This is a genomic window from Acinetobacter sp. GW821-FHT01E09, from assembly GCF_059422385.1.
Genome location: NZ_JBWKWU010000001.1, coordinates 2,882,824 through 2,998,166 on the forward strand (window position 1 = coordinate 2,882,824; position 115,343 = coordinate 2,998,166).

Annotated in this window: 110 protein-coding genes, 2 pseudogenes and 1 riboswitch (2 of these 113 only partly in view); of the genes and pseudogenes, 51 read left to right on the forward strand and 61 right to left on the reverse strand. The window is 37.7% G+C overall.

The window, feature by feature from the left end; translation table 11 throughout:
- The 6 genes from AC07U8_RS13205 to AC07U8_RS13230 all read right to left on the reverse strand — a co-directional run.
- A protein-coding gene (locus AC07U8_RS13205) for a BapA/Bap/LapF family large adhesin (RefSeq protein ID WP_494738019.1) crosses the window boundary here: on the reverse strand, positions 1-2,210 show its start. It extends 12,763 nt beyond the left edge of the window; the window shows 2,210 of its 14,973 coding nt (coding positions 1-2,210); the start codon lies at positions 2,208-2,210; its stop codon lies beyond the left edge, outside the window.
- A gap of 610 nt (positions 2,211-2,820) precedes the next feature.
- Complete coding sequence (lptB, locus tag AC07U8_RS13210) at positions 2,821-3,564, reverse strand: LPS export ABC transporter ATP-binding protein (protein ID WP_004724336.1); 744 nt, start codon at positions 3,562-3,564, stop codon at positions 2,821-2,823.
- The gene (lptA, locus tag AC07U8_RS13215; RefSeq protein WP_315079395.1) at positions 3,564-4,106 is read right to left on the reverse strand and encodes a lipopolysaccharide transport periplasmic protein LptA; all 543 of its coding nucleotides are present in this window, start codon (positions 4,104-4,106) and stop codon (positions 3,564-3,566) included. Before lptA ends, lptB begins: the two co-directional genes overlap by 1 nt.
- A 10-nt stretch (positions 4,107-4,116) precedes the next feature.
- Positions 4,117-4,662, reverse strand: coding sequence for an LPS export ABC transporter periplasmic protein LptC (lptC, locus tag AC07U8_RS13220; protein WP_004822582.1), 546 nt, complete (start codon positions 4,660-4,662; stop codon positions 4,117-4,119).
- 39 nt (positions 4,663-4,701) lie between these two features.
- Positions 4,702-5,241 carry a KdsC family phosphatase gene (locus AC07U8_RS13225; RefSeq protein WP_004822583.1) on the reverse strand — a complete coding sequence of 180 codons (540 nt, stop codon included), beginning with the start codon at positions 5,239-5,241 and terminating at the stop codon, positions 4,702-4,704.
- Between the two features lie 3 nt (positions 5,242-5,244).
- Positions 5,245-6,237 carry a KpsF/GutQ family sugar-phosphate isomerase gene (locus AC07U8_RS13230; RefSeq protein ID WP_315079391.1) on the reverse strand — a complete coding sequence of 331 codons (993 nt, stop codon included), beginning with the start codon at positions 6,235-6,237 and terminating at the stop codon, positions 5,245-5,247.
- Between the two features lie 197 nt (positions 6,238-6,434).
- On the opposite strand from AC07U8_RS13230, the gene cysS reads away from it, so the two are divergent.
- Both cysS and AC07U8_RS13240 read left to right on the forward strand, forming a co-directional pair.
- Positions 6,435-7,856: a cysteine--tRNA ligase gene (gene cysS, locus AC07U8_RS13235; RefSeq protein ID WP_004822587.1), complete on the forward strand. Its 1,422-nt coding sequence runs from the start codon at positions 6,435-6,437 to the stop codon at positions 7,854-7,856.
- A 322-nt stretch (positions 7,857-8,178) separates the two neighbouring features.
- The gene (locus AC07U8_RS13240; RefSeq protein ID WP_004822589.1) at positions 8,179-8,799 is read left to right on the forward strand and encodes a TetR/AcrR family transcriptional regulator; all 621 of its coding nucleotides are present in this window, start codon (positions 8,179-8,181) and stop codon (positions 8,797-8,799) included.
- Between the two features lie 46 nt (positions 8,800-8,845).
- Here the strand turns inward: AC07U8_RS13240 and AC07U8_RS13245 are convergent, their stop codons facing one another.
- The 7 genes from AC07U8_RS13245 to AC07U8_RS13275 form a co-directional block, all read right to left on the reverse strand.
- Positions 8,846-9,796, reverse strand: a complete 951-nt coding sequence (locus AC07U8_RS13245) for a LysR family transcriptional regulator (RefSeq protein WP_004822592.1) — start codon at positions 9,794-9,796, stop codon at positions 8,846-8,848.
- A 146-nt stretch (positions 9,797-9,942) separates the two neighbouring features.
- The gene (locus tag AC07U8_RS13250) at positions 9,943-10,770 is read right to left on the reverse strand and encodes an SDR family oxidoreductase (RefSeq protein ID WP_004822593.1); all 828 of its coding nucleotides are present in this window, start codon (positions 10,768-10,770) and stop codon (positions 9,943-9,945) included.
- A gap of 450 nt (positions 10,771-11,220) precedes the next feature.
- Positions 11,221-12,477, reverse strand: a complete 1,257-nt coding sequence (locus AC07U8_RS13255; protein ID WP_494738020.1) for an acyl-CoA dehydrogenase family protein — start codon at positions 12,475-12,477, stop codon at positions 11,221-11,223.
- A gap of 32 nt (positions 12,478-12,509) precedes the next feature.
- Positions 12,510-13,760: an SfnB family sulfur acquisition oxidoreductase gene (locus AC07U8_RS13260; RefSeq protein WP_494738021.1), complete on the reverse strand. Its 1,251-nt coding sequence runs from the start codon at positions 13,758-13,760 to the stop codon at positions 12,510-12,512.
- 232 nt (positions 13,761-13,992) lie between these two features.
- Entirely contained in the window at positions 13,993-15,384 is a 1,392-nt protein-coding gene (locus AC07U8_RS13265) for an LLM class flavin-dependent oxidoreductase (RefSeq protein ID WP_494738022.1), read from the reverse strand.
- Between the two features lie 298 nt (positions 15,385-15,682).
- Entirely contained in the window at positions 15,683-16,591 is a 909-nt protein-coding gene (locus AC07U8_RS13270; RefSeq protein ID WP_303577824.1) for a DMT family transporter, read from the reverse strand.
- Positions 16,592-16,781: 190 nt separating this feature from the next.
- On the reverse strand, positions 16,782-17,252 hold the full coding sequence (locus AC07U8_RS13275; protein WP_004724361.1) for a YaiI/YqxD family protein: 471 nt from the start codon (positions 17,250-17,252) through the stop codon (positions 16,782-16,784).
- A gap of 275 nt (positions 17,253-17,527) precedes the next feature.
- Between AC07U8_RS13275 and AC07U8_RS13280 the strand changes: the two genes are divergently transcribed.
- Positions 17,528-18,457 carry a hypothetical protein gene (locus AC07U8_RS13280; RefSeq protein WP_494738600.1) on the forward strand — a complete coding sequence of 310 codons (930 nt, stop codon included), beginning with the start codon at positions 17,528-17,530 and terminating at the stop codon, positions 18,455-18,457.
- Between the two features lie 1,150 nt (positions 18,458-19,607).
- On the opposite strand, the gene serC is transcribed toward AC07U8_RS13280, so the two are convergent.
- The gene (serC, locus tag AC07U8_RS13285; protein WP_239045354.1) at positions 19,608-20,687 is read right to left on the reverse strand and encodes a 3-phosphoserine/phosphohydroxythreonine transaminase; all 1,080 of its coding nucleotides are present in this window, start codon (positions 20,685-20,687) and stop codon (positions 19,608-19,610) included.
- 350 nt (positions 20,688-21,037) lie between these two features.
- On the opposite strand from serC, the gene AC07U8_RS13290 reads away from it, so the two are divergent.
- The gene (locus AC07U8_RS13290) at positions 21,038-21,850 is read left to right on the forward strand and encodes an AraC family transcriptional regulator (protein WP_494738023.1); all 813 of its coding nucleotides are present in this window, start codon (positions 21,038-21,040) and stop codon (positions 21,848-21,850) included.
- Positions 21,851-21,890: 40 nt separating this feature from the next.
- On the opposite strand, the gene AC07U8_RS13295 is transcribed toward AC07U8_RS13290, so the two are convergent.
- Both AC07U8_RS13295 and AC07U8_RS13300 read right to left on the reverse strand, forming a co-directional pair.
- Positions 21,891-22,487, reverse strand: coding sequence for a LysE family translocator (locus tag AC07U8_RS13295; RefSeq protein ID WP_151802665.1), 597 nt, complete (start codon positions 22,485-22,487; stop codon positions 21,891-21,893).
- An 85-nt stretch (positions 22,488-22,572) separates the two neighbouring features.
- A complete protein-coding gene (locus tag AC07U8_RS13300) occupies positions 22,573-22,983 on the reverse strand; it encodes an SRPBCC domain-containing protein (RefSeq protein WP_494738024.1) in 411 nt (136 codons plus the stop codon).
- Between the two features lie 198 nt (positions 22,984-23,181).
- Here AC07U8_RS13300 and AC07U8_RS13305 point away from each other — a divergent pair, with 198 nt between their 5' ends.
- The 9 genes from AC07U8_RS13305 to AC07U8_RS13345 all read left to right on the forward strand — a co-directional run bounded on the left by AC07U8_RS13305 (position 23,182) and on the right by AC07U8_RS13345 (position 33,908).
- Positions 23,182-24,675 (forward strand): TolC family protein, encoded by a 1,494-nt coding sequence (locus AC07U8_RS13305; RefSeq protein WP_494738025.1) that lies wholly within the window; start codon positions 23,182-23,184, stop codon positions 24,673-24,675.
- 13 nt (positions 24,676-24,688) lie between these two features.
- Positions 24,689-25,936, forward strand: a complete 1,248-nt coding sequence (locus tag AC07U8_RS13310; protein ID WP_494738026.1) for an HlyD family secretion protein — start codon at positions 24,689-24,691, stop codon at positions 25,934-25,936.
- 2 nt (positions 25,937-25,938) lie between these two features.
- Positions 25,939-27,072 carry an ABC transporter permease gene (locus AC07U8_RS13315; protein ID WP_419263094.1) on the forward strand — a complete coding sequence of 378 codons (1,134 nt, stop codon included), beginning with the start codon at positions 25,939-25,941 and terminating at the stop codon, positions 27,070-27,072.
- Complete coding sequence (locus tag AC07U8_RS13320; RefSeq protein WP_494738027.1) at positions 27,065-28,174, forward strand: ABC transporter permease; 1,110 nt, start codon at positions 27,065-27,067, stop codon at positions 28,172-28,174. The genes AC07U8_RS13315 and AC07U8_RS13320 overlap by 8 nt, the downstream gene beginning before the upstream one ends.
- Positions 28,175-28,451: 277 nt before the next feature.
- Positions 28,452-29,741, forward strand: a complete 1,290-nt coding sequence (gltP, locus tag AC07U8_RS13325) for a glutamate/aspartate:proton symporter GltP (RefSeq protein WP_004822623.1) — start codon at positions 28,452-28,454, stop codon at positions 29,739-29,741.
- Positions 29,742-30,060: 319 nt separating this feature from the next.
- Positions 30,061-30,870 (forward strand): ChbG/HpnK family deacetylase, encoded by an 810-nt coding sequence (locus AC07U8_RS13330; RefSeq protein ID WP_494738028.1) that lies wholly within the window; start codon positions 30,061-30,063, stop codon positions 30,868-30,870.
- Between the two features lie 11 nt (positions 30,871-30,881).
- Positions 30,882-31,859, forward strand: a complete 978-nt coding sequence (locus tag AC07U8_RS13335; RefSeq protein WP_494738029.1) for a glycosyltransferase family 2 protein — start codon at positions 30,882-30,884, stop codon at positions 31,857-31,859.
- A 4-nt stretch (positions 31,860-31,863) separates the two neighbouring features.
- Complete coding sequence (locus tag AC07U8_RS13340; protein WP_034613645.1) at positions 31,864-32,259, forward strand: GtrA family protein; 396 nt, start codon at positions 31,864-31,866, stop codon at positions 32,257-32,259.
- Positions 32,260-32,264: 5 nt separating this feature from the next.
- Positions 32,265-33,908: an ArnT family glycosyltransferase gene (locus AC07U8_RS13345; protein ID WP_494738030.1), complete on the forward strand. Its 1,644-nt coding sequence runs from the start codon at positions 32,265-32,267 to the stop codon at positions 33,906-33,908.
- Positions 33,909-33,928: 20 nt separating this feature from the next.
- On the opposite strand, the gene AC07U8_RS13350 is transcribed toward AC07U8_RS13345, so the two are convergent.
- Positions 33,929-34,336: a hypothetical protein gene (locus tag AC07U8_RS13350; protein WP_151802674.1), complete on the reverse strand. Its 408-nt coding sequence runs from the start codon at positions 34,334-34,336 to the stop codon at positions 33,929-33,931.
- A gap of 189 nt (positions 34,337-34,525) precedes the next feature.
- Here AC07U8_RS13350 and AC07U8_RS13355 point away from each other — a divergent pair, with 189 nt between their 5' ends.
- Positions 34,526-34,813: a hypothetical protein gene (locus AC07U8_RS13355; RefSeq protein ID WP_494738031.1), complete on the forward strand. Its 288-nt coding sequence runs from the start codon at positions 34,526-34,528 to the stop codon at positions 34,811-34,813.
- A gap of 153 nt (positions 34,814-34,966) precedes the next feature.
- Here AC07U8_RS13355 and AC07U8_RS13360 read toward each other — a convergent pair whose 3' ends face one another.
- The 3 genes from AC07U8_RS13360 to AC07U8_RS13370 all read right to left on the reverse strand — a co-directional run bounded on the left by AC07U8_RS13360 (position 34,967) and on the right by AC07U8_RS13370 (position 40,161).
- On the reverse strand, positions 34,967-35,092 hold the full coding sequence (locus AC07U8_RS13360; RefSeq protein ID WP_004822645.1) for a KGW motif small protein: 126 nt from the start codon (positions 35,090-35,092) through the stop codon (positions 34,967-34,969).
- A 309-nt stretch (positions 35,093-35,401) separates the two neighbouring features.
- The gene (gene purL, locus AC07U8_RS13365; RefSeq protein ID WP_494738032.1) at positions 35,402-39,235 is read right to left on the reverse strand and encodes a phosphoribosylformylglycinamidine synthase; all 3,834 of its coding nucleotides are present in this window, start codon (positions 39,233-39,235) and stop codon (positions 35,402-35,404) included.
- Positions 39,236-39,420: 185 nt separating this feature from the next.
- Positions 39,421-40,161, reverse strand: a complete 741-nt coding sequence (locus AC07U8_RS13370) for a hypothetical protein (RefSeq protein ID WP_494738033.1) — start codon at positions 40,159-40,161, stop codon at positions 39,421-39,423.
- A gap of 492 nt (positions 40,162-40,653) precedes the next feature.
- On the opposite strand from AC07U8_RS13370, the gene AC07U8_RS13375 reads away from it, so the two are divergent.
- Genes AC07U8_RS13375 through ruvB form a run of 4 tightly spaced genes read left to right on the forward strand, consistent with a single transcriptional unit; the run spans position 40,654 to position 44,302 of the window.
- Positions 40,654-41,994 (forward strand): deoxyguanosinetriphosphate triphosphohydrolase, encoded by a 1,341-nt coding sequence (locus AC07U8_RS13375; protein ID WP_494738034.1) that lies wholly within the window; start codon positions 40,654-40,656, stop codon positions 41,992-41,994.
- Positions 41,994-42,671 (forward strand): hypothetical protein, encoded by a 678-nt coding sequence (locus AC07U8_RS13380; RefSeq protein ID WP_494738035.1) that lies wholly within the window; start codon positions 41,994-41,996, stop codon positions 42,669-42,671. Before AC07U8_RS13375 ends, AC07U8_RS13380 begins: the two co-directional genes overlap by 1 nt.
- Positions 42,672-42,680: 9 nt before the next feature.
- Positions 42,681-43,283: a Holliday junction branch migration protein RuvA gene (ruvA, locus tag AC07U8_RS13385; protein ID WP_494738036.1), complete on the forward strand. Its 603-nt coding sequence runs from the start codon at positions 42,681-42,683 to the stop codon at positions 43,281-43,283.
- Between the two features lie 17 nt (positions 43,284-43,300).
- Entirely contained in the window at positions 43,301-44,302 is a 1,002-nt protein-coding gene (gene ruvB, locus AC07U8_RS13390; RefSeq protein WP_004724408.1) for a Holliday junction branch migration DNA helicase RuvB, read from the forward strand.
- 94 nt (positions 44,303-44,396) lie between these two features.
- Here the strand turns inward: ruvB and AC07U8_RS13395 are convergent, their stop codons facing one another.
- On the reverse strand, positions 44,397-46,580 hold the full coding sequence (locus tag AC07U8_RS13395) for a TonB-dependent receptor domain-containing protein (protein ID WP_494738037.1): 2,184 nt from the start codon (positions 46,578-46,580) through the stop codon (positions 44,397-44,399).
- Between the two features lie 822 nt (positions 46,581-47,402).
- Here AC07U8_RS13395 and AC07U8_RS13400 point away from each other — a divergent pair.
- Positions 47,403-48,812: a short-chain fatty acid transporter gene (locus tag AC07U8_RS13400; protein WP_494738038.1), complete on the forward strand. Its 1,410-nt coding sequence runs from the start codon at positions 47,403-47,405 to the stop codon at positions 48,810-48,812.
- 273 nt (positions 48,813-49,085) lie between these two features.
- On the opposite strand, the gene AC07U8_RS13405 is transcribed toward AC07U8_RS13400, so the two are convergent.
- The 3 genes from AC07U8_RS13405 to AC07U8_RS13415 form a co-directional block, all read right to left on the reverse strand.
- Positions 49,086-49,586: a hypothetical protein gene (locus AC07U8_RS13405; protein ID WP_494738039.1), complete on the reverse strand. Its 501-nt coding sequence runs from the start codon at positions 49,584-49,586 to the stop codon at positions 49,086-49,088.
- Positions 49,587-49,588: 2 nt separating this feature from the next.
- Complete coding sequence (locus AC07U8_RS13410; protein WP_494738040.1) at positions 49,589-50,617, reverse strand: hypothetical protein; 1,029 nt, start codon at positions 50,615-50,617, stop codon at positions 49,589-49,591.
- A gap of 89 nt (positions 50,618-50,706) precedes the next feature.
- Positions 50,707-51,018 (reverse strand): hypothetical protein, encoded by a 312-nt coding sequence (locus AC07U8_RS13415; RefSeq protein ID WP_494738041.1) that lies wholly within the window; start codon positions 51,016-51,018, stop codon positions 50,707-50,709.
- 57 nt (positions 51,019-51,075) lie between these two features.
- Here AC07U8_RS13415 and AC07U8_RS13420 point away from each other — a divergent pair, with 57 nt between their 5' ends.
- From AC07U8_RS13420 to pal, 8 genes are all read left to right on the forward strand, one after another.
- Positions 51,076-51,246 (forward strand): hypothetical protein, encoded by a 171-nt coding sequence (locus AC07U8_RS13420; protein WP_494738042.1) that lies wholly within the window; start codon positions 51,076-51,078, stop codon positions 51,244-51,246.
- Positions 51,247-51,770: 524 nt separating this feature from the next.
- Positions 51,771-52,178, forward strand: coding sequence for a tol-pal system-associated acyl-CoA thioesterase (ybgC, locus tag AC07U8_RS13425; protein ID WP_004724526.1), 408 nt, complete (start codon positions 51,771-51,773; stop codon positions 52,176-52,178).
- Between the two features lie 24 nt (positions 52,179-52,202).
- Positions 52,203-52,901, forward strand: coding sequence for a protein TolQ (gene tolQ, locus AC07U8_RS13430; protein WP_004724528.1), 699 nt, complete (start codon positions 52,203-52,205; stop codon positions 52,899-52,901).
- Positions 52,901-53,350 carry a protein TolR gene (gene tolR, locus AC07U8_RS13435; RefSeq protein WP_004724530.1) on the forward strand — a complete coding sequence of 150 codons (450 nt, stop codon included), beginning with the start codon at positions 52,901-52,903 and terminating at the stop codon, positions 53,348-53,350. The genes tolQ and tolR overlap by 1 nt, the downstream gene beginning before the upstream one ends.
- Before the next feature lie 3 nt (positions 53,351-53,353).
- Positions 53,354-54,766 (forward strand): cell envelope integrity protein TolA, encoded by a 1,413-nt coding sequence (gene tolA, locus AC07U8_RS13440; RefSeq protein ID WP_494738043.1) that lies wholly within the window; start codon positions 53,354-53,356, stop codon positions 54,764-54,766.
- A gap of 67 nt (positions 54,767-54,833) precedes the next feature.
- Complete coding sequence (locus tag AC07U8_RS13445) at positions 54,834-55,280, forward strand: hypothetical protein (RefSeq protein ID WP_494738044.1); 447 nt, start codon at positions 54,834-54,836, stop codon at positions 55,278-55,280.
- A 275-nt stretch (positions 55,281-55,555) separates the two neighbouring features.
- On the forward strand, positions 55,556-56,839 hold the full coding sequence (gene tolB / locus AC07U8_RS13450; RefSeq protein WP_004724537.1) for a Tol-Pal system beta propeller repeat protein TolB: 1,284 nt from the start codon (positions 55,556-55,558) through the stop codon (positions 56,837-56,839).
- Between the two features lie 51 nt (positions 56,840-56,890).
- Positions 56,891-57,460, forward strand: coding sequence for a peptidoglycan-associated lipoprotein Pal (pal, locus tag AC07U8_RS13455; RefSeq protein WP_494738045.1), 570 nt, complete (start codon positions 56,891-56,893; stop codon positions 57,458-57,460).
- 159 nt (positions 57,461-57,619) lie between these two features.
- On the opposite strand, the gene AC07U8_RS13460 is transcribed toward pal, so the two are convergent.
- The gene (locus AC07U8_RS13460; RefSeq protein ID WP_494738046.1) at positions 57,620-58,222 is read right to left on the reverse strand and encodes an SMI1/KNR4 family protein; all 603 of its coding nucleotides are present in this window, start codon (positions 58,220-58,222) and stop codon (positions 57,620-57,622) included.
- 79 nt (positions 58,223-58,301) lie between these two features.
- Entirely contained in the window at positions 58,302-58,487 is a 186-nt protein-coding gene (locus AC07U8_RS13465) for an NF038105 family protein (protein WP_004724542.1), read from the reverse strand.
- A gap of 175 nt (positions 58,488-58,662) precedes the next feature.
- Between AC07U8_RS13465 and AC07U8_RS13470 the strand changes: the two genes are divergently transcribed.
- From AC07U8_RS13470 to AC07U8_RS13490, 5 genes are all read left to right on the forward strand, one after another.
- Complete coding sequence (locus AC07U8_RS13470) at positions 58,663-59,637, forward strand: class 1 fructose-bisphosphatase (protein ID WP_494738047.1); 975 nt, start codon at positions 58,663-58,665, stop codon at positions 59,635-59,637.
- A gap of 110 nt (positions 59,638-59,747) precedes the next feature.
- A complete protein-coding gene (locus AC07U8_RS13475; RefSeq protein ID WP_004724547.1) occupies positions 59,748-60,524 on the forward strand; it encodes a TrmH family RNA methyltransferase in 777 nt (258 codons plus the stop codon).
- 155 nt (positions 60,525-60,679) lie between these two features.
- Positions 60,680-61,294: an RNA polymerase sigma factor gene (locus AC07U8_RS13480; RefSeq protein WP_035371023.1), complete on the forward strand. Its 615-nt coding sequence runs from the start codon at positions 60,680-60,682 to the stop codon at positions 61,292-61,294.
- Positions 61,287-61,613, forward strand: a complete 327-nt coding sequence (locus AC07U8_RS13485) for a hypothetical protein (protein WP_494738048.1) — start codon at positions 61,287-61,289, stop codon at positions 61,611-61,613. The genes AC07U8_RS13480 and AC07U8_RS13485 overlap by 8 nt, the downstream gene beginning before the upstream one ends.
- A complete protein-coding gene (locus AC07U8_RS13490) occupies positions 61,603-62,010 on the forward strand; it encodes a DUF3106 domain-containing protein (protein WP_004724554.1) in 408 nt (135 codons plus the stop codon). Before AC07U8_RS13485 ends, AC07U8_RS13490 begins: the two co-directional genes overlap by 11 nt.
- A 216-nt stretch (positions 62,011-62,226) precedes the next feature.
- On the opposite strand, the gene glnA is transcribed toward AC07U8_RS13490, so the two are convergent.
- The 9 genes and pseudogenes from glnA to AC07U8_RS13535 all read right to left on the reverse strand — a co-directional run bounded on the left by glnA (position 62,227) and on the right by AC07U8_RS13535 (position 70,112).
- Positions 62,227-63,642, reverse strand: a complete 1,416-nt coding sequence (gene glnA / locus AC07U8_RS13495; RefSeq protein WP_016539490.1) for a type I glutamate--ammonia ligase — start codon at positions 63,640-63,642, stop codon at positions 62,227-62,229.
- Positions 63,643-64,084: 442 nt separating this feature from the next.
- Positions 64,085-64,618: a GTP-binding protein gene (locus tag AC07U8_RS13500; RefSeq protein WP_096735536.1), complete on the reverse strand. Its 534-nt coding sequence runs from the start codon at positions 64,616-64,618 to the stop codon at positions 64,085-64,087.
- A 135-nt stretch (positions 64,619-64,753) separates the two neighbouring features.
- On the reverse strand, positions 64,754-65,695 hold the full coding sequence (locus tag AC07U8_RS13505) for a hypothetical protein (protein ID WP_209826978.1): 942 nt from the start codon (positions 65,693-65,695) through the stop codon (positions 64,754-64,756).
- Positions 65,696-66,302: 607 nt separating this feature from the next.
- Positions 66,303-66,944, reverse strand: a complete 642-nt coding sequence (locus tag AC07U8_RS13510) for a TonB family protein (RefSeq protein WP_494738049.1) — start codon at positions 66,942-66,944, stop codon at positions 66,303-66,305.
- A gap of 116 nt (positions 66,945-67,060) precedes the next feature.
- On the reverse strand, positions 67,061-67,420 hold the full coding sequence (locus tag AC07U8_RS13515; protein WP_494738050.1) for a hypothetical protein: 360 nt from the start codon (positions 67,418-67,420) through the stop codon (positions 67,061-67,063).
- 140 nt (positions 67,421-67,560) lie between these two features.
- The gene (locus tag AC07U8_RS13520) at positions 67,561-68,346 is read right to left on the reverse strand and encodes a hypothetical protein (RefSeq protein ID WP_494738051.1); all 786 of its coding nucleotides are present in this window, start codon (positions 68,344-68,346) and stop codon (positions 67,561-67,563) included.
- 470 nt (positions 68,347-68,816) lie between these two features.
- Positions 68,817-69,176 carry a hypothetical protein gene (locus AC07U8_RS13525; RefSeq protein WP_209826981.1) on the reverse strand — a complete coding sequence of 120 codons (360 nt, stop codon included), beginning with the start codon at positions 69,174-69,176 and terminating at the stop codon, positions 68,817-68,819.
- Between the two features lie 239 nt (positions 69,177-69,415).
- A pseudogene (locus tag AC07U8_RS13530) lies at positions 69,416-69,725 on the reverse strand (phage tail protein).
- A gap of 24 nt (positions 69,726-69,749) precedes the next feature.
- The gene (locus AC07U8_RS13535) at positions 69,750-70,112 is read right to left on the reverse strand and encodes a hypothetical protein (protein WP_245349816.1); all 363 of its coding nucleotides are present in this window, start codon (positions 70,110-70,112) and stop codon (positions 69,750-69,752) included.
- Positions 70,113-70,377: 265 nt separating this feature from the next.
- Between AC07U8_RS13535 and AC07U8_RS13540 the strand changes: the two genes are divergently transcribed.
- The 7 genes from AC07U8_RS13540 (at position 70,378) to AC07U8_RS13570 (ending at position 75,763) form a co-directional block, all read left to right on the forward strand.
- Positions 70,378-70,962 carry an anthranilate synthase component II gene (locus tag AC07U8_RS13540; RefSeq protein WP_494738052.1) on the forward strand — a complete coding sequence of 195 codons (585 nt, stop codon included), beginning with the start codon at positions 70,378-70,380 and terminating at the stop codon, positions 70,960-70,962.
- 18 nt (positions 70,963-70,980) lie between these two features.
- Positions 70,981-72,027 (forward strand): anthranilate phosphoribosyltransferase, encoded by a 1,047-nt coding sequence (gene trpD, locus AC07U8_RS13545; RefSeq protein WP_494738053.1) that lies wholly within the window; start codon positions 70,981-70,983, stop codon positions 72,025-72,027.
- A gap of 18 nt (positions 72,028-72,045) precedes the next feature.
- Entirely contained in the window at positions 72,046-72,852 is an 807-nt protein-coding gene (gene trpC, locus AC07U8_RS13550) for an indole-3-glycerol phosphate synthase TrpC (protein WP_262086256.1), read from the forward strand.
- 192 nt (positions 72,853-73,044) lie between these two features.
- Positions 73,045-73,746 carry a Smr/MutS family protein gene (locus tag AC07U8_RS13555; protein WP_096734603.1) on the forward strand — a complete coding sequence of 234 codons (702 nt, stop codon included), beginning with the start codon at positions 73,045-73,047 and terminating at the stop codon, positions 73,744-73,746.
- A 126-nt stretch (positions 73,747-73,872) separates the two neighbouring features.
- Positions 73,873-74,421, forward strand: a complete 549-nt coding sequence (gene folE / locus AC07U8_RS13560) for a GTP cyclohydrolase I FolE (protein ID WP_171064926.1) — start codon at positions 73,873-73,875, stop codon at positions 74,419-74,421.
- Positions 74,422-74,497: 76 nt separating this feature from the next.
- On the forward strand, positions 74,498-74,857 hold the full coding sequence (locus tag AC07U8_RS13565; RefSeq protein ID WP_151803269.1) for a cupin domain-containing protein: 360 nt from the start codon (positions 74,498-74,500) through the stop codon (positions 74,855-74,857).
- A gap of 159 nt (positions 74,858-75,016) precedes the next feature.
- Entirely contained in the window at positions 75,017-75,763 is a 747-nt protein-coding gene (locus AC07U8_RS13570; RefSeq protein WP_494738054.1) for a hypothetical protein, read from the forward strand.
- A gap of 170 nt (positions 75,764-75,933) precedes the next feature.
- Here AC07U8_RS13570 and AC07U8_RS13575 read toward each other — a convergent pair whose 3' ends face one another.
- From AC07U8_RS13575 to eat, 4 genes are all read right to left on the reverse strand, one after another.
- A complete protein-coding gene (locus tag AC07U8_RS13575; RefSeq protein WP_151803271.1) occupies positions 75,934-76,803 on the reverse strand; it encodes a metal-dependent hydrolase in 870 nt (289 codons plus the stop codon).
- A gap of 471 nt (positions 76,804-77,274) precedes the next feature.
- Complete coding sequence (gene eutC / locus AC07U8_RS13580; RefSeq protein ID WP_419263113.1) at positions 77,275-78,090, reverse strand: ethanolamine ammonia-lyase subunit EutC; 816 nt, start codon at positions 78,088-78,090, stop codon at positions 77,275-77,277.
- Positions 78,091-78,105: 15 nt separating this feature from the next.
- Positions 78,106-79,488, reverse strand: a complete 1,383-nt coding sequence (locus AC07U8_RS13585; RefSeq protein ID WP_004724618.1) for an ethanolamine ammonia-lyase subunit EutB — start codon at positions 79,486-79,488, stop codon at positions 78,106-78,108.
- Between the two features lie 2 nt (positions 79,489-79,490).
- Entirely contained in the window at positions 79,491-80,921 is a 1,431-nt protein-coding gene (gene eat / locus AC07U8_RS13590) for an ethanolamine permease (RefSeq protein WP_151803273.1), read from the reverse strand.
- 309 nt (positions 80,922-81,230) lie between these two features.
- Between eat and AC07U8_RS13595 the strand changes: the two genes are divergently transcribed.
- Positions 81,231-82,064 carry a helix-turn-helix domain-containing protein gene (locus AC07U8_RS13595; RefSeq protein ID WP_494738055.1) on the forward strand — a complete coding sequence of 278 codons (834 nt, stop codon included), beginning with the start codon at positions 81,231-81,233 and terminating at the stop codon, positions 82,062-82,064.
- Positions 82,065-82,165: 101 nt separating this feature from the next.
- Here AC07U8_RS13595 and AC07U8_RS13600 read toward each other — a convergent pair whose 3' ends face one another.
- The 4 genes from AC07U8_RS13600 to hemE form a co-directional block, all read right to left on the reverse strand.
- On the reverse strand, positions 82,166-84,112 hold the full coding sequence (locus tag AC07U8_RS13600) for an Lnb N-terminal periplasmic domain-containing protein (protein ID WP_494738056.1): 1,947 nt from the start codon (positions 84,110-84,112) through the stop codon (positions 82,166-82,168).
- A 169-nt stretch (positions 84,113-84,281) separates the two neighbouring features.
- Positions 84,282-84,752, reverse strand: a complete 471-nt coding sequence (locus AC07U8_RS13605) for a DUF3015 family protein (protein ID WP_004822723.1) — start codon at positions 84,750-84,752, stop codon at positions 84,282-84,284.
- 143 nt (positions 84,753-84,895) lie between these two features.
- Positions 84,896-85,702 carry a DUF817 family protein gene (locus AC07U8_RS13610; RefSeq protein ID WP_494738057.1) on the reverse strand — a complete coding sequence of 269 codons (807 nt, stop codon included), beginning with the start codon at positions 85,700-85,702 and terminating at the stop codon, positions 84,896-84,898.
- 21 nt (positions 85,703-85,723) lie between these two features.
- Positions 85,724-86,797 (reverse strand): uroporphyrinogen decarboxylase, encoded by a 1,074-nt coding sequence (hemE, locus tag AC07U8_RS13615; protein ID WP_034611784.1) that lies wholly within the window; start codon positions 86,795-86,797, stop codon positions 85,724-85,726.
- A 600-nt stretch (positions 86,798-87,397) separates the two neighbouring features.
- Here hemE and AC07U8_RS13620 point away from each other — a divergent pair.
- Positions 87,398-88,627: a L,D-transpeptidase family protein gene (locus AC07U8_RS13620; RefSeq protein WP_151803277.1), complete on the forward strand. Its 1,230-nt coding sequence runs from the start codon at positions 87,398-87,400 to the stop codon at positions 88,625-88,627.
- 173 nt (positions 88,628-88,800) lie between these two features.
- Positions 88,801-89,490, forward strand: a complete 690-nt coding sequence (locus tag AC07U8_RS13625) for a pirin family protein (protein ID WP_494738058.1) — start codon at positions 88,801-88,803, stop codon at positions 89,488-89,490.
- Positions 89,491-89,572: 82 nt separating this feature from the next.
- Here the strand turns inward: AC07U8_RS13625 and AC07U8_RS13630 are convergent, their stop codons facing one another.
- From AC07U8_RS13630 to AC07U8_RS13670, 9 genes are all read right to left on the reverse strand, one after another.
- Positions 89,573-90,325, reverse strand: a complete 753-nt coding sequence (locus AC07U8_RS13630) for a class II aldolase/adducin family protein (RefSeq protein WP_494738059.1) — start codon at positions 90,323-90,325, stop codon at positions 89,573-89,575.
- 323 nt (positions 90,326-90,648) lie between these two features.
- Positions 90,649-90,888 (reverse strand): hypothetical protein, encoded by a 240-nt coding sequence (locus AC07U8_RS13635; protein ID WP_004724636.1) that lies wholly within the window; start codon positions 90,886-90,888, stop codon positions 90,649-90,651.
- A 383-nt stretch (positions 90,889-91,271) separates the two neighbouring features.
- Entirely contained in the window at positions 91,272-92,630 is a 1,359-nt protein-coding gene (gene rutG / locus AC07U8_RS13640; RefSeq protein ID WP_494738060.1) for a pyrimidine utilization transport protein G, read from the reverse strand.
- A 24-nt stretch (positions 92,631-92,654) separates the two neighbouring features.
- Positions 92,655-93,224 carry an NADH-dependent FMN reductase RutF gene (rutF, locus tag AC07U8_RS13645; protein ID WP_081407363.1) on the reverse strand — a complete coding sequence of 190 codons (570 nt, stop codon included), beginning with the start codon at positions 93,222-93,224 and terminating at the stop codon, positions 92,655-92,657.
- Positions 93,225-93,315: 91 nt separating this feature from the next.
- On the reverse strand, positions 93,316-93,699 hold the full coding sequence (rutC, locus tag AC07U8_RS13650; RefSeq protein ID WP_494738061.1) for a pyrimidine utilization protein C: 384 nt from the start codon (positions 93,697-93,699) through the stop codon (positions 93,316-93,318).
- Positions 93,700-93,787: 88 nt separating this feature from the next.
- The gene (gene rutB, locus AC07U8_RS13655) at positions 93,788-94,573 is read right to left on the reverse strand and encodes a pyrimidine utilization protein B (protein WP_494738062.1); all 786 of its coding nucleotides are present in this window, start codon (positions 94,571-94,573) and stop codon (positions 93,788-93,790) included.
- Positions 94,570-95,685 (reverse strand): pyrimidine utilization protein A, encoded by a 1,116-nt coding sequence (gene rutA / locus AC07U8_RS13660; RefSeq protein ID WP_494738063.1) that lies wholly within the window; start codon positions 95,683-95,685, stop codon positions 94,570-94,572. Before rutA ends, rutB begins: the two co-directional genes overlap by 4 nt.
- 731 nt (positions 95,686-96,416) lie before the next feature.
- Positions 96,417-97,217, reverse strand: coding sequence for a pyrimidine utilization protein D (gene rutD, locus AC07U8_RS13665; RefSeq protein ID WP_494738064.1), 801 nt, complete (start codon positions 97,215-97,217; stop codon positions 96,417-96,419).
- Positions 97,218-97,563: 346 nt separating this feature from the next.
- Positions 97,564-98,175, reverse strand: a complete 612-nt coding sequence (locus AC07U8_RS13670) for a LexA family protein (RefSeq protein WP_096734619.1) — start codon at positions 98,173-98,175, stop codon at positions 97,564-97,566.
- A 277-nt stretch (positions 98,176-98,452) separates the two neighbouring features.
- On the opposite strand from AC07U8_RS13670, the gene AC07U8_RS13675 reads away from it, so the two are divergent.
- The 6 genes from AC07U8_RS13675 to AC07U8_RS13700 all read left to right on the forward strand — a co-directional run bounded on the left by AC07U8_RS13675 (position 98,453) and on the right by AC07U8_RS13700 (position 103,274).
- Entirely contained in the window at positions 98,453-98,686 is a 234-nt protein-coding gene (locus tag AC07U8_RS13675; protein WP_004724652.1) for a hypothetical protein, read from the forward strand.
- A gap of 450 nt (positions 98,687-99,136) precedes the next feature.
- Positions 99,137-100,081: an ABC transporter permease gene (locus AC07U8_RS13680; RefSeq protein WP_151802538.1), complete on the forward strand. Its 945-nt coding sequence runs from the start codon at positions 99,137-99,139 to the stop codon at positions 100,079-100,081.
- Positions 100,081-100,962 carry an ABC transporter ATP-binding protein gene (locus AC07U8_RS13685; RefSeq protein WP_151802539.1) on the forward strand — a complete coding sequence of 294 codons (882 nt, stop codon included), beginning with the start codon at positions 100,081-100,083 and terminating at the stop codon, positions 100,960-100,962. The genes AC07U8_RS13680 and AC07U8_RS13685 overlap by 1 nt, the downstream gene beginning before the upstream one ends.
- 77 nt (positions 100,963-101,039) lie before the next feature.
- Positions 101,040-102,041 (forward strand): isopenicillin N synthase family dioxygenase, encoded by a 1,002-nt coding sequence (locus AC07U8_RS13690; protein ID WP_494738065.1) that lies wholly within the window; start codon positions 101,040-101,042, stop codon positions 102,039-102,041.
- A complete protein-coding gene (locus AC07U8_RS13695; protein WP_494738066.1) occupies positions 102,041-102,928 on the forward strand; it encodes a hypothetical protein in 888 nt (295 codons plus the stop codon). The genes AC07U8_RS13690 and AC07U8_RS13695 overlap by 1 nt, the downstream gene beginning before the upstream one ends.
- Before the next feature lie 16 nt (positions 102,929-102,944).
- On the forward strand, positions 102,945-103,274 hold the full coding sequence (locus tag AC07U8_RS13700) for a DMT family transporter (RefSeq protein ID WP_096734624.1): 330 nt from the start codon (positions 102,945-102,947) through the stop codon (positions 103,272-103,274).
- Between the two features lie 254 nt (positions 103,275-103,528).
- Here AC07U8_RS13700 and AC07U8_RS13705 read toward each other — a convergent pair whose 3' ends face one another.
- The 8 genes and pseudogenes from AC07U8_RS13705 to AC07U8_RS13740 all read right to left on the reverse strand — a co-directional run bounded on the left by AC07U8_RS13705 (position 103,529) and on the right by AC07U8_RS13740 (position 112,254).
- Positions 103,529-104,551: an ABC transporter substrate-binding protein gene (locus AC07U8_RS13705; protein ID WP_494738067.1), complete on the reverse strand. Its 1,023-nt coding sequence runs from the start codon at positions 104,549-104,551 to the stop codon at positions 103,529-103,531.
- A pseudogene (locus tag AC07U8_RS13710) lies at positions 104,548-104,769 on the reverse strand (allophanate hydrolase-related protein); the annotation flags it as partial. The gene AC07U8_RS13705 and the pseudogene AC07U8_RS13710, both read right to left, overlap by 4 nt.
- Positions 104,770-104,787: 18 nt before the next feature.
- Positions 104,788-105,222: a CopG family ribbon-helix-helix protein gene (locus tag AC07U8_RS13715; RefSeq protein WP_314338018.1), complete on the reverse strand. Its 435-nt coding sequence runs from the start codon at positions 105,220-105,222 to the stop codon at positions 104,788-104,790.
- A gap of 4 nt (positions 105,223-105,226) precedes the next feature.
- Positions 105,227-105,352, reverse strand: coding sequence for a hypothetical protein (locus AC07U8_RS13720; protein WP_004822754.1), 126 nt, complete (start codon positions 105,350-105,352; stop codon positions 105,227-105,229).
- A gap of 331 nt (positions 105,353-105,683) precedes the next feature.
- Positions 105,684-109,289: an urea carboxylase gene (uca, locus tag AC07U8_RS13725; protein ID WP_494738068.1), complete on the reverse strand. Its 3,606-nt coding sequence runs from the start codon at positions 109,287-109,289 to the stop codon at positions 105,684-105,686.
- A 2-nt stretch (positions 109,290-109,291) separates the two neighbouring features.
- Positions 109,292-109,960 (reverse strand): urea amidolyase associated protein UAAP2, encoded by a 669-nt coding sequence (locus tag AC07U8_RS13730; RefSeq protein ID WP_494738069.1) that lies wholly within the window; start codon positions 109,958-109,960, stop codon positions 109,292-109,294.
- Between the two features lie 11 nt (positions 109,961-109,971).
- Entirely contained in the window at positions 109,972-110,727 is a 756-nt protein-coding gene (locus AC07U8_RS13735) for an urea amidolyase associated protein UAAP1 (RefSeq protein ID WP_494738070.1), read from the reverse strand.
- A gap of 30 nt (positions 110,728-110,757) precedes the next feature.
- A riboswitch (guanidine-I (ykkC/yxkD leader) is annotated at positions 110,758-110,859 on the reverse strand.
- 480 nt (positions 110,860-111,339) lie between these two features.
- Complete coding sequence (locus tag AC07U8_RS13740) at positions 111,340-112,254, reverse strand: LysR family transcriptional regulator (protein ID WP_004724679.1); 915 nt, start codon at positions 112,252-112,254, stop codon at positions 111,340-111,342.
- Positions 112,255-112,574: 320 nt separating this feature from the next.
- Between AC07U8_RS13740 and AC07U8_RS13745 the strand changes: the two genes are divergently transcribed.
- Positions 112,575-113,237 (forward strand): epoxyqueuosine reductase QueH, encoded by a 663-nt coding sequence (locus tag AC07U8_RS13745; protein WP_494738071.1) that lies wholly within the window; start codon positions 112,575-112,577, stop codon positions 113,235-113,237.
- A gap of 22 nt (positions 113,238-113,259) precedes the next feature.
- Here AC07U8_RS13745 and AC07U8_RS13750 read toward each other — a convergent pair whose 3' ends face one another.
- Complete coding sequence (locus AC07U8_RS13750) at positions 113,260-114,648, reverse strand: methylenetetrahydrofolate reductase C-terminal domain-containing protein (protein ID WP_494738072.1); 1,389 nt, start codon at positions 114,646-114,648, stop codon at positions 113,260-113,262.
- Positions 114,649-114,841: 193 nt separating this feature from the next.
- On the opposite strand from AC07U8_RS13750, the gene AC07U8_RS13755 reads away from it, so the two are divergent.
- Together AC07U8_RS13755 and AC07U8_RS13760 are read left to right on the forward strand one after the other, a co-directional pair.
- Positions 114,842-115,009: a type II toxin-antitoxin system HicA family toxin gene (locus AC07U8_RS13755; RefSeq protein ID WP_016539635.1), complete on the forward strand. Its 168-nt coding sequence runs from the start codon at positions 114,842-114,844 to the stop codon at positions 115,007-115,009.
- 64 nt (positions 115,010-115,073) lie between these two features.
- A protein-coding gene (locus AC07U8_RS13760) for a type II toxin-antitoxin system HicB family antitoxin (protein WP_096734630.1) crosses the window boundary here: on the forward strand, positions 115,074-115,343 show its 5' portion. The gene runs 150 nt beyond the window's last position; the window shows 270 of its 420 coding nt (coding positions 1-270); it begins with the start codon at positions 115,074-115,076; its stop codon lies off the right edge, out of view.

Consider the following 115,343-nt stretch of genomic DNA (forward strand, 5'->3'; position numbering starts at 1 on the left):
GCTGTGGTATCTCCACCAGGTACAGTTGAACCATTGTCCACCGCTGTAGCTGGAAGTGTTGCTGCATCATTACCCGCGGTATCTTGAATCGCATTTGGATCATTAGCCGTGGTTGGATCGGTATAGCCCACTGTAACCGCTTGACCTGCTGTGACTGGTGCGCCCAAGGTCAACACCACACTAGAGCCATTCACTGTAACACCTGTTACAGGTACCACCTGACCATCTGCGATTACCACGAAACTGTTTAATGGCGGTAAGTTGTTACTGTCTAGTGCTTCACTATAGGTCAAGGTAAGCGATGTACCTGCTGTATCTAACGTTGCACTGACAAAGGTCGGCGCTGTGGTATCTCCACCAGGCACAGTTGAACCATTGTCAACCGCTGTAGCTGGAAGTGTTGCTGCATCATTGCCTGTAGTATCTTGAATCGCATTTGGATCATTGCCCGTGGTTGGGTCGGTATAGCCCACCGTCACCGCTTGACCTGCTGTGACTGGTGCGCCCAAGGTCAACACCACACTAGAGCCATTCACTGTAACACCTGTTACAGGTACCACCTGACCATCTGCGGTTACCACGAAACTGTTTAATGGAGGTAAGTTTGCTGAGTCTAGCGCTTCACTATAGGTCAAGGTAAGCGATGTACCTGCTGTATCTAACGTTGCACTGACAAAGGTCGGCGCTGTGGTATCTCCACCAGGCACAGTTGAACCATTGTCAACCGCTGTAGCTGGAAGTGTTGCTGCATCATTGCCTGCAGTATCTTGAATCGCATTTGGATCATTGCCCGTGGTTGGGTCGGTATAGCCCACAGTCACCGCTTGACCTGCTGTGACTGGTGCGCCCAAGGTCAACACCACACTAGAGCCATTCACTGTAACACCTGTTACAGGGACAAGCTGACCATCTGCAGTCACTGCAAAGTCGCCTGCAACTGGTGGATGTAATGGATCAAGCGCTTCACTGTAGGTAAGGGTTAGTTGTGTTCCCGTGCTATCCAAATGCGAAGATTGGAATTGTGGATTTGTGACATCACCTGCTGTAACTTCTATCGCTTTTGGATTACCAGCACCATCTGTCACTGTGACCGTAACTTTTTCACCATCTGTAAGTGGGCGAGTTAACTGAATATTATCAACAGTATTATTACCTGTAATTGTACCCGTACCAATTACATTACCATTTCCGTCTGTGATTTTAACTTGACCTGTTTCATTTGACGTAACTTGAATATGGGTCGCATCTTGAATTGTAGTACTAATATTTGGCGGTGTTACATCACCTACTGTAATTACTTTTTCTGTTTGATTACCTGCTGCATCAATAACATCAACAATAATCTTACTGCCGTCAGTTAAAGGCGTATTTAAATCAACTATTAATTTTCCATCAGGACCAATTACACCCTCAGCAATTATTTGTCCTGCTTCATTTTTAATTATAACTTTACTACCAGGTTCATTTGAATTGACCTGAATAGTATCATTATCAATAATATTTATTTCGACTTCAGGTTTTGTAACATCACCAACATTTATTGTTTCAGTTGTTTTATTACCCGCATTATCCGTTGCTGTAATAGTAATTTTTTCATTATCAACCAAAGGTCTTGTTAAATTAATTTCAAGCGCACCTGCTTGATTTAGTTGTCCTGATCCAATTGTTTTACCACTCGCATCGACTATTGTAATTTTACTTGCTTCATCTGCAGTGATTTTAATTTTCTGATTATCTAAAATATCATAGCTTAGTTTTGGTCCTGTTTTATCACCACTTCCTGAATGGCTTGAACCACCACTTCCCCCTGATGCTGCTGCAATTCCGATCGCCCCAGCTGCAGCTGCAACCCATGCCCATGCAGGTACAGCACTATGATGGCCAACTAAATACTCTTGAAAATCGGTAATCCCTAAATAATCAATTTTAGTTACAGTGCCAGTTGCATCAAATTCAAGAAAGTTAAGTAAATAATGCTTTCCATCTGCAGTTTCTATTGTAAATTCTTTTGGTTTTTCACCAATAAAAAAATCATCAATAACAACTTTTTCTCCATTTTTTAAATAAACCTCCAAATTATTATTAACTTTTACAATCTTGGCTATTTCTGCGCTATCAAGATTTACTTTATACACTGAGTAGTGTTTATTAACTAAATCTTGAGTGAGAACCTTAGCTGTTCCTTTTTCATAAATAGTGATGTTTTTCATAATATTTTTTCCGTCTTATAATTTACTGTTATGCAAAAAAGATAAATAAGTGAGATAAATTTCACAAGTGTATATTTTTAATATTAAAATCACATATACATATAAAAAACAGTGCTTGTCTATAATGGCTAAATGATTGATCTTTTTTAAAACCATTACTTTGTGATGCAATTATCATTTAATTAAAATCTTACTTGTTTATTTTACTAATTTATTACGATTAAATTTAATTATCGCTTTATATTCATTACTACCATTATCAATGATCACTTTTATAAATTTATTTAAATTTTATTAATAGTCTTACCCTTTTAAAACGAAAAATTATATTATCCCCATACTATTCATAGCGCTTAAAAATAATAAATTCCCATTTAATTTTTATGGGTATTATAGAAACTTAAGAATTTAGCTTAGATTAAATTTTAAACAAAACATGTAACACATTTCTTCATCTGTGATAAGCATCACATTAAAACTATGTTGTTAAATTTTAATGAAATAATAATTAATAAATATTGAATCAAAACTGCTTTTTTTGGGGAATATACCTCACAAAAAGCAAAAAAAAGATGAAGGAGATTCTTCATCTTTTAAAAAATCTGAGTGGTTAGACGGTAAAATCATCACCCAAATACACTTGGCGCACGGTTTCATCCGCCAACACTTCTTCTGGCGTGCCTTCTGCAATCACAGCACCTTCACTCACAATATAAGCATGCTCACAAATCGCTAAGGTTTCACGAACATTATGGTCGGTAATCAAAACACCGATCCCACGATCTTTTAACTGGCGGATAATATCTTTAATATCACCTACAGAGATTGGATCGACACCTGCAAAGGGTTCATCCAAAAGCATGAATTTTGGATCTGCTGCAAGTGCACGCGCGATCTCAGCACGACGGCGCTCACCACCTGACACACTCATTCCAAGTGAATCTTTAATATGGGTGATTTTAAAATCTTCCAATAATTCTTTGAGGCGTTGTTGGCGCTGCTGTTTATTTAAATCTTTACGTGTTTCAAGGATAGCCATGATATTTTCAGCAATCGTCAACTTTCTGAAAATTGAAGCTTCCTGTGGAAGATAACCAATTCCTTTACGTGCACGCTGATGCATAGCTAAATCAGAAATATCCTCATTATCAAGATGAATTTCGCCCTTATCCATTCGCACCAAACCAACGACCATATAGAAGCTGGTGGTTTTACCCGCACCATTCGGCCCAAGCAAACCCACAATTTGTCCACTTTGCATACTGAATGAAACGTCTTTGACCACCCAACGTTTACTATAAACTTTTGCTAAATGTTTGATACAAAGCACTTGAGGCTGATTCGATGCTGTCATTAATCACGCGCTCCAGGGAAAGACTTGGTACTATTTGGCGGGATAATAATTTGTACACGTCCTTTCGCTGAACCTGTGCTATTTGAACTACCAGAAGCTTCAATATCGCCTTTGTTCATACTATATTTTAATGAACTGCTGCGAATACTTGCTCCATCTTGATATAAATAAGCATTACCAATTAAATTAATAATACCTGTTTCGGCATTATAAATAATTTTTTGTGCTTCCCCACGAGCAACACCCTTTGCCGTATCAACTTGTTGTTGAAACTTTGCTGGGCCGCCAGTGGCAGTAATGGTACTAATTTGCTTATTTTTATTCAATTGAGCCACAATTGAAGCAGCTTGAAGCTTCATTGTACCTTGCTCAATGATGACATTACCGCTATATGTCGTTACACCCGCAGCTTCATTATAGGTTGCTTTATCTGCAACCAATGAGATTGGCTGATTACGATCTGACGGTAATGCAAATGTTGCTGCAGACAAGCCCATTAAACCGGCAGTGCAGATCGCTTTTATTAGGAAAGATTGTTTCATTAAAAAAGGCTTAGTTAGGTACATACTTTCCTCGAATATGTGCAAATTCATATTGACCTTGGTTTAAATCAGCTTTTAAACCCTGACTAATAAATTCTGCATCAGGTGCATTAACAGTCACTTGGTGAGTCGTTTCAAACTGACGTATTTTAGGATACCCTGTTAACTCGTCTGTCTGAAACTCCATGGTCCCTCGTTCACCAATCTTGGTCGCTTTAACTTGTCCAGATAAAACGACTTTTTCATTGTCATTAAATCCTCGTGCTTGTTTTGCAAAAAAAGTTGAATCAACTTTATTTTGATGAAACATCGAAGCATTGAGGTTACTCAGTGTTGAAGTTTTTCTTTGTAAATCTTGTTCTAAACGATCCACTTGAGCACGAACATAAAGATTGCCCTTTTCATCTGTTTGGACCAACTGGATACCCTCAGCAGTATACGTCATGCTTTTGGCTGAATTCGCATCCAACTTTTTGCCTTTCCCACTGTAATAGTAATAGCCACCACTGATTGCCGCGATGACAACTGCAGTCACATATAAAACCTTAGTATCCATAAATTACATTCAACATTTGATCAATCTGAATTTACGCTATTAATGCGGTATAGCTGTATATTTTTCAAGTAATTCTTGGTAAGTGCCTTTTGCCATCAGCAACATATCACAGACTTCACGCACAGCTCCACGCCCACCCATTGCCTGAGTGACTAAATCTGCTCGACGACGCACTTCAACATGCCCGTTGGGTACAGTCACTTTCATCCCTGCGATTGCAAAGGCTGAAAGATCTGGCCAATCATCACCCATATATAAACAGTCTTCAGGATCTAAATTGAATTGAGCACAAGCTTCTTTAAGTGCAGCACCTTTGTCTTCACGACCTTGAAAAACCAAATCCACGCCAAGATCAGCCATACGTTTTTCAACAATATTACTTTTACGTCCTGTGATAATGATGACTTTAATTCCAGATTTTTGCACCAGCTTCATGCCTAATCCGTCTCGAATATCAAAGGATTTAATTTCATCCCCTGTATTGGTCAATGTCACAAAACCATCACTCAAAATTCCATCTACATCTAAAACCAATGCTTCAATATGACGCGCTTGTTCCAGTAAAACATAAGAAGCCATTGATTAATTTACTCCAGCTTGAATCAGGTCATGCATACTAATTACACCAATCACTTTATTGGCATCATCAACGACAATAAATTGACTAATTTTCTTTTCATTCATTTTTTCTAAAGCTTCAACTGCACGTGCTTCTTTAGAAATGGTTGAAGGATTTTGAACCATGACCTCGGAAACAGGCAAGTTCACATCAAAACCTTGCTGTCTATCAATTAAACGACGTAAATCACCATCGGTAAATATGCCCAATAAGGTGTCATTTTCATCAACAACAGTGGTTAAACCTAAACGCTTATTGGAAATTTCGTACAAAACTTTATTCATCGGTGTATCGGGAAATACTTTTGGTAAATCAGTGCCTGTACGCATTAAATGTTTTACATGTAACAACAAGCGTTTACCCAGTGCACCTGCAGGATGTGACATAGCAAAATCATCTGCGGTAAAACCACGTGCATCTAATAATGCCACAGCCAGTGCATCGCCCAATACCAATGTTGCAGTAGTACTTGAGGTGGGTGCCAAACCTAATGGACATGCTTCTTTAATATTTCCAAGTGTCAACGCAACATCTGCATTTTGTGGCATAGGTCCTTTGTCATCACCACTGATGGTGATTAAAGGCACTTCCAAATACTTAATCAGTGGCATCAACATCATAATCTCATCACTCTTTCCAGAGTTTGAAATTGCAATCAACACGTCACCTTTGACCAACATACCTAAATCGCCATGCCCTGCTTCACCAGGATGCATAAAGAATGATGGTGTGCCTGTTGATGCGAAAGTTGCTGCCATTTTCCGCCCAATATGCCCAGATTTCCCCATACCCGTAATCACTAAACGACCTTGGCACTGTAAAATAATTTCACATGCGCGCGTAAAGCGTTCATCAATTTGAGTCGCTAAAATCTCTATGGCATGTTCTTCAATGCGTAAAGTTTCAAGTGCAACTTTTTGAAAATCAACTTGATTTGATTTATTTTCAGGATTCAAAATGGGCTAACCTTAACTCTATAAAGAGTTTTGAATATCGAATGGAATATTTTTGCTATTTTAGCATAGCAATACAATAGGCTGCTTTCCTAAATGTATAAATTTCATTTTCTTAGAAAAATAACGTATAAAACTTTATGAAATATGGAGCTTAGGTTAAGATTAATCATCATTTTGTTGAAGCCTTTAGAAAACCTATGCAACCATTTGTTCTTTACAACTCTGAGCAACGAAAAAAAGTTGAATTTGTTCCCCGTAAAGAAGGACATATCGACATGTATGTGTGCGGTATGACAGTTTATGATTACTGTCATATAGGCCATGCTCGGGTGATGGTTGCTTTTGACTACATTATTCGTTTTTTACGTAGTCAAGGTTGGAATGTTAAATACGTTCGTAACATCACAGATATCGATGACAAAATTATTGCGCGTGCCAATGAAAATAGCGAAAGCATTACAGCTTTGACCGATCGTTTTATCAAGGCGATGAATGATGATGCCGAAAACCTAGGATGCTTAGCACCTGATGAGGCACCCCGCGCAACAGATTATATCGATCAAATGCAAAATATGATTGGTAACCTTGTTAATAAAGGCACGGCTTACCCTTCTGCAAATGGCGATGTCTATTTTGAAGTTGAAAAATTTAAGAACTATGGCCGACTTTCAGGACGTAAACTTGACGATATGCAAGCTGGCGCTTCTGAACGTGTTGATGTTGAAGTTGAGAAGAAGCATCCATTTGACTTTGTGCTATGGAAACATGCTAAAGAAAATGAGCCTTCATGGGCTTCACCTTGGGGCAATGGCCGTCCAGGTTGGCATATTGAATGTTCAGCAATGTCAACTTGCTGCTTAGGCAATCATTTCGATATTCATGGTGGCGGTTCAGATCTTTTATTCCCACATCATGAAAATGAAATCGCGCAATCAGAAGCAGCAACAGATGAACAATATGTAAACTACTGGATGCATGTTGGCTTTATCAATGTCGATGGCGAAAAAATGTCTAAATCTTTAGGCAACTTTTTTACCATTCGTGATGTGATGGAGAAATTCCATCCTGAAGTGATTCGTTATTTTATTGTGTCATCACACTATCGTAGCCCTGTAAACTTCTCGGACTTTGCACTAAAAGAAGCAAAAACTACGCTTTCTCGTTTTTATCATGCATTTAAAGCCTATCAACAAGTCTATGGCAATAAAACCACAGACCTGTTAGATGAAACGCTCGTCGAGCGCTTTAATTCAGCAATGCGTGATGACTTCAATACCTCTGAAGCAATTGCAGTTTTATTCGAAATTATTAAAGAATTGAATCGTGCGGTTAAAGAAGAGAATGCAGCGCAATCTACGCTTTATTATTCTACGTTACGCCACTTGACCAATATCCTTGGCTTGGTTCAATACAATGTAGATGACTTTTTAAAATCAGACATTGGTCAAGAAGCACTTGGCTTATCCGAAGCTGATATTGAAGATTTCATCCAACAACGTGTAGATGCCAAGAAAAATAAAGACTTTGCCCGTGCAGATGAAATCCGTCAGTCTTTGCTTGCTCAAGGTGTAGTACTGGAAGATACACGTCAAGGTACCATTTGGCGCCGCGCGGATTAATTTCTAAGAGCTTTATTAAAAAGAAAAACCTGATCAAATGATCAGGTTTTTTCGTAAAGTCGTTGCTGACTAAATATGTTTTTAAACGGTACATCTCTTACAGTTTCTTTATATTCATTGTATGACCATACTTAAGTTTAGTTTTATAAATTGTTCGTTGAAATTTTATCTCTCCTAATTTACTTATATAAAAGCTAAATTATTAAATACATTAAAAAAATAAATATTTTATTGAATATGATGGACTATAGTTTTATTGAATCAGCGAAATAGCTGATATACTCTGAGTCCAGTTCTTCATCAGCGGTTTTGGATCAATAGAATGAGTTCAGTGCGCCAACAGAATTTTCTTCTTCGCAAAGAGAAAATTTTAGCAATGGCAGAAACCTTATTGCTTGATAATAATCAGGATATTACGTTAAGTGAGCTTGCTGCTGAACTTGATATCGCAAAAGGAACGATCTATAAACATTTTAAAAGTAAAAACCAGCTGTATCTTGAACTGATTATTTTGAATGAAAAACGACTTTTAGATATTTCTAAAGCCTATCATCACGATATTAAAATCTATGTGTCCGAATATATGTTATATAACATGTTAAATTCGAATCGAACAATTTTACTACATGTGATTGAAGAGCGTTTAACCAATAATGAACGTAAACTCAAAGACTTATTCGAAGAACTTTATAGCATACGTGAACAACGTATTTTAGAAATTAAAGATCTTTTCGGAGCACATCTCAAAGCCTTAAACAGTAGTATGTCAATCCGCGATTACTTGTCTTATATCTGGACAGTGACTTATGGCGCATCATTATTGTTAAATTCTACGCACTATCAAAAGTCTATTGGCTCTCGTGAACGCTTAATCAAACTCTATGTCAATCAAGCATTGATGACACCTGATAAGCTAACCGATTCAGAGCATCAAGCGAATTAATCTTAAAAGGATAACTGTTCTTAAGCTATTTAGTTTAAAAAATCCTCTAAACTTCAGGCTGATCGCCATGGCTTAATAACTGACTGGGTAGAGGCATGGAGTTCACCTGACTAAAAATCTCATAACACATATGTCTTAACCACTGATGGCTGGTTTTATGGTGACATGACATATGCCAATACTGCTTAATCGAGTAAGTCGGAAACGAAATTGGTGCTGGAAAAATTTGTAAGTTTCCTCGTGACAACAAGACTTCGCTCAAATAATAAGGAACGGTTGCAATCGAGTCTGTATCTTGCACCACCAAGCCAACACCAAGATAACTCGGGATACGCATCAATACATTACGCTTTAAGTCCAAATTTAACAGCTCATTGGCGATGTGATAATGCCCCACACCCGCATCAATATCGATGTGTGATTCACTCAAATACTGCTCAACGGTCATGCTTTGTTGAGTTAATCGTGGATGATCTTTAGATGCAATCACTACATAAAATTGTTCGAATAATTTTTGTTGATAGAAACCATTTTCTAATTGCGGTAAAAAACCAATCGCCAAATCAATTTCGCCATTTGCCATCTGATAACTGGTTTCAGAAGTGATAGCGCGAACATTTAATTTGACATGTGGTGCATGTGCTTTGAGATATTGAGAAATTTTTGGCAATAAAACTAAGTGAGAAACATCCGTCATCGCAACTGTAAATTGTTGCTGAGATGCTGTTTCATCAAAATCCACACTAAAATTATTAATAATTTCAACTTTACTCAGTGCTTCACTGATCAAAGGATAAAGTTGTTTAGATAATTCTGTAGGCACCATTTCATTACCAATCCGTAAAAACAACGGATCGTTATAATGAACACGAATTTTGTTCAGAATATTGCTTACTGTAGGTTGGCTCATCGCTAAATGATCTGCGGCAACAGAAACACTTTTAAACTTGTAGATATAGTAAAAAATACTGAGCAACTTACAATCTAACTCATACACGAAATTACATCTCACTCATTTTTTAGATTCAATATTATATCTTCTGCTTTTTTATAAAAATTTCCAATGTTTTAATGTACCGATTTTAAACAATCAAACCAGGATTTTAAAATCGGTACGAATTATTGGCGCGATCCGCTCAGCAATTATTCTTTAACAAACAAATCTACCATCAACTCATCCTCTGAATCAGCATAGCGATATTCAGAAAAATCTGTAATACCCGACTCTCGTAGGATTTCTTCATCAATCAACAAACGTCCTGTTAAAGCACGTTTCTCACTGTTTAAAATACGATAAGCGGCGTCTGCCATAATGTTCGGTTTACGAGCTCTGCTAAATAATTGCTTACCGCCTAAAGAAAACTCAATTGCAGCTGTGGCAATAATCGTTCTTGGCCAAAGTGAATTTACACTTACGCCATAACTGGCAAACTCTTGATTCATCCCTAAAGTCAGCATACTCATACCATATTTAGTAATGGTATAAGGCGCATAGCTGGCAAACCATTTTTCATCCAAGTTTAACGGCGGTGAAAGATTTAAAATATGTGGATTGTCACTGTTTTTTAAGTACGCTAACGCAGCTTGACTACATACCATCACAGCACGTGTATTAATCTGATACATTAAATCGAAACGGTTTGGGTCAAGCGTCTCCACACCAGACAGTTTAATCGCACCAGCATTGTTAATTAAAATATCAATTCCACCGAAATGCGCTGCTGCTTGTTTCATGGCAAGCGCAACCGCATCTTGATCACGTACATCCAGTTGAAGTGCTAAAGCTTGACCACCTGCCGCCTCAACTTCTTGAGCAACAGTAAAAATCGAGCCTCCTAATTTAGGATGCTCTTGTGTAGATTTTGCAGCAATCACAATGTTCGCACCATCTTGTGCAGCTTTTAGTGCAATCTCTCGCCCTATTCCTCGGCTTGCACCGGTAATAAAAAGTGTTTTTCCTTTAAGCGACATGATTTCCTCGTTGTATTTGTTTTTTGCTGTACTAGGGTCTGTTGATATTTCATAAATGGCTTGCGTTGTAGGCTAAAATTGAGCAGATAAGGCATGAAACGAAAAGAATAGCGAGACTATTTTTGAGTTTCATAACGCAGACTGAGATAATTTTAGCCACAACCCTACGGGACTAGTGTGTTTTTTGCCGCTATGTCGTTACAAACTACTCATTTAGAATGACTAAATTTCGTATTTCGCGCCTCATGTCGTCTAAAAAACACTCGTTGTCGCAAACATAGAAGAAGTGTCAACAGACCCTAATCTACTTAACTTTGTTTTCTCCTCATAGTACCAAATCTGCCATTTTGTATACTCATGAGTACAATAATTATTGTTCTTTATGGTCTTTATAAAAATCAAAAGCTTGCATACGCAAGCCTTGAACTAAAGGTGATTAAAATTTAAATTTTAGGCAGCGCCAACTTTTGGACTTGTTCCAATTTGCCAAACAAATGGCAATGGTTCGCGATTGACTTCCCAATCACCAATCACTTTTTCCTTATATACGACTGGATTATGTGAAGATACGACCCGCGCATTGCGCCAGAAGCGATCAAGTTGTTTTGTGGTGGTACTTGCAGATGCGCCAAGCGCATTAAACAACTTACTGGTTAAATCCAAGACTAAATCAGAAATAACCACCTGCCCTTGTGCCGCTTCTAATTCAGCATCATTATTTGCTTGAATATTTTTTACTTCGGATTCACTAAAGTGACTGATATATGCACGCTGCAAAGCTTCTGCTGTTTGTGCGGTAATGCTTTCACTTGCATAGGCTTGTGCGGAAGCTTTACCAATCACCTGTAAAATCTGTGGATCATTACGCACTAAATCTGCATTGCCATGACTAAAAATACGATCACGCTTTTGTACTTCATGAATAAATGTTGCAACTGCTGACTGTGCAATCCCAGATAAGGTCGCCAAATGAATGACTTGGTAGAACGCAGTCTGATATTTAAAACGTTGCTCAAAAGGCAAAATATGGTCTGCTTCGATTGCAACATTGCTTAACGTTAAGGTGCCACTTCCCGTGGTTTTTTGACCGAAACCATCCCAATCATCCTGTACTTCAACCCCAGAAGCATGTCGAGAAATCGCAGCAATAACATGCTGATCCGTACGTTCATCATAGGCAAATAAATCAACCCAATCCGCAAAGATTGTGCCTGTTGAATAGTACTTTTTCCCATTGACCAGCAATTGATTATTATTTTGAGTTACTCGGGTAATCACATCACCAATTTTTACATGGCCGATTTCAGTCCATGCATTCCCCACCAAATCACCTTGGACAAAACGTTTAAACCATAATTCTTGATTCTTAAACTTATGTGCATTTAATCGATCTTCAACAAAAGCGAAATGCCCTCGCAATGCTTGTACAATATTTGAATCGGCCTTTGCAAGTTCAGTGAGCAATTGAAATAACTGAGGTAAAGACACCCCATCTCCACCAAACTTGACTGGCACACGTAATGCACCAAAACCTGCATGTTTTAACCAGTCTATTTGCTCATACGGCAATATACGCTGTTGCTCGCGTTCAACGACACCTTGTGCAATTTTTTCAAAAATTGCACGATACTTTGACGCAACCTTTTCATAATCTGCTGAGATTGATAAATCTTCAATAAAACGGTTTTGAATATCTAAGTTACCCATTTTTTCTCTCCATCTGTTGGTTATTGTTATTCTTAGCTCCACGCATGGCGTGGTAAGTGAATGTTATTGAGATAATAATTACCGACTAAATTAAATTTCCAACGTACAGGATCATGCAAAGTATGGGTACGGGCATTGCGCCAATGGCGATCTAAATTTAATTCAGACAATGTTGAACGAGTACCTGATAATTCAAATAATTTATTAGAAGCCAGAATGGCAATTTCAGTTGTTAATACCTTGGCTTCTGCAACCAGTAATGCCGCCTGATTGGCATTCTCTTCAGATGGATCAGCAATTGCTTGATCAATTGCATCACCAGCCAAGTCTAAAACAGCTTCGGCTGCACGTAATTTGATTTTTAACTCCCCTATACTTGCAATGGTATACGGATCATCGCTGGCTTTTTCTAAACCTGAGTCAATCCAAGGGCGTGAATGTAAGCGTACATATTGAATCGTTTCATCAATTGCACCACGAGCAATACCCGCATCTACTGCGGCTTGAATAAATTGAGAAATCGCACCTGCTGCTGTAGGTCTTTCAAAGGCTTTGTGAATCGGCACAATATATTTTTCATCAACTTGAACTTGTTTTAGTAACACAGTTCCACTCGCTGTGGTTCTTTGTCCAAATCCAGACCAATCATTGACAATTTCCAGACCTGCACTGGTTCGTGGCGTTAAGGCAACCACAGGCAGCCCATCTTCATTAACTGCTACGACAGGTACCCAATGTGCCAATAAAGCCCCTGTAGCAAAGAATTTTTGACCATTAATTTCATAACCTTGGGCAGTTTTATGTATTTTGGTTTCTAAGTCAGCAACGGTCTTACTACCTTTTTCTGAAAACGCATTGCCTAAACGTCGACCTTTTAAAATTTCAGCAAAGAAAAATTGTTGTTGTTCAGGACTAGCGTCTAAACGGAGATGCTCAATAAAAGCCCAATGGTTTTGTGCAATTTGTCCAAGTGAAGGATCTACACTAGAAATGCTCTTCACCACTTCGGCTAAAGTACGATATTTCACTTCAGCCCCACCAAATGCCTGAGGAATATTAATTCCCCATAAACCACTTTGTGAATAGAGCTGTATCTCTTCAAGCGGCAAACGACGTTCATAATCACGTTGTGATGCCTCTTTGGCAAATTCTTTGGCCAAATTTTTCGCTACTTGAATAGCTTCCGCATCCGATTGAATAACATGTGCATCATGATTCAATTCAAAAAATTGCAAAGGAACCGCTGTCTGAGAAGAAAAGTTTTTTTGGTTTAAATCCGTCATTGTTGTTACTCTTTTAAATAAGCATAGATTTAAACTAGCACTATTTTTTTATACTATTTATATGAATAAATGCATTTATTATTCAAAACAAAATCATAAATTTATCATTAAAATTCATAACTATTAAAATCATAAAAAAAGCCCACATAATGTGGACTAATTTCTAAAGGATGAGCACAATCAATATGCAATAAACAATTATTTTAGATGCTTATTTAAAATTAGACTTAGACTAACTTGCTTGCGCTATGCTATTCTTATTGTCTTTGCGATATTGTGCACCTCGATGATTCTCTGGCAAATAAGCACTTTGTTGAAATAGTTTTTCTCGTAAAGTCCCCTGACGATATTCTGTTTGATAAACACCACGGCGTTGTAGCTCAGGTACAATGAAATCTACAATATCAATAAAAGTTTGATGAGCAAGAATATAAGCAAAATTAAAACCATCAACATCGGTATCTTCCACCCATTGTTGTAACTCATCTGCAACCGTTTGTGCTGAACCAACCAACACAGGACCATTTCCCCCCACACTATTCCAATGGGCAATTTCTTCAATGGTCCAAATACGGTTAGGATCTGCATTGACATAAGCATCTAGCATCGATTGGATTGCATTGGTTTCAATATATTCAACTTTATCATACGGTTGATACTGTGAAAAATCCACACCAGACCAACCTGAAACCAAGGTTAAAGCACCATCATAGCTTCCATAAGACTGATATTCTTTAAATTTCGCCTGTGCCTTTTGATCCGTTTCATCGGTTACAATTGACAATAAGGTATAAATTTTAACCGCATAAGGATCTCGCCCTTCCTGCTTTAATTTTTCACGAATACTTTGAACAATTTTCTTGGCTGCTATTTTTGACGGTGGCGCAATAAAAATACATTCGGCATTTTGGCTTGCAAATTTTTGTCCCCGATCTGACGCACCTGCTTGGTATAGCACAGGCGTGCGTTGTGGCGAAGGTTCACAAATATGAATACCGGGGACTTTAAAGTATTTCCCCTCATGTAAAATAGGATGAACTTTTGTATGATCTGCAAAGATCCCAGCCTGCTTATCTCTTAAAACAGCATCATTTTCCCAAGACCCTTCCCACAGCTTATACAGCACTTCTAAATACTCATCGGCAATGTCATAGCGATCATCATGATTTAATTGCGTAGTTAGCCCCAAGTTCTTAGAACCACTTTCCAAATAGGAGGTGACAATATTCCATCCCACCCGACCTTTGGTAAGATGATCTAATGTAGTGATTCTTCGTGCAAAAGGATAAGGATGTTCAAAAGATATTGATGTAGTTACACCGAAACCTAAATGCCGTGTTACCGCAGCCATCGCTGGGACAATTTGCAAAGGATCATTGACCGGGACTTGTACTGCACCTGTTAATGCATGTTCTGCACTGTGGTGGTAAACATCATATATTCCAAGTACATCCGCAATAAAAATGCCATCAAACACGCCCTTTTCCAAGATTTTAGCAAGGTCAGTCCAATACTCAATATCTTTATATTCTGTCGAGCGATCTGAAGGATGACGCCATAAACCAGGAGATTGGTGGGCAATACAATTCATTTCAAAGGCGTTAAAGCGGATCTGCTTCGTCATTTCTCTTCAACTCATCTTGGTTATTATTTTTATCCTATGCCATTTATCTTTATTCTTTTATCTCAATATCTTCAATTATTATCATGATTGGTTTTATCTAAAATAATGAAGTGAATATAGTATTTTATACAAAGTGGTTTATTTAAAATCAATCATCTCAGTTTTCATCATTCTGTAAGTATCATGATTAACTTTGTATAAAGATTAAAAACACATCTTATTTAAAAAGCATGAATCCAAACTTAGTTTGAGGTTAATCACTCAGGATAAAATCTAAAGGAAAAAGCAAAATTCGATACTAATTTTCAATCTTTTTAGCCAGCAATTGACGTGCTTTAAAATCTTTATAGAAGTATAAAATTAGTCCAAAGATCAAAACCGCCGCACCAATAAACACACTCATTGTCGGTTTTTCATTATTGAGCATCGCGCCTAAAAACATGGCAATCATCGGGGTCATCACAGTCGTCAATGACAAGGTCGTGGCTTTAATATTTTGCACCAATTTAAAATAACAAAACATCGCCAGTAATGAAGCCATCAATACGGTATAAATCAATGCTAATAATGATTTGGTTTCTGGAATATGCGTAGGTGCATACTGCCAAATAAAAGGAATAATACACATTGCAGCCAGCGTAGAAACCAAGATTGAACCTGTTGCTTGCGCCATCGGAACAACATCTGCATTTACTTTTTTTACCCAAAAGATCGAAAAAGCATAGGTAAATACACTCATCAACATCAACAAGATTCCAACAGGATGCACATGTTGACTTGCCCCGCTACTGGTACAAATAATGGCGAGGCCAATAACAGCAACCAGCATCCCAAGCCATTGAATTCCCAGTAATCTTTGACCAAAAACAAAACGACCAATAAGCCCTGCCATAATTGGAGCTAATCCAAACATCAAAGCAATAATACCTGAACTTAAATAACTGGTCGCAGCATAGGTAAAAATTTGCGAACCAATCAGACTAAATGAGCCGGCTAAATAACTATGTAAAGCAATTTTATTGTACGGTAATTTAACTTTTAAAATCAGCAATAGAATTAAAGCAATCGGCAAGGCGATAAAAAACCGCAAAACCAAAGCCCACATCATATGTAAATCTGCCACACTCCATACAATTGCCAAAGGCGTACTTGCCCAAATGAAGACCAATAAAATATAAGTCGTCATCAGGTTGGATTTGGAGGGCATATAGATTCCTAAATGACTGCTGGATGTGAATTAAAATGTGCTGGGTTTAAAAATGAATTTCTACATTGATCTTTGCAAATTCAATTAAATCTTAATCACACAATGTGAAGATCTATTGAAAAACGAGGTCGAGTCATTCAAAAGGTGGAAAAAATCAGTCGCAGATGATTATTCAAAGCATGAGTTAAACTTATATCGAAGTCTTACGTTTCTGCTTGAGAATAGTTTGGTCTAAGCTACTCGAAAACTCACGTTTATCACGCTCAGAAATCGGTGGTGGCCCACCTGTTTGTACACCTGCACCGCGCAAAGTATCCATAAAATCACGCAAATGTAAGCGAGCTTTGACGTTGGCTGAAGTGTACACCTCTCCACGTGGATGAATTGCCACACCGCCCTTTTCAATGACCTGTGCCGCTAAAGGGATATCCTGAGTAATCACAATATCATGCTCCCCCATCCGATCAACAATTTCTTGGTCCGCTTGATCTGCACCTGACATTGCTTGAATTGAGTTGATCCGTACAGACGGTGTAATGCCCACAGGCTGGTTTGCAACAAAAGTAACTTCTAATTGATAACGGTCTGATGCACGTAAGATCACTTCACGAAGAATTTTAGGTAAAGCATCTGCATCGACCCAAAGTTTAAATGGCAGCACACAACATCTCTGATAAAGATTTTTCAATATTTTAGCAAAATGCCGCTTCGCTGTCCTATGCATATTCTTTTATTTATCGTGCAAATCTTTAACGACTTTCAGATTCAATCAAACTTTGCATTTCGCTTTTGGTGATTAAAAGTACAATTTTGGACGTGGTTTATGACAATTGAGTTTAATATTCTGGTTTTTCTTATGATTTTACATTTCAGGACTTGAAATCTAGCAATCACCCTCGATTTAATAGCATAAGAGAGGCATTTAAAATCGTGAAAATGAACAATCAAAACAGACCTGAAACAATTATCATAGAAGATCAGAATTTTGGTAGCCATGTCGAACATTGGAGTCTATTGACTGAAAATCCAACGTCCGAAGTGCCCAAATGGTTAGGTTTGGCTTTGGATGCACCAGTGATGCCCATGGGGCTTTGTTCAAAAGAATGCGATATGGATGTATCAACTTGGTTAATCCAAGGTCCAAGCGGTTCTTCTGTACAGCTCTGTCAAGTGATTGATGTTGAGAATAACAAACCTAAAGCTGTAAAAACGGCTTTCCCAAGTTTTGAAAGTCCCTATCAATTAAATGCTTCTATTGACCGTATTATTACCTGTAAAACCAATACTCAAGCAGTACTTAGCTTAAAGGTAGGAACAAATAGTGTAGTTTATGCATTTGACAGTTTGTACAGTGTAAACGGCCATCAATATATGCAAGACCAGCAGTATAAAGTTCAACTGAATGCATGGGCCTATGAACTTGAAAAAGTTTCTGACCATGAACAAATCATTGTTGATGATCCTGCTTCAATCAAACACCATCGTGCATTAAACGATATCCTGTCACAAAATAATGGTATTGCACCTGAGAACCTTCAAGAGCAAATTGATGCATGGGAAGCGAAGTCAGAAGATGATAAAGCGCCTGTTACTGTTGATTTTTCTAAAATGGTGGCATACCTCTATGGAGAAACGCTAGGGCAAGAGGATGAAGCTTGGTTTCAAGGTAAAGTGGTCGGTAAAACTCAAATGCAGTTTATGCAACAAGACTATACCCTTTATGATGTGACTTTAATTCTTGAAGAGAACCAACCTGCAATCTTAGTCCGTATCGCAACCAAGAATCCTGCTTTCAAAAATTTTGAAATTGGACAATATATTCGCGGTAATATCTGGATTCAAGCAAACATTTATTCTGCTGCTTGATTCAAAAAACACATGATCAGCATGATGGAAAACCCATCATGCTTTTTTATTACATGTTTTGTAACATTTCTATTATATCTAAATAGATGCTCTCACTTTTTATCTTTTTGAATTCAAATTTACCAGTTATCCACAGTTTAAATTCAAAATTAAATAATCAGGCCTTTTTAAAATTATTTAAGTTGAAGAATATCGCCTGTTTATTTAAATAATAAATACATTCCCCTATTTGAAAAATCTCAAGAAAACGAATTTAAAAATAAATTTAAAAACAGCAGCTTAAGCATAAAAATTAAACCAATAAATATCATGAACTTGTTAAAAAAAAGACTTCGTTTTTATACCTAAATCGGATTATTATCCATATAAAGACTAAAAAATAGTCAAGTTATCCACAATCTATCCACAAAACCATGATTATAAATTCATAATATTTTTATTGATCGGGAGATAATAAAAGCCGCAACATATTAATAATGTAATTTAGCACTTTATTTAACCAGTCAATTATGTTAAAAATACGACGAACCAATAGGATTTAAACAATAATTTAAAAATCTAGGCTCAGTAATGAAAATTATACCTGAACAATCGACTAGTCTAATCAATCAAGTTAGTGGTTTTCACTTACGCTTGGATAAAGGAGCCTGCTGCTTTTTTGTTCTAGGTATGTTTTTAGCTGCAATGATGATCCATATATTAGGCATATTCCCGACGACTTAATGTTTTACGACATTTATCTCACATAAAAAAATCCCTCACTCTGGAGGGATTTTTTTATGTCTAGGACTTTAGGGTCTGTTGACAATTCGTCTACGTTTGCGACTACGTGTGTTTTTTAGGCGATACTAGACGCGAAATACGAAATTTAGTCATTCTAAATGAGTAGTTCGTAACGACGTAGCGGCAAAAAACACACAAGTCCCGAAGGGTTGTGGCTAAAATTATCTCAGCCTTCGTTATGAAACTCAAAAATAGTCTCGCTATTCTCTTCGTTTCATGCCTTGCCTGCTCAATTTTAACCTACAACGCAAGCCATTTATGAAATGTCAACAGACCCTATAATTTCCCCTCCCCTGTTTATTCAATCAAGGGAGAAAATTAGGTGCTGATCGACCACAACAAATCATTTAAATGTTTTGAAGTAAGATTAGCCGTTACGTTGAGCAAAGTCATCCATAAAGTTGACAAGTGCTTGTACGCCTTCCAAAGGTACAGCGTTATAAATACTTGCTCGCATACCACCCACTGAACGATGACCCGCAAGATTGAGCAAATAATTTTCTTCAGCTTCTTTCAAGAATAATTTATCCAGTGCTTCATCTGCTAAAGTAAACGGTACATTCATGATTGAACGGTTTGGAAGTGCGATCGGGTTATTATAAAAATCACTAGAATCAATATAACCATATAGCAATTTAGATTTTTCAAGATTGGTTTTATACATTGCGTCTACACCGCCCTGCTCAAGTAACCATTCAAAAACCAAACCAGACAAATACCAAGCATAAGTTGCTGGCGTATTCACCATAGAATCATTCTTTGCTTGTGAACCATATTTTAACAAGCTTGGAATTTCAGGTTTTGCTTGATCCAATAAATCATCACGCACGATCACAAGGGTTAAACCTGCTGGACCAATATTCTTTTGTGCTCCAGCATAGATCAAACCAAACTTAGATACGTCTAATGGTGCTGATAAAATACTTGATGAAAAATCAGAAACTAAAGGTTTATCTGTTTCTGGAATATTGGCAAATTGAATACCGCCAATTGTTTCATTTTCAGCATAATGGACATAAGCCGCATCGTCTGACAAGTTCCATGTACTTTGCTCAGAAATTGCAAGCTTTCCATTGATGCTTGTTGCCGCTTCAACGATATTGATATCGCCATAACGTTGCGCTTCTTGAGTGGCTTTTTCTGACCAAATCCCAGTATGAATATAATCAGCTTTAGAATTTTTACCCAATAAATTGAGTGGAATTGCAGAAAACTGAAGTGATGCACCACCTTGTAAGAACAATACTTTATAGTTCTCTGGAATGTTCATCAATTTACGTAAGTCTGCTTCTGCTTTTTCAGCGACAGCCACATAGTCTTTGCTACGATGGCTCATTTCCATGATGGATAAGCCTTTACCATGCCAATCCAATAACTCAGCCTGAGCTTTTTCTAAAACGGCAGTAGGTAATGCAGCAGGACCAGCACAGAAATTGTACGCGCGCATGATTTTTCCCTTTTTAAAAGTGAAACGAATGAAATAGGCGCATTTAACCACAAATCGACCTTTCATGCAGTAGCTTTGTCAGTCAATATTTCAATATGTTTAGAGATTTAGAGTTGATAATTCAATTAACTATCGATATTGAGAGAAGCAAAATATTCTAGCTAGACTGCTCATTGATATTTTAAACACAACGCTAAAACAATGACTTGTTATCTACCTGCTTTTCTAGCTGACTGCACAAGACTAGAACATTCATTGCGCATAACCATATACCAATAGAAAACTCAATTTATCAGCTGAACTCAGTTATAATTTATCCAGCTTAAACTTTATTCATTGGTAGATGTTCAATGCCAGCATCAAATCATCAGGATTGGATTCGCACAGCATCGGAAACAGATCGATTTGAACGTATCGAAGCATTTTTTAATGATCATGCCTATGAACCGCATCGGCATGATACCTATGCCATTGGTCGCACACTTTCAGGCGTTCAAAGTTTTCATTATCAAGGTGTCATGCAACATAGCCAGCAAGGTATGACCATGGTGCTGCATCCTGATGAAAAACATGATGGTGAATCAGGTACTCAAGACGGTTTCCGCTATCGTATGGTGTATATAGAACCTGCAAAAATTCAATCTATTTTAATGGGTAAACCTCTCCCCTTTATCCAACACGGGATCAGCACAGATCCTCGATTATTTAAAGCCACCAATACTTTTCTACAAAGCATCGAAAATCATATGGAAGTCTTGGAAGAAGAAGATGCGCTGTATGATCTGGCCATGGCTTTAAATGAAATTTCTGTTCAACCATTATCACAACGACTGAGTTTTGATTATCGTGCAGCAGAACAAGCTCGAGAATTTATTCATGCTGTATCTGAACGAAATATCAGCTTGGATGATTTAGAAAAAAATATTGGACGCGACCGTTGGAGTTTGTCACGCGACTTTCGTTTATTATTTGGAACCAGCCCACATCGTTATTTAACCATGCGCAGGCTGGAAAAAGTTAAAATCAATTTAATCAAAGGGGCTTCTTTGGTTGCGGCGGCAACAGATGCTGGATTTTATGATCAAAGCCATATGACCCGACATTTTAAACAAGCGTTTGGGCTCAGCCCTGCGCATTGGAAAAAGATCAATCACTTGCCTTAGGCGTAAAATACATACAGATTCATTTCAAACTGGTGCTTCATCACAGCAAATTCATTCCTATAATAAAATCGCGTAGCATTCCAAGTCCTGTAACAATCAGCATGATTGCCATAATTTTATTTAAATAATTAAACCATTTAGGATCAGAAATTTTATCTCCTAAAAACCTGCCTGCCAAAGCATATACAAATGGCGCTCCAGCAGCACCCATTGAAATGATCAAAGATACAACGAAAATCATCACACCTGTAATTTTAGCAGCAGGATACATAATTGTCGTGACGGGTAAAATAACCAGAATCCCTTTAGGATTAAATAATTGAATTAAGAAACCATTTAAGAAGCTCAGTTGATGTTCGGCTTTGTCAGTACTTTCTAAATAGGCTGTCAACATTTTAATGGCCATATAAAAGGTATACACCGCCCCGACCAAAGAAATATAGTGTAGCCAGTGGTGAGGAATAACAGCCTCACCAACATAGCCCAAGGTCAGAAATAGAAATAACATTGCACAACCCACCCCAATGAAAAAACCGATGGATTGTTTAAGCTGCCCAAGCAGTCCTGAATTCAATCCAATGAAATTTACAGGACCGGGGCTATACATCACACTCAAGGTATAAAGAAAGATTTCCACAACAACACTCAACTTTGATCTAAACGAATTTCAGAAGATCAAAGTAAGTCTGTGCAAATGTTTTGTATTGTACGTTTGTGCAGAACTAAACTTTATTTTCTACATAGCGAGCAAAATTATCTAAAATTGCTTGCCAACCTGCTTGCTGTTGCTCAATCGGATAGATCGTTTCAGGATCAAAACTAATTCTCACCACAACAGCATCATCTTTCTGTGCAAAGTGAACTTCAGCATTTCGCTCGCCAAAAGAATAGGCAATTTTTTTCAGGGGAATAATTTCAGTATATGTACCCGCAAAATCAAAGCCCATACTGCCATCTTTGGCTTCCATACGATTTGAAAATTGACCACCCACACGTAAATCATTTTTAGAATTGACCGTGTGCCAATCCGCTGAAGCGGTATTCCATTGTTGTATATCCTCTGGATTATTATAAATATCCCAAACCAATTCGATTGGCGCTGTGACCACGGACTCAACGGTAATTCTTGCCATTTTTATTCTCCCTACATATATTTTGAGATTCAATTTATTGATTGAATCATCATGTTTTTGATTATAATTTAATCGTATCTATACTCATTATCGAAACTACAAAAACCACACATATTAAAGTATACATTTAGATTATTTATTCTAGTCATTCAAGGTTAGAATAGTCTCAAATTTAAACAAATGCTGATGATTTTTCAGATGAAATTTAAAACTTGCTATCCACTTAAAGCATTATCAAAATTGATACAAGTAAGCAGTTTTGCAGCCTTAAATATGGCCTTTGTATCCGTCACCTTTGCTGAAAATCTAAGCTATGTACAAGCAGAACAATATTTACTTGAAAATTCTTATACCACCCAAGCCAATCAAGCACTCAATCAAGCATCTAAACTTCAAGCAGAGGCCGTCAAAAATATTGGTCTACCTCGCATCGATTTAAATGTACGTGCCTATAAGTTTCATACTGAAACAGATATTCCACTAAATGAGGTCAAAAATAATCTTGAACAGACGCTTTCACAAGGGGTGAATGATCGGGTTGATCAATGGCAATCTGAACAGAACATTCCATCGAATATCACAGATCCTTTAAAACAAGGGCTAAACCAAGGAATTCATAGTGGTATTGGCTTAATTCCAGATACAGCCAATGTTGTCCTTGAAGATAAAGTTGTTCGCCCTACAGTTTCTGTGATGATGCCAATTTATACTGGCGGGATTACTTCGACAACAAAACAGATTGCCAATTTAAAAGTTGAACGTAGCCAACTCGATGCTAAACAACAGCAAGATGCACAACGTTTTGAAGTGATTCAGGCGTATTTTAATGTGCAATTACAACAACAGCTGTTCAATGCCAGTCAATTCAATTTGAGTGCAATGCAACAACACTATGATAATTCACTCAAACTTGAAAAACAGGGTTTTATTAGTAAAGGACAGCGCATGCAATTTGAAGTTGCACGCAATAATGCCCAGCGTTCAGAACAAAATGCTTCGGCAAATTTACAAGCCAGTCAGTTCCAACTTCAAAATTTATTACATAAATCCAGAATTGATCAACTGACGACACCTTTATTTGTCAATCGTCAGCAAAGCCAATCACTCAATCAACTCCTTGCTTCTTATCCTGAAACATCAAGCCTGGTTCGAAAAATGCAAATGGACACTCAGCTTGCCAATCAGAATGTCAAAATACAGAGCGCCGCAAAAAAACCAACACTTTTTGCTTTCGGGGAATATAGTTTAGATCAAAACCAAAACTGGATTGTGGGTGTTGCTGCTCGCTACAACCTATTTTCAGGGATTGATAAAAACAAAAATGTCCAGGCTGCTGAATTACAAAGATATGCAACAGAGCTTATGACAGCGCGCACCCAACAAGAGATTGAGAATATTATTTACAAATCCTATAGTGAACTCGCCACAGCACAGCAGTCCAATCAATTACTGCAACAAAATGAACAAGCCGTGTTAGAGAATTTAAGAATCCAACAATTATCATTTAAAGAAGATATGGGCACCGCCACTCAAGTCATCGATGCACAGAATCAACTCAGCCTACTCAAAACTGAAAAAGCACTCAATGCCTATAAATACGTGCTCTCTCTAGCAACTTTGCTACAAAGCCATGGTTCTATTGAACAATTCAAAGACTATGTCAATCAAACTAATACAGACTATATTCGTTAAGATGGAGCATAAAATGACAAAACAACATGACCATCACAATGGAAAAAATGATTCATCTTCAACTTCAAAAACTGATGCAAACTCAGATATTTCATCAAATGAAAATTTACTTCATCCAGAAATGAATACACAGAACAATACAGATCCGACTGATACATCTATATCGCAACAACCTATAGCAGATCAAATTGAAGCTGAAAAAAAGACACCAAACAGAGATTCAGCACAGGAACAAAGTGCTGCGACAAACATCAACGCTGATCAAAAACCTTCTAAAAAGAAAACAATTCTGGTCATTGGCGCAATAATTTTAATTCTATTATTGGGATTGATTGCGTTTGGTCTATGGAAAAGTTATCAACCTAAAACAGTCGATGTTCAAGGACGTGTTGAGGCTGAAACATTACATGTCAGCACTAAAGTTCCAAGTCGGATAGAAGGCATCTTTGTCAGCGATGGTCAAAAAATTGAAAAAGGACAATTGTTAGTTACCCTAAGTAGTCCAGAAATTGCTGCCAAAAAACAACAAGCGCTGGCAAGTTTACAATCCGCCTTAGCCTTACAATCGACGGCAGACAGAGGTTCTCAACAAGAAAATATTGATACCTTATATGCCAATTGGCAAAGTGTAAAAGCGCAAGAAAATCTTGCAAAAACGACCTATCAACGTGGTGCTAACCTCTTTGCACAAGGGGTAATTTCGCGTCAACGCCGTGATGAAATGCATGCCGCTGCGCAATCAGCCACGCAAATGAGTGAAGCCGCTTACCAGCAATATGCACGTACAAAACGTGGCAGTACCGCTGAACAAAAATCTGGGGCTGATGCACAAGTCGAAATTGCAAAAGCCGCTGTTGCGGAAGCCAATGCTTTAGAGGCAGAAACCAAACTATATTCTCCTGTAAACGGCACTGTATCTAAAACTTATGGTAAACCCTCAGAACTGGTGGCTATTGGTGTCCCTGTTGTGAGTATTATTCAAGATGAAGAAAATTGGGTCAGTTTAAATGTCCGTGAAGATCAATACACCCAAGTTTATCAAGCAAAAAGCTTAGATGGTTTTATACCCGCACTCAATAAAACAGTGTCATTTAACATCAAAAATATAGATGCTGAAGGTGAGTTTGCAACTATTAAAACCACACGTCAGACAGGTGGATATGATATTCGTAGTTTTAAAGTCAAGCTTACACCCGCTGAAGCCGTGCCTGAATTAAAAGTAGGCATGAGTGTGATCTTTAAATTAAAAGAGAGCCAATAAACATGTGGACGGGCATGTTAAGAGAGCTTCAATATTTGCTCAAGCATAAATGGGATTTATGCTTAGTCACACTTGCCCCGCTCTTTGTGATTATTTTATTCAGTAGTATGTTTTATGCAGGAAAAGCTGAACATTTACCGATTGCAATTATTGATCAAGATCAAAGTGAACTGAGTCGCAATATAGAAAAGTATCTGAGTCATAATCATACCCTTTCAATCTACACAGTATCAGACAATCCCAATGAAGTTGAGCATCTGCTCAATCAGACCAAGATTTGGGGATATGTGCATATTCCACCAGGTGCTGAACAACGCATGGTTCAAGCACAAGATGCACAGATCAGTATTGCTTTTAATCAGTCCTATTTTAGTATTGGTAATGGAATTTCTTCAGCAATGCTTCTCTCTACAGTTGAAGCCATTGCTGATTTTGCCAAAAATTCATATTTTGAAAATAAAATTCCTTATGTTGAACTTTCCACCGCAAATATAAAAATTTCTCCCCTGTTCAACCCCAATCTCAGTTATGAGTTCTATTTAGAACCTTTTATGATTCCAGCAATTTTGCACTTATTGCTGTGTTGTTGTGTGGCTTTTGCAGTGGGTCAAGAATTGAAATACGGCACCTTAAATCAATGGGTCCAAGACAAATCTGTATTGAATGCACTTTTGGCAAAAAATATGGTCTATGTGTTAATTTTCTGTTTTTGGACTTGGGTATGGCTGTTTTGGCTGGTGGCGATCCGAGGTTGGTTCATTGCTGGCAGTCTATGGATGATTTTACTTGGACAGTTCTTACTTTATTCAGCCTATGCACTGATCAGTAGTACCGTCGTTCTCGCAACTAAAAATTTATCTAAAACTTTTGGATTTATTGCAGTCTATGGTGGCTCCTCGCTGAGTTTTGCAGGCGTAACGCTTCCCTTAAATAATGCACCAATTTTTACCAAATTTTGGGCCAATATTATTCCCTATACACCTTATGCGAAATTACAAACTGAGCAATGGGTTGTTGGCAGTCCTAGTTTTATTTCGATGATTCCTCTAGCTATTCTTGCCGCATATTGTATTTTCTATTTTGCATTATCAAGTTTACTCCTCAATAAAAATTTAAAAGGAGTAAAACATGATTAAATTCTTTAAAGAGCTCGCTCGATACTATGTAGACACTTTTAAAAATATTGGGAAAAACTCGTCTATTTTGACCACCATGGTACTTTCAGTATTTTTTTATAGCATTTTTTATCCTACAGCCTATAAAGCGCAAACGGCTGAAAGTTTACCGATTATTATTGTAGATGAAGAACAAAGCTATCTGAGCAATACCATCATTACTGAAGTTGGCAAAAGTCCCAATGTAAAAATTACTGAAATTACTGGAAATTTTGAACAAGCAAAACGCATGGTTCAAGAGCAAAAAGCCGATGGTATTTTGTTATTACCAGAGAACCTATCCAATAGTGTGGTTCGAGGTGAGGCTGGTGGTATTGGTTTATATCTCAGTAGTGCTTATTTTCTTAAAACCAAACAGATTGGTTTAGGCTTAGCCACTGCAATTGAAAATGCTGTTGCAGAACAAGCCGAAAGGTTTGGCAAAATTTCACATTTCCAAGTCGCGCTTCCGATCCATCAAATCCCGTTGTTTAATACACTTTCAGGATATGGCAGTTATATCTTTCCTGCAATTGCACCGCTGATCATTCACCAGACTATTGTTCTAGGTCTGTGCATGTTGATTGCAGGGTATCGTGAACGACGATGGCGAGCCACAACCGCTGAGTTTTTTGGAATTTATCTAGCAGCGCTCACGATTGGTTGCCTCGGCTGCTATTATCTATTTGGTTTCACTTACTGGATCAATGATTACCCGAGAGGCGGCAATTTCTGGGGCATGCTGTTTTCCGTTCCGATTTTTATCAGTTGTGTGATTGCAATGGCAATGCTCTTAGCCAGCTATCTAGATATTTCAGAACGTGCTGGACATCTGATCGTTTTCACCTCAATTCCATTATTTTTACTCTCAGGTGCAGCTTGGCCCCTGCAAGCAATGCAGACTTGGATGCAGTATTTTGCTCACCTCTTCCCGTCCACTCAAGGGATTAATTTATTTATTCAGTTAAATCAAATGGGTGTGCCGATTCAGGTGGTTATTCCTAAGTTAATTTATCTCGTATGCTTAACAGGAATTTTAATGATATGGGCATATATACGCCTAACGCAAACATATAAAAAATAAGAATAGTTGTGTGAAATTTAATTTATATAATGAATTAAAATTAACAATAAAATCGAATATTTTAATCAAACTGAACTATTTTTAATCATTTGAACGCGTTTTTGATAAAAAAGTTAGTATTGCTGACGCAAATAGCGTCAGAATAGGCCATTTTCGAAATACTCTGAATACTCAGAATCTCCCACCCTAAGGCACCCACATGCTTTAGCGGGATTTCTTTTGTGTTTTTTTGATAGAGTTTTCCTTTTCGCCAAAATCTGAATTTTAAGGGCTCAGTATGAAGAAAATGAGAATTAGCCTCGCTTGGCAAATTGTTATTGCGCTCTTCTTAGGTATTCTTGTTGGTGCTTTTTTGCACAACGCACCTGAAATTCGCGGTGACATCATTGCAAACTTTTTACAACCATTGGGTAAGATTTTCATTAATCTGATCAAAATGATTGTAATTCCACTTGTGCTTTCCATGCTGATTTTAGGAATTGCCAATGCGGGTGACAGTAAAAGTGTCGGTAAACTTGGGTTAAAAACCATTGTTTATTTTGAGATTATTACGACAGTTGCAATTATTGTAGGCTTAGTTGCTGCCAATGTATTCCAACCTGGTGCAGGCATTGATATGTCTACACTGACAACCTCTGATATTTCGCAATATAAAGAAACGACACAGGAAGTCAGCCATGAAGCTCATGGCTTAGTGAATACAGTTCTTTCACTTATCCCACCGAATATTTTTGCTGCAATGGGTGATGGGCACATGTTGCCGATTATTTTCTTTGCAGTGATTTTCGGTATTGGTCTAGGTTCATTGTCTAAAGAAACCAAGCAACCGTTAATTGACGTGTTAAAAGCTGTTTCTGAAACAATGTTCAAAGTAACTCACATGATCATGATGTTTGCACCATTTGGTGTATTCGGTTTGATCGCTGCGACTGTAGCAAACTTTGGTTTTAGTTCATTATTACCATTAATTAAACTTGCTGTTTTAGTTTATGGGGCAATCCTGTTCTTTATCTTTATTGTGCTTGGTTTTGTGGCTAGATTCTGTGGTTTCAGTATCTGGACAATTATCAAAATCTTAAAAGATGAACTTATTCTTGCCTACTCCACTGCAAGCTCTGAAACCGTTTTACCACGTATGATGGAAAAAATGGAAGCTTATGGTGCGCCAAAATCAATTACCAGTTTTGTTGTTCCTATCGGTTATTCATTTAACTTAGATGGTTCAACACTCTATCAAAGTATTGCTGCTATCTTTATTGCACAACTTTACGGTATTGATTTAACCATCACTCAACAGCTTGTTTTGGTCTTGACCCTGATGATTACCTCTAAAGGTATCGCAGGCGTTCCTGGTGTGTCTTTCGTGGTTCTATTGGCAACTTTAGGCAGCGTGGGTATCCCACTAGAAGGCTTAGCATTTATTGCAGGTATTGACCGTATTTTAGATATGGCCCGTACTGTATTGAATGTGATTGGTAATGCACTTGCTGTACTCGTGATTAGTAAATGGGAAGGCAAATTCGATACTGAAAAACAAAAATCTTATAATTTTGATGCCACACATTAATTTTTAAGATCAGAGAAACCACCTTCGGGTGGTTTTTTATACGCTATAGTTATCAAAATTTAAGCGGTAAATTTACTTACAAAATAAATGCATATACTTGCTTAAACTGCAGATAAATAATTATTTTAATATTTTTATAAATTTCAAAAACTTAGATTATAACAGTTGATTCGGCTTTTCTTGCTTAAAACGTTTTAAGTTCCGATTCAGGTTATTTTAAGTCATATTTTTAATAGTAGCAGTCCAATATGTTCTAAGAACATGTGGAATACAATTTTGTTTAATTTTTAATCACTATAAACAATTGGAAGTGCTACACATGAAAATGATTTGTTATTGTGCTGATGATTTTGCATTGAATGATGAAATCAGTCATGCCGTATGTGTACTTCTTAAAAAAAATGCCTTGCAAGCAACATCATGTATGACGCAATCACCAATTTGGCATAAACACGCAAATAAATTACGTGCGCTTAAAGCGGAGATAAATCATCCAATTGAAATTGGTTTACATCTTAACTTTACCCATTATTTTGACCATAGCAACTTCCTTTATTATCCACTTAATGAACTCATGTTAAGAGCATGGTCAAGAACTTTAAATAAAGAAAAAATAAGAACAAGCATTATTCAGCAATGGGAACTTTTTGTTGAAGCACTTGGTACACAGCCAAATTTTGTAGATGGACACCAACATATCCACCAATTTCCTGTCATTCGTGAAGTTTTAATCGATGTATTAAAAGAAAAAAACTTTAACGGGTGGATTCGCAATCTAGATCACACCATTTCTATTCATAAATATCAGTTCAAAAGCAAAACATTAGAATATCTTGGTGCTAAAAAGACACTAAAACTTAGTCAAAAAAATCATTTCAAAACGAATACTTATTTTGCTGGAATTTATGATTTCAAGAATGAAAATTATGCTGCACTGAATTATGAATGGCTAAAATCCGCTCAAAATGGGTTATTGATCATGTGCCACCCTGCTGCCGCTCAACCAAAAGAATTTGATGGAATCCAAGATGCTCGTATTGATGAGTACCAATATTTCAACTCTGAACAATTTTTTAGGGATTGTAAAACTTTCAATATTGAACTCCAACCAATAGGCCAAATGCTATGAGTAGAAATGCTATGAATAGATTAGAACCATTTATTTCATGTGTTGTGCCTGCATATAATGAGGCAGAAAATTTAAAAACATTTATTCCAGCTCTTGCAGCAACCTTGGAACAGCAAAAAGTTTCCTTTGAAATCATCGTGATTGATGATGGTAGCAAAGACAATACCATAACCGTGCTTGAAAGTATGTTGGATCGCTATCCGCTTAAAATTTTAGAACTGTCACGAAATTTTGGTAAAGAAGCCGCCTTAAGTGCAGGGCTAGATCATACAACGGGAAATCTAACCTTAATGATCGATGCTGATTTCCAGCATCCTCTTGATGCTATTCCTACCATGATCAATCTTTGGAAAAATGGTTATGACATGGTTTATGGAATTCGTAATAGAAATACTGAATCTGGGCTAAAACGCTTATTTACATATGTTTATTATAGAATTCTCAATTTAAGTTCAGAAGTCGTTATTCCTGAAAATGCAGGCGATTTCCGCTTATTAGATGAAAAAGTCGTAGAAGCGATTAAAACACTTCCCGAGAAAAACCGTTATATGAAAGGTTTATATGCGTGGGTCGGCTTTAAATCAATTGGTATTCACTTCTCTGAGTTAGAAAGAAAAAATGGTCAATCAAGCTTTAACTTCAAGGCTTTATTTAACCTTGCCCTTTCAGGACTTACAGGATTTTCTAATCTTCCTTTAAGAGCGTGTATCGCATTTGGAGCTTTGTTGGCACTTTGTTCGGTTTCTTATGGTTTCTATATTATTTTTGAGACTATAGCCGAAGGTATAAAAGTCCCAGGTTGGGCAACATTAATTGTTGAAATCAGCTTATTGGGCGGTATTCAATTATTGTTTATTGGAATATTGGGGGAATATATCAGCCGAATTTATACGGAAACAAAAGATCGACCTCGTTATATTGTTTCCAATAAATACTCCAATACGAAGTACCTTCATTACACACCTTCAAATAAAAATAAAATCTTTTAAAAATATGGTTAATTCAAATATTTATGCGTTTTCAAAATTTTGTATCGTTGGTGGCGCTGCAGCATTAACACATTATTTGGTGTTAATGCTGCTTATCCACCTCACATCAATAACACTTGCGTTAGAGAATTTAATCGCGTTCAGCATTGCATTTTGGGTGAGCTACTTTGGACATCGCATAATTACCTTCAATGCACAAAAAACTCGACATATACATGTATTACCCAAATTTTTACTTGTTGCTTGTCTAGGTTTTATCTTTAACGAAGCATTCCTACTCACGACCCAGCATTTTTTCCATGCTGAAAATTTATCAACTCTTATCATTTTAACTATTGTGATTACAGCAATTTTTACATTTTTTTTAAGCAAGTTTTTTGCTTTTAAATTTTCAGGATAAGCGCCATGAAACCTACTTTTCGTTCATCTAAAACTTTGCTGATTTGCTTATCACTTTGGTTACTCATCTCAGTTTTTATTCGCCCAATGTCTGTACCAGATGAAGGACGTTATGGGGATATTAGCCGCTGGATGTATGAAAGTGGTGATTGGTTAATACCACGATTAAATGGTATTCCATTTATGCATAAACCACCTTTACTACACTGGTTAACAGCAAGTTTAATGGAAATATTTGGTTCACATGTTTGGGTTGCTCGTCTAGTTCCTGCATTTGCTGGCATTATCATGTTGGTCAGTTTATTTGTTTTTACTAAGAAACATGTGAATGAAAGAATTGCCCAAATTTCGACTGCAATTTTAGCAACTGGGTTATTATTTTATGGCTGCGCTGAATACATTAATCATGACATATTAGTTGCATCTTGGATTAGCTTAACAGTATTTTGCTTTGCAGATTTCATCCTCAGTGGTAAAAGAAATATTTTATTCTTGGGTTATTTTGCATGTGCATGTGCATTTTTAAGTAAAGGATTAATTGGTGTACTGATTCCAGGAATGGTTATTCTTCCTTGGATGATTTACATAGGACAATGGAAAAAAATCCCAGCAGTTTTAAACCCGTTTGGTCTCTTGTTATTTGCGCTAATTGCTTTGCCTTGGGTATTTATAGTTCAACAACATTATCCAAACTTTTTACACTATTTTTTTATTGAGCAACAATTTAGTCGATTTAACTCTGGCGAATTTAATAATAAACAAGGTTGGTATTTTTATGCAGCCTTACTGTTTGTGAATTTTTTACCAATCATACTCGCTAATGGCTTCAAATTTTCGAGCACCGCCATTCGCGCACAAACAACCCAACCTATTTTTAGTTTACTCATTTGGTGGGCGTTGTCCGTTTTGTTGTTCTTCTCGATCCCACCATCGAAACTTGCAGGTTATATTTTACCCTCAATTGCCCCATTTACAATGATTTTCGCACTTATGACAAATCGAATCATTGAAGAAAATAAATTGAGCAAGTTCCAAGTTTATGCACTTCCAACATTACTATTTGTATTGGCGAGTAGCTTAGTCGTTGCCCCATTTACCATGCATCGAGATATTGGCTTTTACTCCGCTGAGAAAAATCAAATTTTCGCAGTTGCAGGAATTGTGATGATTCTCTGCGGTATCTTAATCGTCTTGTTTAAAAAACATAAAATTGATTTTTTCACCTTTATTGTTACTTGCATGATGCTGCTATGTAGTATGGCAAGTAGTAGCGTGCAATTCTTTGATGTTAAATCTAACTCAAATCAGGTTAGTTTTGTTCAAGATATTCCAAAGAATCTACCTATCGTTTTTTATGATAATTATTTCTATGATGTTCCTTTCTTATTGAATCTCAAAAATCCTGTTTATGTTGTAAAAGATTGGTCAAAAGTAAATACTGATAGTTCCTCCCTTGAACTTAAAGATGGCTTACTTTTTGAAGCCAACAAAGCGCAGTATCTTTGGGAGTTTTCACAATTTAACCAAGCAATTAAATCTAAGCAAAAATTGGTCGTCTTTGCAAAAGCTGGAGATTTAAAATTAGATCCGTTGCAAAATCAATATCATGTTCAACACAGCCGTAATTTTGATATTTTTATTATAAATTAATTGTGATTTTCTCTAATTAATTAACAAAAATAAGGAAACTCTCTTGATGGATTGTTTCCTTTGAGCAATATTATTTTAATTTTTGAATCTGAAGCTATCTTAATAAACTCTTGGGTTAAATAACCATCTTTTGCAAGACATACATTCCAATCGTAAACTTGCACCCCATGAATCATTAAGCTTTCAACTTTCCATTCGGCCTGTTTTTCAAAATTCACTATCCCCAATTTATTTGTAAACTTTTCATCATATTGATCATCTAATTTTGCAGGATGTACTGCCGTTACTAACACGACTTTTACATCAGGAATTGCTACTCCCTGCTCATTTACAACAGTCACAGTCACTTGAGGCTTCTGTGTTTTATATATGGGATAACAGCTAGTTAAAGAAATCAGGATTGGTACTAGAAATATGCTTCTTTTCATAAACTCATCTATTTAAATTTTTTGATTTTTCTAAATTAATTCTCTCATATTAATACTTTTTTTATTTATTTTCATCATCTGGAATTTTTTGTATTCCCATAAAAAGCGAGCCACATAAGACGGTTTATATTTACTTTAAATTATTAAATAGCTACCTTTATATTTTTAGATTTCATAGAAGAAAGACCAATGAGAAACAGCTATTTAATTGCAGTCATACTATCAACTATATTTTTAAGTCAAGCACATGCTAAAAACGAGGATGTTGCACAATCTTCCGAATACATTCCTAGTGGTGGAGAGGCTGAGATTGTATCTTTTGATGCTGTTCAAGAGGCAGCTTTAGAACCTGAAAATGTTGATTTCAACATCTCAACAAGTACCGCTGCTTCAGATGCAGCGGCAACAGCCGCTGATGCTGCCGAAGCTGCTGAACGAGAAGCACAAGCAGCAGAAAAATCATCTAAATCAAAATAAATATAAAGTGCTATTTACAGTAAACATGTAAATAGCTTGCTCTTGAGTTTATCTCATGACCATATTGTTGTCAGAGACACAAAAACCACAATAAAGTGGCTTTTGTCATTAACATTTAAAATTATCAATCAGAAAACGTACTCGTTTCTTTAGCTATGCAATTAAATACGCACTGAGAATAATCAGCATTTGTACAGCTAAAATAACACTAAACCATTTCCAGCCTTTTTGGCGAAGGATGACCTTATCTGCTGTTGAATAATTGACTGTTCTTATCATTTTATCACCTCATTCTTGCTACATCATGGAACATCTTTGGGGCAAAACATCGGTCTTTTAATAGACAATGTATAACATGCAAAAAATAAACCAACGTTAAAACTGTAACTAAAATTATCTTATACTTATCTATATAATTAACTTGATATAAATCAACTCATTTTGATGTTTCATTATTTAATCATACATAGTGCCGCTATCAAGTGGCAGCATAAATCTCACCATTGAGTGGAGATAATGAAAATATTGATCAGTTTAAAAACAAAAAAGCCCCTTACGGGGCTTTTACAATTCATTGGTCTAGTCTAATTAACCAATAAACTTACGCGCATTACGGAACATACGTAACCATGCACCATCTTCAGTCCACTCTTCAGGCTTCCAAGAGTGCTGAATTGCACGGAAATTACGTTCAGGATGCGGCATCATAATCGTTGCACGACCATCTTTTGAAGTCACCCCAGAAATCGCTTCAGGAGAGCCATTAGGGTTCAATGGGTATTGTTGAGTTGCATTACCCAAGCTGTCTACATAACGTAAAATTACTTGGTTACCCGCATTTAACGCAGCAAAGTTTTCAGCAGAAGTTTCTGCACGACCTTCACCATGTGCAACAGCGATTGGTAAAATAGAGCCTTCCATACCTTCTAGAAGAATCGATGGAGATTTCTCAACTTTCACATTCACAACACGTGCTTCAAATACTTCTGAAGTATTACGGCGGAAACGTGGCCAGTTGTCTGCACCCGGAATGAGTGGCGCAAGCTGAGCCAACATTTGACAACCATTACAAATACCTACAGAGAAAGTATTATCACGGTTAAAGAATTTCTCAAATTGATCACGAAGTTTAGGATTAAACAGTACAGACTTAGCCCAACCACCACCAGCACCTAAAACATCGCCATAAGAGAAACCACCACAAGCAACCAGACCTTCAAAGTCGTCTAAATCTACACGACCTGAAAGTAAATCACTCATGTGAACATCAACAGTATTAAAACCCACTTTATCGAATGCCGCAGCCATTTCAACATGACCATTTACGCCTTGTTCACGTAAAATCATCATGTTTGGACGGCGTTCATTGATATAAGGTGCTTCAACAGGCTCATTTAAATCAAATGTTGGTAATGCAATTATACCTTTATGGTTTTTATCACCAATTAATGCAAATTCTGAATCAGCGGTTTCTACATTATCACGTAAACGTTGAATTTGATGAGACACTTCAGTCCAAGCTTGTTGCAATTCAGCACGATCAAGTAGCAAACCGTTCACTGACAATTTATCAGAATCATTGACAGTACCAACAACACGAATTGCTTCTCTTAAACTAGAAGTTGCAACTTCATCTGTCAAACTTGCCCAGTCTGCTTTAGAAATTTGCAATACTGCGCCGATTTCTTCAGCAAATAAGCTTTCATTAGATTGATCTTCTAGTGCTACACCTAAGCGTGAAGCAAACATCATTTCAGCAACAGTTGCCAATAAGCCACCATCACCGATGTCATGATATGCCTTGATCAAACCGCGATTATTCCAATCTTGAACCAATGCAAAGAATGCTTTGAACTCATCAAAGTTATCAACATCAGGTGTAACAGAACCAATTGCCTTATACACTTGTGCAAGGATCGAACCGCCTAAACGGAACTGACCTTTAGATAAATCAATACGTACCAGAACTGAATCTTCATTTTTCAATTCAGGTGTCAATGTTTTACGAACATCCAACACAGGTGCAAATGCAGTGATGACACCAGACATTGGTGAAGTCACAGATTTATCTTCGCCTTCGTCATTCCAAGTCGTACGCATTGACAATGAGTCTTTACCCACTGGAATTGCGATACCCAATGCAGGACACATTTCCATACCGATAGCTTTTACGCCTTCGAATAATGCTTGATCTTCACCTTTTTGACCTGCGGCCGCCATCCAGTTAGCAGACAGTTTAATATCGCTGATCTGTTCAATATTGGCACACATGATATTGGTGATGGACTCAGCCACGGCCAAACGTGCCGAAGCAGCAGGATTTAACAATGCAACAGGAGGACGCTCACCCATTGCCATTGCTTCACCAGTATAACCTTGTAAGCTTGTTGTGGTTACCGCAGCATCCGCAACAGGAACTTGCCAACGGCCCACCATCTGATCACGCGATACCATACCTGTGATTGAACGGTCACCAATGGTGATTAGGAATGATTTTGAAGCCACTGTAGGGTTTTTCAATACACGGAAGATCGCATCTTTTAAATCGACTTTAGATGCATCAAACTCGTCACCTTTACGTTGAATCGTTTCATATGAACGGCTCATACGTGGCGTGCCACCAAGCATGACTTGCATTGGCATATCCACTGCTTTGTTTTCAAACAATGGGTCGTTTACAGTCAATTGACGTGCTTCAGTCGCTTCACCCAATACCGCAAATGGGCAACGTTCACGTGCACAAATCGATTCAAATAACTCTAATGATTCTGGTTTGATGGCAAGTACATAACGTTCTTGCGCTTCATTTGACCAGATTTCCATTGGCGACATGCCTGGTTCAAGTGATGGGATTTTACGAAGATCAAGAGTTGCACCCAATTCGTGATCATTCACAAGTTCAGGCATTGCATTGGAAACACCACCCGCACCTACATCATGTACAGATACGATTGGGTTAAAGTCTTCCATTCTCCAACATGCATCAATCACTTCCTGACAACGACGCTCCATTTCTGGGTTTTCACGTTGTACAGAAGCAAAATCTAGGTTTTCACCCAATTTACCACTATCTACAGAAGAAGCTGCACCACCGCCCAAACCAATGAGCATCGCAGGACCACCCAGTACAATCAGTAAATCGCCTGGCTGAATTGCATCTTTTTCAACATGGTCAGGACGGATATTCCCGTAACCACCCGCAATCATAATCGGTTTATGGAAACCTTTTACTTCGCCATTAACATTTTGCTCAAAAGTACGGAAGTAACCATTTAACGCAGGGCGACCAAACTCGTTGTTAAATGCTGCACCACCTAAAGGACCATCAATCATGATCTGAAGTGGTGATGCCATACGAGATGGTTTACCGTAGTTTTCTTCCCAAGGCTGTTCAAAACCGGGAATATTAAGGTTAGAAACCGTAAAGCCCGTTAAACCCGCTTTTGGTTTACCACCACGGCCTGTTGCACCTTCATCACGAATTTCACCACCAGAACCTGTCGCAGCACCTGCAAATGGAGCAATTGCTGTTGGATGGTTGTGGGTTTCCACTTTCATGAGAATGTGGGCAGCTTGGCTCTTGTATTTATAAATATGGTGACCCGTAGCTTCATCTTTTTTCGGATAGAAACGCTGTGTGTCAAAACCAACAATTACAGAAGCATTATCTTTATATGCTGACAAAACATCTGTAGGTGATTCTTTATAGGTGTTTTTAATCATTTGGAACAATGATAATGGTTGTTTTTCACCATCAATTGTCCACTCTGAACCAAAGATTTTATGACGACAATGTTCTGAGTTTGCTTGAGCAAACATCATCAACTCGATGTCGTGTGGGTTACGCCCCATCTTATTAAATGCTGCGGTTAAATAGTCAATTTCTTCATCTGACAAAGCAAAGCCAAACTCAGAGTTTGCTTTAACCAGTGCATCTTTACCTTGTCCCAAAATATCAATTGAGTTTAAAGGCTTAGGCTCAGTTTCAGAGAATAAAGCTGTTGCGTCATCAATTTTATTGAAAACGCTTTCTGTCATACGGTCATGTAAAATTTGTTTTACTGCATCAGAGATTTCAGAAATCCCCTTTAAAGTAAACAAAACACCGCGTTCTAAGCGGTGTACAGGTGTATTACAGTTGGCAAAAATATCGGTTGCCTTAGATGACCACGGTGAAATTGTACCGACACGTGGCGTGACTAAAATCTGGATTTCGTCACTTGCAGCCTGACGAACTTCAAACGATACGCCATCGTTTAAAAGCTGTAAAGCAGATTGCTGTTGTTGCTCGTTGAGCGTTTGGTCGAAAAGGTAAACCCATTGGCTTTCTATTGATTGAACAGAACTGATCGACGCAAGGCGTGTTAATAGTTGTGTTTGCTTAAAAGAAGAGTGTGCAGGTGCACCGGCAACGATAAACATGCTGTTTTTGGCTCCACGGGCAGGTTTTGGCAACCTACCTCAATGTGACTTGAAGAGAGCGCATATTCTACTGTGAAAGCAAGATTTCAGCTAGTCATATCCCACTTAAAAAACGCTGAAATCTTGGTTTTAAATATCCGATTTACTTTGACTTTCGTCTTTAAACATGATTCGTAACAATTGAATTATTGAGCTGTATAATGAAACTCACCCGTTTTAGGATCTTCTTTCACTAGGATTCCACTTTTTTGATAAAAGACTTTTCCACAAGAAATCTCAGGATCGATTTCACCATCAATATCATAGGATAATCGGACATTGATATGTTCTAAATATGGGTTTTGAGATGCAGAGTCAATGAAAAATACATCTAAACTTTCCATGTTATAGCACACATAGATTTTTTCAGGATGCGAGTTTTTATTCAGATCAATTGTATAGGTATGATCCGCATTTTGAGTCATTCGATCGAGTTTCAGTGCCACCGCATTGACCAAATCACCACTTTTATTGATCGCATATGCATAGTTTTCCGTATCATTTTTATAAGCTTCGTTGCAGTTTTTAATTGGTTGCCCAATCTTCACCTTGCTAGGCGTAAGATCATCTATTGTAAATTTAGCTTTTCCATTCAACATACTGCTCGGTAAGATGCTCCAATACTGTTTATCTTGCGCATTTGGATCATCAGTCCAAATACAATTATTTGTCAGATGACCATCTGGCGTTTCTTGAAAAGCAAAGGTCGCTAAAGCTTGATCTACTGGTTCAGGCTTGGCAGGAATGCTTTCTTCGATTTCAGCTTTGCTCACTTCAATCTTTTTCTGAGTTTCAATTTCTTTATTTTGATTGGATCTATTTTTATCAGTGGGGCTACACCCTGCAAATAGAATAATCATAGTTAATAAGAAGAATTTTTTATTCATGCTTTACTCTATTTTTTAATGATACAAGGATAATGCTTATTCATATTAACTGTTTATAAGTCTAAACATATTAACTTTAATCATGGAAATTTTCCTCGTGTTTGGACTATCTAGATTATAAATTGGTTTACTGATCATTCTAAAATTTACTGCTCAATATTTAGTGGATAGAAAAGATCAAAAATTAACAGGCGATTGTATTATTGGATAATTTTTAGATGATGGTGAACAGCTTTTAATTCACCTTAATTCTGAAAAACCTGATTATGGCTCTGTTGTTGTCGTGAATCCAATTACAGCGAGAGATGATTGGTTTAGTGTTGAATCCAATTTTTATGACCTCATTATGAGTTATTTTAAATATAAGAATGAAAAATACTGGGAAAATATTTCTCAAATATAAACCGACCAAGACAACTTATGTCGCCCGCCCCTAGTACATTTTCAATAAATTTGGCATCATACGATTAACGAAAGAATGAATAATGATAAATGACTCAAATGCGTTGGTTAGAACTCCTTTCAACAGTTCGTTTAGGTAGTAAAAAGCAAAGTACAGAACAGGCACGAAGTCCATTTCATAAAGATTATGACCGCATTATATTTTCGCAAAGTTTTAGACAACTCAATCGTAAAACTCAAGTTCATCCACTGACCCAACATGATGGTATTCATACACGGCTCACGCACTCTTTAGAGGTGTCATGTATAGGTCGTTCTTTGGGAATGCTCGCTGCTGAAAAAATCAAAAATGAACTCCCCGTTTGGATCTCCCCAGCAGATGTAGGGGCAATTATTCAAGCTGCATGTTTGGCACATGATATTGGTAATCCACCCTTTGGGCATGCTGGTGAATATGCGATTCGTGAATGGTTTGATGATGCTGCACATACAAATTTTTTACAAGACCTGAGCCCTGAACAACAAGCAGATGTACGACAGTTCGAAGGTAATGCCCAAGGTTTAAGACTGCTTACTAAAATTGACTATCATCCTCATGATGGAGGTATGCGTCTTACTTACGCAACGTTAGGAGCTTACTTAAAGTATCCTTGGCTCTCTAAGACCATCGAATCTCAAGGGAATACTCCTGCAAGCAAACGGGCTAAATTTGGCTGTTATCAAGCTGAAAAAGAAATTCTTAAACAGATTGCAGATCGACTCGGTTTAATTCAATTGGGTGAGTATCATTGGTGTCGTCATCCGCTGACGTATTTACTAGAAGCTGCTGATGACATTTGTTATGCCTTAATTGATTTAGAAGACGGTATTATTCTCAATATGCTCAGCTATGAAGAAGTTGAACCTATTTTTCTTGATTTGTTAGGAGATTATGGCGTTCCCGCTGAACTTAGTATGCCGTATATGACTTGGCAACAAAAAATTGCAGCCTTACGCGGTCGTGTCATGAAACGGCTGGTAGATGAAGTAACCACCGCTTTCGCAAAACAACATTATCAAATTTTGTCAGGCCAGCTAAAAGGTTCGTTATTGCAATACTGTGCTGAAGATATTGAGATCGGGATTGATCGAGCAAAAAATCTTGCCCGTGAAAAAATCTTTGAACACCCGCAAAAATCAGGTTTGGAAATTATTGCCCATCAGAGTTTACAGCATATTTTAGATGCCTTTATTCCCCTTACCACACCGAATAAAACATTAAGTTTTAAAGATGGTCGTTTACTGTCTATATTAGAACGTTTTGGTGCACGCTTTAGTGATCATCACTATGACAATATTATGCAAGTCTTAGATATTGTGAGTAAATTTTCAGACCATCAAGCCTATAACTTAGCGCAAGAGCTCCAAGGTAATAAGGTTGGTTTTTTCTGATGACTGCGCGGCATATTGATGGTGGCATCTATAAATATCAATTTATTTATGCCGATCAATGGGTCCATTGCCCTGATTGTGATACAGCAGGAATTGTTCATTATCAATCATTAGATACAACTCTATATAGTTGTAATTGTCGCGCTCATTTTGTATTTACGTGTCGCAAATGCAATCGCCATTTAGACAGTCATTCCACGCAATATAATATTGAATTTAATGGCTATTATTATGTATATCTGTCTGAACGTTGCCACTTCTGTGGAGGGGCTCAACTAACAGTGAATGAAAAAATACGGAATATTAAAAACCCAAATTCACATTTTGAAGCAGTCTGTCCTTTATGTAAAAAAACCTCAAAACTGGTGCTAAAATCTCAAAACATTGTTTTCTCAAAAGCGAATAGGTTGGAACATACTCACTTTGGGCTTAAGCTTTATTTAGTCGCCCATACTCGTTTCGGGAATATTTATGTACATAATCTTGAGCATTTACAAGTATTAAAGTCTTTTATACATGCTGGTTTACGTGAAAGGACACAAAGTACTGGAAATTCCAGTTATTTTTCTCGACTACCTGCTTGGATAAAATCTGCCCGAAATCGCAAAGAAATTCTTAAAGCAATTTTGCGTTTAGAGCAAATGGCATCTACTATTCAACCATTAACAAATAAGTGAACAAACTCAATGATCGGATGTCTTATTGGTGAAGTCTTAGCTTTAGAAGCACCTACCGTACTTTTAAATGTAAATGGCGTGGGTTATGAAATCGACACGCCACTCTCAACATTTTGCCAATTACAAAAAGGTCAAAAAGTTACCTTATGGACGCATTTAGCCGTCCGTGAAGATGCTCAATTGCTATATGGCTTCTCTAACGCTCAAGAAAAAACCATCTTTCGCACCCTGCTAAAAGTGAATGGTGTTGGTCCTAAAATGGCTTTAGGGATTCTCTCTACACTGAGTGTGGAAATGTTGGTACATACTGTTGAGAATGGTGATGTCAAAACTTTAGTTAAAGTCCCTGGCGTTGGTGCGAAAACAGCTGAACGTTTAATGATTGAACTTCGTGATCGCTTTAAAGCCTTTGCTACAGGTACCACATCGAGTAATTCGACTTCAACTCAAATACAATTTACGGGTAACTCTGCTGTTGCAGAAGCTGAAGCGGCATTGCAATCTTTAGGTTATAAACCTTTGGAAGCACAAAAACTGATTAATGCTGTAAAAGCAGACTATACTGAAGCAAGCGACATTATCCGTGCTGCACTTAAATCCATGAATAAATAAGACAGATTAAGACACTCATGCAAGACCGATTAATCAGTGGGGCTGAAAAACCCGAAGATCATTTTGATCGTGCCATTCGTCCAACCTCTTTGGATGATTATATAGGCCAACCTGTTGTACGAGAGCAAATGGAAATCTTCATTGGTGCTGCTCGTGGTCGTGGTGAAGCACTTGATCATACCTTGATCTTTGGCCCACCCGGTTTAGGTAAAACCACATTGGCCAATATTATTGCCCGTGAAATGGGAGGGAACCTTAAATCTACCTCTGGCCCCGTATTGGAACGTGCAGGTGATTTGGCTGCAATGCTGACCAATCTGGAAGAAGGTGATGTGCTATTTATCGATGAAATTCATCGCCTCTCTCCAGTGATTGAAGAAATTCTTTATCCCGCGATGGAAGATTACCAACTCGACATCATGATTGGTGAAGGCCCTGGCGCACGTTCGATAAAATTAGACTTACCACCATTTACCTTGGTTGCTGCGACAACGCGTGCTGGTCTACTCACCTCACCTTTGCGTGATCGTTTTGGAATTGTGCAACGTTTAGAATTTTATTCAGTTGAAGATTTGACCCATATTGTGGCGCGTTCAGCATCATTAATGAATGTTCCCACAACAGCAGATGGTGCAAAAGAAATTGCTCGTCGTGCACGTGGTACACCTCGTATTGCTAACCGTTTGTTACGTCGTGTCCGTGACTATGCACAAGTTAAAGGCACGGGTGAAGTCACTCAACACATGGCACAACGTGCATTGGATATGTTAAATGTTGATAAAGATGGTTTAGATACGTTAGACCGTCGTTATTTATCGATGTTATTAGAACGTTTTGATGGCGGCCCTGCTGGCGTTGAAGCTTTAGCTGCAGCAATGGCTGAAGATTCAGGCACCTTAGAAGATGTGATTGAACCCTATTTGATTCAGCAAGGCTATGCTATGCGTACCGCTCGTGGGCGTATTGCAACCAATCAAGCCTATTTACAATTTGGGATGACACCACCTGAACCAAAATAATCAATTCAAGGAAATGTTTATTTTTCTTATGATTTTATATATAAAAGCCCTATACAAATAGGGCTTTTATAATGCTAATCGAAGTTGAGCTTTATTAAAATTTAAACGTTGTGCTCAATTGAACACGGCGCCCTTCTTGAGTATTTTTATACCGATTATAATAGTCTGCACCTACTTTTTGATAATCAACAAAGTTTTTATCAAAGACATTATATAAACCCACAGCAATATCCCACTGATTATTTACATTAAAATTTGATCCCATATGCATCAAACCGTATGCTTTATAATCACCTAATGCATCATAAACTTCTTGGTTAACTTGAGGTAGGCTATTATAATAATCTGGTGTAAAACGCGCACGTTCACTCCGGTATTCACCTCGCGCCCATAATTGAATTTTATCATCCGCTTGCCATTTTAATGATGCGTTGACCATATGTTTAGGTGTATCGTTTAATGGCGGATTACCATTCTTTTTGTCCTTAATTTCTGCCACTGTCCATGTATAGTTTAGGCCAAATTTCCAAGTCGGTACAAACTCCCAATTTAAGCCTGTTTCAACACCATAGATTTCTGCTTCTCGAGCATTGATCGGGCGAGTAAGATCCCAAGCGCGTTTGCCAGTATCTGCAGGTCGCATTTGCCATGGTGTACCAAGGTTTGCCATTTCTTTTTCACATACATCTTTATTAACATTGGCATCACAGGTCATTTCTACTGGTCCATTGACTATTTTATCTTTAATCTGACTAAAAAATGCTGTGATGTTGGCATCAAAATTAGAACCATTATTAAAATAAGTACCCAGCTCAAAGTTATTACTTGTTTCAGGTTTTAAATCTGGACTTCCAAAAAAAGGAACTGCTCCTTGTCTACCAATGTTATAAACACCATTGGTCAAGCGTTCTAAGCGAGGCGCTTTATAGCCCTCACTATAACCACCTTTTAACGTCCAATTGTCATTTGCATTCCAAACTAAATATGCTCTAGGTGTCCAAAAACTACCAAATGTATCATGATTGTCAAAACGTAAACCCATGGTTAAAGCTAAATCAGGAGTAAGTGCCCATGTATCTTCAGCAAAAAGACCCAATTGCTGAAACGACACCTCCTTATTTACCCTTAATCCATCTTTAATACTTGCATCCCACCATTGCCCACCAAGGGTAATATTGTGTCCTTTAAAATATTGAGTGGCCAATTTAGTATCAAAAATCGTATCCTCACTTTCTAAAAGACGTGGTGTAATTACATTTGAACCTGCTTGAGCACGTGCTGGAATAAGGCGACCAATGGTTTCGGTTTGAATATTACTAATACTTGATTCCAAGGTCCATATTTTATTGCGCCATGTGTGTACAAGTGTTAGCCGATCTCTATTAAATTCTTTTGTTTTATCATAACCACCATTTGCACCAAGCGTACCAAGTTGACTCTTACTGTTGTCATACCATTGTTCAGTTTTTTCATATTCTACCGAGAGGTCATGTTGCTTTGTTGGGGTAAATGTTAAACGAGCACCAATGGTTTCTAAGTCTGATTTGGTTGGGTTATTCCCCATGTTTAGCTCTACTGAATTATCATTTACATCGAGATAACCCACATTGGATTGACTCCGTTGTGCTTTTCGAGCACGAAGTTGTACTCCCAACAAATCCTTGATGATTGGACCAGTAATAAATCCATCAGCAGCACGTTGATTACCAAAATCAGAACTGTTTGGCAGTAAAGTCCCTTCTAATGTGATGGAGCCTGTCCATTCATTTGAAACTTTTTTTGTAATAATATTGACAACACCACCAATAGCATCAGAACCATACAATGTAGAAGCAGGTCCTCGAATAATCTCAATTCGTTCAATTGCTGAAACTGGAGGAATAAAACTATTATTTGATTCACCAAAAGCATTTGGTGTGATATCCCCAGTACTGTTTTGACGACGACCATCAATCAATACTAGGGAATACTCAGAATCCATCCCTCGGATACGTATATTTAAACCGCCAGTTTTTCCACCACCAGGGCTAATATCAACCCCCTCAACATCAACTAAAGCATCTGCAATTGAGTTTATACGTTTATCTTTTAGATCTTGTGCGGTGATCACAGTAATACTTGCTGGCGCATCTTTTAGTTTTTGCTCATAACCCGCTGCAGAAACAACAATTGTTGAAAGTTGTTGTGTAGCAGATTCTGTCTTGCTATTTGCAAAGGCTGAAGTTGTTGTAATTCCTAAAAGTGCGATTGAAATAGGACGAAGGTTAAACTTACTCATAAATAGAATTCCAGTAGATGGACGACATAAACAGTTGAAAACAAATAAAACATCTAAATATGAATGATAAGAATTATCATTTGCAATAAAAAGCATACAAAAAATAACAAGCTTAGTAAAGAGTTATTACACATTAATTTAACTAAAACTTAATAAAAAACTTTTGTTGGTTTTAATAGGCTTATTTAATTACATCGATCTCATTAAAAATTTGTTATTTAAAATAAATAAGTTATTGTTAATATTTGATTTTATTATTTTATAAAATTCTCTTCGATACATCCTTTTCACTCAGCTCTGGATATAAACTCCTATACTCAATTGGCTGCTCATAAGTAGTTTAAAGATAAAAAACACCAGAGCATCATATAACCATGCTGCTTATTTAAACAATTACAAAAAAATAATTTTGGAATGAACGGGTTTTGTCGAGCGTTGAAGTTATGAAATATAGAATAGATATTCAATTGCCATCATTTATTTCACGCTGCAAATGCAGATTGGCATACTCTTTTGATTAATGAGTTTTTCTTATTGTACGTTTAAAACTTTAAATTTATAAAAAAGCCAATTCAATGTTAATAATTTAATAAAAGGACAGTTGCTAATTTTGACTGAGCAACACAAAAAAGGAATCAAATTGAGTGAACTTGCATGGAATGTGAGTTTAGAAAATATTTAACAGTGCATATCCCTAAAGCTCATTCGAGAGTCTTTTATACAAATATTCAAACTCACTGATATTGATCGTTATCGCCCGAAAATCAATATTTTCAACATGGATGTACTGGTTTCATAATCGAATAAATAGGATATTTAAATATGGATAACACTCAGAATATATTACAAAAATTTGCAATAAAAGTCAGTGATTGGTCAGAAAAATGGTTTCCTGATTCCTATATTTTTGCCCTGTTAGGCGTCATCATTGTCGCCATCGCTGCGATTGGAATAGGAGCATCTGTTCAGGATGTCGCAATTTCATTTGGCAATGGTTTCTGGAGTTTGATTCCATTTACGATGCAAATGTGTATGTTGATTGTCGTTGGTTATGTGGTTTCAGTATCTAAACCGGTCGAAATGCTGATTCAAAAAATGGCTCAGATTCCCACATCTGGAAGAAATGCTATTGTTTTTGTAGCGACCGTCAGTCTGTTGATTTCACTGATTAACTGGGCCATGAGTACAGTTTTAACTGCCCTTTTGGTGATTGCACTATCCAAGCGTAAAGAGCTGAATATGGATTATCGTGCAGCTGCCGCAGCCGCTATTATTGGTATGGGAGCAACTTGGGCACTGGGTATTAGTTCTTCCGCTGCCCAGTTACAGGCAAACAAAGCCAGCTTACCAGAACCACTTTATAACTTAACCGGTATCATTCCTTTTACTGAAACGATCTTTTTACCACAGTCTATGATTATGACTGTCGTATTGATTATTGTGTCAATTGCCATTGCATTCTGGTCTGCACCTAAAGGGAATAGTATAAAAACCATTGATGAATTTGATATTCATTTTGAAGATGAAAAGACCGAAGTTCAAAGCAAAAAACGCCCAGGTGATTGGCTGGAAAATTCCCCTATTCTTAGCATTTTAATTGTGGTTTTAGGCCTGATCTGGATGTTTAATGAATTTACAAAAAGCAATCCGATTATTGCGATTTCCAGTTTAAATACTTACAACTTTATCTTCTTAATGCTGGGTATTGCTTTACATGGAACGCCTCGAAATTTTTTAAATGCAGTTTCTAAAGCTGTCCCTGCAGTTTCTGGCGTACTGATTCAATTTCCACTCTATGGAAGTATTGCTTTTATCATGACAAGTGCAATGAACGCACAGGATTTATCTCTATCTCATTATATTGCTGAATTTTTTGTATCGATTGCATCCAAGGAAACTTTCGCAATTGTCATGGGGTTATATTCGACTATTTTAGGCTTTTTCATTCCATCTGGGGGTGGTAAATGGATTATTGAAGCACCTTATGTCATGCAGGCGGCACACGATCTGAAAGTACATTTGGGATGGTCTGTTCAGATTTATAATGCAGCAGAAGCTTTACCCAACTTAATTAATCCATTCTTTATGTTACCCATGCTCGGAATTTTAAAGTTAAAGGCCAAAGATGTCATTGGATTTACAGTTACTCAGCTTGTCTTCCATCTACCCTTGGTTTTATTCTTATTGTGGATTCTTGGACGCACTTTAACCTATACGCCGCCTACTTTTTAGAATTTAAGATGCTTTGTTGTACAAAGTTATTTAAACGGCTTATTCAATATGTTACTTAAAATCAACTTTATTAATCAATATTTAGGAATAATTAGCATCTATTTTTGGTCTACTCTAGGTTTACTTTTATGAGATCCTTAAATCGGCTTAATTGTTGATCTATATAGAAATCTTTAATGTAAAAAAGGGTCTGATGTTTGTGCAGACCCTTTTTGAAAAACCAACTACGAAAGTTTCATAATCGCTTTATAGCCGATGCTCAGATTGTGAGTATCAGCAATGTTCTCTTTTAAACTTGGCAATAAATTCAATTTGAGAATCACTAAAAACATGATTATCTTCACCCCATCGCGTATTTAGCCTAACACCAAAACTATCCATAAAAGCCTTGTTTTGATCAGTTGTTAGGAAGTGATAAATTGCAGCAGGCAAATAGAATTTAAAACCCACCGAGCTTAAAAAGCTACAGTCTTGCCCAAAATAATACAAATATTCATAGCTCACATCTTTCCAAGTTCTGATCCGTTCATTTGGTCTACTTCGTGAGCGAGCTGCTTCAAGTCCAATTTGAAAGTAAAATTCTGGCCAATCGAAGTTAATTTCAAGAAGCAAACCTTCAGGGGACATTTGTACTTGAGACAGGAAATCATCATCAATTTGGTCAAAATAACAATAATAAGTATCGAAAAAATCACATTCTAACAATGAGCGATTTTCACCCAATTCAAAAGGTGGAAAAGTTTTCTCAAGTTGATCTTTAATATCTGCATTCATAATTAATTTTCACATAGACTCAAGGCATTTTGCGCATCAGTCAAAGCAATAGCATGGTTTGATTCAGGAGGTGACCAACAAGCATTTTCTTGAACTCTTGCATTGATTAAATTTCTAAAAAGAGTCGCATTGGCTGCTTTCACAGTTGTATCTGTTACATTCTTACAGCTTTTCCCTCTTGTAGCATTTTTAGCATCTCTTGTGGCGCAAGTGTATGGCATAAATAGAGATTTATCACAAACCCAGCAACTACCATTTCTAACAATACCGCTTGGACATTTAGAATTGTTATCCAACTCATCTGCAATTGGTTTAGCTTTCGCATCTTCTTGTTCAGCTTCAGACAAAATATTTGTTGCTGCTGCTAAAACAGTAAACTGTGCATCAAGATTATCACTTTCTGCATTTTCAATGACTTGTTGGGCAGCGATTATAAGTGGAAGTTTACGTTTTACCTCTTGTGTAGAAACAACATAAAGAACTGCATAAAGACTAGAAGGCGTAATTTGATAATAACAACGATAAGAATTATATTTAGGTTCGAATTCTATTTTTTTAACTTTTGTAGTTGGTATGTATTCTTGAACAGCTATCAAACAAGCTTCATTTAATGAACCTTTGAAAGTTTTACCTTCCATATAGCCTATTTTAAAAACACCCGAAACATTTTCTTTGTCTTTATAAACAATCTCATTATTTGCTGGATCTAACACCCAATCTACAGCACCCAATAACTGCTTTACGGCATAACTAAGTGCTATGCCTGCAATACCTCCACGTAAAACTTTAGCAACTTGCGATGCGTTTGGAGTAATTAAAACTGACGACATAACTGGGCCTTTTGTCGCATCATATAAGATGGATCCTCCAACAGCAGTTGGATTTAATAGATTCCATCCATTAATTGTTACAGCATTAACCAATGCTGAATTCAATAAAAATAATAAGGAAGCTAGGAAAATTACTATTTTTCTAAACATGTATATTTTTCTCTTTGTGAAGTTATAAGAAATATTAATAATTGTTTTCAAAACATTAACATAATCATGCTCAAAAACAACATGAAAATGATGAAATGAACTTAGGTAAATTTACTCAAAATTATTTTAGTTGGGATGAGTTATTTACTGTTATTTGATTTTAAGCACGATTTTTTCCAGCCAGTGACAAACTCATCTATGACCTTCTGCTGTCCTAGCATTGTTACATACACGGGCTTAGATAGCGCATCAGCAATCATGTCCTCTAATAACTGAGCTTGATGTTCCATTAACCCATCCTTTGTATCATCAAATACTTTCTTTAAATCAATCCCTCCTTGGCGCATTTGAATAATCATGTCGGCTGTCTCTTCAACAATTTTGCATTCATCAGCTTCATTTGCGAAAACAGAAGAGCTTAACAATAAAAGTAATAGAATTTTAAATTTCATTTTTTCTCTTAGAATTTGTATGATATTGTTAATTTATATTAATAAATGATGGCTAAAATGACAAATTTAATAGATTTTTCAATATATGCAATTGCATTATTTTTAGCTATATATGCGATCTTAGTAAATGAGACACATCAAACAACTGGTGTTGAAGCAGTCGTTGTTGTTTTTGGAATGTTAGAAATAACAAAAATGTTTACATCACATAAAAACTGGGGCTTCTAAGTGACAGCCCTCACTCAGAGCCCCATGCTTCAATCAATCTTTTTGCAGCAGTTGCTTTTGCTACTGCTCGGTATTTAGTAATACCTCTTCATTTACCTAATCCCCCATCTAATCGCCGTTAGCCCTTCTCTCCTCATTCGGATTGTAATCTTGTGCCATTTGAGAAAGCATGCCTTGTGCTAAAATTCGCGCCAAAGTCAGGGTTAAACTCTTGTGCAAATTTATAAGTGGGGCAAATCAATTTACTTTTCTACAATATAGCCTCTAAAGCTTATATACACGTACTGTTCAAGCAACAGTCTGCTGTTCATGTAGATTTCCGTTTCTCTCAAAACATCTCATAGATGCTTTTGGCGTAGTTGATAGGTTTCCTTATAAATATTGTAAAATTCAATCAAGCAATCAGATCAGCAAGATAAAGCTCTTGTTTTTTCAACTGAATGATTTGAAATTGAATCAGCGCAAGTAAATACTGGTAAGCAATTGATAGATATGCAATAAACAACACAGGAATGCATAGCAACATGAGTAATAAATTCGAATTCCAAATCCGTGTATATATCGAAGATACAGATGCAGGCGGTATCGTATACCATGCCAATCATATCCGCTTTATGGAACGTGCACGGACAGAATGGCTACGTGCATCCGGTATTGACCACTATTGGCATCAAAAAGATTACAATTTTGTCGTGCATAAAATTGCATTGAAATATTCTCGCCCTATACTCATGGACGATCTTATTACTGTTACAGCAAGTGTAGTTTCATGTAAAGCTTCGTCATTTGTGTTGCAACAGAATATATATCGTGGTGAAATCATGCTTGCTTCTGGCGAGGTGGAATTGGCATGTTTAAGTACAGATATGAAACCTCGTAGAATTCCTGACGAAATCCGTGATTTAATTCTTCGAGAATTAGCTCACGAATAAAAAATACTTTTGGCACATGTAACTATGGCAACACAACTAGAATCTTCTTTACACATCTCTGATTTAATTTTACAAGCGAGCCCTGTGGTTCAATTGGTGATGCTAATCTTAGTACTCGCATCCGTTTTTAGTTGGTATTTGATTGCCAAGTTGCATATGGGCTATAAGAAAGCACATCAAGGCGATGAGCATTTCCAAAAAATCTTCTGGTCTGGTGCTGAACTCAATACCTTATATAACAATGCTCAGCTTAATTCTAAGCGAAGCGGTTTAGAAGATATTTTCTATCAAGGTTTAAGTGAGTTTTTAAAACTTAAAAAACGTCATGCTGAAACTGCATCGATGATTGAAGGTACTGAACGTATCTTGCGTGTAGGACTCAGTCGTGACCAAGGCCGTTTAGAGCAAGGCTTAAGCTCTCTCGCCAGTATCGGTTCTGTCGCACCTTATATTGGTTTATTTGGTACTGTTTGGGGCATTATGAGTGCATTCATTGGCTTAGCTCAGGTTGAACAAGTTACCTTAGCCACTGTTGCACCAGGTATTGCTGAAGCATTGATTGCAACTGCGATTGGTTTATTTGCTGCAATACCAGCGGTACTAGCATTTAACCATTACACTGCAAAAGGCGAAGAAATTTATTCAGATCGTGCATTATTTGCAGAAGAAATGGTGGCGCTATTACAACGTCAGTCTGTGGGAACTACACAGGAAGATGAATAATGACAATCCAACGTTCTGGACGTTTTGAACGCGTCAAAAAACCTTTAAAAAGTGATATGAATGTCGTTCCCTATATCGACGTCATGTTGGTTTTATTGGTTATTTTTATGGTGACAGCACCCATGATTACCACGGGTGTTAAAGTTGATTTACCTCAAGCAAACAATAATCCGATTCAATCTGAAGACCGACCAGCCATCGTGACTTTAGAAGCAGATGGTACGATTAAACTTGAAGACAAAAACCATAAAAATGAGGTTTTAACTTTAGATGAGTTAAAAACAGTACTTACAGAAAACCAGCAACAGGCACAAGCAAATAACAAGCAATTGAGTGTCTTGATCAATGGTAGTGAATCACGCCCTTATGGTGAAGTCATGAAACTCATGTCTACACTACAAGATGCTGGTTTAAGCCAAGTGGGTTTACTGACAGAGTCTGTAAAGTAAGTTATGAAAAATATTCAAAAGCCACAATCTAAAGAAAAAGCGATTGCACTTGGATTTACCCTAGGTATTCATGTGGTGGCGATTACTGGCTTACTTTTTCTCGGTTTAAGTCAACCACCTGAGCCACCCAAGCAAATTAAAACCGTTTTAATTAAGCCTGAAGATTTACCACCGCCTGAACCCAAGCCTTTAGTAGAAACTGATGCCACTGAAACGGCAGATAGCAAGGTTGCAGAAAATACTCAGCAAACAGCGGAACCCGATCAAACTGCACCAGAAATTCCAACTGAAGCAAATAACACACCAGATACCAAGGCGATAGATGCACAAAAAGCTGCCGAACAGGCCAAGGCAGCCGCATTAGAACAGCAATTGGCTATGGCAGCGGCTAAAGCAGCACACGAAAAAGCCTTAAAACTTTCTCAAGCTAAAGCAGATGCTGCGGAAAAAGCCAAACAAGAGGCAGCTGAAAAAGTAAAGCAGGCTAAAAATGCTGCTGAGAAAGCTAAGGCAGAAGCTGAAGCAAGATCTAAAGCAGATGCAGCAGCTAAGGCCAAGCAAGAGGCGCTTCAAAAAGCCAAAGCAGATGCTGCTGAAAAAGCTAGACTTGCAAGACTCAATGCCGAAGCAAAAAGCAAAGCAGAAGCTGCTGAAAAAGTCAGAAAAGAAGCCGCAGATAAGGCCCAACAAGCCAAAGCCGATGCTGCTGCAAAAGCCGATGCTGCTGCAAAAGCCAAGGCAGAAGCTGCTGCAAAAGCTAAGGCAGAAGCTGCTGAAAAAGCCAGAGCGGATGCTAATGCAAAAGCTAAAGCAGATGCTAATGCAAAAGCCAAGGCAGATGCTGCTGCAAAGGCTAAAGCAGATGCTAATGCAAAAGCTAAAGCTAAAGCAGATGCTGCTGAAAAAGCCAAGGCAGATGCTAATGCAAAAGCCAAAGCGGATGCCGCTGCAAAAGCTAAAGCAGATGCCGCTGCAAAAGCCAAAGCAGATGCTGCTGCAAAAGCCAAAGCAGATGCTGCTGCAAAAGCCAAAGCGGATGCGGACGCAAAACGTAAAGCTGATCTAGCACGCGAATTAGATGAAGAAAAAGCCTCTGCTGCTGAAAAAGCCAAAGAAGCTGCTGCAAATAAAAAGGCAGAAGCGAGAAAAGTTGCATCTTCTGCGAAAAAGGACTTCGAAAGTAAAGTTCGGAATGCTTGGCGTATGCCAGCTGGCTCAACAGGTCAAAAGGCAACAGCTCGTGTTACACTAACGGATAGCGGTTCTGTGGCCTCGATCATTGTCAATGCATCAGACCCAGATGTAAAAGCAAGTGTGGAACAAGCAGTTCGCAATGCTGCACCTTTCCCAATGCCGTCTGATCCAGATGCCAGACGCGAAGCACGAAGTTTTAGTGCAAATTTTACAGTGAAATAATTTTAAAATTACACCCTGTCTTGGCAGGGTGTAATTTAATGCAAGAACAATCACTCGGAAAAATCAAATGCGAGTTAAACCTATATTTGTAACAATTTCATTATTTTTTCCAACTGCATTATTATTTGCAAAAAATATCGAGCAAGAAAAAATACTTGAAGTAAATACGCAACAACACTCACCTTCTGCGTCATACGAAAAAAAACCGTCTGTACCAACAACGGAAGCATTACTTCAACAAAGTCATATGGCTCAGCGTATAAATACCGCTAGAGTCAATCGGATTGTTAAAAAGTTGAGAAATTTAACAATCATCCAAGAAAATGCTGATGTTATTATTTACTTAGATGACAGCGGGAATGTAAAAGATATTTTAATCACAGAACAGGACAGCGAAACGTTTTCAAACGCAATCAAAACGGCGATTCAGCAAACAGCACCTTTTGAAATGTCTAAACAGTCATCGCTCAATCAATTATTAAAAGTGATTCGCATCAAATTCCGTGCTGAATAAGTCTCTATTCAACACGAGATAATATATTTTAATGGCAGCAACAATGACATTGTTGTCAAATCTATAAAAAGTAATTTTTAAAGCTGCGCCATTTAAAATACCCAAAGATCAAGCCGAAATTCATTGGTGTAATAAATTTGAATTTAATTTTTTAGTAAATCTGTTCAATGATAATCTTTTGTTCACAATTACATGCTTTATATAGATTAAAATCATGTCTTTGTGCTACAAAGCTAAGCATAGTTAAAAATTGATATTTGAGTACATGAAGTCCAATGAAAATCATGCCTAAACATCTATTAGGATTCGCAATTATTGTTGCCTTTAGTCCAGCATTGATCACCACATCATATGCACAATTGCAATTAGAAATTGCCAAAGCACCTGAATCTGCACCTAAAATTGCCATCATTCCATTTAGTAATGATCAATCTATCTACCCTATTGTTGAACAAGATTTAAATCGCTCTGGGCGCTTTACCAGTTCATCAAAAAATCTTCCTGCCACTGCAAACATAAACAATATAAATGCAGAAGCATGGAAAGCGGCTGGGGTTCCTTATGTGGTTTTAGGTGACTCTAAAACCAATGCAGATGGTTCATTGGCAGTACATTACCAACTCTATGATGTTGAAAAGCAGAAATTCCTATTAAATGAATTGCTCTCGATTCCAGCATCACGTGTGCGTTCTGCGGCACATATGATCAGTGACGCAATTTATCAAGCGCTTACAGGGATTCAAGGTGACTTCACAGGACGTATTGCTTATGTGTTACGTAACCCTGCAACACCAGAGACTCGTTATACCTTACAAATTGCAGATACTGATGGTGAGCAACCTAAAACGGTATTAAGTTCAAGAGACCCTATTCTCTCGCCTGCTTGGACGCCAGATGCGAAAAAAATTGCTTATGTTTCATTTGAAACCAAGCGCCCTGCTATTTATATCCAAGACTTAGCCACAGGTGCACGAGAAAAACTCGCTGCATTTCGCGGTTTAAATGGTGCACCAAGTTTCTCTCCTGATGGTAAATCAATGCTGTTTACTGCATCGATGCATGGAAATCCTGAAGTTTATCAAATGGATTTAGATTCACGCCAAGTGAAGCGCATGACCAACGATAGCGCAATTGACACAGAAGCACGTTATGCTCCAGATGGAAAATCATTTATTTTCACATCTGACCGTGGTGGATCAGCACAAATTTACCGTTATAGTTTTGATGATGGCTCGACCAAGCGTTTAACTTTCCGTGGTGCATTTAATGCACGTGGTACATTAAGTGCCGATGGTAAATATGTGGCATTGGTACACCGCCCTTCTGGTAGTAACTACAAAGTTGCCATTCAGGAAATTTCTACGGGTATCACCAATATTTTGACACCAACAAGTTTGGATGAATCACCAAGCTTTTCTCCAAATGGGCAAATGGTGGTTTATGCAACACGTGAGGGTAATCGTGGCTTATTGGCAATCATGTCTACAGATGGTCGCTTCCGCATGAACTTACCAAGCGAACAAGGTGAAGTACGTGAACCTGCTTGGGCCCCTAAATAATTTAATCAAGATGTAAATCACTTATTTAAAATTGAAATACCGGAGATCAACATGAAGTCAATTCAATATCTAGCTTTACCCTTATTAGCAGCAAGCTTGGTGATGACAGGTTGTGCAAGCCGTAAACCTGCTGCCACTGTAGAATCAGGAACCAATCCAAATAGTGCGACGACAGTAAATACCAGTGGTTTAAGTGAAGATGCTGCTTTAAATGCACAAAATTTAAATGGTGCTTCATCTAAAGGCGTGACTGAAGCCAATAAAGCATTTTTAGCAAAACGTGTGGTACATTTTGATTATGACAGTAGTGATCTTTCCAATGATGACTACCAAACACTACAAGCACATGCACAGTTCTTGATTGCCAATGCCAACTCTAAAGTGGCATTAACAGGTCATACAGATGAACGTGGTACGCGTGAGTACAACATGGCTTTAGGTGAGCGTCGTGCTAAAGCTGTTGAAAGCTACCTGATCACCAATGGTGTTAAAGTAAACCAATTAGAAGCAGTAAGCTATGGTAAAGAAATGCCGATCAATGCTGGTCATGATGAAGCGGCTTGGAAAGAAAACCGCCGTGTTGAAATCAACTACGAAGCCGTTCCTCCTCTTTTAAAATAAGGCCAAAGTTGCATTATTAAAATAGACCATAAAAAATGCCCAATTCAATTGGGCATTTTTATTATAAGTTCTTCTTGTTCAGCGCCTTTATTTTAATATAAAACATTGATTTTATACATTAAAATATAAAACCACTTGCCATATTTAAGATAATTTATATTAATAACGCCATTTCTTGAGTATTTGCTCATTAAATAACGCAATAAACCTGTCCTCTACCCATTCATCCACTTCATCTGGATGCGCTTCAGCAAAAAACTCAGACTGTACTAAAATCAGACAACCTTTAATATAGTCATCCACACATTCCAATATTTTACTTAAATAAGGCGTGTCGTCATGATCAAAGTAATAGATTTCTTTGCTGATGTCATGAAAGCAAATATTGCCATTACCAAGATAATCACTAAATGTAATCAGATGAGGTAAAACTGCTAAATCGGCTTGACTAAATTCAGGTGCATATTGCGGTGCATTAGCCCAAATATCTTTTAAGTAGCCAATATCATCAAATTGCTGCAATTGTTCACCAATATCAGCAATCCCAAAATGTTGATAGAAGATCTTTAAAGATTCAGGTAAGCGACAATTTAAACGCTGTTCAAGTTTTAAAATTTGCTCATCATCAATTGCAGGTGCAATCTCATCATCATTTAAATCAGCTAGAGATTCTAAAATTAGGCGAGTTTTAACATCCCACTCCGGTTCACCAATTTTATTAAACGGAATGATAATGTCTGTTTTGTGATCAATTTCTATCATGAAGCGTTATTGTTCGGGGTTAATATAAAATATATGAATAGAAAAAAGCGCTCATATAGTAATGAACGCTTTTTATTGATTAAGCCTTTGACTCATCTGGCTTGGGGCTTTGCATAGATTCAATCATGTCATGCTTATTGAATTCCTTGAATTCAGGCTTAGCTTCGTAATTCTTCCATGCTTCTTTCACTTTTTCAGCACTAATATCTTTTAAATCAATGCTTTCATTTGGAGTCGGAGTCGCTTCAAACTTTGTCGTTGTCATGTCAGTGCTCCTATACGCTATTGTACGTATATTCAACATAACACTTTCTAAAATACTTTCAAGGGTAATTTCACGACAAATAACACAGGATAATTTCTATTTTGTGCTGAACTCATCTAAAATAGCCTCCATTATTTGGTTTGTAAAAATTTATCGCTTTTGGAGCACCTCTGATATGTCATATCGCACCCTATCCCAATATTTAGAACAACAACAAGGGAACTTAACACCTGAACTTGCCAATGTAATTGAAACAATTGCCAATACCTGTAAAATCATCGATCAGGCTTTACAGAAAGGTGCTTTAGCTGGTGTCTTGGGGAGTGCACAACATGAAAATGTACAAGGTGAAGAGCAAAAAAAACTTGATGTGATTTCAAATGACTATTTGATTGATGCTTTAAAAGCCAATCCAAATGTAGGTGGACTCGCATCTGAAGAATTAGATGAATTTACCCCAGCTCAAGACAATGGTAAATATTTGGTTTTATTTGATCCATTAGATGGTTCAAGCAATATTGACATTAACATGTGTGTAGGAACAATTTTCTCTATCCTTCCTGCGCAAAATGCTGTAACGCAAGCTGAAGACTTCATGCAAGCAGGGATTCAACAAGTTTCAGCAGGTTATGTACTTTATGGCCCATCGACAATGATGGCTTTGACCGTTGGTGCAGGTGTTGTATTCTTCACTTACGACCCTGAAGAAAAGCAATTCTTGCTCACTTCTGAAAATATTCAAGTTGCTGCGGATACCAAAGAGTTTGCGATTAACTCATCAAACCAACGTCATTGGGAAGCGCCTGTAAAACGTTATATCGAAGAACTACAAGCAGGTAAAACATCTATACGTGAAAAAGATTTTAATATGCGTTGGGTGGCGTGTATGGTAGGTGATATTCATCGTATTTTATGTCGTAGCGGTATTTTCTTATATCCATACGATACCAAAGATCCTAAAAAAGCAGGTCGTCTACGTTTAATGTATGAAGCCAACCCAATGAGTATGTTAATGGAACAAGCTGGCGGCGCATCGACTACAGGTCGTACACGTATTTTAGAGATTCAACCGACTGAGTTACATCAACGTGTTCCTGTTATCATTGGTTCTAAGAATGAAGTTGAGCTTGTGACCAGCTACCACAACTAATTCTTCTCTTTTTTTACTCTCTATTTAGGGAGTAACGCCAGCTAGGGTCTGTTGCAATTTCTTTATAGAATGATCACAGACCCTACTTAATTTTTTGGACGTACTCTCCCATGCCTACAATTTTCCTTGAATCAAAAGACAATCCCAAAATTAAACACCTCAGAGGTTTAATTGAACAAAACACTTATCGTAAAAAACAAGGACAAACTGTACTTGAGGGAACGCACCTTACGCTTGCATGGTTAGAAAAAGGTCGAAAAATCAATTCAATTTTCACCACTGAACATGCCTTAGATCATGAAGATTTAGGCAGTATCCTTGACCAATATCAAGGTATCGTGTTTGTGGTCGGTGAATCTTTATACAAAGATTTAAGTACCCTTGGAACCAGCCTTGCATGTCTAGCCATTGTAGATTTACCAAGTTCAACTCAGGCACTGAATTTTACTGAAGACACTTTAATTCTTGAAAATGTCCAAGATCCAGGCAATGTAGGTACATTACTCAGATCAGCGGCCGCTGCGGGTATTGAACAAATTGTCTGTACCAAAGGTTCTGCATCGTTATGGTCACCACGAGTATTACGTGCCGGTATGGGTGCGCATTTTTCATTACACACATATGAAAACGTGATCCTTGAAGACCTGCTCAAGCAATTTAAAATTCCTGTGTATGTGACCAGTTCGCATCAGGCAGAAAGCCTTTACACTAAAAACCTGCGCAAACAGTGTGTTTGGATTTTAGGTAACGAAGGTCAAGGTGTTTCAGATTTCGCCCTTAAACGCGCAGAAGCGGTATCTATCCCGCAACCTGGTGGTCAAGAATCCCTCAATGTTGCAGTCGCTGGCTCGATTTGTTTCTTTGAAATGGTTAGACAACGACTATAAGGTTAATTTATTTTAAATATTGCCCGTTATTGGAAAAAATCATTTAAACTGAAAAAAATAATTGATTTACATGTCAACCCAAACCATTTTTTTAACGTTATAGAGATATGAATTTAAAATAATGGTGGGTACCCATGACGGGATTTTCCATCTCTATGGACTTAGCACCAAAGAAGTCACAGTCTGAAACAGCAAGTGCTCAAACGAGTACGAGTGAGCAGCGCCTGCGTTTTTTCATGCAGGACGTGACGGGTCGTGCCCTAGTGATGATGGAAAATGCGACCCAAGGTCACAATGGGATTGCGATGGATTTGGTACAGGAAGCATTTATTTCCTTACATAAATCTTATGCTGATAAATCCACTGAAGAATGGTATCCACTGTTCTATACAATTTTAAATAACAAATTACAAGATTGGCGACGCAAAGAAGCACGACGCGCTTCTCCATTTTCGTTATTTCGAAAAATTGATTTAGATTCTGATGATGAAGAAGCTATGGAAATTGTGGATGAATCCACACCTAATCCACTTCAATTTCTAGATCAAGATGTCACCGTTGAGGAAATTCAAGAAGCCATTAGCCGCCTCCCTGTACGCCAGCAACAAGCATTTATGTTACGTGCTTGGGAAGGATTTGATACTCAAACCACTGCATCTATTATGAACTGTACAGAAGGTAGTGTAAAAACTCATTATCACAGAGCTATTCAAGGACTAAGAACTTCGCTCTCACATTTAAATCCGTATGGAGGTTCATCACATGAATAATGATGATTTCACCAAACAAGTGACGGCAAAACTGGATGAAGCTGCACGTCATCACCGCAATAAAGCAGTGGTGATGAACAATGTGCTTGATCATATCCAAGATAAACAAACCTCACGTTTTGGTCACTGGAAAATGACTGGTTTTGCACTTGCAGCGGCAATTACTGGTTTTGTTGTGATTCCCAATGCTTTTGATATATCACCAGAATCACAACCCCCGCAACAAGTGGTGATTAGCCCTAAACTTTCACCTCAAATGATGGAAGATTTAGACATGTTATCGGTATTTGGTGAGGATAAAAATTCTCATGGCAGCTAGAAAATTAGCTTTGGCATTTTGTGCTATTGGTTTTCTACAAACAAGTTTTGCTGGATTTGAACGTTTTTGGATTTTTTCTAAAGATGCGAACAGTCAAGTCAATGAAACATGGGATGCCCTTTCTGAGGATGAGCAAAAGGCACTGATTAAGCGCTATCAAAATTTAAAAGAAATTCCGACTGATCAAAGTGCAGCACTGCAACAACGCATGGATTGGTTTACTCAGCTTCCTGAACAAGAAAAGCAAAAAATGCGTGAAGTCTGGCAGCAAATGAGCACCGCTGAACGCAACGAAATGCGTAAAAAAATGCAAAAAGCGTCAACATCTGATGAGCGTAATGAAATTCGTGAACAATATATGGTGAAATATCAACAGAATATCACGGGTTCACACTAAGCATATTTTTAAATTTCATTCATTGCCAGTTATTTAACTGGCTTTTTATCATTAAACTCAGCATCTTCAAACTCAACATCGTCAAAATCCAAACACACCATTACTGACAATTCTCCCCCTCTCATAATTTTAAAATTTAAATATTGAATTTCTAATTTTCATGCATAAAAAAACCTGCACAAGGCAGGTTTTTCATCACTTAAATTCGAAAACGAATTACAAGCTATAGTACATATCAAATTCAACTGGGTGAGTCGTTGTATTTAAACGACGTACATCTTCAGTTTTAAGCTCGATGTATGCATCCAACATTTCTTTTGTGAATACACCGCCTTTAAGAAGGAATTCATGATCCGCTTCAAGTGCTTCAAGCGCCATATCTAGGCTATGCGCAACTGTTGGGATTTTAGCTTCTTCTTCAGGAGGAAGATCATATAAGTTTTTATCAGCTGCTTCACCTGGGTGGATCTTGTTTTGAATACCATCAAGACCAGCCATCAATAATGCAGCAAAACCTAAGTATGGGTTCATCATTGGATCTGGGAAACGCGCTTCAATACGTTTGCCTTTAGGGCTAGAAACGTATGGAATACGAATCGAAGCTGAACGGTTACGTGCAGAATAAGCAAGCATAATTGGCGCTTCGAAGTGAGGAACCAAACGCTTATACGAGTTAGTAGAAGGGTTTGTGATCGCATTCAATGCACGCGCATGCTTGATAATACCACCGATGAAATAAAGCGCCATTTCTGAAAGACCAGCGTATTCATCACCAGCAAACAAGTTCTTGCCATCTTTAGAGATAGACATATGAACGTGCATACCTGAACCGTTATCACCAACCATAGGCTTAGGCATAAACGTCGCTGTTTTCGCATACTGATGCGCAACGTTCCATACAGCATATTTGAACTGTTGAACTTCGTCAGCTTTACGAACCATCGTATTGAAGCTTACACCAATTTCTAATTGGCAAGATGCAACTTCGTGATGGTGCACTTCTACACGACCAGGGCCCATGATGTCTTCGATACGTGCACACATTTCAGCACGCATATCTTGTGAAGAATCTACTGGAGGAACTGGGAAATAACCACCTTTAACACGAGGACGGTGACCAGAGTTACCTGCTTCGTAGTCTTTACCTGTAGACCAAGCAGCTTCTTCAGCGATTAATGTATGGCGAGCGCCAGACATATCGATGTCCCATTTAACTTCGTCAAAAACGAAGAACTCTGGTTCTGGACCAAAGAATGCAGTATCACCAATACCTGTTGATTTTAGGTATTCTTCCGCACGACGAGCAATCGAACGTGGATCACGGTCATAACCTTGACCAGTAGATGGTTCAATAACATCACAAGTAACGACGATGGTTGCTTCAGCAAAGAACGGGTCAAGGAAAGCAGTTTCAGGATCTGGACGTAAAATCATGTCAGATGCTTCAATGCCTTTCCAACCAGCAATTGAAGAACCATCAAACATTTTACCATCTTCAAAAGTATCTTCATCGATAGTGTCTGATGGGTAGCTTACGTGCTGCTCTTTACCCTTAGTATCAGTAAAGCGAAAATCGACCCATTTTGCGCCACTTTCTTGTATGAGTTGAAGGACCTTGTTCGCCATGCTCATTTTGCTCCAATGAATTTTTGTTGCACTTGTGAAGTGCGTGTTAGTAGTTGGTATTTATATAGCAAGTAGCATACCAACTTTTAAAATAATTGCTAAAATATTGAATTTCTTATCAGAAAATAAGCTTAGCAACGATTAAATTCCATCTATTATACTGAGTGCAAATAGAATTGCACCATATTCAAACACACTTCTCATTTTAAAATTATTACGCACAATTTTAACGCACTATTTTTGTGCAAACTGAATAAAATGTTTTATCTTGGTGCTTATATTACGCGAACAACACTTTTTATCGACTATTTTTTAAGATGATGGCAATTTTTTATTTCAAAAGCATTAAAATAAGGCGTATTCAGTATGTATACGCCTTTAACATTGTTCTATACAGCCTTTAATAAAGTAATGTGATTTTATAATCTACGATCTACTATATCGACAATTAGCCAAATTCGACTTCAGCTCTTGCAATAAGCGCTTCAACCATGACCAATACATCATCTTTTTTTCTGGCGTCTACTGCAAAAATTGGCATGGTCAATTGATTTAATTGCATCCAATCTTTATAAGGTTTTAATAGATGCTGCGGATTTTCATCTATATGGGTCACACCAACCACAATATTATTGAGATGTTCTTTAAAACTTTGAAAGTAAAATTTTAAATCTTCAAGTGCATCTTTTTGCGTATGGTCAATCAATACGACCGCTCCGATTGCACCTTTACATATCACTGACCAAACAAAATCAAAGCGATCCTGCCCTGGTGTTCCATATAATCCAACAATAACGCCTTCATCTAATTTGATTTCACCATAGTCAATCCCGACAGTGGTCAATGCCTTACTGTGCGCTTGCTCATCTGTATTTTGTGCTTCTGTAGATAAGACTGAAATTTCAGATAATGATTTGATTGCTTCTGTTTTACCAGCACCCATTTTACCGCCAAAAACAATTTTATACTTTTGTAAGATCACATCATCACCTATTTTTTAAACTTATCACTGCATCATATAAACTGGATATAGATTTACTTATCGTGTCAGTTTAAACAAACTTGATTTAAGGGTTAATTTTTACAAGCCTTATTTGATTTGCATGTTTTTGCACACTTAAAGCCCTAATTTTTTCCTTAACTTGCCAAAAAACCCACGTAAAATGCCTGAAGATTGTTTTTCCTCAGTAAGTAGTTTTGCATCTTCAACCGCTATTTTTTTCAGCGCATTGGTCAACACGCCAATTGAAACAAATTTAGCGACTTGTTCTTTGCTATAGCCTGTTTTCTGAGCCACTTGGGAAACACTTGCTCCCAATTCAAAACACGCTGCAATTTTAAAAACCATTTGCCGTTCATTTTGATGATTCGGTTGTGGCCAATCTAGCAGTTTATAACAATCGTTAGAACTGATTGGAATATTGACATCATCTGAATACCACAATAAATTCCACACCCAAGATCTAAGTTCTATACCTTGAAAAGTGCTGACAGACTGTGCCATTTGCATAGTTGCATAAGTAAAATTTAAAGAAACATCCGTCCCTTGTACTTTTCGTAGCGGATCTATCCAAACTTGTTGTGTGCGAATATTAACTAATGCGATGTTGCCTTTTGAGTCGAATACTTGAACATTGCCATTTCGCTCATTAAAAAGCTCAGGAACCACCTTGGTTAAATCGGCTTTTTTAGAAATCTGATTGACAATATTGACGGTTTTATCACTGACAGGTACATGTAAATAGCGATCTTTAAACCATTTTCGAATTTCATCTGAGGGTGAAAAAGGTAAATATAATTTATCTCCTTCTATTTGCCCTGATTTTTCATTCTTATTGACCAGACGCAAATAAGGAACTTTTTTGACACCGACCAAATTTTGAATTGTAGGTGAACTAAAAAACATATCATTCACAAGAAGAATGTCTAAATGAGGGTCAGCAATATTCGCCCAACTTACTTGAAGTGAGTCATCATACATAGATCGTATTTTCTGCTTAATTGCATCGAGCACATTTAAACTCAAACCGAATATAGCGATTTTTATTTCTTCTTTCATTTAGCCCCCATGGCCCCATATAGAGTGTGAACAGTTTATCATTTTTATTTAAAAATAAAATACAAAACACTATATTTGCTGTAAAAATTTTGTACAAATTTAATATACTATTAAGCGTATAAAATACAAGAATAGTTATTAAAAAAAACTCAAGCAAAATTTAACCCAGATAACACAAATTAAATATATTATTGAATATCAATAATTTAATTTAAAATAAAGCTAGACTAGTGATGTTTCAGCTTAGAAATAATACCAATCAATTTTAATAAAACTAAATGTTTTATTAAAAAATATTAATAACATTTGTATATTAATATCGATAACATGAATAAATTTGTTTTCATTTGATCAATTAATCTTATATTCCTATGCATCCCAATTGATTTTTTTAGCGTGTATTGGTTTGCACTAGCTATAAAGTTGCTAATAAAATTAGTTTTTTATTTATTCCCCCTTATGTTTTTATTATTTTATTTGACTTAATATTAGAAAACTATCAATTTTTTTTAAAATTAACTAATGAAAATTGTTGAAGATTTAGAATATAAAAAACCACTCGGGAGAGTGGGTTTCGTTTTACTAAATTCTGCAGAAAAGAAACAGTCTACCCTTCATTAGCAGAATCTAAAGAAAAATAAAATTCCTTTTTCTTTTTAATTGGATAAGGTTTGCCGTTAATATTTAATGGTTGAAAGCTTGCTTTTTCTCGAAATTCATTTAATACGTAATTATCTAATTTAGTTAATCCACTACTTTTAGTAATCTCTGCTTTAGTGAGTTTCCCATGTTCATCAGCTTCTGAGTAGATTGTTATTGATCTATTTTCCCCCTCCAAATCTGATTTTTTTACAGCGATCCTTGGTTCATAGTTGAATTTAGCTTCTCTTGAAACATTAAATTGAAAAGGTTGCTTTGCACGAGCAGGATAATTGGTTTTCTTTTCTCCTTCATTCCAAACTCGTAATTTAGACATTTGAACAGCCCTTAATACTTTATGATCTAATTCTTCCAATCCACTACTTTTAAACACTTCAGCGTGTTCAACCCTGCCACTCGCGTCAGTTTTAAATGAGATTACAACATTCCTGTCATAGCCTTCTAATAATTCATTTTTAAACGAAACTTTTGGTGCTCTCATCCACCTAGCTAAAGTTGTATCATTTGTAATTTTTTGCCCTTCTTGAGCTTGAACATTCGATCCAAGACAAAATGTAAATGCAATTAAAATTATATTTAAAATTTTCATATAAAGTTCACTTAAACTATTGTTTTATAAATAGATAGAATTTAACATTTTAGGTGGTGTAAAACCACTGGCTTAGAATGTTACATAATTGTCAATGCACTAATGCATTTCGATGCTTATGAACATAAAGTTTTTAGAATTAACCCAGCACCCGAATCAGGCTTTGGAGTATACGTTTTATTATTCATTTTACTATTTTGGAAAACTACTTCTTCATTTGCGCGAATAATTAATTCTTTATTTTTAAGAGTTTTATTTGAACAATCTACTTCAACGTTCATAGTCGAGTTTATCAAATCATTATTTTCATTTTTTATCACCCTAGTCCATGCCAATTTTTTTTGACTAGATATAGATTTAACTGAGTCTATATCTACTTGTACTGAACTCCCCTCTTTATTCTCAACCTCTATCCAGTTAGCTCCAAAACAAAAATTTGAAATCAATAAACCAGAAATTAAAATTATTCTTTTCATGGGATGCCCCTAAATTAATGAGATTAAGATACTAATAATAGGGACAAAAAGAAACCTCCTGAGGGAGGTTTGACTATACATTTAATTGTGATTTTTCAAACTGTGTATATTGTACTGAGCAATCATATCCAGCAACTATCTTAATCTAAAACAAATACTTCCAATGATTCTACATAAGGTAAAATGATATAGTCATGAACTAAAAAATGTTCTTTCAACTGTGTACTCATAGTTTGATTAAAACTATAAATTTTATCCAACTCTTTAAATAGTTCATCTAAACTACTTGCTGTAAACTTTGGTGTTTTAATAAAGAATAATAAACTTGCACCTAACCCAATGTACTCTAAGCCAAAATTTTTATCTAAAAATTGAATTAAGCTAAAAGACTCAAATGGATTGAGATCGCAACTAAAATAGCCATTTAGCTGTGCTGCAAACTTTTGAGTTTCAGTTGTATTCCTTAATACTTTTACCTCAACACATTCATCCAAAATTTTCTCAGGATGCATATTAATCTGCATTAAAGTAGAGAGATCTTGATGGCTATAAATGAATTTTCCATGCAAGTCACGAATACTTACATGACTCTCTGGCTTTAAGAGTTGTTCAATATGATACTGAACTTCAAAAGGTAAAGCATTCTCATAACTGGCATCCTCGTTTTCACCCTCTTCAATATATTCTGATACATCAAAGTAAAGCCCATCACCCATAGAAGCATGCATCGAAGTATAATTACATTGTCCAATATCTTCTAACAGCAATAAAACTTTTTTGGGAACAATTTTCTCTTTTAGTTCTACATACTGATTCAAGACTTCTTCCCAAGATTTAATATCACAAATTCTTGCAAAGCAAATCAACTCTTGAGCCTCATCTGTTAAATGAGCATTTTTTTTGTTTTCGATGTGAAGTCTTGTCATACTGATTTCTTAAACGTTGTTCTCATTGAAAGAATTATGTCATAAAAAACTTTCATCTTATTTAATTTAGCCTATTTTTCCCAATGTCCTCAACTTCAAATATACACGCTCTATTGTTCAGTCTAACGAAAAGAAGATATAGAAGGTTCGATGTATAGACCGAAATGCTTATCCCAGATAAATACCATAATATTTAGAGCATTAATAAATCGGTTACAAAAAAACATCTACAGTGAATTGCACTTCAAAAGCTCAGTACTACTTAGTCTAACTTTAAGTGTGTTTTTGTATGGTTAAATATTCTCAAGAATTTAAACTTAAAGTTGTTCAGCATTTTATCTAGTTTGGCTTATTTTAGGTAAAGCTGGTGTATGCTTAATTTCCATAAATAATACTCAATCAAAAAAACCTCCCAGTGGAGGTTTTCATTACATTTGATCGCAAACGCATAAAGAAGTGAGCAATTTAAACTACTCAGAGACCCATACTAAAACCGCATAAGTTTGGTCGCCACGCAATCCAGCTGGAAGTTGACTAGTTGTCCCGACATATAAAGCATGACCGCCACCTTCACCCTGTTCACTTTTTACTAAAATTTCTTTGCCGTCATAAACGTTTGTATACCACGTTTTGTCTGGGCCCACTTTATCATGTGTGATTGAAAAATGAGGTTGAGGATATCCTTCAGGAATAATTACTTGAAACTTAAGTTTAGCTCCATCAGCTTTAGGAGTGTTCCAGTGTGGAAAATTGCTTGAACATCGAAAAGTTTGATCTTTTTGTGGTTTATAGTATGCAATAACTGAAGAGTGTAAAATGTATCCTTTCATTTGTTTTCACCATAGTATGTTTTTTAAATGAAATACTACTTTAAAAATTAATAAAGATTATTTATATCCCCAAAATTTGGTATTTTTACCATTTGTTTAAAATATTCTAATATCGGTAATTCTAGAAAAAATTAATTTGCTTACACTATCAAAAGAAGAATTAACGATAATTGGAGCAAAGAAAGCCCTAAATTAGAGGGCCGAAAACCCCTACAATGTGAGGCGTGAAGTTAATTAGATTAGGGGTAAAAGGCTTGGGTAAATGTTGCTGAAATAGACCAAATAATTCCATCCACTTGGCTCAGTCTATAGCGTGTATCTGATTTAACTCTCACCTCACCATCTAATGGAGAATCCCAAAGAAACAAATCAATAACTCTATGTCGATGAAAAAAGGCTTTGATTTAAATAATCTCTTCTTTGGTTTAAGTTCTCTGATACGACCATTCTCTCCATTCTGTTGTTGATACCTACTGAGATATTCTGCTCGTAGCCATGGCCGAATTTCGAAGTTAAGATATTGACTTTTGGGTGTAAAACCACCGTCAGTTGGTTTAATAACTTTAGATTAACTCACTCAGGTTCAATATTTCTTTCACAATCTTCTCGCCACTCATTTGCATAATTCTCAATAGCTTGCTCTTTAGCAAAATCAGTAGCGTATATTTGATATTGTTTTGCATTAGAAATCATATCAATGAGTAGTAAAGATTGGTTTTCCGATAACTTCCCACTTGTAGCTTGTAAATAGTTTTCTATATCGAAACCTTGTTGGTATTCGGTCATTAACATAGATGCCATATTTTTCATAACCTGACAAGCGTCCTGTTCATATGCATATACAGTTGTGCTTGAAAGTAAGAATACGAATAAAATTTTTATTTTCATAATAAATTCACGTTTTATTTTAAAACAAGATACTAATAATTGATTCAAAAAGGAACCTTCGCTTTGAGATCGAATAAATAACAGAATCACCTCCCTCATCAAAAGGAGGATGTGCTTAGTTTCTGGTTAAATAGTGATGTAAATGAAGCTGTAGCCACAAAATGTAAAAAATCTGCTAAAGTAGCCGCTTAGATAGCGGCTTTTTTGTAAAAGCTGTTGTTTAAATAGACACTTAGCAAAGTGAGTAACATTGTGAGTAACTTCACATCCAGCCTACACATTAAGCGATATATTTCAAAAGGTTAAGTTTGATATGCTTCTAATGATCGATAATTACGATAGCTTTACGTATAACATTGTCCAATATTTTGGCGAGTTAAACCAAGACGTTAAAGTTGTTCGCAATGATGCCGTGACCTTAGAGGATATCGAACGATGGCAACCAAAGTACTTAGTGATTGGTCCTGGTCCTTGCTCACCCTCTGAAGCAGGAATTTCTATCCCTGCAATTCAGCATTTTGCAGGAAAAATTCCAACACTCGGTGTGTGCTTAGGCCACCAAGCGATTGGTCAGGCTTTTGGCGGCGAAATTGTACGTGCCAAAACGGTGATGCATGGTCGTTTATCTGACATGTATCATAGTGACCAAGGGATCTTCAGCAACTTACCTTCTCCATTTTCAGCAACACGTTATCATTCACTCGTGATTGATCAAGCCAATGTGCCTGAATGTCTGGAAGTTACTTGCTGGACCAATGAAGCAGATGGTTCTATCGAAGAAATTATGGGTGTCAAACATAAGACATTGCCAATTGAAGGCGTGCAGTTCCATCCAGAATCCATTCTGAGTCAACATGGTCATCAGATCTTTAAAAACTTTTTAGAAATTTATGCTTAATATGCGTAGTACAAGATAATGAATATTCAACAAGCTTTAAATAACATCACTAAAAATATCGAACTCACTCAACCTCAAATGGAGGAAGTGATGCGGACCATCATGCGTGGTGAAGCCACAGATGCCCAAATTGGTGCATTTATGATGGGACTTCGTTTAAAAGGTGAAAGTATTGACGAAATCACCGCTGCGGCACGTGTAATGCGTGAGTTTGCAATTAAAATTGATGTGGGTGATATCCCGCATTTAATTGATATTGTTGGCACGGGTGGTGATGGACAAAACCTATTTAACGTCTCTACTGCCTCTTCATTTGTTATTGCGGCAGCAGGTGTAACCATTGCAAAACATGGAAATCGTGGTGTTTCTTCTAAATCAGGCTCGTCTGATCTTTTAGAACAGGCCGGGATTAACCTTGATTTAAATATGCACCAGACAGAACGATGCATCCGTGAAATGGGGGTTGGCTTCTTATTTGCCCCAAACCATCATAAAGCGATGAAATATGCGGCTGGCCCACGTAAAGAATTGGGCTTCCGTAGTATTTTTAATCTCCTTGGCCCGCTTACGAATCCGGCTGGGGTACGTCGCTATGTGATAGGTGTATTTTCAACAGAATTGTGTCGTCCACTGGCCGAAGTTTTAAAACAACTGGGGGCTGAACACGTCATGGTGGTTCATTCTAAAGACGGCTTAGATGAAATCAGTTTGGCTTCCTCGACTTATGTTGCTGAATTAAAAAATGGTGAAATCACTGAGTGGGTAATTCAACCAGAAGATGTAGATATTGAATCTCAAACCTTAACTGGTCTTTCTGTTGATAGTGCTGCTGAGAGCCTAGCATTAATCAAAGACGCGCTCGGTAAGAAGAAATCAGCAAAAGGTGAAAAAGCAGCCAGTATGCTGGCATTAAATGCAGGTGCTGGTATCTATGTTTCAGGTTTGACCAAGAGTTATAAACAAGGTGTCGCTTTAGCACATGATATTATCTATGGTGGGCAAGCTTTAGAAAAAATGGGCATTTTGTCTGAATTTACCAAAACACTCAAAGAGTATGAAGCTTAAGGATTAGAGGACGTTATCATGGTGGATATTGCCAATACAATGTTGGGTAAAATTGTTGATCGTAAATACGAAGAATTTGCTCAACGTTTAAAACAACGTAGTTTAAACGATGTTGAAGCGCTTGCCCAAGCTGCAACACCTGTGCGTGGTTTTGCCAAATCTTTATACAGTAAACGCCCAGGTGTGATTGCTGAAATAAAGAAAGCCTCACCATCAAAAGGGATAATTCGTGAAAATTTTAACCCTGCTGAAATTGCTCAACAATACCAGCAAGCCGGTGCAGCCTGCTTATCTGTTTTAACAGATTTAGATTTCTTTCAAGGCGCTGATGAAAATATTCAGATCGCCCGTAGTCACTGTGAATTACCTGCCCTACGTAAAGATTTTTTGATTAATCCTTACGGCGTTATCGAAGCGCGTGCTTTACATGCCGACTGTATTTTATTGATTGTGGCTTGTTTGTCAGATCAACAACTTGAAGAAATGTCAAAGACCGCATTTGAGCAGAACCTTGATGTTTTGGTTGAAGTTCATGATGAAGCTGAACTGGAACGTGCATTGCAACTTTCAGAGCGTTGTTTACTGGGTGTGAATAACCGTAATTTAAAAACCTTTGATGTGGATTTAAATACCTCATTGCGTTTGAAGAAGTTACTTCCACCATCACGTTTACTGATCACTGAAAGTGGTATTGCAACACCAGATGATGTGCGCATGATGCAAGAACACGATATTCATTCGTTCCTTGTGGGTGAAAGCTTTATGAAGCAACCACGCCCTGATCATGCATTTAATGCGTTGTTTGGTCTGCCTGAAACAGTGTAATTAAAAGTCAAAGGGTGAGTTCGCTCACCCTGTTTTCATATTTCCCCCACTCCCCCTATAAATTTTTCAACTCCCAACATTCAAGTCACGATCAACGCAGATATAACTGTGTGAATTCAATTCAGTTCAAATTTGACAAGATTCAGACTATACTGAGCGCCTAATACCGTCCATTTACTGTTTTTTGCAATTATGAGTAAATCTGATTCCACATTCTCTAAATCACAGCTTGATTTATTAAAACAATTCAAAAAACAAATCACTCCTCCACATGCTTCAAAAGTTGCAGTGCAACCTGAAAGTAAGAATGCACAAGTAACAGCACCTGAAGAGTTAGATGATGCTGATTTGTTTAAAACCGCACTCGGCGGTGTAACCAAACTCGATAACGGCAATATTGCCAAAATCGAGCGTAGTGATTTGCGCAAAAAACCAGATGCAAAAACCCTTGCCAAACGCGCGGCAGCTGAAGGTGCATTTGAAATTAATGATGCAGAATTGTCAGATACTCAAGCGATTTTAAATCCTGTTGCAAGTCAGGCGGCTTTAAGCTATCGCATCGCAACACTACAACATAAAGTTTTTGAAGACTTAAAAGCTGGTAATCTACGCTGGTTTGAAGCTGTTGATTTACATGGTTGTACTGTTGAAGAAGCACGCTCTGCTGTATTGCAAATCATTCAAATGGCAAAAGATGAAAACCAAAATGTCATTAAAATTGTCCATGGCAAAGGTCCAGAAGCCATACTGAAAACTTATGTGAACGGCTGGCTTCGTCAACATCGTGATGTTTTAGCTTTTGTCAGTGCTCCTGAAAAACAAGGTGGCACAGGCGCAGTTTTGGTTTTACTGAAACGTGCTGAAAGAAATCCAAAATCAAATGGAAATCCATGATCATTTGTTTTAAATGATCAAAACTCTCTTAAGTGTCGGTTTATCTTGTAATTAGAAAATATTATTCATTTTTCTGATACAATGCCGTCCTTGTTCAAACCGTATAAGTGAACACGTTTTATGTCTATGCAGCAATCCTACGCGAATATTTTAACTGCCGTTGGCGAGGACTTAGACCGTCCTGGTCTGAAAGATACGCCTATGCGTGCGGCTAAAGCTTTTTCGTACTTGACGTCTGGCTATAGCAAAACGCTGGAAGAAGTGACCAATAATGCGGTCTTCCCTTCTGATAATGATGAAATGGTCTTGGTAAAGAATATCGAATTTTATTCGTTATGTGAGCATCATTTATTGCCTTTTCATGGTCGTGTACATATTGCCTATCTCCCTTCTGGCAATGTTTTAGGACTGTCTAAATTTGCCCGTATCACAGAAATGTTTGCTCGCCGTTTACAGATTCAAGAACAGTTGACAAAGCAAATTGCAGATGCAGTGGCTGAAGTTACTCAAGCACGTGGTGTTGCCGTGGTCATTGATTCAGCGCACATGTGTATGATGATGCGTGGTGTCAGCAAACAAGAATCGACCACACGTACCGTGTCATTTGTCGGTGATTTTAAAACAGATAAAGAAGCACGTCGTGAATTTTTATCTGCAGTGCCTGAAGCACATTAAGACTGATCATTCAGCAAGCAATATAAATATCAAAGCCTCATTTTATTGAGGCTTTATTTTACGATAGGGTTTTACAATGTCTTTAATTTGGTTGGCAGGTGATGGTTTAACGAGCAGTGAAACCACTATCGATTATCCTCGTGCAGAGCGATTGGTTAAAGGAAATCCAAAACGACTCACACAAAGTTTGTATGAACATCCCAATATGAATTGTGGTATTTGGCAATGCGAGGTCGGTGCATGGGATATTCAATTTGCAGACAATAAGCAGGAATTTTTTCAGGTGATTGAAGGTGCTGTACGTTTGCATGATAAAAACACATCATCATTTGTAGAAATTAAAGCTGGTGAAGCAGGAATTATCCCACCTTCATTTATCGGTACATTTGAAGTGCTTGAAGAAGTTAAAAAATATTTTGTTGTGGTTGAAGTTTGAGTCAGTAAGTTTGTAATTATTTTTTGATGATCAGCGCATTCAAATATAAGCTTTTTTATATTTTTTGCTTTCTTATAGCTTATATTTGTAAAACACTCACTTACTGTCCACTTAAAACTATATGATTTAAATTATCTCAGCCTTATACCATTATTTTAAATGAAAAATTTAGTGATCTTGATTTCAGCGTTAACTGCCACTAGCGCCTTTGCCGACAATCTAAATGCCAACGAATTAAAAGATGTGCAAAGTGTCATTAAATTATTTAAAAATAAAAATATCACCGCGATTTCAAACAACATTACCTACCCCTTACATCGTGAAGAACCCATCCCAAGTATTGCCAATGCAACCCAGATGAAACAACGCTTTAACCAAGTGTTTGATACTCAACTTATTCAAGAGATCGCCAACTCAAAACCATCACAATGGGAAAGTATGGGTTGGCGTGGTGTGATGCTCAATGGTGGCACACTATGGTTAGATGGTCATAAAATTAAAGCCATCAACTACAGTAGTGATGCTGAACAAAAATATAAAGCGCAATTGATTTCACAACAGAAAAATCAATTACATTCATCACTTAAAAATTTTAAAACACCTGAATTGCAGTTTAAAACAGACAAATTTCAAGTGCGTATAGATGCCATGCCCAATGGTAAATACCGTTATGCATCTTGGGGAACAAAACAGTCCCAAGCTGCAAAACCTGATCTTATTTTAAATCAGGGTCGTGTTGAAATGGATGGTTCAGGCGGCGATCACCACTACATTTTTAACAGTGGTACATATCAATATGTGGTTTATCGTAATGTTTTAGGTGCAAGTGAAACACCAGATGTCACCTTAGAAGTCACTCAAAAAGGCAAAAAGATCCTTTCTCAAGCAGGCAAATTATTTAAATAGTTTGTATCAATGATTGAGCTGAATCATTTTTCTCAAGTTTTTTCTAATTCATACAGATTTAAAGCTAGTCGAGCAAATCACCATGATGAACTGCTCGATAAGCTGTTCAAAATCATGTGCTGTGCGATATATCACAAACACACAGCCAATCCTTTAAATATGATATTTGATTATTTTTTTTCAGCCAATTGATAAATCAATTGTTCCATTTGTTGCATGTATTGACGGTTCTCATGGTTCCACGGATGGAAGTTTGGACGGAAATAATCGATATAATTTCCCAATTGCTTTCTCAATACGCCTATACCACCAAAGGTATAATGATAGGTCTTTTTCCAGCTGGATAAATCGCTTAACCTCCCTTCTCCTTTAACAATGGTCAAGAATACAGGGATCACTAAGCCCCAGAACACAATCGTTGCGACCACCAATCCAAAGCTACGAACAGCATAGGCATAAGGACCATGCCCCATTGCAGTATTCCATACATCAAAAGCCACCGCTTTATGTTCTGTTTCTTCAAAAGCATGCCAACGCCAGATATTGGCATAATGTTCTTCAGCCCCTTCAAATAACTCAGGTGTCCGTAATACAGAATCTGCCAATAAAGCGGTAAAATGTTCTAATGCAATTGTTCCACTGAGCCAAAAATATGCAGGTAAGTGTTGTTTAAGCAAACCAAAAATCTCTAAAACCAATGCTTCAAATTTTGGTGCAATCGGTGAGCGTGCAAATAAGGCTTGGTTATATTCTTCATGCTCACGTCCATGCATTGCTTCTTGACCAATAAAAGCCGTCACCGCTTTTTGTAATTCTGGGTCTTGGACTAAATCACGATGTGCCCTTACCGCATCAATAAAGAAGCGTTCGCCAATAGGCAAGACAATAGAAAACGTATTTAGCAATGCGGTAAAAATTGGACCTGCGGCGGTATGCCAATCTGCGATTCGCTCTGCGGGTAAATTAAATCTGACATCACGGCGAATAGGTAATGGCTCATGATACACACTCGATTTAATAAATTTTTTTAAAATGCCCATGGTTGATCCTGCCTCTGGCTGATTATCATTTTTTTAATTTAGCTGGTGCGCTTATTAGAATTTTACTTAACTGGGTATAATTCCATAGGTCATTTCGACTCATTTACATGTCATTGCATCTCTATTTCATGAGATTTTGATTGAATAAGTCTCTCGAAGTATGTCGATATATGCTTGCGATGCCATCAACAGCATGATCTAAATTGTGTAAAAAGTGGATCGTCTAAATGTCTTTTTCAGTTCAAAAATAGACTTTGCTGAAATGCCACATCAAGCATATTCAATAAAAACGCTGAGCTATGACTGGAATTAAATGTAGGATATTTAAGAGAAGTGCACTTAGTTTTTTAATTTATTTTTTAAACTTGAAGGTTTACACAACACTTAAGCTTGAACAAATACTCTAGTATTTACAAAGCAATGCCTTAAACATCAAGGCACTGCTTTGTTCAAGATATAAAAATTTGGCCGTTAGAATAATAATTTTTTGCGATGCTCATCGCTTTGTAATGGAACAACGTGGTCATCTTTTAAATCAACCCCTGAAAGTTGTAATTTAAATGAATTTCGCATCAACGCCATTAAACGTTGTGTGGCAATTTGAATACTCAGCCCTGCAGGTCGTACATTGGAAATACAGTTCCGGCTTGAATCCATACTGCCTTTTCGCGCTTTCCAAGTGTAATACACCCCCATACTGTCAGGTGAGCTTAGACCAGGCCGTTCGCCAATCAACATAATCAATAACGGTGCATTAAAACTTTGTGCCACTTCATCGCCTAATGCCACACGACTCCCTGTAGCAAGTACAATTGGCGCCAGTTTCCAGCCCTCAGCATCAATATGTTCACGTAAGGCATTGATATAGGCAATGGCATTCTCTTCTATTGCTCGTGCAGATAAGCCATCACCAACCACGATACATACATCATATTGCTGTGGGTGCTGTTGCACATAAGTCGTGAGTTGAGTTTGAGCCTGTTCCGATAACTCGCGGCCCAAATCAGGGCGCTTTAAATATACTTCTTTGTCGGTTGCTTTACTTTCCACAATGAGACTTTCAAATTTTAAATCTCTAAGCCGAGCTTGCATATTTTCAGTATCTAATTGGTGAAAAACAGCATCTTTGGCCTGTGCATGCGAGAGTTGAAACTTAAGCAATTCCTGAGTTGGAATGCTACATCCTACTCTTCCCATCGCAATTCGGGCATCAGTATATTGTTTTAACTTATGCCAAGGATCTTCATGAAAACCATTTGGAAAAGTTTCAAGTTTTGAGAGCTTCATGGTTTACTCTCCTTTTTATGATAATAATTTAGCAAAGTTTTTTGGCATACTGCTTGGCCAATGAATTTGCCGTTGTTCTTGGTGCAAAATTCCTTGCTGATCTAACCAAGCCGAAAACTCAGGGGCCGGTTTTAATCCCATTAACTGACGTAAATATAAAGCGTCATGGAATGATGTGGTTTGATAATTCAACATTACATCATCCGAACCTGGAATTCCCATGATAAAGTTAATTCCCGCAGCACCAAATAGCGTGAGTAGCACATCCATATCATTTTGATCTGCATCCGCATGGTTGGTATAACAAATATCACACCCCATAGGTACACCGAGTAATTTGCCACAGAAGTGATCTTCTAGCCCTGCACGAATAATCTGTTTCCCGTCATACAAATACTCTGGACCGATAAACCCAACCACAGTATTGACCAATAATGGATTGTATTTACGTGCCACTGCATAAGCTCGTGCTTCAATGGTTTGCTGGTCCACACCATGATGCGCATTACTGGATAAGGCACTGCCCTGTCCAGTCTCAAAATACATCACATTTTGACCAATTGTGCCTCGATTAAGTGCTAAAGTCGCCTCATATCCTTCCTGAAGTAAATCCAAGGTAACACCGAAGCCTTCATTGGCCAATTGCGTACCCGCAATGGATTGGAACATTAAATCAATTGGAATATTACGTTCTGCAAGTTGAATCCCTGAGCTGATATGGGTTAACACGCAAGATTGTGTTGGTATTTCATATTCTTGAATAATATGGTCGAGTAACTTCAATAACTCTGACAAATTATGTAAGTTGTCTGTGGCAGGATTAATTCCTATCACAGCATCACCATTGCCATACATCAAGCCATCCAATAGGCTGGCGGAAATCCCCAATACATCATCGGTTGGATGATTCGGTTGTAAGCGGGTTGATAAATGACCTTTTAAACCAATCGTATTGCGAAATTGCGTCACCACTTCACATTTACTCGCAACCAGAATTAAATCCTGATTACGCATAATTTTACTCACAGCAGCAACCATCTCTGGCGTTAAACCCTTGGCTAAATTGGCCAATTTTTCAGAAGTTGCATCTTCACTCAGCAACCAATTGCGAAAATCACCTACAGTAAAGTGCGCAATTGGCGCAAATAAATCAGCACGATGTTCATCAATAATTAAACGCGTAATATCATCTTTGTCATAGTCGATGACCGTTTCATTTAAAAAAGTTTTTAACGGGACTTCAGCCAAGGCCATCTGTGCTGCCACACGCTCCGTTGCATTACTGGCTGCAACACCAGCCAACTCATCACCAGAACGTAATGGGGTTGCCTTAGCCATTAAGGTCTTTAAATCTTGGAAAATATATTGTTGCTGAGCAACGCTATAACGATAACTCATAATTATAATTCCTGTTCTGCGGCCTTAATGCTGGCAAATTCTTCTTCTGGTGTGCCTGAAATCAGATGATGGCGACTATAAACAAGAAAATAAACAATGAAGACCACATAGATACCCAAAGCGATAAACCAGACTTTAGGATCAACCAGGAAACCCGCAACTACGGCGACAATTGATAAGATCAACGCAATACTGGAAGTAAAAATACCACCAGGTGTTCGATATGGACGATATACATCAGGTTGTGAAATACGTAATTTGATATGCGCCATCATCATTAAAACATAAGAAATCGTCGCACCAAATACCGCAATCAAAATCAGTAAATCACCCTGTTTGGTCAATGACAATAAAAAGCCAATAATCCCCGGAATAATCACGGCTAAATATGGCGATTTATTTTTATTGGTCAATGATAAAGACGTCGGTAAATAACCCGCACGAGAAAGTGCAAAAATTTGCCGCGAATAGGCATAGATAATTGAGAAGAAACTCGCGATTAAACCAGCCAAGCCAACAAAGTTTACAAAGTTCGCCAACATGCCGTGCCCATATACTTTAACCAACGCATCCACCAAAGGTGCACCTGAATCTTTAAGTACACTTGCACCTGCTGCACCCGCACTCAATATTAAAATCAAGATGGCAAAAGCAGCCAAGATCAACATTGCACCAATCAAACCACGTGGTAATGATTGAGCCGGGTCTTTGGCCTCTTCTGCAGCTAAAGGTACGCCTTCTACAGCAAGGAAAAACCAGATTGCATACGGAACTGCTGCCCAGATCCCTAAATAGCCTTGGGGTAAAAAGCTACTCGCACCGGCTTTAGATGAGTCAACCGCAATATCGAATAGATTGGCACTGTTAAAGTGAGGAATCATCGCAACAAGGAATACCACCACTGCAACCACCGCGATCGCAGTAATCACAAACATGATTTTAAGTGCTTCACCTGCACCTTTTAAATGAATCCCCATAAAAACCAAATAACAGATTAAATAAATTAACCATCCACCCACTCCAAATAAGGATTCACAATATGCACCAATAAAGGTCGCGATTGCTGCCGGTGCGATAGCGTATTCGATCAGAATCGCTGTTCCTGTTAAATAACCACCAAATGGTCCAAAAGCCATACGGGCAAAACTGTATCCACCACCTGCTGTAGGGAGCATGGTCGACATTTCTGACATTGAGAGGCATATACATAGATACATGATCGCAGCAAAAATCACTGCGACAAACATACCGCCCCAACCGCCTTGAGCGATACCAAAGTTCCATCCAGCAAAGTCACCTGAAATCACATAGGCAACCCCTAAACCGACCAAGAGTAACCAGCCAACAGCACCCTTTTTTAATTCTCGTTGAGCAAAATATTCTTTGGAATCTTCTGTTTTTACGATAGTTGATTGTTCATTTCGAGCGTCCATCATCGTTCCTTTTTAATTTGCCTTCTTTTGTATAAGCAAAAAAAGTGCCTTTCCTTGGATGACGTCAATGTTTTTTGTTCAATCCCATGAACATAACGTCTTGTCAGTTGTTAAAAACTACTTTTAAATGAATCTACCAAACAAAGGTAGGAGAAAAGTTGAATAGCACCAAACTAGAGAATCGGAAAAAGTTATTGAAAATTGAATAATTAAAAGAAAAATAATGAAATTTATATATTTTATTTACTTTGTTATTTGTTTATTTAATTTAAGATATTATTTAGTATATATGCATAAATGGATTATGCGATGGACTCAAAACCACATGCTAAAAAGCCAACAATCAAAAATGAAAATTTAACCCCTACTCAAGCAAACTCACGTTCCCAGCAAGCTTTACAATTAGCACTGATTCAATGTCAGCAGGATTTACTCAACACGGCGCTGCTCGCTGCTGTTGTTATACAAATCAGGGATCTGCAAAAAAATCTACTGTGGTGTTCAGCCAATACAGATCCATTCGCAGAATTCCAGCAAGATCAAAATTTAGAAACAAAGCCAGATCACTATATTTATAGTGCGCCTATTCTTGATTTAACATCAGGGGAAGCATGTGGTGAAGTGGTTTTATTTCACAGCTTAAATCAAGCAAATATTTTTGGACAATTGGCCGTTACACAATGCGCCGAGATCATTGCACAAAAATTATATACTCAGCCCTTTAATCGTTTAACTATCCATGCATTTTCAGTACCACAGAAAATAATGATCAATGAGCAGTCGATCCTTTTAACGCCACGGCAGTTTGAAATCATCTGTATTTTGATTCTAAATCCTTTGGGCTTAACCCTAGAACAGCTACATATTTATCTCTATGGCGATGAACAGATCAGTTTAAATACGCTTAAATCTGAGATTTCTTATTTAAAAAATAAGGTTGGCGAATTAATCTGTGCAAGAACCTATCAAATACAGGCAGAAATTCATGCGGATTTTAAAGAGTTGGAAGATGCTGTCGATGCGGGTTATCTTGATACAGTCAAGCAACTCTACCAAGGTCATTTCTTTATAAAAACCAAAAGTCCTTTTCTAAACAATTGGCAACAGATTCTACGTATGAGAATCAATAATCTCCTTGTATAAACATCCTTGGCTTGCGATCGATTAATACCTATCTCAACATGTCATTCTCAAAGCTCTATCTCGAAATAACATTCTCAAAATCCGATTTGCCAGATCTATCTTTAAAAATAATGTACAAAACCTAAACCAATTTTTTGCCAATCAAGTTGGTTTTGTTGTTGGTACTCCCAATTGACGTTTAATGAATTTTGATGATTGAGCGAATATTGCAGTGTGCTCTGGATACGTAAATTCCACTCACTTGAATCTTGCCAATAGGGTAATTCGACTTGAACAATACTGTTTAAACGATCTGACCATACATTTTGGCAGCCTAATGTTGGTCCCAGTCCAACGCGCCAGCCTTTATCCAATGATGTACCTGCTTGAAGCTGTGTTTGTAGTTCTGCATAACAAAGATGCTTACGATCATCATCTGCAAGGGTATAACCAGATTGGGCTTTTGCACTGACCACACCATGTTGTTGCTGGTCACTAAATTGTCCATTTTGAATGGCTTCTTGCTGCCAGCCCAAAGTAAAACCCCAGGTTATTGGCATTTTAAACGGGGTGATGGGGTTATAAGAGTTTACTGTTAATACATCGAGATGTTCCAGTTTAAGTCGATCATCTCGCCATTGCGCAGCACCATCCAGAAACAACAATTGCGTGCCTGTACGGAAGCCACCCTGCGGATCTTTTAGTTCGTGATAGGCCTGACGATGACCAATTTGTACAAATTTTTCACCCTGAACCTCACCTGCTTCCACGGACCACTTACGTGAATCATGTCCATTAACTGGATCAACTTTCGGACGCACAGGTGCTAAACGCTGTTTCTCTATAGGGATTTGACTACGTAAGCCTAGCAGTTGTCTAAAACGCGGTTGAGTAAAGCTTGCATCGACCTGACGAGCAACGAATTGTAAATATAAATCGTCATAGGCCATTTCTAATATTTTTGCACGATCTTGATCATCGTAATCAGTTAAAGCCGCTTGCATCTGTTGTGGTTCTAATACCGCAATTGCATGGGCTTTTTTTGCCAAAGCATGACCATGTTGTTTGGTCTGCGAATTTAATTGTGTTTCTAACGCTGGACGATATACCGCTTCTCGTACTAATCCCTGTTGCTCAACGGCTTTAATGGTTTCAATCGGGATCGCTGCATATGTAAATTGCTTGCGTAAATTCGAGCTTGGACGGACTAAATCAATCAACCCCAATAAACGATAGGCACAATTATCATTGACAAAATAATAAGGAAAACTGACTTTTTGCATTTCCCAAATATGTTTTACCAAAAAAGCGGTCTCTTCAGGATTTAAATTGAGTTCATATTCCCAAAGATCACGGCTTTCAAAATCACCATATTCTTTCACTTTGCGATAATAAGGCATTAAAGAATATTCGCCAGGATATTTCCCAACTAACCCTTTCCATGCATAAGACCAATTGTCATCGCTGTTTACTGTGGCTGCATAATTCACAGCATAAGAGACTAAGTTGAGCTGTTTTTGATCTTTAGGATCAAGACGAAGCAAGGTATGGCCAAACATTGAGCTTGGATTACCCATAAAATCAGTCGCATAAATCAAGGTCACTTGGTAGGGCTTGATTTGTGCATACCATTGATCAAACTCAGGACAGGACACAACAGGTAATTGTTGTTGTGAAATATTCAGTTGTTGTATCAACCATTGGCTACGTGCAGGAAATTTACAATGAATGGATTGATTGGCATCGGCGACTTGAAACAGTGCAGTGATATCTGCATTCATTTCATTTTGGATGTTCTGTCGACCATCTTGAGCAAAGAAATAACCTGAATAACTGACTTCGCTTTGGTTTGTGTTTTTGTGACTTGTGTTATTGTGATTTAAGTCTTTAGCAGAGGCATCTTCTGCATAAAGTAAACGTTTCCAGGTGATATGACTGGCTAATTGTTTTTGTTGTGCCAGTTTTAACGCATTTTCTAATGCATGCTGATTCTCTAAAGCGGATTCCGCATGTAAATGAACGGTAAACAATGAACTGAGTAAGCTTAAACTAAGTGCTAAATATTTCATTCAATCATCAATTTATATAGATATATTATAAAACTGCGCAATTAAGAAATGTCAGCTCAATACAAGAGTTCGCTCAATGTTCACTCATGTTCGATTCATTTCTCAATAATGTATATTTGATAAAATTTAAATAAAAAAACCCTGCAACAAGGCAGGGTTTTTGACGCAATTAAACGTAAGCTTTTAACACTTCGTCTTTTGCCATCACTTGTTGAAGTGACGCTAATACCTGTAGAGAATTTTGATTTTCTGCTGAATAAATACTTGCAAAGTTTGACTTCGCTACAGCATTGAAACGTGCTTTATCTGCATCTTTAACATTTAACAATGAAGCAAGTACGTTTAGGCTTTCACCTTGACCTACAGCCATATCACGTGCAAGTGCTTCTGAGTTTTCATTGGTAAAGGTCACAACTTGCGCAGTCACTTTACCATTGCCATTACAACCTAAAGTACCAAACGTAATACCTAATAATTGGTTAGTAAAAAGACCATTGGTGGTCGCCGCTAAAATTTTCGGTACTTTTCCAGATTGACCAGCCCAAACTTGTGAACCTACACCACAACCCACATCTGGATCAGCCATAGCAACACTTGAACCCGCAGCCAATACAGCAGCTAAAGCGATTTTTTTTAACATATAATTCTCCAGAATTTTCATATGCATTGTTTTAATTCAACATATGTAAATTGTTATTTTCCATTATGTGTAAGTTTGATTACACCTATTTAGATTTATCACATAAATTCAGATATGCAAATCTAAATGTGACAATTACGAAATTATTTATTGTACTTTTTTAGTGACCATTCACCCTTTTTATTACGATCTCCAAGAATCTTAAGCACCAAAACTAGACTTAAAAGTAACAGTAAATACCACGAGCCTAGCTTACCCCACCCCACCATATGCCATGCATCCACTTGACTTGGATACAACCAAATTTTATTAAAAGTGCTAATATTTTCAGCTACCCAAATTATAAATGCCAAAACAACTAATACTGGCAATATCGGAAGCTGAAATTCATGCTGTTGTAATTGAAAACGAATTTTTGTTTTCCAAAAAATCACTACACTCCAAATGAATAGTACATTTCGAAAATCTGGAATAAAGAATTTGCTCATAAAATTGATATATGACAATAGTGCCAGACTCAACATATTGGCAAAACTGGGCAAATTTAAAAATGAAACCTGATACAAACGCAGTGAACGTGCAAAAAAACTACCGACTGCCGAATACATAAATCCTGCAAATAAAGGCACGGTCAAAATTTTAAAAACGGCAGGTTGCGGATATTGCCAAGAAGCAATTTGCGGGTGTGTTAAAAATATTTCCATCCCCATGGCCATGATATGAAATAAAGCAATAACTTTCGCTTCTGCCCTGGATTCTAGTCTTAAATACAATAAGCAGGCTTGAATGATCAACGCATAAAACAATAAGCAGTCATAACGAAACAAACCATAAAATTCATGGCTACCCATCCTTGCCGTAAGGACAAATGCAATCAGCAATAAAATACCAAATAAGGCAGCCGATGCTGCCTTAAATAGAAATTCATATAATGATTTAAAATAGATCATAAATGCATTTACAACAATAAGTTAACCTAAATATTTGGCACTGTATTGGTGTACAGTGTCAATAAATGCTTTTGGTTTTTCAGGATCAACCCATTGGGTAATACCATGACCTAAGTTAGCGATATAACCTGTTTTCTCACCATTGGCATATGCATCATCCAACATGGCTTTGGTTGCTTTTTCAATAGAATCAGCTGAACCATACAATGTTGCAGGATCTAGATTTCCTTGTAGCGCTGCTCGTCCATTGACTGTTTGGCGAGCCACGTTTAATGGGGTTGTCCAATCTAAGCCAAATGCATCTGCACCTGTAGCAATCATTGGCTCTAACCATTGACCACCGCCTTTGGTAAATAAGATCACAGGTACTTTACGCCCTTCATGCTCTCGTTTTAATCCTGCAACAATTTTCTGCATATATTTGAGTGAAAATTCTAGATATTCACGATGCGCTAATGCGCCACCCCAGCTATCAAAAATTTGTACAGCTTGAGCACCAGCCTCAATTTGAGCATTTAAATAGTCAATTACAGCATCGGCTAAACGATCTAATAAAGCATGTAAAACTTCAGGTTGTGCATACATCATCTGTTTGGTAAAACGGAAATCTTTACTTGAACCACCTTCCACCATGTAGGTTGCCAAGGTCCACGGACTACCCGAAAAACCAATTAAAGGCACCTGACCACCCAAAGCTGAACGAATGGTTGAAACAGCATTCATGACGTAAGCCAGGTCAGATTTGGCATCGAATTTGGGTAAATTTGCCACATCCTGTTCAGTACGAACTGTTTTATGGAATTTAGGGCCTTCGCCTGTTTCAAAATAAAGCCCTAAACCTAAAGCATCAGGAACAGTCAAAATGTCTGAAAATAGAATTGCGGCATCAAGCTCATAACGGCGTAAAGGCTGTAAAGTCACTTCACAAGCAAATTCTGTATTTTTACAAAGAGAAAGAAAATCACCTGCTTTCGCACGTGTTTCACGATATTCTGGTAAATAACGCCCAGCCTGACGCATCATCCAAACCGGAGTCGTATCTACAGGCTCACGCAATAAGGCACGTAGAAAACGATCATTTTTTAAGGTCGTCATTTACTTTCCCAATCAAAAATTAAATTCGCCCCATCATAGCAAAAAGGCCTGCTACATAACCATTTCTAGAAAATTTTTCTCAATAAAGTTTAGGGTCTGTTGACATTTCATAAATGGCTTGCGTTGTAGGTTAAAATTGAGCAGGCAAGGCAGGAAACGAAGAGAATAACGAGACTATTTTCGAGTTTCATAACACAGGCTGAGATAATTTTAGCCACAACCCTGAGCAAGAACAAAGCACTGCTTTGTTTGCAGCGCAAGGCGCAGCGGGGGACTAGCGTGTTTTTTGCCGCTACGTCGTTACCTTGCGAAACGATGTTTCTCATCATTTAGAATGACTAAATTTCGTATTTCGCGCCTAGTGTCGCCTAAAAAACACACGTAGTCGCAAACGAAGACGAATTGTCAACAGACCCGATTTTATAACTTTGATTTAAATTCCCATTGGTATACGAAAATAAAACAAAACCTGCTGACAGGGAAAATGTCTATAGAAAAAAATGATTAACACAAAACAAATACTGCAACACCTTATAATTTCTGCAATACTTACACAGATTTTTAGTCATAAATTATGAATAATTCTTAAGGTTGATCTACATGTTCGTTCGCTCAATTCTTGCTTTGAGTTTAAGCTGTTTATTAACAGGTACAGCTTTTGCTGCATCTACAGCTGAGCAACCTCTAACGCCTAAAAAAGTTGCTGCTCCCGTTGAAGATCCTATTGATCCACTTGCTATTGACAGTTCTGCTTCTAGTGTAGAAACACAGATAAGCCAGCAAGAGCAACAAGACTTAGACAAAGCTGCAAACACGCTACAAAATTTAGAAAAAACTGAGGATAAAAACTCAGGTACTGCTATTGCCCCATCTTCACCACAGACCACGACTGCAAAAACGGTAAGCAATCCAAATGCACCTAAAGCATCTTGGTCTTTAGATGGAATCAACAATGCAGAATGGTATGAAAATATTGGCAAGGGTCAATTCCCTGTCTATGCTCGTGCCCATGTCATGTTAAATAATGCACATGCTTCACCTGGTGCAATTGATGGTTCAAGCGGTATGAATACGCTAAAAGCCATTGCTTCATTCCAACAGATGAATGGCATTAAACCGACGGGTGAGTTGACCAAAGAAACTTGGGATGCATTAGTGTCTCAACAAGGCAATAAACCTGCTTTTGTGGAATACACGATAACTGCTGAAGATCTAAAAGGTCCGTATGCAAAATCAATTCCACGTGATTATGCTTTACAAGCAAAAATGCCTGGTTTGTATTACACCCGTGTTACCGAAATGTTGGGTGAAAAATTCCATATGGATGAAGAGTTCTTAAAGAAACTTAATCCTAAAGCAACATTTAACAAAGTTGGTGAAAAGATCGTTGTCACCAATATCCGTAACGAATTGCCTGAAAATATCCATTTAATTGTGGCGCATAAAGGCGCGAAACAATTGTATTTATTTAATGCGCAAAACCAAATGGTCGGCTCATTCCCTGCCACGATTGGTAGTTCTGATACGCCATCACCAACAGGAACCTATAAAGTTACCGGTGTTGCACGCAACCCTTGGTATAGTTACTCGCCAAGTAACTTTGTACAAGGTAAAAACTTAAAACCATTATCATTACCACCTGGTCCAAATGCCCCTGTAGGGAATATCTGGATTGGCTTGAGTAAGAAATCATTTGGTATTCATGGTACGCCAAACCCATCTGCAATTTCGAAAACAGCTTCACATGGTTGTATTCGTTTGACCAACTGGGATGCCAATGATTTAGGTAAAAAAGTTAAATCGGGTGTAACGGTTAAATTCTTAGAATAATCTTATACTTGATGAAATGAAAACCAGTGTGCATACACTGGTTTTTTATTGCACAAGCTAAAAACCTTATCGTTCCAAAAACAAAACAACATGTTGCTATTTTGCTATTTCATCCCAATTACTTAAATATTAATATTTACTCATGTTAAAAAATAAAGAATTGGAGACTTGAGATGAATACTTTTTTACATCACAGCGAAAACCGTGGTCACGTAAAAATGGGTTGGTTAGACACCAAACATAGTTTCTCTTTTGGTAGCTGGTACGATCCTAAATATATGGGTGTCGGTTCTTTACGTGTAATCAATGACGATGCCATTGCAGCACATAAAGGTTTTGGTACTCACCCACATGACAATATGGAAATTTTGACCTGTGTGCTCAAAGGTACCATTTCACACAAAGACAGTATGGGAAATGAACGTCATATCCATGCGGGTGAATGGCAATTGATGAGTGCGGGTACAGGTGTACAACACAGTGAAATCAACCAAGGTGATGAAGCCGTTCATATGCTACAAATTTGGGTGATTCCAAATGTTCAAGATGCTGAACCGAATTATCAACAAATTGAACGTGATCCTAAAAAATCACCTAATGAATGGCAATTGATTGTGGGGCCAAATGACAATGCGCCGATGCATATTCGTCAAGATGCTGAAATTAAAGCGGCATATTTGGAAAAAGGTCACACACTTGAAGTGAAAGCAACCCAAAAATTTAACTATGTACATGTGATCGACGGTGAAATTGATATTGCGGGTCAAGTCGTTAAAGCAGGTGATGCTTATTTATTTGACGAAGATTCAACACTCACTGCACATGAAGATAGCCAGTTTATTTGGTTTGATTTAAACAGCTAATCCGTATGCAATAAAAAACCTCCGTATGTAATATATGGAGGTTTTTTTATGTCGAGCTTATTGAATAAGTTAGCAGCAGTGTTTAAGCGCAATAATCTTTTTTCTGATCTTTAATCAATGATAAAGCAGCATTCCAAGCGGCCTGAATAATCGGTTCAGCAGCATCACTTTCAAATTGCTTGACCGTATATTCACATATTTGCTTACTCGGATAATGCAGTTTTGAGCTGCTCATGGCTTTGATCTGAACTTGACAAGCCCGCTCTAAAAAATAAATTTCATGAAATGCTCTCGCAATACTATTACCAGTGGCTAACAAACCATGATTACGTAAAATCATGCAACGATAATTGCCTAAATCCTCAACCAAACGCTCTCGCTCTGCGGTGGAAAAAGCGATGCCCTCATATTCATGATAAGCAATATTATTATAAAATTTCAGTGCATGTTGCGACAAAGGCAATAAACCTTTTTCTTGTGCAGAAACCGCAATCCCATCTGCCGTATGAGTATGAATAACACAGTGAATATCATCTTTAGCATGGTGCAAGGCAGAATGAATAACGAAACCTGCGACATTGACCATTTTCCCTTGGTCATAATCGGCCACAATATTCCCTTCATGATCAATCTTCACCAAATCTGATGCTTTCATCTGATCAAATGTCACACCATAGCGGTTAATCAGAAAATGATCAGGCTCATGCGGGACACGTAAACTGATATGGGTATCAATTAAATCGGTCATTCTATAGTGTGCAATTAAACGATACAGTGCTGCCAACTGACAACGTGCTTCCCATTCAGTCTTATCAATATGCTTTGGACGTTTCATCCTAAAATCCTTTTTATTGCCAATGTATAAAACATCATTACTTTTAACGAGAGTTCAACAAATTAACAAGTTTTAATTCGTGAATGGCGACTAAAGCATCAATTTTGGGGTTGCAGAATATAAAAAATCCAAATCAATAATTGAATATTGATTTGGATTAAAATTATTAATTATCATATTTTTTATTATTTATACTTATTAAATTATTATAATAAAGCTTTATCTTTTATTTGTTTTTATTAATTTAAAAAATTAAATTATTATTTATTTTAATTCTTCATTATTGTTATAAAACGCCCTCATTCGTTGTTATAAAAATAGATTTAAATACTGAGCTGATAGAGCAATTTTTTACCCTTAAAAGTTAAATCCTTAATAAAAACAATATCTCTATTATCTAAGTAAGAAATAGCATCATCAATTTCAATGTAGTCTTCATCAATCAACCATGAAATATCCAGTTCGTTTAAGTCGACCATACCGACTAAGTAAATAGCCTGATTTTTATTTTGTCGATTTTGAATGTTTTTTAAAATTTCGCGTATCTTAATCCAGTCTTTCATATTTTAAATCTCATCGTGCTTACAGGTTCTATTATATTTATTGGAGAATTAAATGCTAGATAGAAAAATGCCCTATGCGACAAAATTTGTCGCATAGGGCATCACCATAAAAACCCGTAATATCTGTATAAATTTCATCCATGAATATGAATCAGAATTTCCCCCGACAATCGCTTTAAAATTGCAATATTAAAGCTTGAATTCATCCCCTATATGCTGTTCTCGTGCTTATAGTAAAACAAGGAAAACTCACCTCTGCTTGTAGCGCTTCTTGCAAACTCACTGCGAGCGTCCCAATTTTTATGCATGTGATTGACCTTTGAAAAATAACGATTCCATATTTCACTCGTGTACAAAATTTTGCTCAATGAGATGCCTCTATCTTAAGAAGACTGTGATATGGACTTTGCAGCATCACTTGATTCTAGCTTGATCTCATCGGGCTGGTTTTCTCCACGATTTAAAAATAGATTTAATAAAATTGCAGCCAAAGTTGCTGTACCAATTCCACCCAGATCAAATGATCCAATATGTACACTAAAATTACCTGCCCCCATGATCAAGCTGACCGCAGCAATAATTAAGCTACTGTTTTTAGTGAAATCAATTTTGTTATCAATCCAAATCTTTGCACCAGCCACTGTGATTAAACCAAACACTACAATCGAAGCACCACCTAAAAGAGCCACAGGAATAGTACTGATCACAGCTCCAAACTTAGGTGATAAGCCCAACAAAATGGCAAAGATCCCAGCAATCACAAAGACAGTGGTTGAATAAATTTTAGTGACAGCCATAACCCCAATATTTTCAGCATAGGTGGTCATGCCTGTCCCACCAACAGAAGCTGATAAGCTGGTACATACACCATCGGCAAAAAAAGCACGTCCCATATAAGGTGATAAATCACGGCCTGTCATTGCAGATACTGCTTTAAAGTGACCTAAATTTTCAGCGACCAGAATTATTGCCACAGGCGCAATTAACAGCATGGCATTGGCATTAAACGTAGGTGCAACAAAATGTGGTAGGCCTAACCATGCAGCATTGTTGATGACTGCAAAATCGATAGCTTTGCCAAAGCCCATTACATTGGCAAGGATGAAATATAAGACATATGCACAGACCAACCCCAACAACAATAATAAGCGACGCATCATACCTCGGGTAAATACAGCAATCGCACTGATACATAGAATGGTTAGAATTGCCATCCAAGTATCAAATGAATTTGCTGAAACATTTTTAATGGTGACAGGTGCCAAATTTAGTCCAATGATCATCACGATTGCACCCGTAACAATCGGTGGCATCAACTTTTCAATCCAACCCGTTCCCGTCTTCATGACAATTAAACCAATCGCGGCATATACCAAACCACAAGCGATGGTCCCTCCCAAAGCCAAGGCAATATTCGGATTTGACCCCACACCGGCATAGCCCGTTGCAGCTGCAACAGCACCGATAAATGCAAAACTCGATCCGAGATAACTCGGCATTCTTCCACCCGTCATCAAGAAGAATAAAATCGTGCCGATACCCGTGATAAATATGGTTAAATTGGGATCAAAGCCCATCAGCAAAGGCGCGAGAACCGTTGCACCAAACATTGCAAATGCATGTTGCAAGCCCAAAACGATACTTTTTCCGACAGGTAAATATTCATCAATTTGCACAGGGGTTTGATCTAAATTTCCTGTGTATGGTTTAAATGATGTAAACCATGGTTCTTTTGTCGCCATTTTCTAAGTCCCCATATTGAGAGATCAACATACATTTTGAGGTTCACAGTAACTGCGTTTGAAATATAGAAGCGCATTTAAACTTGGGTTGTGACGAATTGCTTTGACCTGACAAAACAATACATCATGGCTGCCGACCACTTGACTGGATACCACTTCACAATCAAATGAAATTAAGGCGTTATCTAACACGGGAGAACCTGTCACCAGTTCACTCCATTCAGCTTGCGCAAACCTCTGTTGCATCGGTGTTTTGCCACCAAAGAGATTCGATAATTCGGCTTGATTTGAACCCAATGTATTGACACACAAAACTTTATTTTCAGAAAAAATGTGATATACCGAAGCAGCCCGATTGAGACATACCAATAAGGTTGGAGGTGAATCCGTTACACTGCATACTGCGGATGCAGTAAAACCTGCCTGCCCTGCATCGCCTTTGGTGGTGATCACATTGACCGCTGCACCCAGATTAGACATACCTTGTCTAAAGATAGCTTGATCGATTTCTAAATGGACATTGGCTTCACACGGCGTGTTAAACTCAATTATTTCACCAGCAAGTGCACTTTCCTGTTTGATCATTTGCATCATGACGCTCCCACCCCAATGCGCAAATGTTCATCGAGGTTAAATTTCTTTTTGAAAAAAATGATTAAAACGCTTAGACAAATCTAGCCATGCTCTATCCCACATGTGCTACAGATGCAATTTCTACTAAGGCTTCAGGTTTAACCAGTCCGACCTGTACACAATATCGAGCGGGTTTATCATTGGGAAAATATTCAGCATAGACCACATTTACTGCGGCATAATCCGCCCAATCTTTGACGAATATTGAGTTAAAGGTAATATCATCCATTGTCCCACCTGCAGTTTCGATGACGCTTTTAATGGTTTCTAAAATATGCCGGGTTTGACCTGCGGCATCACCGACATAGACCACATTATTATTTTCATCAAAAGCCAACGTACCTGAGACATAAACAATATTGTCTGCTTTGGTTGCTGGCACATAAGGTGCAAGAGGCTTAGCCGTACCTGCTGGGATCACAACTTGTTTCGACATTTTGAATTCCTTTATTTTTCCTTAAAGCATCTTGACCATAGACTTCAATACTAGAGAAGGCACAAGACACATAGCCTGTTGAAAACCATTAAGCCGTTCGACTGAAAGTGACGTGATTTGGCTGTGCCTGATGAGTATTAAATGTCTTTATAAATGACGCCGTGTCAGACACCCATCCAAAAAAAGTTTGAATGTTATATAAGGCTGCCTCTTGCGCTGCTGGAGGACCCGCTTGATAACATGCATCTTTAAGCGCCACACCAAAGTATTCCAAGAAAAAACCATCTCTGAGGGTTGATTCCACACAAACATTGGTGGCAATCCCAACGAAAACTAAATTTCGGATCCCACGAGCACGTAAAATGCTGTCCAGCGCCGTATTAAAAAAACCGCTATAGCGTGGTTTCTCGATCACAATGTCTTGAGCTTGAGGCCTTAACTCATCAATTAATGCAAAATCCCACCCCCCTTTTGCCAATAACTTGCCTTGTAAGTCAGGGTTTTTACGCATGGTTTTTAAGGCATTGGATTTATGAAAGTTAGGAGAACCTAGGCCACCTGCTTCTACATATTGCTCATCCCATCCGTTTTGAAAATAGATCACTTGGATGCCCGCGGTATGTGCTGCATCAATGCTTTTTTTAATATTGGCGACCACAGGTTGAGTCGCGGAAACATCAAAACCAGCCAAATCTAAATAACCACCGATTGAGGTATACGCATTTTGCATATCAATCACGATAAGCGCCGTTTGTTCTGGTGCAAGCTGAATCGATTCTGGTTCTGCTTTTAAGACTCTGCCGGTTCCTGCATGTGCGGTAAAATCTGTACAGACCAGATGTTCTACAGCTTTAGTGTCATTTATCAAAGTCATGCGCTTTTCTCCAAAACGGGTTGAGCTGGTTTTTGATAGCTTGCAACAACCTCCTCACGACAAGTCATCAACGGCTGAATACGTTGTCCAAAATCCTCAACCCCTTGTATAAAATCATCAAAAGTTAAAAGAATCCCTTCTGTACCTTGAATTGTAGAAATTTCATCCAGCATCTTGGCTACATTTTCATAAGAACCGACAATTGTTCCCATGTTGATATTGACGGGTGAAACACTTGAAGCCATTTGACGAATATTGGTATCTGTACCCGATGTTTGATCTTTGCCGCCTTGGTTCATTAACCAATTAATCGCCTCTAGATCTGCGCCTTGGTTGTAGTTCTCCCATTTCGCCATGGCGTGTTGATCTGTCTCTGCGGCAATCACCATAAACAGCACATAGGTTTGTACATCTCTTCCAGTTTGGTCGGTATGTACTTTTAAACGGTCATTAATTTCAACGTAGGCGGTTGGTGTATTTAACCCTTTGCCAAAGACAAAATTATAATCTGCATATTTTGCTGAGAATGCTAAGCCCGCATCAGACTGGCCTGCACAAATAATTTTCATATCAGCTTGTGGCTTAGGCTTAACTTGGCAATCCTCCATTTGGAAAAACTCACCTTTAAAATCAGATGTTCCTGTTGCCCAAAGTTCACGTAAAATTTCGACATATTCAGATAAATAATCATAACGTTTAGAGAAATAATCATTCCCTGGCCATAGCCCCATCTGGGTATATTCTGGTGGTTGCCAACCCGTCACAACATTTAGCCCAAACCGTCCATTTGAAATTGAATCAATCGTAGACGCCATACGTGCCACGATAGCTGGTGGCATCACCAAAGTCGCAGCTGTCGCAAAAATTTTAATTTTGCTGGTGACGGCAGCTAAACCCGCCATTAATGTAAACGTTTCTAAGTTATAATCCCAAAATTCAGTTTTACCACCGAAACCACGTAATTTAATCATCGACAATGCAAAGTCAAAACCATAATGCTCTGCACGTTGTACAATTTGTTTATTTAACTCAAATGTTGGCTTATATTGCAGTGCATTTTCTGAAAGCAACCAGCCATTATTTCCAATCGGACAAAACACACCAATTTTCATAGCTAAACCTCACTGGACAAAAAACATTCTAAAAAAATCTGATCAAAAATTTAAAACTTCACTCAGCTTATAATTATTAATAATGCATACTGCATGCCACTAAATTTAGATAATTGTTTTTATTACCAAAATCTTAATTATTATTTTTTATTTTACCTTTTGGTAAAATTTACGATTTTCTTAAGCAAAAAAATTAAACTAAAATAGTGCATAAATGCGTCATTTTAGATCAGTGAAAATTCTAAAATCTGATTTAACAAAAAATAAAAAACCGCATAAAAATGCGGTTCGATGACATAACAATTGGCTTTTAATAAACCAATATTTAAATACAATAAATAATCCAATAAAAATCAAAATTTAAACCGCAATTATAACTATAACAAAATCAATATTTATAATATTTTATAAGCATCCTCAACAGGTAATCGAGGCAATCTTGCATATATTCTTTATGATCACCATAACCAATATTAATAATCCTATTAGCAGCTGTTATGCTTTTTCCTAACTTTCATTTTCTAAAGAAAGCACTGGCTTTCATCTTACTTTGACCTAAAATATCGTCAAAAAATATAAATCGTACAGGATAACGATTGGCAGAAATAGGCCCCATTTTTACTACATCATAAATCTACTGAATTTGTTCAGCGCTAGTTTCCTTATCTAACCAGCGATTGAGAGACTGGTTACTAAGACCTATTGATGTGAATCCATATTTAGGTTGTGGTTTATAAAACCTCTTCTACTAAATTTTGAATTAAAATCTGATTGAATGTCTTACTCTCCGTTACTGAGGATGCATGTGCTCCTGTTTCCAACAGTGTCAATACGCCATGTCCCAATGCTTTTTTAAGATCGATGCTCTTTTGATATGGCACTAAAAAATCATCTTTGTTGGCAATATAATACACATCTGTTTTCGCCAAAGCTGCGACATGTTCAGGTAAAATTTTAAAATTCATCAATGCATTCATACGTACCAATACATTGTTGATCGGTGGAAAATCATCAAATCCAGAATTTTCAATATCCTGAATTTTTTGAATATGTTTTGAGATATAGGCAGGCGGATATAGGAATAAAGCTTGTACCCGTATATAAGCTTCAACACCTACATTTTCTAATAAAGTCATACGTGCCTGAAAACACTTCTGTGTATGCGGATCAAGCGCATCCCAAGCATTAATAAAAGTAAGACTGGTTAATGATATATCTGTGTTCTGAACCAAGACCGCCAATTCTGCCCCGATGACTGCGCCCAAAGCATGTCCAATAAAATGGCATTGTTTAATTTGTTGTTGATGCAGAATATCGAGAATTTGTTTGGCCATATTTTTGATTGAGTATGATGTTGGCAATGCATCAGAACCCGCATGACAACCTTCTTGATCATAAACAAGTACTTGAAAATATTGGGTTAATGTTTCAATTTGTGGTTGCCAAAATGAAGCGTGCCCACCTAAACCTGAAGATAAGACGACAATTTCAGCATCTTGCTGAGTGATACAAGGGAAAATTTGATAGCTCATTGTTTTACCATTTGATCAATTTGTTGATTTAATAACAGCAAAAAATATGCCGAATACTTGTTATGTTTAAGTTGGTTTTTTTAGGTGTTTTGATGGTGAATGTGAATAGTTGGGTTTCTATCTTATGATTACAGCTTAAGCAGCTATAGATAGCTTTTAGACGGAAGCTAAACACAATTGTGAATGAATCTTTTATTTAAGACAATTGGATATCAAAAAATAGTCCTGCACATTAAAATTTAAATGTTTGCTTAAATCCATTAATTTGGTCATAAAAAAAGCAACAAAAATGCTGCTTGAAAACACATACAACTTCAGCGTTTTACTTAAATATTGTTTCAATCAATCAACGCATCCGTTTTAAGTTATAGGTTACAACACCCCAGATTTCAAACTCTTGCCCTTCTTCAATATAAATATTTTTAAATTCTGGATTCTCAGCTTTTAACCAAACTTTCGGTGGATCAAACTGTTTATCAATCATCAAGCGCTTCACGGTAAAATCATTATCAATACGCGCAATGACAATATCACCAGATTTCGCAGAAATACTACGATCTACAATCAAAGGGTCTTCGATATCGATACCAACATCCAACATTGAAAGTGAGTTTGCTTTGACAATAAAGGTCGAACTTTCATTTCGAATTAAATATTCATTCATATCCAAAGATTGTTCTATACTATCTTGAACAGAAAATGGTACACCAGCTGCAACCCTTTCTGTCGCGAGTGGAATCTGATAGACCTTATCATTCTTTGGCTGAATGGTTTGGATATTCATGCTAGTGGTTAAATCACTAAGCTGGCCGTTTTTGAAATTTTTCAGTAACCAGTTTTTGATAAAATCGACTTGTGACTCTGGGACACGGATGACTTTGGTCGGCTCACTAAACTGTGCCTTACGCCCAGCATTGGCTCTCGCACCTCCGTGTTCAAATTCTACTTTCTTAGACATTATTTATCCTATATGCTTCATAAAAGCCTGTAAAATCAATATAGCTTGAAAAAGTTACAAATTCAAGTTGACGGCAAGTTTTTTTTGAATAACAATAACTCTATCGATCAGTTTTGATACATCTATTTGAACAAGGACGACAAAGATAATCAATATACTTATCATAAATCAATAATTTAGAATACAGACATCTTGTTAATTTATTGATATTTTTGAATAAGTTCTCTGATCCCACTTAAGCACTTAATTGATTGATTTTCTATGTGGAGACATAAAAATGGCGACTCAACGTGATGCAATTCTTGGTTATGCAGACGAACAACATGCTTACTATATTCGTTTGATTGAAGACAATAATGTGTTAGGCAGCCAGTATGGTTTATTTTGTGAAAATACCAATAGCGATATCGCTGAAAGTATCATGACCACATTATTTTTAAAGAAATCATTTTGGCTAAATGGTTCTGAATTTAGTGATATTGTTAAAGGTTTAGAACCTCTTCCACTTTAAGCGGATACCAACCTGATAAAATTGGATATGCTTAGATATTCAACTGAAGTTTATGATTTGATATGTATTTCGTGATTAAAATGTCGTTGTATTCCCCTCGATACAACGACGATTTAATTTTCAATTGATCATAGTATCGATTGCGTTTAGATGTTTGTTATAAGCACTGAACTTTTGAATCAACTGCTTACCGACTAAGATCTCTTGTTTGATTATTCCTTTTTCCTTATTCCTGCTTTTTCGTTTCTTGATTGTCTTGCCCTTTTATTGAGCTTCTACTGAGCGCTTTACCAGTCACCTATACAGGTCATTCATCCGTATCACATTCGCGAGATGCTGAAATACTCAGATCAATTCAATAGCACTGTTTATTCATGGCACTTATTTTGCTTAATAAATATTACGTTTTTCAATAATCGTAATACTCAAGCTAAAATGAGGGCGGTAAATATGGGTTATGTCGCAAAGGAAATTGGTCAAAAGAACAAGCTATTACTCAGCTTGTGTTCTTTTCTGATCCCTATATTGCTCTGGTGTGCGGTCAGTTATTTACCTTTTATTTGGCACCCTCAAGTGCAAATTACAGATTCTGGTAGTGTTCCGTATTTACAGGTCGGAAGCCGTGTTGAAAAAAGTGTGTTCTATAGTGAGGCACAAAATGCGGTCGATCACCATTCTGCACCACCACAAGGTATTTTAGTTAATCCCATTTACTTACCCGCACCACATGAAGTGGCTAAAGCCTTGGTTACTGCATTTACCACACCACCAGAACAACCTGATACACCATGGTTTCATCAAAGCTTATGGCACAGTATTAAAATCGTTTTTTCTGCTTTTTTAATCTCTTCAATTTTTGGTATTCCATTGGGTATTCTCTGTGGTTTCTCACAAAAAATATCGCTGCTTACAGAACCGTTTGTTGAATTTTTCCGTTATTTACCTGCACCTGCATTTGGCGCGCTTGCTGTTGCCATTCTCGGAATCAATGATGCGCCTAAGATTGCGATTATTGTAATTGGAACACTATTTCAACAAATCCTAATTATTGCCAATACGACACGTATGGTCGATAAAGGCTTAATTGAAGCGGGCTATACCCTTGGAACCAATAAACTTAAAAGCCTATTCAATGTGGTGATTCCTGCGGCTTTTCCAGACATTTACCGTGATTTACGTGTCTTGCTGGGTTGGGCGTGGACCTATTTGATTGTGTCTGAATTGATTGGTACGACCTCTGGTATTACATGGTTTATTACCCAACAAGCACGCTATCAAAACTTTGACAATGTCTATGCCGCGATCTTGATTATCGGGGTGATTGGGCTGGTTTGTGACGTGTTATTAATGAAATTGGGCGAGCGTATGTTCGCATGGAAAGCAGGAGCAAAATAATGAATGACTCAACTTTTAATTCAGCTGAATATTTTCAAAAAATTTATGCACGCCCTGTCATCTTAGAGGCCAAACGACTGAGCCAAGTATTTAAACATGGTAAAACTGAACGAACCGTTTTAAATCAATTGGATCTTAAAATCCATAAGCGTGAATTTATTTGTGTGATCGGTCCATCAGGTTGCGGAAAATCAACCTTAAGCCGAGTGATTGCAGGTTTAGATCCATACCATAGTGGTGAGATCTTGGTGGATGGCAAAGCTATTACAGGCCCAAGCCCTGAACGTGGCATGGTATTTCAGGGCTATACCCTGTTTCCATGGAAAACCGTTAAAGAAAATGTCATGTTCGGCCCACGGATGAAAGGTGCCAGCCAAATGACTGCGGAAGCCCATGCACGGGAATGGATCAATATTATTGGCTTAGACAAGTACGAAAACCAATATCCACATCAACTTTCTGGTGGAATGAAACAGCGCGTTGCCATAGCACGAGCTTTGGTCAATGAACCAAAAATCTTATTGATGGATGAACCTTTTGGTGCGCTTGACCCGCATACCCGCCAGAAGATGCAAAAACACTTAATGGACTTATGGCAAAACATTGATATCACCATTATTTTTGTTACCCATGATATGGATGAAGCCATTTTATTGGCTGACCGCATTGTCGCATTAAAAGCCAATCCCGGTGAAATTAAAGAAATTATTGAAGTAGATTTACCACGCCCGCGTTCATTAGATCTAATGGCAACGCCCGCTTTTCAACATTTAAGAGCGCGAGTGGATCAGTTGGTCCATGCTCAGGAAGATGAGCTTGACCCATCACTACAAGACTTACCCAAAATACCGCGTATGACCCAAGTCAGTACGGATAAATAAGCAGATTCATTTTTATAGCCTTTGGGACGACCCAAATCGCTGAGTTCTTTGTTGGACGGCCAACCTTGGTGATATTCATGTCGAGTACATATGTTTTACCCCTTGTGGACATTTCTCTACTCTCCAGTCCTGAGCTTAAAGATCGACTCACAGTTGCACATGCTTTAGATCAGGCATGTAAAGATGTTGGTTTCTTATATTTAACGGGACAACAATTTAAACCTACGTTATTTCAAAATCTTTATCACACTGCACAGCAATACTTTGCCCAAGATACTGCACTTAAGATGCAGAATTATATTGGCTTATCCGAAAATCATAGTGGTTATGTGCCGATCGGTGAAGAACGTTTTGTGGAAACGAGTTATGATCTCAAAGAGGCCTATGATGTCAATTATGATCACCAGAGCCAAGCAGATCGTCGCCCCTTGATTGGCCCAACGCAGTGGCCAAATGACCCGATATTTAAGCAACAAGTCTCAGCCTATTATCAACATATTAAAACGATTGGACATGAAATTTTCCAAAGTTTTGCACTGGCACTCGGTCTAGATGAGCATTATTTTGATGCACATATTTCCAAAGCCCCCAGCCAACTTCGCCTAATTCATTATCCTTACCATCCTGAAATTCAGGATAAAGAAGGTATCGGTGCGCATACCGATTATGAATGTTTTACTTTGCTATTACCCACAGCGCCCGGATTACAAGTGCTTGATAAAACGGGGCAATGGATTGATATTCCCCTGCTTGAAAATACATTGGTGATGAATATTGGCGATATGATGGAAATTTTATCCAATGGTCGATATTTGGCGACCAAACATCGTGTTAAAAAAGTGTCTGAAGAACGCTATTCATTCCCCTTTTTCTTTTCTTGTGATTATGACTATGTGATTCAGCCTTTGATCAAAGATCAGCCTGCACAATATGCGCCTTTAAAAGGCGGTGAACATCTTTTTAATCAAACCGCACAAACCTTTCAGTATCTCAAAGAAAAAGTGGCACGAGGCGAAATTCAACTTGAAAATGCCCGCCCGCTTTATTCATTTGGTTTAAGCCAAAATGAGGAGTCGTGATGAACTTATTAGAACTCTGTACACAACTTAAGCCAACGGATGATTCAACCTGCTTATTGCCCCAATATTTATTGGGTGCTTTTCGCCGTAAGAGCATTACCTTTGCCAATGGTTTAACTGATGAAAATACTCTGGTCTATTGGTTTCAATCCAAGACATTTACCATTGATTTACGCTTAAAAGACCCTCGATCAACCCCCGTTTTAGAACGACAAGGTTGGGTTGGCGATACCCTTTGGGATGCTCAAAATCAATTGCTTTCATGGCATCTCAGCAGTAATTATCAAAATCATGTGCAATGGCCCGAACCTGCAAAATTGTATTCGATTGGCAATGCCATACTCGAGTTTTCACCGAGCCATGCTTATGTTGAGGATTGGCGTCAACAAGCGACTCGTGGCATATATCTTGGATTACGTTTATTTAAAATTGAAAATACTGAGTTAAATAGCAGTTATCCTGCGGATGGCGGCTTCATTGTTTGTGATCATTTTATTGCCTTTGCCAAGTCTCGACATCCCGATATACAACAGGCTTTTAAATCCGCTGAGACGTTAACAGATGCTATTTCAAAGCAACAGATCAGTCTAGAAGCTATCCAAGACTATGAGGTTTCGATCAGTTTTGATCAACAGATCATCGAACTTAGTACCGTCACCAACAAAGTTGGAAGCAAAATTGATCTTGAAAATTTCCAACAGCTTGATCGCAACACACTGGTACAACAGCGAATTATCGATGGTGAACAGTGCCGTTTATATTTCACACTCGATGTATTTCAAGCAGATTTTTGCTTTACAACACTGACGGGTACTTCAACTGCTAGCCAAAGTTGGTTTGGTCATGAAGAAAATCACCTTTTCCATCATGCAAAAATAGCCTTATAAGGAATATTTTCAAGCAATGTCTTTTTTATATTTAATCATTGCCATTGTGGCAGAAGTCATCGCGACTTCTGCCATGAAAGCCTCAGATGGATTTAGCCAGTTGTCTGCATCGATCATCACCGTGGTCGGATATGCGGTTGCCATTTATTTTTTATCACTGACCATGAAAACAATTCCTGTCGGTATTACTTATGCGCTTTGGTCAGGCGCAGGTATTATTTTAGTGTCTTTAGTCGGCTTCTTTTACTACAAACAACACTTAGATTTAGCTGCAATCATCGGTTTGGTCTTTATGATTATTGGAATTTTAATTATTCATCTTTTTTCAAAAAGCACAGAAATATAATCAATGGATAATCCTCTTTTCATGTGATTGAAGTGACGCCCTTATAATCAATTTAAACTTAACTTTCTGATTTTTAATCAGATATACTGTAATGAAAGTTTCACTGATTTGCTTGCTTTCTGGTGTGTTCGCCTCCATTCAAATCTGTTTAAAAATTTGCGACTAAGCTCTATATAATATTTTTGCAACTAAAATAAAATAGCCCAAGACATGCTTAGGCTATTTTTCAAACTATTCGACTCTTTTAAAAAACATTATTTCAGCTCTTGTAACAATGCTGGATAAATCAGACCATCGACATTTTGTTCGGTTTTATAAATCCCATTTTCCACGTTAAATTTATTGACGTGATACGACGAGCCATAGATCGAATCAAAGCCATTGCCTTTACTAAAGACTTTTTGATTGGCTTCTAAATCAAGTAAATGGGTACCATTCACCATCGTTTCGTATTGTTTTGGATCGACCCCAGAACGAATTGCCATAATTTTTACAGCATCTGCATGTGTCGCAGGATCATTGATGTATTTCACCGTCTTGTCCCACACTTGAAGGATCTTTTTCCATTCATCTTTATGTGCAGTTAAATGACTCATATTTACGGTCAGGGTGTCATAAATTAAACCCGGCTTATCCTTCGAGGTATAAATGATTTTTGATCCAGCTACCGCTTTCAATGCTTGACTTGCAACAGGTTGCCATACCGCAATCGCTGAAACATCGGGGCTGGAGAGGACTTGTGGTAATTGATTGGTGGCAGAATTGACCAATTTGATTTCATTGATTGGGATTTTTTGATCTGACATTGCTGTTGCAAGGAGCAAGTGATCGACCAAACCTTTTTCAACGCCAACAGATTTACCTTTTAAATCCTGAATACTATTGATCCCATCTTTGGCAATAATCACATCATTGCCCGCAGAATAGTCCGTCGCCATAATCATCATGCCTTGGGTACCACCTGACGCCGTCACCAAGTTATCGCCATTGGTGACAAATACTGCATCTAATTGATTGGCTGAAAAGGCTGAGAGTGATGCTGAATAATCAAACCATTTAAACTCAACATTGAGACCTGCTTCTTTTAGCCAGCCTTTTTCAATCGCAACCTGCCACGCCACAAAACCGGGCCAATCACTATAGCCAATGGTGATTGGTTTAACATTTGCTGAAGTTTGAGAGCCTTCTTTCGCTTCAGGAATTTTTGCCGTGTTATCACAACCAGCGAACAACATTGCAGATAATAGTGATACCGATAATAAAGATTTATGGATCATACAGAAACTCCCCCGGTTTTCTCGCCTTTAAATTGTGTATTGGTGTGATTTAGCGACTGTATATATACTCGCCAACTGCCATCTTTAAGTTGTAAATTATCGAGCCGCAACGACACTGGAAGCTCTGCAACGATTGCTCCAAAATTTGCCAATCGAATATCCCAAACCGCAACTTCAATTAAAGTTCCTGTTGCATCACATTGCAGGGCTGATCTTGGCATCACCTGACTCCCGATTTAATCATTTTGCAGAATTGGTGGCATCACAGCATCCATCAGCTCCAGATGCCCTTTGATCACACCCTTGAGTGCTGTAAATTGTTGGCTTATATGCCGAAGCTCAGAACTCGCCCCTTGCATCAGCATGACTTGTAAGATTTTTTGTTGATCAAGTTGAATATGCAGTGAACTGATCACTTGTGTTAAAAACTGTTGTTGTAAATCAATCAGTTGATTTCGAAGTGGCATTTGTCCTACATCATAAAGAATGGTCAAAGTGCCGACCATGACTTCATTTGCTTGCGCCTGTTCCGCAATCAGGTGTTTATTTATCATGTCAACAATCGCTTGAGAGCGACTTTCGTAGTGCTGATCAACAATTTTCTGATCGAGTGCATTTAGCGTTGCTTCAGGTACAGTAATGCTGATTCGAGCCAACTTTTGTTTAGCCACAAAATTATCCTTTTAGCTTGTTGACTGAAGTATTTTGTTTGATATACAGGCCTGCACGTACACTGAATAAATCAACAAAAAATGCTTTAAGCGGATGTGTTTTTTTAACTGTTGTTTTGACCTGATTCATAGCACAACTCCATCTCAGTATTACCAAATTAGGTTTTTGTATTACTGATATAACAATGCAGAAAATGTGCCAGTTTTTAACCAAGTTTTTGCTGGTTTTAGCGTGTATTTATGGATGATTTTTGGGCAAAAACAAATTAAATGCACAAGCATAGCGCGAAGCGTTATATAGGTTTAACAGTAAAGCCTTTGCAATTTTAATTTTAATCGGCTAAGTCTTTATAACTTATAACACTTCATCGAATTATGGCTGTAAAGCAAATAGAAAAAATTAAATCTATGTTTAAAATAGAAAAGGAGCATCATCACTGATGCTCCTTTGTTGATTTTTATTAGGCTACAGGTGCCAAGGTAAACAACACCTGTCCAGTCTTAACCGTCTGGCCTTTTTCAATGGTGATGGCTTCTACCTTCATCCGTTCAGGTGCAACAATCGGAATTTCAATTTTCATCGCTTCAATCACCGCAAGGGTTGCACCTTCTTCAACAATATCTCCAGAAGCACATTCGATTTTCCAAATTGAACCCGGCATATGGGATTCAACTGCACAACCACCTTCGGGAATACTGACCGCTTCACCATCCTCTACAGTATCTAAACTTTCAGATACATATTCTTGTAAACCTGCGGCATGCCAACGACGGCGCTCTGCTTCAAAGTTGGCTTGTTGGGTCTGTTTAAAAGCATGAATACTGTCTTGATTTACAGCAAGGAAATCATTGTATTCTTTCAGATTAAGCACACCGTCTTCAATACGCAGTTGCAAACGCCCTGCTTTAAAATCTTCGCGCATCTGTAGCAATTCTGCTTCTGAAACCTCATAAAATTTAACCTGATCAAAGAAGCGTAATAACCACGGTTTGCCAGCTTCAAAATTGGCATTTTTACGATAGCGACTCCACATTTGTGTGGTACGTCCCACAAATTGATAGCCCCCAGGACCTTCCATACCATAAACACACATATATGCCCCACCGATACCAACAGCATTTTCTGGTGTCCAAGTTCTTGCAGGGTTATATTTTGTTGTGACCAAACGCTGACGCGGATCAAGTGGTGTGGCAACCGGTGCGCCTAAATAGACATCACCCAATCCCATAACCAGATAATTGGCACTATAGACCACATCTTTTACCGCTTGCTTTGATGCTAGGCCATTGATACGACGAATAAACTCGATATTATCAGGGCACCACGGCGCATCAGGACGGACGATTTGTGTATAGCGCTCAGTCGCCAATTGGGTTTGTGAATCTTCCCATGCCAGTGGTAAATACACGGTCCGTGAAGGCACTTGCATATTGTGTATATCGGGCAATTCCGCTTCCGCGTGTTGAAGTTTTTCCAAGAGCTCAAGTTGATCGATTTGAATTGAATCAAAATGAATTTGTAATGAACGAATCCCCGGGGTGAGATCAATAATTCCGTGGATATTCTGCTCTTTTACCCATTGCATCAAAGCATGAATACGGAAACGTAGATTTAAGTCTAAAACCAGATCACCATATTCAACTAATAAATAACTATTCCCCGCAGGTCGATAAGTCACACTCGGTAAATTTGCTTGTGCTACGCGTGTGGCTAAAACAGCATTTTCTAATGTGTCATTTTCCGCGTGGAATACAGGATTAAAATTCACTGCATCTGTGTCAGAAGCAATAAGACTTTGATGATATGTTTGATCCAAGGCTTTTGCTTGCGCATAACTGATAGGAATAAATTTAACTTTATCGCCTGCTTTAAGTTGACCAATTTTCCAAAGTTCAGAATGAATCACCACTGCTGGACAAACAAAACCACCTAAGCTTGGACCATCAGGCCCTAAGATGATCGGCATGTCGCCTGTAAAATCAATCGCACCAATTGCATAAGCATTATCATGAATATTTGATGGATGTAAACCTGCTTCACCGCCATCTTCACGTGCCCACTCAGGTTTTGGGCCAATTAAACGAATACCGGTACGACTGGAATTATAGTGAATCTCAAACTGGTTACTAAAAAATCTATCAATATCGTTTTTGGTAAAGAAATCTGGTGCGCCATGCGGACCATACATCACTGCAATTTCCCAATGACGCGCAAATTTAGGGATTTGATCTGCGGCTAAACTTTTGCTTTGATCAGATGAATATTCAGTAATCGCAAGCATATCCCCTATTAATAAATTACGCCCTGCATGCCCACCAAACTGTCCCAGTGTAAAAGTTGCTTTTGATCCTAAATATTCGGGAACATGGAAACCACCTTTGATCCCAATATAGCTTCGGCATCCAGTGCTCATTGTTCCACACTTTAACACCTGACCTTTTTTAACATTTACGGTTTGCCACATTGGAACCAGTACGCCATCCAGTTTAGATGGCATGTCGCCACCAGTAATCACAATTTGACTATCACAATGAAACTTTAAACTTGGCCCTTGTAAGGTACATTCCAATCCAGAAGTATTATAAGGATTGCCTAAAAGTTGGTTGGCGACATTTAAACTTAAAGGATCAATTGCACCCGATGGTGGAACACCCACATCCCAGTACCCTAAACGACCAGTAATATCCTGAATTGCGGTTTGAATACCCGATTGTAAAACCTCAATTTTTTGGGTTTTCCATACAAAGCTGTTTAAGAAGCGTGTGGTTTGTGTCCCTGAATTAAAAACCTCACCCGCAATAATATTTTGTAGGTATTCCAGATTGGTTTCGATTCCTGCAATCTGTGTATCTGCCAGACTAGATTGCATAGCTTGAATCGCTGCATCTCGATCTGACGCCGTCACAATGATTTTGGCAAGCATAGGATCATAAAATGAAGATACATTTGAACCGGTTTCAACCCATGTTTCGACCCGTGCATTCTGATCAAATTGCACATAGGTCAGCAAGCCTGCGCTGGGTTGAAATTGTTTAATCGGATCTTCCGCATATAAACGAACTTGAATCGAATGTCCTTTTGACGCTAATTTTTCAGTGGGTGCTGACCAATCGCCACTGGCCAAAGTCACCATCCATTCAACCAGATCTACAGCATAGACTTGTTCTGTCACGCCATGCTCAACTTGTAGACGGGTATTTACCTCTAAGAAATAGAACTGCTCGGTTTCAGTATCCATCACAAACTCAACCGTACCTGCTGAACGATAATTCACAGATTGCATCAGTTGAATCGCGACAGTTTGAATATAGTCACGTTGCTCATCGGTTAAATGCGGTGCGGGTGTTTCTTCTATGACTTTTTGATTACGACGTTGTACAGAACAGTCGCGTTCTCCTAAAGCCAACACCTGCCCTTTTCCATCACCAAAAATTTGCACTTCAATATGTCGAGCATGCTGCACAAATTTTTCTAAGTACAAACCTGCATCTTTAAAGTTGGCTTGGGCCAAATACGAAACGGTTTGATAAGCGTCTTTGAGTTCAGCTTCATCCCAAACCAAACGCATACCGATACCACCACCACCCGCAGTACTTTTTAACATCACAGGATAGCCAATACGTGCTGCTTCGGTGACTGCTTCTGATTCACCAGAAAGCAAAGAACTCCCCGGCAGCAGTGGCACTTGGCTTTTAATCGCCAGTTCACGCGCCGTATGTTTTAGACCAAAATCCAGCATTTGGCTTGAAGTTGGCCCAATAAAGGCAATACCCTGATTTTCACATAGGTCACAAAACTCTGCGTTTTCAGACAAAAAACCATAACCCGGATGGATTGCTTCAGCGCCAGTTTGCTTGGCAATTTGTAGAATTTTTTCAATATTTAAATAACTTTGTTGTGCTGGTGCAGCACCAATACAAAATGCCTCGTCGGCTAAAGTCACATGTAAAGAATCCTGATCAGCTTCTGAATAAACAGCAACGGAAGCGATGCCAAGTTTTTTAAGTGTACGAATCACACGACAAGCGATTGCACCACGATTGGCAATAAGAACTTTTTTAAACATATTTATGCTCCCATACCATTGTGTATCAGCAATTGAATTTTCGTTGGGTTATAGCCATTACATGGGTTATTTAATTGTGGGCAATTTGAAATCAGTACGATCAAATCCATCTCGGCTTGAATTTCCACATATTTTCCAGCGGCAGAAATACCATCAGCAAAGGTTAAATGGCCGTCCGAGCTGACAGGCACATTCATAAAGAAATTAATATTGGGGCCGATGTGCCGAACGTTTAACTGATGTTTTTGTGCAATAGGATGCTTGGCTAATGCATACATAAAATTATTACGGCAACTGTGCATTGGATAAGTGTCATGCGCATAGCGAACCGTATTACTTTCACATGAACAGGCACCGCCTAAGGTGTCATGACGACCGCAGTTATCATCAACAATCACCGCAATTGGACGGCCTAAATTACTGTATAAGGTTGTCCCTTTTTCAAGGTAAACATGTTGATTAATAGCCAAAGTATCCGTTGCGCTATAACGTTCTGCTGGGTTTTCTGCTGAAATAAATAAGGTATCGACAGCTTGATTGCCTTCTAAATCAACAATACGGAAATATTGGCCTTTTTTTACTTCGCCCATCCATGCTTCACCCGCAGGACACACTTCATTTAACAAGGCTTGATCTAAAATAGTCTTTTCGATTGAAGTTAAAATGCTCATGATGATTGTCCTTAAATGCGTGTGTTGTGAGATGAACTCAGCGCGTAATAACGCTGGTTATTGTCAAATGCACGTTGATTTTGCGGACATGAGTCTCGACAAATATCGTTTTCTGTTAAGGGCAATGCGCTAAAAAGACCCATTTCTATATCAGCGGGAGCATATTGGGCTGAATGATCTAAACCATGCGGTGCAGCCGATAAGAATACAAAACAATCCATTTCAAAACGCAGTTCAATGATTTGCCCAGTATTGTCTGAGCCAATATAAGACAATGCACCAGCATTATCTGGGGTCACTTTTGAAAATAAATTCACTGTTGCGCTAAGGTCGATTTGCCCAAGTGAATATTTGCTCATTTCAATCAGCAAACCATCTAGACCATTTTGAATCATTTGATTTCGGGCATCTTGGAATGTCTTTATTCCAAAAGTAGCTTGGATTTGTTCTGGACGACTTGGACCACACAAAGCGTCATTCCAGCCATGATCATCATGAATAATTGAGGCCATAACCCGTCCCAAATCGGAATACAACACATGACCTTGAGTTAAAAAAGCAGTATGTTGCCCTTTTAAACTATCTGGCATATTAAAACGCTCAAGTCTGTCATGGGCATTCACGCAAAATAAAGAGACATTGGCATCGGCAGATAAAGCTTTAAATTGAAGTACGCTTCCTTTGGGAATGCGACTTGACCAGTGAAGTCCACCGGGTAATTTTTCAGACCAAATGACCTGTTGATCATGATAATTTGTCGTATGCATAGCCACTCCTGTTCGGATAGTTTATTGACTTCCTCCCGGGCTTTTATCCCTCCGTGTAGTTCTTTCGAACCGCGAACTCTCGGTCCAGACATACTCTTTTAGACAAGTATCGGAACCCTAGATCACTTTTTATAATTTTATTTAATGCAAAGGATGTGCCAATTGAGTATTACGTTTTTAGGCTTTAGTAATACTAATTTTGTGCGATAAAAGTGCATTTCAGGACATAGAAAGCAAAAATGAGTTATTAATGGGCTAAAAAATGGCGATGTGCTAAATAAGAACCCGTTCTAAATAAAACGATCTCAAATTGAAAGCCATCTCTAATAAACTCCTTTTCTAAAAGAAACCTGTCATAGAAACAACACGGCGCAAAAATATTTAGGCTCGTCGATTGGTTGGCTTATGGCATGGCAAACCTTGCGCTGCAAACAAAGCCAAGCTTTTTTTTGCTCATATTCTGCTTAAGAAGATAATTCAGGGATATAGCGAAAACACCCGATAAAAAACACGCGCTCATTCAGGCCAAAACCAGCCTGAGTCAGCGCGTGTTAAAGTGCTTCATGGTACTCAGCAAGTAGGTGCTACACGATGACTCATTAATAATACATTTTAGTAGTACGTTGCTCTTTTTTTCGAGAATTTATCCAATTGCTTGAGAAAGCCATCAAAATAATCTTTTTCTTTTTCTTCTACACGATAACCTGCATATAAGGTTCGACGTAAACCTTCAGGCGCGACACAATCTAAACGACGAGAAACCACCCAGCCCTTTTGCTCATATTCATTGACCACCCAATCAGGCAGTGCTGCGATACCATGACCACTTGCCACAAGTTGAATCAACATTTGGGTTAAGTCTGTGGTGCGAATATGTTTTGGCTGAATATTGGCAGGAATAAATAATCTCGACATAATATCCAGTCGATGCTTATCCACTGGATAGGTCACCAAGGTTTCTTCCGCCAACTCTTGCACCGTAATTTCTTTCATTCGTGCTAAAGGATGCGTGATTGAGAGCACCAATCGCGATTCATATTCAAAAATTGGAAAATACTCTACCCCTTTTAGCGCAATTGGATCTGCTGTAATTAATAAATCAAACTCACCAGTTTGTAATAACTCATGCGGATTGGCTTCAAATCCTGAGGCAAAATCTAAATCTACATCTGGGTATTGTTGACGATACTGGTTTAGCAATGGCATAAGCCAATCAAAACAACTGTGGCATTCGGAAGAGAATACAATTCGTCCCGTTTGCCCATGCACAATACGGGTAATATCAGACTGGGCAATTTGCACTTGTGGCAAAATATCATCAGCAAGTTTCAGTAATCGTTGACCAACATTAGAAAAACTCACTGGACGTGAGCGACGATTCACCACTTCGACACCAAACCATTGATCTAACTCTCGAAGCTGGTGTGATAAAGCAGAAGGTGTTAAACACAAATCTCCTGCTGCTGCAACCAATGAACCATGTTCACGTAAAGCAGTGAGTGTTTTTAGATGTCGAAGTTCTAACATTCCGTCATTACCAAATTAATATGTTAAAGGTGATCTGGCTATAGCATAACGGATTGATGGTGTTTATGTTTAATTATTTTCACTTAAATTTAAAATTTGTTATTTTTATTCATTTTTAAATAATATGTAAAAATATTGAAGACGCTCTTACTCATCCATACAATTAAATCACTCCATTTTTGAATGAACGAAATCTGGCGATTTAAAATATCATCCTTAAAAACTTTCAGCATAGACTGAAAACATTTCAGTGAATTCAAACACCACAAGACTTTAAAACTTTTACAATAGAAGATTATTCATTTTTTATATTGTTTAGCATGACTCTGGAACGCCAAAAGCTCACACTCCCCCAAGGCCACGACAAATTGTTGCTGCATTCATGTTGCGCGCCGTGCTCAGGTGAAGTCATGGAAACCTTAATTGAATCAGGCATCGACTTTTCAATTTTTTTCTATAATCCAAATATTCACCCAATCAAAGAATATTTAATTCGCAAAGAAGAAAATATTCGCTTTGCTGAGAAGCATAATATTCCATTTATTGACTGTGACTACGATACAGACAATTGGTTTGAACGTGCCAAAGGTATGGAAAATGAGCCTGAAAAAGGCATCCGTTGTACCATGTGTTTCGATATGCGTTTTGAGAGAACCGCACTATACGCACACGAACATGGATTTAGTTTAATCAGCAGTTCATTGGGCATATCGCGTTGGAAAGATATGCAACAAATTAACGGCTGTGGAATCCGGGCTGCTGCACATTATCCACAAATTGAATATTGGGATTATAACTGGCGCAAAAGCGGCGGTGCACATCGTATGATCGAAATCAGCAAACGTGAAGAATTTTACCAACAAGAATACTGTGGCTGTGTTTATTCACTTCGAGATACCAATCGCTGGCGTATGAAAAACGGTCGTGACCGGATCAAATTAGGTGAAAAGTTTTATACCAATGTGATGGACGAGGAAAATTAATTTATCCAAACACCTCCCCTTATCACTGCTTCACATACCAGTTTTTCCAAGAGCTGGTTCCACGTATTTCTATCGGTACAGTTGGAATCAGCTGCTTTTTTAATACCTGAATTTGATCGACCTCTTCAGCCAATCGAGCTTTGACAGAGTGTATACACTCTCGATCCCCAAACTCACAACGGTCTAAATGTGTGCCACCGCATGGCCCATTTGCCAGACCTTTGGGGCAAGTTTCAGGGCAAATATATAAGGTTTCAGCCAGCCTACACTGACCACAACTCTCACACCCGACAATAAAATGTTTACTCAAATATTCCGCTTGTAACAGCAATTTTACTGCAAGGGCTTTATTCCAAAAACCCGCACTAAAAATATAAGCACCCAGCCCTTTTACCAAACTGGAATTAAACATGGTACTGTGAATGGTATCTAAAAATTGATATTTCACTTTCTGATGCAAATTACTCAGCTTAGTCTTTTCTACTACAGCTGGACGTAATTCATTGCCAGTTTTAAGCTGCCATAATTGATCCCATAATTGTTGACATTGTTTAAGATCAAGATGTCGATACTGTTCAATATAACCCGTTAAAATCGCTTGCTCATCGGCTTTATTGCACGCAGAAAGATGCACACCTGCATAACCAATATGCTGACAAATCAATATTTGTAAAGCACAACGTAAATAAGTATTTTCAGTTTGATCAGAACCATGTTCTTGAGCCAACACTTCAAGCATATGTGGTGTAATCACAATACCTGCAACATTATGTTTCAGCATAAATTTCGCTCGTGCTAAAGTCAGCGGCATCACACAAGCAAGAATTTTTTGTGTATAGTTTTCTTCAATTAAAAACTCATGCGCTTGTTTGAGTGCAACGAGGTCAAAGCCCAACTGGGTAATAATATAATCAGCGCCTGCTTGTAGTTTTTTATGCAGTTTTAAATACTGCGCTTGTTTTTCTGCTTGACTATATTTAAACGGGTTCAAGGCAACGCCAATATGAAAACCACCTTGTTGTTTGGCAGCGATGACCGCATTCACCGATTCCAAATAGCGTGTTCGAGCATGACTACCTTGCCCATCATGATGTTGTTTTAACCTATCGCCAGTCAGTAACAATAAATTTTGCTGTCCGTGTTGTTTGGCTTGCGTTAAAAACAGATTGAAATCATGTATATCTCGACCTTTACCTGCATAGTGCAATACTTTGTCAATTTGTTGCGGATAAGATTGTGCAGCGATTATGGGCGCAATATCATCATCTGAACGTACTCGATCTGACAAAGTCATACATACAGGAAAGCCCGCCAGTTGTGTTGCTACGGGCAATAGCTCTTGCATCGAAGGCAAATATTCCACCAAACAACAAAATTGGTTTTGAGCAAAGTATTGGGAAAGCTGAGACATAAAAAAATTTAGATAAATACAGCAAAATAAATAGGCCTGAATTATAGAATGTTTTAAAACGAATTGCTGTAATCATAAAATGCTTTCAAAATAATCTTGATAAAAATGCTTAGCTCCGTCAAGTAAACATTTTTGTTTACTTGGTCATCATTTTTGTTTACCATGTGCTTATGTTCAATAAAATGAGCTAAGTGTGAAGAGAAGTGATTTCATCAAAGAGTTAAAAGGTTTGGGCGCAACATTTGTAGAAGGTAGTAAACACACCAAGGTTTATTTAAATGAGAAACAAAGCACTATACCTCGCCATACTGAGTTAAAAACAGGACTGGTAAAAGCAATAAGAAAGCAACTAGGAATTTGAGGGTTCGCCCTCAAACCTTTCTTAAGATGAAATTGTTATTCACATTATTTCGGAGATTTAATACATGTTTTATCCAGCTAAACTTAAACCAGATCTAGAAGATGGCGGTTATGTTGTAGAGTTTAGAGATATTCCCGAAGCTATTACCCAAGGTGATACTTTAGATGAAGCCAAAGAGATGGCTCAAGATGCACTTATAACCGCTATGGACTTTTATTTTGAAGATCAAAGGTCTATTCCTTTACCAAGTAAAAACCTTGAAGAAGGTGAAGTATTTATTGAAGTTCCAATAAGTATTACGTCTAAAGTTTTACTTTTAAACTTAATGCTTGAG

Excerpts from the sequence above, each read along its gene's own strand:
- rutF (WP_081407363.1), bottom strand. The coding sequence starts at position 93,224 with ATGATGCAAATGATCAAACAGGAAAGTGCACTTGCTGGTGAAATAATT.
- ybgC (WP_004724526.1), top strand. The coding sequence starts at position 51,771 with ATGAGTAATAAATTCGAATTCCAAATCCGTGTATATATCGAAGATACA.
- AC07U8_RS13700 (WP_096734624.1), top strand. The coding sequence starts at position 102,945 with ATGTCTTTTTTATATTTAATCATTGCCATTGTGGCAGAAGTCATCGCG.
- AC07U8_RS13540 (WP_494738052.1), top strand. The coding sequence starts at position 70,378 with ATGCTTCTAATGATCGATAATTACGATAGCTTTACGTATAACATTGTC.
- folE (WP_171064926.1), top strand. The coding sequence starts at position 73,873 with ATGCAGCAATCCTACGCGAATATTTTAACTGCCGTTGGCGAGGACTTA.
- AC07U8_RS13350 (WP_151802674.1), bottom strand. The coding sequence starts at position 34,336 with ATGAAAAGAAGCATATTTCTAGTACCAATCCTGATTTCTTTAACTAGC.
- ruvA (WP_494738036.1), top strand. The coding sequence starts at position 42,681 with ATGATCGGATGTCTTATTGGTGAAGTCTTAGCTTTAGAAGCACCTACC.
- AC07U8_RS13355 (WP_494738031.1), top strand. The coding sequence starts at position 34,526 with ATGAGAAACAGCTATTTAATTGCAGTCATACTATCAACTATATTTTTA.
- AC07U8_RS13705 (WP_494738067.1), bottom strand. The coding sequence starts at position 104,551 with ATGATCCATAAATCTTTATTATCGGTATCACTATTATCTGCAATGTTG.
- AC07U8_RS13690 (WP_494738065.1), top strand. The coding sequence starts at position 101,040 with ATGTCGAGTACATATGTTTTACCCCTTGTGGACATTTCTCTACTCTCC.
- eat (WP_151803273.1), bottom strand. The coding sequence starts at position 80,921 with ATGGACGCTCGAAATGAACAATCAACTATCGTAAAAACAGAAGATTCC.
- AC07U8_RS13585 (WP_004724618.1), bottom strand. The coding sequence starts at position 79,488 with ATGAGTTATCGTTATAGCGTTGCTCAGCAACAATATATTTTCCAAGAT.
- AC07U8_RS13380 (WP_494738035.1), top strand. The coding sequence starts at position 41,994 with ATGACTGCGCGGCATATTGATGGTGGCATCTATAAATATCAATTTATT.
- AC07U8_RS13555 (WP_096734603.1), top strand. The coding sequence starts at position 73,045 with ATGAGTAAATCTGATTCCACATTCTCTAAATCACAGCTTGATTTATTA.
- ruvB (WP_004724408.1), top strand. The coding sequence starts at position 43,301 with ATGCAAGACCGATTAATCAGTGGGGCTGAAAAACCCGAAGATCATTTT.
- AC07U8_RS13225 (WP_004822583.1), bottom strand. The coding sequence starts at position 5,241 with ATGGCTTCTTATGTTTTACTGGAACAAGCGCGTCATATTGAAGCATTG.
- AC07U8_RS13490 (WP_004724554.1), top strand. The coding sequence starts at position 61,603 with ATGGCAGCTAGAAAATTAGCTTTGGCATTTTGTGCTATTGGTTTTCTA.
- AC07U8_RS13255 (WP_494738020.1), bottom strand. The coding sequence starts at position 12,477 with ATGGGTAACTTAGATATTCAAAACCGTTTTATTGAAGATTTATCAATC.
- tolB (WP_004724537.1), top strand. The coding sequence starts at position 55,556 with ATGAAAATCATGCCTAAACATCTATTAGGATTCGCAATTATTGTTGCC.
- AC07U8_RS13575 (WP_151803271.1), bottom strand. The coding sequence starts at position 76,803 with ATGGGCATTTTAAAAAAATTTATTAAATCGAGTGTGTATCATGAGCCA.
- AC07U8_RS13305 (WP_494738025.1), top strand. The coding sequence starts at position 23,182 with ATGAAATTTAAAACTTGCTATCCACTTAAAGCATTATCAAAATTGATA.
- AC07U8_RS13465 (WP_004724542.1), bottom strand. The coding sequence starts at position 58,487 with ATGACAACGACAAAGTTTGAAGCGACTCCGACTCCAAATGAAAGCATT.
- AC07U8_RS13265 (WP_494738022.1), bottom strand. The coding sequence starts at position 15,384 with ATGACGAAGCAGATCCGCTTTAACGCCTTTGAAATGAATTGTATTGCC.
- AC07U8_RS13480 (WP_035371023.1), top strand. The coding sequence starts at position 60,680 with ATGGACTTAGCACCAAAGAAGTCACAGTCTGAAACAGCAAGTGCTCAA.
- AC07U8_RS13630 (WP_494738059.1), bottom strand. The coding sequence starts at position 90,325 with ATGAAACGTCCAAAGCATATTGATAAGACTGAATGGGAAGCACGTTGT.
- AC07U8_RS13485 (WP_494738048.1), top strand. The coding sequence starts at position 61,287 with ATGAATAATGATGATTTCACCAAACAAGTGACGGCAAAACTGGATGAA.
- AC07U8_RS13240 (WP_004822589.1), top strand. The coding sequence starts at position 8,179 with ATGAGTTCAGTGCGCCAACAGAATTTTCTTCTTCGCAAAGAGAAAATT.
- AC07U8_RS13600 (WP_494738056.1), bottom strand. The coding sequence starts at position 84,112 with ATGAAATATTTAGCACTTAGTTTAAGCTTACTCAGTTCATTGTTTACC.
- AC07U8_RS13525 (WP_209826981.1), bottom strand. The coding sequence starts at position 69,176 with ATGAAAGGATACATTTTACACTCTTCAGTTATTGCATACTATAAACCA.
- lptA (WP_315079395.1), bottom strand. The coding sequence starts at position 4,106 with ATGAAACAATCTTTCCTAATAAAAGCGATCTGCACTGCCGGTTTAATG.
- eutC (WP_419263113.1), bottom strand. The coding sequence starts at position 78,090 with ATGAAGCTCTCAAAACTTGAAACTTTTCCAAATGGTTTTCATGAAGAT.
- AC07U8_RS13310 (WP_494738026.1), top strand. The coding sequence starts at position 24,689 with ATGACAAAACAACATGACCATCACAATGGAAAAAATGATTCATCTTCA.
- trpC (WP_262086256.1), top strand. The coding sequence starts at position 72,046 with ATGGTGGATATTGCCAATACAATGTTGGGTAAAATTGTTGATCGTAAA.
- AC07U8_RS13360 (WP_004822645.1), bottom strand. The coding sequence starts at position 35,092 with ATGATAAGAACAGTCAATTATTCAACAGCAGATAAGGTCATCCTTCGC.
- AC07U8_RS13340 (WP_034613645.1), top strand. The coding sequence starts at position 31,864 with ATGGTTAATTCAAATATTTATGCGTTTTCAAAATTTTGTATCGTTGGT.
- AC07U8_RS13740 (WP_004724679.1), bottom strand. The coding sequence starts at position 112,254 with ATGTTAGAACTTCGACATCTAAAAACACTCACTGCTTTACGTGAACAT.
- AC07U8_RS13720 (WP_004822754.1), bottom strand. The coding sequence starts at position 105,352 with ATGAATCAGGTCAAAACAACAGTTAAAAAAACACATCCGCTTAAAGCA.
- AC07U8_RS13290 (WP_494738023.1), top strand. The coding sequence starts at position 21,038 with ATGCCAGCATCAAATCATCAGGATTGGATTCGCACAGCATCGGAAACA.
- AC07U8_RS13610 (WP_494738057.1), bottom strand. The coding sequence starts at position 85,702 with ATGATCTATTTTAAATCATTATATGAATTTCTATTTAAGGCAGCATCG.
- hemE (WP_034611784.1), bottom strand. The coding sequence starts at position 86,797 with ATGACGACCTTAAAAAATGATCGTTTTCTACGTGCCTTATTGCGTGAG.
- AC07U8_RS13620 (WP_151803277.1), top strand. The coding sequence starts at position 87,398 with ATGTTCGTTCGCTCAATTCTTGCTTTGAGTTTAAGCTGTTTATTAACA.
- AC07U8_RS13470 (WP_494738047.1), top strand. The coding sequence starts at position 58,663 with ATGTCATATCGCACCCTATCCCAATATTTAGAACAACAACAAGGGAAC.
- rutD (WP_494738064.1), bottom strand. The coding sequence starts at position 97,217 with ATGAGCTATCAAATTTTCCCTTGTATCACTCAGCAAGATGCTGAAATT.
- AC07U8_RS13570 (WP_494738054.1), top strand. The coding sequence starts at position 75,017 with ATGAAAAATTTAGTGATCTTGATTTCAGCGTTAACTGCCACTAGCGCC.
- AC07U8_RS13280 (WP_494738600.1), top strand. The coding sequence starts at position 17,528 with ATGAACAATCAAAACAGACCTGAAACAATTATCATAGAAGATCAGAAT.
- AC07U8_RS13680 (WP_151802538.1), top strand. The coding sequence starts at position 99,137 with ATGGGTTATGTCGCAAAGGAAATTGGTCAAAAGAACAAGCTATTACTC.
- AC07U8_RS13685 (WP_151802539.1), top strand. The coding sequence starts at position 100,081 with ATGAATGACTCAACTTTTAATTCAGCTGAATATTTTCAAAAAATTTAT.
- AC07U8_RS13520 (WP_494738051.1), bottom strand. The coding sequence starts at position 68,346 with ATGACAAGACTTCACATCGAAAACAAAAAAAATGCTCATTTAACAGAT.
- glnA (WP_016539490.1), bottom strand. The coding sequence starts at position 63,642 with ATGAGCATGGCGAACAAGGTCCTTCAACTCATACAAGAAAGTGGCGCA.
- AC07U8_RS13510 (WP_494738049.1), bottom strand. The coding sequence starts at position 66,944 with ATGAAAATTTTAAATATAATTTTAATTGCATTTACATTTTGTCTTGGA.
- AC07U8_RS13445 (WP_494738044.1), top strand. The coding sequence starts at position 54,834 with ATGCGAGTTAAACCTATATTTGTAACAATTTCATTATTTTTTCCAACT.
- AC07U8_RS13750 (WP_494738072.1), bottom strand. The coding sequence starts at position 114,648 with ATGTCTCAGCTTTCCCAATACTTTGCTCAAAACCAATTTTGTTGTTTG.
- AC07U8_RS13670 (WP_096734619.1), bottom strand. The coding sequence starts at position 98,175 with ATGTCTAAGAAAGTAGAATTTGAACACGGAGGTGCGAGAGCCAATGCT.
- serC (WP_239045354.1), bottom strand. The coding sequence starts at position 20,687 with ATGCGCGCGTACAATTTCTGTGCTGGTCCTGCTGCATTACCTACTGCC.
- gltP (WP_004822623.1), top strand. The coding sequence starts at position 28,452 with ATGAAGAAAATGAGAATTAGCCTCGCTTGGCAAATTGTTATTGCGCTC.
- AC07U8_RS13300 (WP_494738024.1), bottom strand. The coding sequence starts at position 22,983 with ATGGCAAGAATTACCGTTGAGTCCGTGGTCACAGCGCCAATCGAATTG.
- AC07U8_RS13315 (WP_419263094.1), top strand. The coding sequence starts at position 25,939 with ATGTGGACGGGCATGTTAAGAGAGCTTCAATATTTGCTCAAGCATAAA.
- AC07U8_RS13260 (WP_494738021.1), bottom strand. The coding sequence starts at position 13,760 with ATGACGGATTTAAACCAAAAAAACTTTTCTTCTCAGACAGCGGTTCCT.
- AC07U8_RS13565 (WP_151803269.1), top strand. The coding sequence starts at position 74,498 with ATGTCTTTAATTTGGTTGGCAGGTGATGGTTTAACGAGCAGTGAAACC.
- AC07U8_RS13635 (WP_004724636.1), bottom strand. The coding sequence starts at position 90,888 with ATGAAAGACTGGATTAAGATACGCGAAATTTTAAAAAACATTCAAAAT.
- AC07U8_RS13270 (WP_303577824.1), bottom strand. The coding sequence starts at position 16,591 with ATGCCCTCCAAATCCAACCTGATGACGACTTATATTTTATTGGTCTTC.
- lptC (WP_004822582.1), bottom strand. The coding sequence starts at position 4,662 with ATGGATACTAAGGTTTTATATGTGACTGCAGTTGTCATCGCGGCAATC.
- AC07U8_RS13695 (WP_494738066.1), top strand. The coding sequence starts at position 102,041 with ATGAACTTATTAGAACTCTGTACACAACTTAAGCCAACGGATGATTCA.
- AC07U8_RS13400 (WP_494738038.1), top strand. The coding sequence starts at position 47,403 with ATGGATAACACTCAGAATATATTACAAAAATTTGCAATAAAAGTCAGT.
- tolA (WP_494738043.1), top strand. The coding sequence starts at position 53,354 with ATGAAAAATATTCAAAAGCCACAATCTAAAGAAAAAGCGATTGCACTT.
- AC07U8_RS13335 (WP_494738029.1), top strand. The coding sequence starts at position 30,882 with ATGAATAGATTAGAACCATTTATTTCATGTGTTGTGCCTGCATATAAT.
- AC07U8_RS13595 (WP_494738055.1), top strand. The coding sequence starts at position 81,231 with ATGGACTCAAAACCACATGCTAAAAAGCCAACAATCAAAAATGAAAAT.
- trpD (WP_494738053.1), top strand. The coding sequence starts at position 70,981 with ATGAATATTCAACAAGCTTTAAATAACATCACTAAAAATATCGAACTC.
- cysS (WP_004822587.1), top strand. The coding sequence starts at position 6,435 with ATGCAACCATTTGTTCTTTACAACTCTGAGCAACGAAAAAAAGTTGAA.
- rutC (WP_494738061.1), bottom strand. The coding sequence starts at position 93,699 with ATGTCGAAACAAGTTGTGATCCCAGCAGGTACGGCTAAGCCTCTTGCA.
- AC07U8_RS13330 (WP_494738028.1), top strand. The coding sequence starts at position 30,061 with ATGAAAATGATTTGTTATTGTGCTGATGATTTTGCATTGAATGATGAA.
- AC07U8_RS13505 (WP_209826978.1), bottom strand. The coding sequence starts at position 65,695 with ATGAAAGAAGAAATAAAAATCGCTATATTCGGTTTGAGTTTAAATGTG.
- tolQ (WP_004724528.1), top strand. The coding sequence starts at position 52,203 with ATGGCAACACAACTAGAATCTTCTTTACACATCTCTGATTTAATTTTA.
- rutB (WP_494738062.1), bottom strand. The coding sequence starts at position 94,573 with ATGACTTTGATAAATGACACTAAAGCTGTAGAACATCTGGTCTGTACA.
- lptB (WP_004724336.1), bottom strand. The coding sequence starts at position 3,564 with ATGACAGCATCGAATCAGCCTCAAGTGCTTTGTATCAAACATTTAGCA.
- AC07U8_RS13625 (WP_494738058.1), top strand. The coding sequence starts at position 88,801 with ATGAATACTTTTTTACATCACAGCGAAAACCGTGGTCACGTAAAAATG.
- AC07U8_RS13375 (WP_494738034.1), top strand. The coding sequence starts at position 40,654 with ATGACTCAAATGCGTTGGTTAGAACTCCTTTCAACAGTTCGTTTAGGT.
- AC07U8_RS13730 (WP_494738069.1), bottom strand. The coding sequence starts at position 109,960 with ATGAGCATTTTAACTTCAATCGAAAAGACTATTTTAGATCAAGCCTTG.
- AC07U8_RS13460 (WP_494738046.1), bottom strand. The coding sequence starts at position 58,222 with ATGATAGAAATTGATCACAAAACAGACATTATCATTCCGTTTAATAAA.
- AC07U8_RS13250 (WP_004822593.1), bottom strand. The coding sequence starts at position 10,770 with ATGTCGCTTAAAGGAAAAACACTTTTTATTACCGGTGCAAGCCGAGGA.
- AC07U8_RS13345 (WP_494738030.1), top strand. The coding sequence starts at position 32,265 with ATGAAACCTACTTTTCGTTCATCTAAAACTTTGCTGATTTGCTTATCA.
- rutG (WP_494738060.1), bottom strand. The coding sequence starts at position 92,630 with ATGGCGACAAAAGAACCATGGTTTACATCATTTAAACCATACACAGGA.
- AC07U8_RS13675 (WP_004724652.1), top strand. The coding sequence starts at position 98,453 with ATGGCGACTCAACGTGATGCAATTCTTGGTTATGCAGACGAACAACAT.
- AC07U8_RS13405 (WP_494738039.1), bottom strand. The coding sequence starts at position 49,586 with ATGAATGCAGATATTAAAGATCAACTTGAGAAAACTTTTCCACCTTTT.
- uca (WP_494738068.1), bottom strand. The coding sequence starts at position 109,289 with ATGTTTAAAAAAGTTCTTATTGCCAATCGTGGTGCAATCGCTTGTCGT.
- AC07U8_RS13475 (WP_004724547.1), top strand. The coding sequence starts at position 59,748 with ATGCCTACAATTTTCCTTGAATCAAAAGACAATCCCAAAATTAAACAC.
- AC07U8_RS13415 (WP_494738041.1), bottom strand. The coding sequence starts at position 51,018 with ATGAAATTTAAAATTCTATTACTTTTATTGTTAAGCTCTTCTGTTTTC.
- AC07U8_RS13370 (WP_494738033.1), bottom strand. The coding sequence starts at position 40,161 with ATGAATAAAAAATTCTTCTTATTAACTATGATTATTCTATTTGCAGGG.
- AC07U8_RS13605 (WP_004822723.1), bottom strand. The coding sequence starts at position 84,752 with ATGTTAAAAAAAATCGCTTTAGCTGCTGTATTGGCTGCGGGTTCAAGT.
- rutA (WP_494738063.1), bottom strand. The coding sequence starts at position 95,685 with ATGAAAATTGGTGTGTTTTGTCCGATTGGAAATAATGGCTGGTTGCTT.
- purL (WP_494738032.1), bottom strand. The coding sequence starts at position 39,235 with ATGTTTATCGTTGCCGGTGCACCTGCACACTCTTCTTTTAAGCAAACA.
- AC07U8_RS13320 (WP_494738027.1), top strand. The coding sequence starts at position 27,065 with ATGATTAAATTCTTTAAAGAGCTCGCTCGATACTATGTAGACACTTTT.
- AC07U8_RS13395 (WP_494738037.1), bottom strand. The coding sequence starts at position 46,580 with ATGAGTAAGTTTAACCTTCGTCCTATTTCAATCGCACTTTTAGGAATT.
- AC07U8_RS13420 (WP_494738042.1), top strand. The coding sequence starts at position 51,076 with ATGACAAATTTAATAGATTTTTCAATATATGCAATTGCATTATTTTTA.
- pal (WP_494738045.1), top strand. The coding sequence starts at position 56,891 with ATGAAGTCAATTCAATATCTAGCTTTACCCTTATTAGCAGCAAGCTTG.
- AC07U8_RS13515 (WP_494738050.1), bottom strand. The coding sequence starts at position 67,420 with ATGAAAAGAATAATTTTAATTTCTGGTTTATTGATTTCAAATTTTTGT.
- AC07U8_RS13735 (WP_494738070.1), bottom strand. The coding sequence starts at position 110,727 with ATGCATACGACAAATTATCATGATCAACAGGTCATTTGGTCTGAAAAA.
- tolR (WP_004724530.1), top strand. The coding sequence starts at position 52,901 with ATGACAATCCAACGTTCTGGACGTTTTGAACGCGTCAAAAAACCTTTA.
- AC07U8_RS13745 (WP_494738071.1), top strand. The coding sequence starts at position 112,575 with ATGACTCTGGAACGCCAAAAGCTCACACTCCCCCAAGGCCACGACAAA.